This is a genomic window from Variovorax beijingensis, from assembly GCF_003951285.1.
GTDB lineage: Bacteria > Pseudomonadota > Gammaproteobacteria > Burkholderiales > Burkholderiaceae_C > Variovorax > Variovorax beijingensis.
In genome coordinates this window covers 55,463-166,976 of the sequence record NZ_RXFQ01000010.1, presented here as the reverse complement: position 1 = coordinate 166,976, position 111,514 = coordinate 55,463, and the positions used below count along the sequence as shown (strand labels likewise).

General features: G+C 68.2%; 109 protein-coding genes and 1 riboswitch (2 of these 110 cut by a window edge). Of the genes, 58 read left to right on the top strand and 51 right to left on the bottom strand.

Annotated features, from left to right (window positions below; translation table 11 throughout):
* The 6 genes in view from EJO66_RS18955 to EJO66_RS18930 are tightly spaced (at most 56 nt apart) and all read right to left on the bottom strand, a layout consistent with a single transcriptional unit that may run on beyond the window.
* Window positions 1-1,332, bottom strand: partial view of a sugar ABC transporter ATP-binding protein gene (locus EJO66_RS18955; RefSeq protein ID WP_124960918.1) — the 5' portion only. 189 nt of this gene lie to the left of the window's left edge; only the first 1,332 of its 1,521 coding nucleotides appear in the window; it begins with the start codon at window positions 1,330-1,332; its stop codon lies beyond the left edge, outside the window.
* Between the two features lie 4 nt (window positions 1,333-1,336).
* Entirely contained in the window at window positions 1,337-2,560 is a 1,224-nt protein-coding gene (mmsB, locus tag EJO66_RS18950; RefSeq protein WP_124960917.1) for a multiple monosaccharide ABC transporter permease, read from the bottom strand.
* Window positions 2,547-4,073, bottom strand: coding sequence for a multiple monosaccharide ABC transporter ATP-binding protein (mmsA, locus tag EJO66_RS18945; RefSeq protein ID WP_124960957.1), 1,527 nt, complete (start codon window positions 4,071-4,073; stop codon window positions 2,547-2,549). The genes mmsB and mmsA overlap by 14 nt, the downstream gene beginning before the upstream one ends.
* Window positions 4,074-4,129: 56 nt before the next feature.
* Window positions 4,130-5,200 (bottom strand): multiple monosaccharide ABC transporter substrate-binding protein, encoded by a 1,071-nt coding sequence (chvE, locus tag EJO66_RS18940; RefSeq protein WP_124960916.1) that lies wholly within the window; start codon window positions 5,198-5,200, stop codon window positions 4,130-4,132.
* 12 nt (window positions 5,201-5,212) lie between these two features.
* Window positions 5,213-6,178, bottom strand: coding sequence for an ABC transporter substrate-binding protein (locus EJO66_RS18935; protein WP_124960915.1), 966 nt, complete (start codon window positions 6,176-6,178; stop codon window positions 5,213-5,215).
* Between the two features lie 55 nt (window positions 6,179-6,233).
* Window positions 6,234-7,685: an aldehyde dehydrogenase family protein gene (locus EJO66_RS18930; protein ID WP_124960914.1), complete on the bottom strand. Its 1,452-nt coding sequence runs from the start codon at window positions 7,683-7,685 to the stop codon at window positions 6,234-6,236.
* A 155-nt stretch (window positions 7,686-7,840) separates the two neighbouring features.
* Here EJO66_RS18930 and EJO66_RS18925 point away from each other — a divergent pair, with 155 nt between their 5' ends.
* Window positions 7,841-8,800, top strand: a complete 960-nt coding sequence (locus EJO66_RS18925; RefSeq protein WP_125965783.1) for a LysR family transcriptional regulator — start codon at window positions 7,841-7,843, stop codon at window positions 8,798-8,800.
* Here the strand turns inward: EJO66_RS18925 and EJO66_RS18920 are convergent, their stop codons facing one another.
* A complete protein-coding gene (locus EJO66_RS18920; RefSeq protein ID WP_125965782.1) occupies window positions 8,801-9,577 on the bottom strand; it encodes an SDR family NAD(P)-dependent oxidoreductase in 777 nt (258 codons plus the stop codon).
* Between the two features lie 137 nt (window positions 9,578-9,714).
* Here EJO66_RS18920 and EJO66_RS18915 point away from each other — a divergent pair, with 137 nt between their 5' ends.
* Entirely contained in the window at window positions 9,715-10,671 is a 957-nt protein-coding gene (locus EJO66_RS18915; RefSeq protein ID WP_125965781.1) for an SMP-30/gluconolactonase/LRE family protein, read from the top strand.
* On the opposite strand, the gene EJO66_RS18910 is transcribed toward EJO66_RS18915, so the two are convergent.
* From EJO66_RS18910 to EJO66_RS18880, 7 genes are all read right to left on the bottom strand, one after another.
* On the bottom strand, window positions 10,668-11,738 hold the full coding sequence (locus EJO66_RS18910; protein ID WP_125965780.1) for an aldose epimerase family protein: 1,071 nt from the start codon (window positions 11,736-11,738) through the stop codon (window positions 10,668-10,670). The two genes, EJO66_RS18915 and EJO66_RS18910, sit on opposite strands and share 4 nt — an antisense overlap.
* Complete coding sequence (locus EJO66_RS18905; protein ID WP_240648608.1) at window positions 11,735-13,381, bottom strand: Mur ligase; 1,647 nt, start codon at window positions 13,379-13,381, stop codon at window positions 11,735-11,737. The genes EJO66_RS18910 and EJO66_RS18905 overlap by 4 nt, the downstream gene beginning before the upstream one ends.
* A gap of 131 nt (window positions 13,382-13,512) precedes the next feature.
* Entirely contained in the window at window positions 13,513-14,079 is a 567-nt protein-coding gene (locus tag EJO66_RS18900; protein WP_125965779.1) for a GNAT family N-acetyltransferase, read from the bottom strand.
* A 1-nt stretch (window position 14,080) separates the two neighbouring features.
* Window positions 14,081-14,668 carry a helix-turn-helix domain-containing protein gene (locus EJO66_RS18895; RefSeq protein ID WP_125965778.1) on the bottom strand — a complete coding sequence of 196 codons (588 nt, stop codon included), beginning with the start codon at window positions 14,666-14,668 and terminating at the stop codon, window positions 14,081-14,083.
* A gap of 46 nt (window positions 14,669-14,714) precedes the next feature.
* Complete coding sequence (locus EJO66_RS18890) at window positions 14,715-16,388, bottom strand: alpha/beta fold hydrolase (RefSeq protein WP_125965777.1); 1,674 nt, start codon at window positions 16,386-16,388, stop codon at window positions 14,715-14,717.
* Window positions 16,389-16,431: 43 nt separating this feature from the next.
* The gene (locus EJO66_RS18885) at window positions 16,432-17,691 is read right to left on the bottom strand and encodes a putative Na+/H+ antiporter (RefSeq protein WP_124960903.1); all 1,260 of its coding nucleotides are present in this window, start codon (window positions 17,689-17,691) and stop codon (window positions 16,432-16,434) included.
* Window positions 17,692-17,824: 133 nt separating this feature from the next.
* Window positions 17,825-19,147, bottom strand: a complete 1,323-nt coding sequence (locus tag EJO66_RS18880) for a lytic murein transglycosylase (protein ID WP_125965776.1) — start codon at window positions 19,145-19,147, stop codon at window positions 17,825-17,827.
* 145 nt (window positions 19,148-19,292) lie between these two features.
* Between EJO66_RS18880 and EJO66_RS18875 the strand changes: the two genes are divergently transcribed.
* A complete protein-coding gene (locus tag EJO66_RS18875; RefSeq protein ID WP_124960901.1) occupies window positions 19,293-19,622 on the top strand; it encodes a four-helix bundle copper-binding protein in 330 nt (109 codons plus the stop codon).
* 26 nt (window positions 19,623-19,648) lie between these two features.
* Here EJO66_RS18875 and EJO66_RS18870 read toward each other — a convergent pair whose 3' ends face one another.
* Window positions 19,649-20,578, bottom strand: a complete 930-nt coding sequence (locus EJO66_RS18870; RefSeq protein ID WP_124960900.1) for a LysR substrate-binding domain-containing protein — start codon at window positions 20,576-20,578, stop codon at window positions 19,649-19,651.
* Between the two features lie 111 nt (window positions 20,579-20,689).
* Here EJO66_RS18870 and EJO66_RS18865 point away from each other — a divergent pair, with 111 nt between their 5' ends.
* From EJO66_RS18865 to EJO66_RS18795, 15 genes are all read left to right on the top strand, one after another.
* Window positions 20,690-21,754, top strand: coding sequence for a tartrate dehydrogenase (locus EJO66_RS18865; RefSeq protein ID WP_125965775.1), 1,065 nt, complete (start codon window positions 20,690-20,692; stop codon window positions 21,752-21,754).
* Window positions 21,755-21,795: 41 nt separating this feature from the next.
* Window positions 21,796-22,794, top strand: a complete 999-nt coding sequence (locus EJO66_RS18860) for a Bug family tripartite tricarboxylate transporter substrate binding protein (RefSeq protein WP_124960898.1) — start codon at window positions 21,796-21,798, stop codon at window positions 22,792-22,794.
* 96 nt (window positions 22,795-22,890) lie between these two features.
* On the top strand, window positions 22,891-23,127 hold the full coding sequence (locus EJO66_RS18855) for a hypothetical protein (RefSeq protein ID WP_124960897.1): 237 nt from the start codon (window positions 22,891-22,893) through the stop codon (window positions 23,125-23,127).
* A riboswitch (cobalamin riboswitch) is annotated at window positions 23,121-23,385 on the top strand. Its footprint overlaps the gene before it by 7 nt.
* A gap of 159 nt (window positions 23,386-23,544) precedes the next feature.
* Window positions 23,545-24,390, top strand: coding sequence for a precorrin-4 C(11)-methyltransferase (gene cobM, locus EJO66_RS18850; protein WP_125965774.1), 846 nt, complete (start codon window positions 23,545-23,547; stop codon window positions 24,388-24,390).
* Window positions 24,387-25,316, top strand: a complete 930-nt coding sequence (locus EJO66_RS18845; RefSeq protein ID WP_125965773.1) for a sirohydrochlorin chelatase — start codon at window positions 24,387-24,389, stop codon at window positions 25,314-25,316. The genes cobM and EJO66_RS18845 overlap by 4 nt, the downstream gene beginning before the upstream one ends.
* On the top strand, window positions 25,313-26,002 hold the full coding sequence (locus EJO66_RS18840) for a precorrin-8X methylmutase (RefSeq protein WP_124960894.1): 690 nt from the start codon (window positions 25,313-25,315) through the stop codon (window positions 26,000-26,002). Before EJO66_RS18845 ends, EJO66_RS18840 begins: the two co-directional genes overlap by 4 nt.
* A complete protein-coding gene (locus EJO66_RS18835) occupies window positions 25,999-27,096 on the top strand; it encodes a cobalt-precorrin-5B (C(1))-methyltransferase (protein ID WP_124960893.1) in 1,098 nt (365 codons plus the stop codon). Before EJO66_RS18840 ends, EJO66_RS18835 begins: the two co-directional genes overlap by 4 nt.
* Entirely contained in the window at window positions 27,093-28,403 is a 1,311-nt protein-coding gene (gene cbiE, locus EJO66_RS18830) for a precorrin-6y C5,15-methyltransferase (decarboxylating) subunit CbiE (RefSeq protein ID WP_124960892.1), read from the top strand. Before EJO66_RS18835 ends, cbiE begins: the two co-directional genes overlap by 4 nt.
* Window positions 28,400-29,197: a precorrin-2 C(20)-methyltransferase gene (gene cobI, locus EJO66_RS18825; protein ID WP_124960891.1), complete on the top strand. Its 798-nt coding sequence runs from the start codon at window positions 28,400-28,402 to the stop codon at window positions 29,195-29,197. Before cbiE ends, cobI begins: the two co-directional genes overlap by 4 nt.
* Entirely contained in the window at window positions 29,187-29,924 is a 738-nt protein-coding gene (locus tag EJO66_RS18820) for a cobalamin biosynthesis central domain-containing protein (RefSeq protein ID WP_125965772.1), read from the top strand. Before cobI ends, EJO66_RS18820 begins: the two co-directional genes overlap by 11 nt.
* Complete coding sequence (locus EJO66_RS18815) at window positions 29,921-30,325, top strand: cobalamin biosynthesis protein (protein ID WP_124960889.1); 405 nt, start codon at window positions 29,921-29,923, stop codon at window positions 30,323-30,325. The genes EJO66_RS18820 and EJO66_RS18815 overlap by 4 nt, the downstream gene beginning before the upstream one ends.
* 35 nt (window positions 30,326-30,360) lie before the next feature.
* Window positions 30,361-30,561 (top strand): CbtB domain-containing protein, encoded by a 201-nt coding sequence (locus EJO66_RS18810; RefSeq protein ID WP_124960888.1) that lies wholly within the window; start codon window positions 30,361-30,363, stop codon window positions 30,559-30,561.
* Window positions 30,562-30,575: 14 nt separating this feature from the next.
* The gene (locus tag EJO66_RS18805; protein WP_125965771.1) at window positions 30,576-31,370 is read left to right on the top strand and encodes a CbtA family protein; all 795 of its coding nucleotides are present in this window, start codon (window positions 30,576-30,578) and stop codon (window positions 31,368-31,370) included.
* The gene (gene cobJ / locus EJO66_RS18800; RefSeq protein ID WP_124960886.1) at window positions 31,367-32,347 is read left to right on the top strand and encodes a precorrin-3B C(17)-methyltransferase; all 981 of its coding nucleotides are present in this window, start codon (window positions 31,367-31,369) and stop codon (window positions 32,345-32,347) included. The genes EJO66_RS18805 and cobJ overlap by 4 nt, the downstream gene beginning before the upstream one ends.
* Complete coding sequence (locus tag EJO66_RS18795; RefSeq protein WP_124960885.1) at window positions 32,344-32,700, top strand: (2Fe-2S) ferredoxin domain-containing protein; 357 nt, start codon at window positions 32,344-32,346, stop codon at window positions 32,698-32,700. Before cobJ ends, EJO66_RS18795 begins: the two co-directional genes overlap by 4 nt.
* A 17-nt stretch (window positions 32,701-32,717) precedes the next feature.
* Here the strand turns inward: EJO66_RS18795 and EJO66_RS18790 are convergent, their stop codons facing one another.
* From EJO66_RS18790 to EJO66_RS18775, 4 genes are all read right to left on the bottom strand, one after another.
* Complete coding sequence (locus tag EJO66_RS18790; protein ID WP_125965770.1) at window positions 32,718-33,962, bottom strand: dihydrolipoamide acetyltransferase family protein; 1,245 nt, start codon at window positions 33,960-33,962, stop codon at window positions 32,718-32,720.
* On the bottom strand, window positions 33,963-34,976 hold the full coding sequence (locus tag EJO66_RS18785) for an alpha-ketoacid dehydrogenase subunit beta (RefSeq protein WP_124960883.1): 1,014 nt from the start codon (window positions 34,974-34,976) through the stop codon (window positions 33,963-33,965). It lies immediately after the preceding gene.
* A gap of 4 nt (window positions 34,977-34,980) precedes the next feature.
* Window positions 34,981-36,222 (bottom strand): 3-methyl-2-oxobutanoate dehydrogenase (2-methylpropanoyl-transferring) subunit alpha, encoded by a 1,242-nt coding sequence (locus tag EJO66_RS18780; RefSeq protein WP_125965769.1) that lies wholly within the window; start codon window positions 36,220-36,222, stop codon window positions 34,981-34,983.
* Window positions 36,223-36,321: 99 nt separating this feature from the next.
* Window positions 36,322-36,600 (bottom strand): GIY-YIG nuclease family protein, encoded by a 279-nt coding sequence (locus EJO66_RS18775; RefSeq protein ID WP_124960881.1) that lies wholly within the window; start codon window positions 36,598-36,600, stop codon window positions 36,322-36,324.
* Between the two features lie 165 nt (window positions 36,601-36,765).
* Between EJO66_RS18775 and EJO66_RS18770 the strand changes: the two genes are divergently transcribed.
* Both EJO66_RS18770 and EJO66_RS18765 read left to right on the top strand, forming a co-directional pair.
* Entirely contained in the window at window positions 36,766-37,077 is a 312-nt protein-coding gene (locus EJO66_RS18770) for a hypothetical protein (RefSeq protein WP_124960880.1), read from the top strand.
* 57 nt (window positions 37,078-37,134) lie between these two features.
* On the top strand, window positions 37,135-37,425 hold the full coding sequence (locus EJO66_RS18765; RefSeq protein ID WP_124960879.1) for a DUF1330 domain-containing protein: 291 nt from the start codon (window positions 37,135-37,137) through the stop codon (window positions 37,423-37,425).
* 78 nt (window positions 37,426-37,503) lie between these two features.
* On the opposite strand, the gene EJO66_RS18760 is transcribed toward EJO66_RS18765, so the two are convergent.
* From EJO66_RS18760 to EJO66_RS18745, 4 genes are read right to left on the bottom strand one after another with little or no spacing between them, the layout of a single operon-like run.
* Window positions 37,504-37,875 (bottom strand): DUF2845 domain-containing protein, encoded by a 372-nt coding sequence (locus EJO66_RS18760; RefSeq protein ID WP_223262411.1) that lies wholly within the window; start codon window positions 37,873-37,875, stop codon window positions 37,504-37,506.
* A gap of 48 nt (window positions 37,876-37,923) precedes the next feature.
* Window positions 37,924-38,226, bottom strand: a complete 303-nt coding sequence (locus tag EJO66_RS18755; protein WP_125965768.1) for a GFA family protein — start codon at window positions 38,224-38,226, stop codon at window positions 37,924-37,926.
* Window positions 38,227-38,285: 59 nt separating this feature from the next.
* Window positions 38,286-38,642 carry a DUF2200 domain-containing protein gene (locus tag EJO66_RS18750; protein ID WP_124960877.1) on the bottom strand — a complete coding sequence of 119 codons (357 nt, stop codon included), beginning with the start codon at window positions 38,640-38,642 and terminating at the stop codon, window positions 38,286-38,288.
* 8 nt (window positions 38,643-38,650) lie between these two features.
* Window positions 38,651-39,775, bottom strand: coding sequence for a 3-deoxy-7-phosphoheptulonate synthase (locus EJO66_RS18745; RefSeq protein ID WP_012746152.1), 1,125 nt, complete (start codon window positions 39,773-39,775; stop codon window positions 38,651-38,653).
* Window positions 39,776-40,020: 245 nt separating this feature from the next.
* Here EJO66_RS18745 and EJO66_RS18740 point away from each other — a divergent pair, with 245 nt between their 5' ends.
* Window positions 40,021-41,313 (top strand): M20 metallopeptidase family protein, encoded by a 1,293-nt coding sequence (locus EJO66_RS18740; protein ID WP_240648607.1) that lies wholly within the window; start codon window positions 40,021-40,023, stop codon window positions 41,311-41,313.
* A gap of 30 nt (window positions 41,314-41,343) precedes the next feature.
* Here the strand turns inward: EJO66_RS18740 and glmS are convergent, their stop codons facing one another.
* Window positions 41,344-43,224, bottom strand: coding sequence for a glutamine--fructose-6-phosphate transaminase (isomerizing) (glmS, locus tag EJO66_RS18735; protein ID WP_124960875.1), 1,881 nt, complete (start codon window positions 43,222-43,224; stop codon window positions 41,344-41,346).
* 141 nt (window positions 43,225-43,365) lie between these two features.
* Between glmS and EJO66_RS18730 the strand changes: the two genes are divergently transcribed.
* Window positions 43,366-43,851 (top strand): Lrp/AsnC family transcriptional regulator, encoded by a 486-nt coding sequence (locus EJO66_RS18730; protein ID WP_125965766.1) that lies wholly within the window; start codon window positions 43,366-43,368, stop codon window positions 43,849-43,851.
* A 23-nt stretch (window positions 43,852-43,874) separates the two neighbouring features.
* Here EJO66_RS18730 and glmU read toward each other — a convergent pair whose 3' ends face one another.
* Window positions 43,875-45,305 carry a bifunctional UDP-N-acetylglucosamine diphosphorylase/glucosamine-1-phosphate N-acetyltransferase GlmU gene (gene glmU, locus EJO66_RS18725; RefSeq protein ID WP_125965765.1) on the bottom strand — a complete coding sequence of 477 codons (1,431 nt, stop codon included), beginning with the start codon at window positions 45,303-45,305 and terminating at the stop codon, window positions 43,875-43,877.
* 31 nt (window positions 45,306-45,336) lie between these two features.
* On the opposite strand from glmU, the gene EJO66_RS18720 reads away from it, so the two are divergent.
* Window positions 45,337-46,191 (top strand): DUF6279 family lipoprotein, encoded by an 855-nt coding sequence (locus EJO66_RS18720; RefSeq protein ID WP_240648606.1) that lies wholly within the window; start codon window positions 45,337-45,339, stop codon window positions 46,189-46,191.
* Here the strand turns inward: EJO66_RS18720 and EJO66_RS18715 are convergent, their stop codons facing one another.
* Window positions 46,192-46,884 (bottom strand): Crp/Fnr family transcriptional regulator, encoded by a 693-nt coding sequence (locus EJO66_RS18715; protein ID WP_125965763.1) that lies wholly within the window; start codon window positions 46,882-46,884, stop codon window positions 46,192-46,194.
* A gap of 168 nt (window positions 46,885-47,052) precedes the next feature.
* Here EJO66_RS18715 and EJO66_RS18710 point away from each other — a divergent pair, with 168 nt between their 5' ends.
* Window positions 47,053-47,457, top strand: a complete 405-nt coding sequence (locus tag EJO66_RS18710) for a BLUF domain-containing protein (protein WP_125965762.1) — start codon at window positions 47,053-47,055, stop codon at window positions 47,455-47,457.
* Window positions 47,458-47,508: 51 nt separating this feature from the next.
* Here EJO66_RS18710 and EJO66_RS18705 read toward each other — a convergent pair whose 3' ends face one another.
* A complete protein-coding gene (locus tag EJO66_RS18705) occupies window positions 47,509-47,829 on the bottom strand; it encodes a DUF2917 domain-containing protein (RefSeq protein ID WP_124960468.1) in 321 nt (106 codons plus the stop codon).
* A gap of 165 nt (window positions 47,830-47,994) precedes the next feature.
* Between EJO66_RS18705 and EJO66_RS18700 the strand changes: the two genes are divergently transcribed.
* Window positions 47,995-48,978 (top strand): LysR substrate-binding domain-containing protein, encoded by a 984-nt coding sequence (locus EJO66_RS18700; protein ID WP_125965761.1) that lies wholly within the window; start codon window positions 47,995-47,997, stop codon window positions 48,976-48,978.
* Between the two features lie 6 nt (window positions 48,979-48,984).
* Here the strand turns inward: EJO66_RS18700 and EJO66_RS18695 are convergent, their stop codons facing one another.
* Window positions 48,985-49,602, bottom strand: coding sequence for a 5-formyltetrahydrofolate cyclo-ligase (locus EJO66_RS18695; protein WP_124960466.1), 618 nt, complete (start codon window positions 49,600-49,602; stop codon window positions 48,985-48,987).
* Between the two features lie 36 nt (window positions 49,603-49,638).
* Between EJO66_RS18695 and EJO66_RS18690 the strand changes: the two genes are divergently transcribed.
* The 3 genes from EJO66_RS18690 to EJO66_RS18680 all read left to right on the top strand — a co-directional run bounded on the left by EJO66_RS18690 (window position 49,639) and on the right by EJO66_RS18680 (window position 53,026).
* Entirely contained in the window at window positions 49,639-51,645 is a 2,007-nt protein-coding gene (locus EJO66_RS18690; RefSeq protein WP_164547855.1) for a lytic transglycosylase domain-containing protein, read from the top strand.
* Window position 51,646: 1 nt separating this feature from the next.
* Entirely contained in the window at window positions 51,647-52,219 is a 573-nt protein-coding gene (locus EJO66_RS18685; protein WP_124960464.1) for an MgtC/SapB family protein, read from the top strand.
* A 123-nt stretch (window positions 52,220-52,342) separates the two neighbouring features.
* Entirely contained in the window at window positions 52,343-53,026 is a 684-nt protein-coding gene (locus EJO66_RS18680; RefSeq protein ID WP_124960463.1) for a glutathione S-transferase family protein, read from the top strand.
* A gap of 21 nt (window positions 53,027-53,047) precedes the next feature.
* Here EJO66_RS18680 and EJO66_RS18675 read toward each other — a convergent pair whose 3' ends face one another.
* Window positions 53,048-53,773 carry an OmpW/AlkL family protein gene (locus EJO66_RS18675; protein ID WP_125965759.1) on the bottom strand — a complete coding sequence of 242 codons (726 nt, stop codon included), beginning with the start codon at window positions 53,771-53,773 and terminating at the stop codon, window positions 53,048-53,050.
* Window positions 53,774-53,933: 160 nt separating this feature from the next.
* Here EJO66_RS18675 and EJO66_RS18670 point away from each other — a divergent pair, with 160 nt between their 5' ends.
* From EJO66_RS18670 to otsA, 4 genes are all read left to right on the top strand, one after another.
* Entirely contained in the window at window positions 53,934-55,193 is a 1,260-nt protein-coding gene (locus EJO66_RS18670; protein WP_124960461.1) for a multifunctional CCA addition/repair protein, read from the top strand.
* Between the two features lie 74 nt (window positions 55,194-55,267).
* Window positions 55,268-56,044, top strand: a complete 777-nt coding sequence (gene otsB, locus EJO66_RS18665; RefSeq protein WP_124960476.1) for a trehalose-phosphatase — start codon at window positions 55,268-55,270, stop codon at window positions 56,042-56,044.
* The gene (locus tag EJO66_RS18660; RefSeq protein WP_124960460.1) at window positions 56,041-57,963 is read left to right on the top strand and encodes a glycoside hydrolase family 15 protein; all 1,923 of its coding nucleotides are present in this window, start codon (window positions 56,041-56,043) and stop codon (window positions 57,961-57,963) included. Before otsB ends, EJO66_RS18660 begins: the two co-directional genes overlap by 4 nt.
* A 22-nt stretch (window positions 57,964-57,985) precedes the next feature.
* Window positions 57,986-59,371 (top strand): alpha,alpha-trehalose-phosphate synthase (UDP-forming), encoded by a 1,386-nt coding sequence (otsA, locus tag EJO66_RS18655; RefSeq protein WP_124960459.1) that lies wholly within the window; start codon window positions 57,986-57,988, stop codon window positions 59,369-59,371.
* Between the two features lie 14 nt (window positions 59,372-59,385).
* On the opposite strand, the gene EJO66_RS18650 is transcribed toward otsA, so the two are convergent.
* Window positions 59,386-59,724, bottom strand: coding sequence for a hypothetical protein (locus EJO66_RS18650; RefSeq protein WP_124960458.1), 339 nt, complete (start codon window positions 59,722-59,724; stop codon window positions 59,386-59,388).
* Between the two features lie 173 nt (window positions 59,725-59,897).
* On the opposite strand from EJO66_RS18650, the gene EJO66_RS18645 reads away from it, so the two are divergent.
* Complete coding sequence (locus EJO66_RS18645; protein ID WP_124960457.1) at window positions 59,898-61,448, top strand: aminotransferase-like domain-containing protein; 1,551 nt, start codon at window positions 59,898-59,900, stop codon at window positions 61,446-61,448.
* Here EJO66_RS18645 and EJO66_RS18640 read toward each other — a convergent pair.
* Genes EJO66_RS18640 through hisN form a run of 3 tightly spaced genes read right to left on the bottom strand, consistent with a single transcriptional unit; the run spans window position 61,421 to window position 63,387 of the window.
* Window positions 61,421-62,347 carry an ROK family protein gene (locus EJO66_RS18640; RefSeq protein ID WP_124960456.1) on the bottom strand — a complete coding sequence of 309 codons (927 nt, stop codon included), beginning with the start codon at window positions 62,345-62,347 and terminating at the stop codon, window positions 61,421-61,423. The two genes, EJO66_RS18645 and EJO66_RS18640, sit on opposite strands and share 28 nt — an antisense overlap.
* A gap of 43 nt (window positions 62,348-62,390) precedes the next feature.
* Entirely contained in the window at window positions 62,391-62,585 is a 195-nt protein-coding gene (locus EJO66_RS18635) for a DUF2905 domain-containing protein (RefSeq protein ID WP_012746130.1), read from the bottom strand.
* A 19-nt stretch (window positions 62,586-62,604) separates the two neighbouring features.
* Entirely contained in the window at window positions 62,605-63,387 is a 783-nt protein-coding gene (gene hisN / locus EJO66_RS18630; RefSeq protein WP_124960455.1) for a histidinol-phosphatase, read from the bottom strand.
* 106 nt (window positions 63,388-63,493) lie between these two features.
* Here hisN and EJO66_RS18625 point away from each other — a divergent pair, with 106 nt between their 5' ends.
* Window positions 63,494-63,892, top strand: coding sequence for a DUF5329 family protein (locus EJO66_RS18625; RefSeq protein WP_125965758.1), 399 nt, complete (start codon window positions 63,494-63,496; stop codon window positions 63,890-63,892).
* A 26-nt stretch (window positions 63,893-63,918) separates the two neighbouring features.
* Here EJO66_RS18625 and EJO66_RS18620 read toward each other — a convergent pair whose 3' ends face one another.
* On the bottom strand, window positions 63,919-64,782 hold the full coding sequence (locus EJO66_RS18620) for a TauD/TfdA dioxygenase family protein (RefSeq protein ID WP_124960453.1): 864 nt from the start codon (window positions 64,780-64,782) through the stop codon (window positions 63,919-63,921).
* Window positions 64,783-64,903: 121 nt separating this feature from the next.
* Window positions 64,904-66,019, bottom strand: a complete 1,116-nt coding sequence (locus EJO66_RS18615; protein WP_124960452.1) for a class I SAM-dependent methyltransferase — start codon at window positions 66,017-66,019, stop codon at window positions 64,904-64,906.
* Between the two features lie 26 nt (window positions 66,020-66,045).
* On the opposite strand from EJO66_RS18615, the gene EJO66_RS18610 reads away from it, so the two are divergent.
* The 5 genes from EJO66_RS18610 to EJO66_RS18590 are packed head-to-tail and all read left to right on the top strand — an operon-like array spanning window position 66,046 to window position 69,547.
* Entirely contained in the window at window positions 66,046-66,831 is a 786-nt protein-coding gene (locus tag EJO66_RS18610) for an SDR family oxidoreductase (RefSeq protein WP_125965757.1), read from the top strand.
* Between the two features lie 8 nt (window positions 66,832-66,839).
* Complete coding sequence (locus tag EJO66_RS18605) at window positions 66,840-67,214, top strand: dihydroneopterin aldolase (protein ID WP_124960450.1); 375 nt, start codon at window positions 66,840-66,842, stop codon at window positions 67,212-67,214.
* Between the two features lie 57 nt (window positions 67,215-67,271).
* The gene (ttcA, locus tag EJO66_RS18600; protein ID WP_124960449.1) at window positions 67,272-68,207 is read left to right on the top strand and encodes a tRNA 2-thiocytidine(32) synthetase TtcA; all 936 of its coding nucleotides are present in this window, start codon (window positions 67,272-67,274) and stop codon (window positions 68,205-68,207) included.
* Between the two features lie 46 nt (window positions 68,208-68,253).
* Window positions 68,254-68,874: a DUF4136 domain-containing protein gene (locus EJO66_RS18595; RefSeq protein WP_124960448.1), complete on the top strand. Its 621-nt coding sequence runs from the start codon at window positions 68,254-68,256 to the stop codon at window positions 68,872-68,874.
* Window positions 68,875-68,899: 25 nt separating this feature from the next.
* Window positions 68,900-69,547 (top strand): histidine phosphatase family protein, encoded by a 648-nt coding sequence (locus EJO66_RS18590; RefSeq protein ID WP_124960447.1) that lies wholly within the window; start codon window positions 68,900-68,902, stop codon window positions 69,545-69,547.
* On the opposite strand, the gene EJO66_RS18585 is transcribed toward EJO66_RS18590, so the two are convergent.
* Window positions 69,544-72,714: an efflux RND transporter permease subunit gene (locus EJO66_RS18585; protein WP_124960446.1), complete on the bottom strand. Its 3,171-nt coding sequence runs from the start codon at window positions 72,712-72,714 to the stop codon at window positions 69,544-69,546. The genes EJO66_RS18590 and EJO66_RS18585 overlap by 4 nt on opposite strands.
* The gene (locus tag EJO66_RS18580; RefSeq protein ID WP_124960475.1) at window positions 72,711-73,841 is read right to left on the bottom strand and encodes an efflux RND transporter periplasmic adaptor subunit; all 1,131 of its coding nucleotides are present in this window, start codon (window positions 73,839-73,841) and stop codon (window positions 72,711-72,713) included. The genes EJO66_RS18585 and EJO66_RS18580 overlap by 4 nt, the downstream gene beginning before the upstream one ends.
* Before the next feature lie 324 nt (window positions 73,842-74,165).
* On the opposite strand from EJO66_RS18580, the gene EJO66_RS18575 reads away from it, so the two are divergent.
* The 9 genes from EJO66_RS18575 to EJO66_RS18535 all read left to right on the top strand — a co-directional run bounded on the left by EJO66_RS18575 (window position 74,166) and on the right by EJO66_RS18535 (window position 84,346).
* Window positions 74,166-74,561 carry a hypothetical protein gene (locus tag EJO66_RS18575; protein WP_223262366.1) on the top strand — a complete coding sequence of 132 codons (396 nt, stop codon included), beginning with the start codon at window positions 74,166-74,168 and terminating at the stop codon, window positions 74,559-74,561.
* An 87-nt stretch (window positions 74,562-74,648) separates the two neighbouring features.
* Window positions 74,649-76,013 (top strand): tRNA (N6-isopentenyl adenosine(37)-C2)-methylthiotransferase MiaB, encoded by a 1,365-nt coding sequence (gene miaB / locus EJO66_RS18570; protein WP_125965756.1) that lies wholly within the window; start codon window positions 74,649-74,651, stop codon window positions 76,011-76,013.
* A complete protein-coding gene (locus EJO66_RS18565; RefSeq protein ID WP_124960443.1) occupies window positions 76,013-77,440 on the top strand; it encodes a sensor histidine kinase in 1,428 nt (475 codons plus the stop codon). Before miaB ends, EJO66_RS18565 begins: the two co-directional genes overlap by 1 nt.
* Window positions 77,441-77,554: 114 nt before the next feature.
* Window positions 77,555-78,166: a hypothetical protein gene (locus EJO66_RS18560; protein WP_223262365.1), complete on the top strand. Its 612-nt coding sequence runs from the start codon at window positions 77,555-77,557 to the stop codon at window positions 78,164-78,166.
* A gap of 31 nt (window positions 78,167-78,197) precedes the next feature.
* Window positions 78,198-79,586 carry a sigma 54-interacting transcriptional regulator gene (locus EJO66_RS18555; protein WP_124960441.1) on the top strand — a complete coding sequence of 463 codons (1,389 nt, stop codon included), beginning with the start codon at window positions 78,198-78,200 and terminating at the stop codon, window positions 79,584-79,586.
* 193 nt (window positions 79,587-79,779) lie between these two features.
* On the top strand, window positions 79,780-79,983 hold the full coding sequence (locus tag EJO66_RS18550) for a hypothetical protein (RefSeq protein WP_124960440.1): 204 nt from the start codon (window positions 79,780-79,782) through the stop codon (window positions 79,981-79,983).
* 7 nt (window positions 79,984-79,990) lie between these two features.
* The gene (mdoH, locus tag EJO66_RS18545; protein WP_124960439.1) at window positions 79,991-82,006 is read left to right on the top strand and encodes a glucans biosynthesis glucosyltransferase MdoH; all 2,016 of its coding nucleotides are present in this window, start codon (window positions 79,991-79,993) and stop codon (window positions 82,004-82,006) included.
* Between the two features lie 307 nt (window positions 82,007-82,313).
* A complete protein-coding gene (locus EJO66_RS18540) occupies window positions 82,314-83,210 on the top strand; it encodes an RNA ligase family protein (protein WP_223262364.1) in 897 nt (298 codons plus the stop codon).
* A complete protein-coding gene (locus tag EJO66_RS18535; RefSeq protein WP_125965754.1) occupies window positions 83,207-84,346 on the top strand; it encodes an AAA family ATPase in 1,140 nt (379 codons plus the stop codon). The genes EJO66_RS18540 and EJO66_RS18535 overlap by 4 nt, the downstream gene beginning before the upstream one ends.
* Window positions 84,347-84,406: 60 nt before the next feature.
* On the opposite strand, the gene ffh is transcribed toward EJO66_RS18535, so the two are convergent.
* A complete protein-coding gene (gene ffh, locus EJO66_RS18530; RefSeq protein WP_124960436.1) occupies window positions 84,407-85,795 on the bottom strand; it encodes a signal recognition particle protein in 1,389 nt (462 codons plus the stop codon).
* 191 nt (window positions 85,796-85,986) lie between these two features.
* On the opposite strand from ffh, the gene EJO66_RS18525 reads away from it, so the two are divergent.
* The 8 genes from EJO66_RS18525 (at window position 85,987) to EJO66_RS18490 (ending at window position 96,307) form a co-directional block, all read left to right on the top strand.
* The gene (locus EJO66_RS18525; protein WP_124960435.1) at window positions 85,987-86,796 is read left to right on the top strand and encodes a cytochrome C assembly family protein; all 810 of its coding nucleotides are present in this window, start codon (window positions 85,987-85,989) and stop codon (window positions 86,794-86,796) included.
* Window positions 86,793-87,053, top strand: a complete 261-nt coding sequence (locus EJO66_RS18520) for a PP0621 family protein (RefSeq protein ID WP_124960434.1) — start codon at window positions 86,793-86,795, stop codon at window positions 87,051-87,053. Before EJO66_RS18525 ends, EJO66_RS18520 begins: the two co-directional genes overlap by 4 nt.
* A 41-nt stretch (window positions 87,054-87,094) precedes the next feature.
* Window positions 87,095-88,795 (top strand): two-component system sensor histidine kinase NtrB, encoded by a 1,701-nt coding sequence (locus EJO66_RS18515; protein WP_124960433.1) that lies wholly within the window; start codon window positions 87,095-87,097, stop codon window positions 88,793-88,795.
* A gap of 25 nt (window positions 88,796-88,820) precedes the next feature.
* Window positions 88,821-90,368 (top strand): sigma-54-dependent transcriptional regulator, encoded by a 1,548-nt coding sequence (locus tag EJO66_RS18510; RefSeq protein ID WP_125965800.1) that lies wholly within the window; start codon window positions 88,821-88,823, stop codon window positions 90,366-90,368.
* Window positions 90,355-90,963, top strand: a complete 609-nt coding sequence (ampD, locus tag EJO66_RS18505; protein ID WP_125965753.1) for a 1,6-anhydro-N-acetylmuramyl-L-alanine amidase AmpD — start codon at window positions 90,355-90,357, stop codon at window positions 90,961-90,963. The genes EJO66_RS18510 and ampD overlap by 14 nt, the downstream gene beginning before the upstream one ends.
* A gap of 349 nt (window positions 90,964-91,312) precedes the next feature.
* Window positions 91,313-94,228 carry a ribonucleoside-diphosphate reductase subunit alpha gene (locus EJO66_RS18500; protein WP_125965752.1) on the top strand — a complete coding sequence of 972 codons (2,916 nt, stop codon included), beginning with the start codon at window positions 91,313-91,315 and terminating at the stop codon, window positions 94,226-94,228.
* Between the two features lie 178 nt (window positions 94,229-94,406).
* On the top strand, window positions 94,407-95,582 hold the full coding sequence (locus tag EJO66_RS18495) for a ribonucleotide-diphosphate reductase subunit beta (protein WP_124960430.1): 1,176 nt from the start codon (window positions 94,407-94,409) through the stop codon (window positions 95,580-95,582).
* A 200-nt stretch (window positions 95,583-95,782) separates the two neighbouring features.
* A complete protein-coding gene (locus tag EJO66_RS18490; protein ID WP_012746103.1) occupies window positions 95,783-96,307 on the top strand; it encodes a histone H1-like DNA-binding protein in 525 nt (174 codons plus the stop codon).
* Between the two features lie 82 nt (window positions 96,308-96,389).
* On the opposite strand, the gene EJO66_RS18485 is transcribed toward EJO66_RS18490, so the two are convergent.
* From EJO66_RS18485 to EJO66_RS18455, 7 genes are all read right to left on the bottom strand, one after another.
* Window positions 96,390-97,292: a carbohydrate kinase family protein gene (locus EJO66_RS18485; protein WP_124960429.1), complete on the bottom strand. Its 903-nt coding sequence runs from the start codon at window positions 97,290-97,292 to the stop codon at window positions 96,390-96,392.
* 58 nt (window positions 97,293-97,350) lie between these two features.
* Complete coding sequence (locus EJO66_RS18480; RefSeq protein ID WP_125965751.1) at window positions 97,351-98,703, bottom strand: zinc-ribbon and DUF3426 domain-containing protein; 1,353 nt, start codon at window positions 98,701-98,703, stop codon at window positions 97,351-97,353.
* A gap of 73 nt (window positions 98,704-98,776) precedes the next feature.
* Window positions 98,777-99,661 carry a 50S ribosomal protein L11 methyltransferase gene (gene prmA, locus EJO66_RS18475; RefSeq protein ID WP_124960427.1) on the bottom strand — a complete coding sequence of 295 codons (885 nt, stop codon included), beginning with the start codon at window positions 99,659-99,661 and terminating at the stop codon, window positions 98,777-98,779.
* Window positions 99,662-99,678: 17 nt separating this feature from the next.
* Window positions 99,679-101,028 carry an acetyl-CoA carboxylase biotin carboxylase subunit gene (accC, locus tag EJO66_RS18470; protein ID WP_124960426.1) on the bottom strand — a complete coding sequence of 450 codons (1,350 nt, stop codon included), beginning with the start codon at window positions 101,026-101,028 and terminating at the stop codon, window positions 99,679-99,681.
* A 2-nt stretch (window positions 101,029-101,030) separates the two neighbouring features.
* Entirely contained in the window at window positions 101,031-101,492 is a 462-nt protein-coding gene (gene accB / locus EJO66_RS18465) for an acetyl-CoA carboxylase biotin carboxyl carrier protein (protein WP_124960425.1), read from the bottom strand.
* Window positions 101,493-101,591: 99 nt separating this feature from the next.
* Window positions 101,592-102,137 (bottom strand): TlpA family protein disulfide reductase, encoded by a 546-nt coding sequence (locus EJO66_RS18460; RefSeq protein ID WP_124960424.1) that lies wholly within the window; start codon window positions 102,135-102,137, stop codon window positions 101,592-101,594.
* The gene (locus EJO66_RS18455; protein WP_124960423.1) at window positions 102,138-102,737 is read right to left on the bottom strand and encodes a hypothetical protein; all 600 of its coding nucleotides are present in this window, start codon (window positions 102,735-102,737) and stop codon (window positions 102,138-102,140) included.
* A 102-nt stretch (window positions 102,738-102,839) separates the two neighbouring features.
* Between EJO66_RS18455 and mpl the strand changes: the two genes are divergently transcribed.
* Window positions 102,840-104,252, top strand: coding sequence for a UDP-N-acetylmuramate:L-alanyl-gamma-D-glutamyl-meso-diaminopimelate ligase (gene mpl, locus EJO66_RS18450; protein WP_124960422.1), 1,413 nt, complete (start codon window positions 102,840-102,842; stop codon window positions 104,250-104,252).
* Entirely contained in the window at window positions 104,249-104,758 is a 510-nt protein-coding gene (locus EJO66_RS18445; protein WP_124960421.1) for a cupin domain-containing protein, read from the top strand. The genes mpl and EJO66_RS18445 overlap by 4 nt, the downstream gene beginning before the upstream one ends.
* A gap of 9 nt (window positions 104,759-104,767) precedes the next feature.
* Here EJO66_RS18445 and EJO66_RS18440 read toward each other — a convergent pair whose 3' ends face one another.
* The 6 genes from EJO66_RS18440 to EJO66_RS18415 form a co-directional block, all read right to left on the bottom strand.
* A complete protein-coding gene (locus EJO66_RS18440; protein WP_124960420.1) occupies window positions 104,768-105,886 on the bottom strand; it encodes a 3-deoxy-7-phosphoheptulonate synthase in 1,119 nt (372 codons plus the stop codon).
* Window positions 105,887-106,111: 225 nt separating this feature from the next.
* Complete coding sequence (locus EJO66_RS18435) at window positions 106,112-106,654, bottom strand: hypothetical protein (RefSeq protein ID WP_124960419.1); 543 nt, start codon at window positions 106,652-106,654, stop codon at window positions 106,112-106,114.
* A 47-nt stretch (window positions 106,655-106,701) separates the two neighbouring features.
* Entirely contained in the window at window positions 106,702-108,162 is a 1,461-nt protein-coding gene (gene tldD / locus EJO66_RS18430; protein ID WP_124960418.1) for a metalloprotease TldD, read from the bottom strand.
* A gap of 56 nt (window positions 108,163-108,218) precedes the next feature.
* Complete coding sequence (gene rodA, locus EJO66_RS18425) at window positions 108,219-109,373, bottom strand: rod shape-determining protein RodA (RefSeq protein ID WP_124960417.1); 1,155 nt, start codon at window positions 109,371-109,373, stop codon at window positions 108,219-108,221.
* A gap of 32 nt (window positions 109,374-109,405) precedes the next feature.
* Window positions 109,406-111,250 (bottom strand): sensor histidine kinase, encoded by a 1,845-nt coding sequence (locus EJO66_RS18420; protein ID WP_124960416.1) that lies wholly within the window; start codon window positions 111,248-111,250, stop codon window positions 109,406-109,408.
* Window positions 111,251-111,267: 17 nt separating this feature from the next.
* Window positions 111,268-111,514: the final stretch of a response regulator transcription factor gene (locus EJO66_RS18415; RefSeq protein ID WP_124960415.1), read on the bottom strand. Its footprint extends 497 nt past the window's final position; the window shows 247 of its 744 coding nt (coding positions 498-744); the start codon falls outside the window, past its right edge; the stop codon is at window positions 111,268-111,270.

The following is a 111,514-nucleotide window of genomic DNA, read 5'->3' as shown; positions in this document are numbered from 1 at the left end:
CTTGGCCGCCACGTCGATGCCGCGCGTGGGCTCGTCCAGGATCAAGAGGCGCGGCTCGGTCGCGAGCCAGCGCGCGATCATGGCTTTTTGCTGGTTGCCGCCCGAGAGCAGGCCGATGGGGGTTTCCACGCTCGCGGTCTTGATGCCCAGCGACGCGACGAAACGCTCGGCGATCGCCGTCTGCTCGGCACGCGGCAGGAAGCGCCGCACGCCGAGGCGCGCCTGCAGCGCGAGCGCGATGTTCTCGCGCACCGACAGCTCCGCCACAATGCCGTCGGTCTTGCGCTCTTCGGGGCACAGCGCGAGCCCTTCGCGGATGGCGTCGGCCGGGTTCGAGAAGCTGACGCAGCGGCCATCGATGCTCAGCACCCCGCGGTCGGGCGCTTCGAGCCCGAACAGGAGGCGCGCAAGCTCGGTACGGCCGGCGCCCAGCAGGCCCGCGATGCCGACCACCTCGCCGGCGCGCACGCGCAGGTCGGTGGCCTGCAGCTGGCCTGCCTGGCCCAGGCCCTCGGCCTGCAGCAGGGCGGGCGCAGCTTCATCGAAGGCCGTCAGCGCCGCGGGCCGCGCGGACTGGGCGGCCAGCTCGCGCCCCAGCATCGCGGCAATCAATGCCTGCGGGCCGAGGTCCGCGGCGCGCCACTCGCCCACCCAGTTGCCGTTGCGCAGCACCGTGATGCGGTCCGACACCGCATACATCTGGTTGAAGAAGTGCGTCACGAAGACGATCGCGAGCCCCTCGCTGCGCAGCCGCCGCAGCACCTCGAACAGCTTCTCGACCTCGTCGTCGTCCAGGCTCGAGGTCGGCTCGTCGAGGATCAGCACCTTCGACGACACGCCCAGCGAGCGCGCGATGGCCACCATCTGCTGCACCGCGACCGAATAGCTCGACAGCAGCCGGCTCACGTCGATGTCCAGGCCGATGCGCGCCAGCAGTTCTTCGGCGCGCCGGTTCACTGCTGTCCAGTCGATGCGAAAACCCTGCGCCGCGCCGCAGCGCGGATAGCGGCCCGCAAACACGTTCTCGGCCACCGAGAGGTTCGGGCACAGGTTGACCTCCTGGTAGACCGTGCTGATGCCGAGCTTCTGCGCCTCCAGCGGCGAGGCGGGATGAATGGCCTTGCCGTCGAGGTGCATCTCGCCGCCGCTCGACGGAAGAACCCCCGTCAGCACCTTGATGAGCGTCGACTTGCCCGCGCCGTTTTGCCCCATCAGCGCATGGATCTCGCCGGGGTACAGCCTGAGCTGCACGTCGCGCAGCACCGGGATGCCGCCAAACTGCTTGTGGATGCCCCGCAGTTCGAGCACGGGGCTGATGCCGCTCTGGCTCATGCGCCTACTTGTTCTTGTTGTAGACGTCGATGAACACGGCCGCCAGCAGCACCAGGCCCTTGATGACCTGCTGGTAGTCGATGCCGATGCCCAGGATCGACATGCCGTTGTTCATCACGCCCATGATGAAGGCGCCGATCACCGCGCCCATCACCCGGCCCACGCCACCCGACGCCGAAGCGCCGCCGATGAAGCAGGCCGCGATCACGTCGAGCTCGAAGCCCAAGCCCGCCTTGGGCGTGGCCGTGTTGAGCCGGGCCGCGAACACCAGGCCCGCGAGCGCGGCCAGCGCACCCATGTTGACGAAAGTCAGGAAGGCGAGCCGCTGCGTCTTCACGCCCGACAGCCGCGCCGCCTTCTCGTTGCCGCCCAGCGCATAGATGCGCCGGCCGATGGTGGTGCGGTTGGTGACGAAGTCGTACACCACGATCAGCACCGCCATCACGATCAGCACATTGGGCAGGCCCTTGTAGGTCGAGAGCAGGTAGCTGAAGAACAGGATGATGGCCGCGAAGAACAGGTTCTTCACCAGGAAGAACACATAGGGCTCCGTCTCCATGCCGTGCGCCGCGAGCTTGGCGCGCCCGCGCAGCTTGAAGAACACCAGCGCCGCGGCGGCCAGTGCGCCGACCACCAGCGAGGTGATGCGCAACCCGCCGCCATCGAGGCCGCCCAGCGGATCGGGAATGAAGCCCGAGCTCAGTCGCTGGAACTCGACCGGGAACGGCCCCACCGACTGCCCCGCCAGCAGCGCCAGCGTGAGCCCCTTGAACACCAGCATGCCCGCGAGCGTGACGATGAACGACGGGATCTTTCGGAACGCGACGAACCAGCCCTGCGCGGCACCGATGACCGCACCCGCCGCAATGCTGATGATGGCCGTCGGCACGAAGTGCCACTCGTACTCCACCATCAGCACCGCCGCCAGCGCGCCGATGAAGCCGCAGACCGAGCCCACCGAAAGATCGATGTGTCCCGCCACGATCACCAGCAGCATGCCCAGCGCCATGATGACGACGTAGCTGTTCTGCAGCAGCAGGTTGGTGAGGTTCAGCGGCCGCAGCAGCGTGCCGTCGGTCAGCACCTGGAACAGCACCATGATCGCGACCAGCGAGATCAGCATGCCGTATTCGCGCAGGTTGTTCTTCAGGAAGCCGGCGTGCAGCTTCGGGACGGCCTCGGCCATGGGGACGGCGGCGTTCACCGCGTTGGCGTCAGGCTGCGACATGGACAGAGCTCCCTGCGCTCACGATCGCATGCATGATGCGCTCCTGCGAAGCCTCGGCGGCCGGAAATTCGGCCACGAAGCGGCCCTCGTTCATCACGTAGATGCGGTCGCACATGCCGAGCAGTTCCGGCAGTTCGGAAGAAATCATGAGAATGCCTTTGCCCTCGCTCGCGAGCTGGTCGATGATGGTGTAGATCTCGTACTTGGCGCCCACGTCGATGCCGCGCGTGGGTTCGTCGAGAATCAAGAGTTCGGGTTTGGTGAAGAGCCATTTGCTGAGCACCACCTTCTGCTGGTTGCCGCCCGACAGGTTCACCACCAGCTGCTCCACACCCGAAGAGCGGATGTTGAGTGCGCGGCGGTAGTCGCTCGCCACCTTGAATTCGCGCGCGTCGTCGATCACCATCGAACTGGAGACCGCCTCCAGGTTGGCCAGGCTCACGTTCTTCTGGATGTTTTCCTCCAGCACCAGCCCCAGGCCCTTGCGGTCTTCGGTGACGTAGGCAATGCCATGGTCGATGGCCTTGCGCACCGTGCCCACGTCCACCGGTTGCCCGTGCATCAGCACCGTGCCGCTGATGCGCTGGCCGTAGGACTTGCCGAACACGCTCATCGCAAGCTCGGTGCGGCCCGCGCCCATGAGGCCCGCGATGCCGACGATCTCGCCCTTGCGCACATGCAGGTCCACGCCCTTGATCTGCTCGCGGTCGGCATGCAGCGCGTGGTGTACGCGCCAGCCGCGCACCTCGAACACCGTCTCGCCGATCTTCGGATCGCGCTGCGGATAGCGGTGCGCCATGTCGCGCCCGACCATGCCGCGGATGATGCGGTCCTCGCTGATCGGCTGGCCGCGGCAGTCCATGGTCTCCACCGTGGCGCCGTCGCGCAGCACGGTGATGGAGTCGGCCACCTTGGCAATCTCGTTGAGCTTGTGCGAGATCAAAATCGACGCGATGCCCTGGCGCTTGAGCTCCAGCAGCAGCATCAGCAAGGCGTCGCTGTCGTTCTCGTTGAGGCTGGCCGTGGGCTCGTCGAGGATCAGCAGCTTGACCTCCTTGGCCAAGGCTTTCGCAATCTCCACCAGCTGCTGCTTGCCCACGCCCAGGTCGGTCACCAGCGTGGTGGGCGGCTCCTTCAGTCCCACCTTGGCAAGCAGTTCGCGCGTCTTCGCATAGGCGGCGAACCAGTCGATCACGCCGCCGTGCGAAATTTCGTTGCCAAGAAAGATGTTCTCGGCAATGGACAGCAGCGGCACCAGCGCGAGCTCCTGGTGGATGATGATGATGCCGAGCTTCTCGCTGTCGGCAATGCCCTTGAAGCGGCGCAGCTCGCCCTCGAAGTGGATTTCCCCGGTGTACGAGTCGCACGGGTAGACGCCGCTCAGCACCTTCATGAGCGTCGACTTGCCCGCGCCGTTCTCGCCGACCACCGCATGGATCTCGCCCGCGCGCACCGCCAGGTTGACATCGCTGAGCGCCTTCACGCCCGGGAATGTCTTGGTGATGCCGCGCATCTCGAGGATGCTGCGGCCGCCCGCCGCTGCTGCTGCAATTCCGACGCTCACGACGCTCACTTGACCTGGCTTTCCTTGTAGTAGCCGCTGTCGACCAGCACCTGCTTCCAGTTGCCGCCGTCCACGCTCACGGGCTTGAGCAGGTACGAGGGCACCACCTTGATGCCGTTGTTGTAGGTCTTGGTGTCGTTCACCTCGGGCGTCTTGCCCGACAGCATGGCGTCGACCATGGCCACCGTGACCTTGGCCAGCTCGCGCGTGTCCTTGAACACGGTCGAGGTCTGCTCCTTGCGCAGGATCGACTTGACCGACGGAATCTCCGCGTCCTGGCCCGAGACGATGGGCATCGGCTGCGACGCCGAGCCGTAGCCCACGCCCTTGAGCGACGAGAGAATGCCGATCGACAGGCCGTCGTACGGCGACAGCACCGCATCGACGCGGTCCTTGCTGTAGTAGGCCGACAGCAGGTTGTCCATGCGCGCCTGCGCCACCGCGCCGTCCCAGCGCAGCGTGCCGACCTTGTCCATGCCCATCTGCTTGCTGCGCACCACCAGCTTGCCGCTCTTGATGTACGGGTCCAGCACCGACATCGCGCCGTTGTAGAAGAAGAAGGCGTTGTTGTCGTCCGGCGAGCCGCCGAACAGCTCGATGTTGAACGGGCCCTTGCCGCTCTTCAGGCCGAGCGCCGCCTCGATCGACTGCGCCTGCAGCACGCCGACCTGGAAGTTGTCGAAGGTGGCGTAGTAGTCGACGTTCTTCGAGCCCTTGATGAGCCGGTCGTAGGCGATGACCTTCACGCCCTTGTCGGCCGCCTTCTGCAGCACGTCGGACAGCGTGGTGCCGTCGATGGCCGCGATGACCAGCACCTTGGAGCCCTTGGTCACCATGTTCTCGATCTGCGCAAGCTGGTTCGGAATGTCGTCGTCGGCGTACTGCAGGTCGGTCTTGTAGCCCTTTTCCTTGAAGTACTTGACCATGTTGGCGCCGTCGGCGATCCAGCGCGCCGACGACTTGGTCGGCATCGAGATGGCGATCGGCCCCTTGTCCTGCGCATGCGCGAGCGGCGCGATACCGGCGATGGCCAGCGCGATGCCTGCGAGCGAGGCCTTGAGGAAGTTGCGTTTCATGGGTGTTCGCTCTCAATACTTGCGGTTGGGGAATTCCTTGGCGGCGACTTCCATCGGGAAGATCGTCTCTTCGGTCACGATGCGCTTGGGCAGCGGCTTGCCGGCCTTGATGTCCTTCACGGCGCTCATCAGCTGAGGGCCGAGCAGCGGGCTGCATTCGACCGACACGTTGAGCTTGCCGGCGATCATGGCTTCGAAGGCACCCTTGACGGCATCGATCGAGATGATCGTGATGTCCTTGGCCGGCTTCAGGCCCGCTTCCTCGATGGCCTGGATGGCGCCGATGGCCATGTCGTCGTTGTGCGCGTAGAGCACGTTGATCTTCTTGCCCTCGGCCTTCAGGAAGGCTTCCATCACTTCCTTGCCCTTGGCGCGCGTGAAGTCGCCGGTCTGGGAGCGCACGATCTTGAACTTGGGGTCGGCCTTGATGATTTCCTCGAAGCCCTTCTTGCGGTCGATGGCCGGTGCCGAGCCCACGGTGCCCTGCAGCTCGACGATGTTCACGTCGCCCTTCTGGTCCTTCATCTTCTCGACCAGCCAGCGGCCCGCCTTGCGGCCTTCCTCGACGAAGTCGGAACCCATGAAGGTCACGTAGAGCGAGTCGTCCTTGGTGTTCACCGAGCGGTCGGTCAGCACCACCGGAATCTTGGCGGCCTTGGCTTCGCGCAGCACGGTTTCCCAGCCCGATTCGACCACCGGCGAGAAGGCGATCACGTCCACCTTCTGCGCGATGAACGAGCGGATCGCCTTGATCTGGTTTTCCTGCTTCTGCTGCGCGTCGGAGAACTTGAGCTCGATGCCGGCTTCCTTGGCCGACGACTTGATCGACTCGGTGTTGGCGGTGCGCCATTCGCTCTCGGCGCCCACCTGGCTGAAGCCGAGCACGATCTTCTTCTGCGCCAGCGCGGTGGCGGGCAGGAGCCCGCCGAGCGAGGCGGCGGCGAGTGCGATATTGAGGGTGCGGCGATTGAGTTTCATGGAATGTCTCCTTCTTTCTGAGTGCTTGCTTGCTGATGAAAACCGTCCGTGGTGGTCAGGCCAGCATGTAGCCGGTCTTGACCGTCGTGTAGAACTCCGCGGCGTGGCGCCCTTGTTCGCGCGGCCCGTAGCCCGACCCCTTGCGCCCGCCGAAGGGCGCGTGAAAGTCCACGCCCGCCGTCGGCAGGTTGACCATCGTCATGCCGACTTCGGCATGGCGCCTGAAATGCATCGCGTGCTTGAGCGAGTTGGTGCAGATGCCCGCGCTCAGGCCCGAGGGCGTGTCGTTGCACAGCGCCAGCGCCTCGTCGTAGTCGGCGGCGCGCAGCACGCAGGCCAGCGGGCCGAAGATTTGCTCGCGCGCGATGCGGTGCCCGGGTTGAGCCAGGAACAGTGCGGGGCTCATGTAGTGGCCGGCCGTGGCGCGCTTGAGCGGCTCGCCGCCCCACACGTGCTCGGCGCCCTCTTCGCGCGCAATGCCGACCCAGGCCAGGCTGCGCGCCAGGCGTTCTTCATCGACCAGCGGCCCGACGTCGACGCCGCGTTCGAGCGCATGGCCGATCTTCAGCGCCTTGAGGCGTTCGCGAAGCCGCGAGACGAACGCGTCGTGCACCGCGGCCTCGACGATCAGCCGGCTCGACGCCGTGCAGCGCTGGCCGTTGGAAAAGTAGGCGCCCTGCACCGCGCAGTCGACCGCATGGTCGATGTCGGCATCGGCCAGCACCACGAGCGCGTTCTTGCCGCCCATCTCGAGCTGCACCTTGGCGCGCCGCGCCGCGGCCGCCTGCAGGATGCGTTCGCCGTTGCGCGCCGAGCCGGTGAAGCTCAGGGCATCGACCAGCGGGCTGTCGACCAGCGCCTGGCCGGCCTCGCGGCCGCTGCCCATCACCAGGTTGAACACGCCCGCGGGCAGTGCGGCGCGGCTGATGATCTCGGCCAGCGCCCAGCCGCAGGCCGGCACCAGTTCGGCCGGCTTGAACACCACGCAGTTGCCGTGCGCGAGCGCCGGCGCGATCTTGGTCGCCGGTACCGTGAGCGGCGAATTCCACGGCGTGATGAGCCCGGCCACACCCACCGGTTCGCGCGTGACGTCGACCTGTACCCCCGCGCGCAGCGAGGCCATGTTCTCGCCGCCGCCGCGCAGCGCCTCGCCCGCGAAGAACTTGAACACCTGCCCCGCGCGCGCCGCCTCGGCCACCGCCTCGGGCAGGGTCTTGCCGACCTCGCGCGCCAGCAGCAGGCCCAGCTCGTCCTTGCGCGCCAGCAGTTCGGTGCCGATGCGGTCGAGCACGTCGGCCCGGCGCTGCGGCGTACTGTGGCTCCAGTGGGAAAAGGCATCGGCGGCCGCGCGGATCGCGGACTCCACCTGGCGGCGATCGGCGCGTGCGTATTCGGCCACCACTTCGCTGGTGTCCGAAGGATTGGCGCTCACACCGGTGGTCGCGCTGGTTTCCCAGCGGCCGTTGATGTATTGCCGCACGTTCTGATGGATCTCGCCGTGAATCACCTGCGCGCCGACCTTGTCTCTGGTTTTGGAAGTGCGGCGAGTCTATGAACAGAATTGATATCAATCCAATCAATTTTTCGACAAAATGCATATCAATCGCTGGATTCTGGAAAACCCTCTGAGCACAAAGCTTTAACAACAAACACCCACGAGACATGACCAACTACAACCACTGGTTCATCCGCGCCCGCCTCAAGACGCGGCAGCTGCTCCTGCTGGTGGCGCTGGCGGAGGAAGGCAACATCCACCGCGCGGCCCAGGTGCTCAACATGACGCAGCCCGCGGCTTCCAAGCTGCTGAAGGACCTGGAAGACGTGCTGGAGGTGCCGCTGTTCGACCGGCTGCCGCGCGGCATGCGGCCCACCTGGTACGGCGAAACCATGATCCGCCATGCCCGCGTGGCGCTGGCCAGCCTGAACCAGGCGCACGACGAACTCACCGCGCTCAAGGCCGGCCGCTTCGGCCAGGTGGGCGTGGGCGCCATCACCGCGCCGGGCCTCACGCTGATGCCGCCCGCGGTGGCGATGGTGAAGCGCGAGCAGCCCGACCTGCGCGTGTCGCTCGAGATCGAGACCAGCGCGGTGCTGATCGAGCGTCTCGAGCAGGGCAAGCTCGACATCCTGGTGGCGCGGCTCTTCGCCGAGCACGACAAGTCGCAGCTGCGCTACGAGGCGCTGGCCGAGGAGCCGGTGTGCGCGCTGGTGCGCCCCGGCCATCCGCTGCTGGGCGTGAGCGGCCTCACGCTGCGCGACGTGGTGGGCGCCGGCTGGATCGTGCCGCCCGCGGGCAGCGTGCTGCGCCACCGCTTCGAGCTGATGTTCCAGGAGGAAGGCCTGGTGCCGCCGAACAACATCATCGAGAGCTCGGCCCTGCTCTTCATCACGCGCATGCTGCAGCAGAGCGACATGGTGGCCGTGCTCGCGACCGACGTGGCGCGCTACTACGCCGCGCACGGCATCGTGTCGCTGCTGCCGCTGGACATGCCCTGCCACATGGACGCCTTCGGCATCATCACGCGCACCGACCGGCTGCCGTCGCCGGCCGCCAAGGTGATGATGAAGGCGCTGAAGACCGCGAGCCTCAGCGTCTACGGCCGCAAGCTGGAGATGGATTGATCAGGTCCAGCCCGCGTCCACGGTGAACTCCTGCGCGGTGCACATCTTCGCGTCGTCCGACGCCAGGAACAGCACCATGCGCGCGATGTCCTCGGGCATCAGCTTGTCGGGCAGGCACTGGTTGCGCTTGAGCGATTGCTCGCCCTCGTCGTCGAGCCAGAGCTGCACCTGCCGCTCCGTCATCACCCAGCCGGGCGAGACGGTGTTGATGCGGATGCGGTCGCGGCCCAGCTCCACCGCAAGGCCGCGCGTGAGGCCGTTGACCGACGACTTGGCAATCGCATAGCAGGGGTAGCCCGAGCCCTTGGTCTGCCAGCCCGTGGAGCCCAGGTTGACCACCGAGCCGAAGCCCAGCCGCCGCATGCCCGGCACCACCGACTGGATCGCGAACAGCGCGGGCCGCTCGTTGATGGCCATGCGGTTGTCGTAGTAGTCGGGCGTGACCGATTCGAGCGTGTGGCGGTCGTCGCTCGCCACGTTGTTGACCAGCACGGCAAAGTCGCCGAGCTCGGCGGCCGCATCGGCAATGGCTTTCTGCAGCGCGCCGATGTCGCGCACGTCGCAGGCGCGCCACCACGGCGCGACATGGCCTTCCTCTGCGATGCGCTGCGCGAGCGCGGCGCTGGCGCCTTCGGCAATGTCGACGAAGGCCACGCGTGCGCCCTGCGCGGCGAACGCGGCCACAATCGCCGCGCCAATGCCGCTGCCGCCGCCGGTGACGAACACCGTGCGTCCCTTCAGGGTGGGATGGATCGAAAGCTGCGGGGAATCCTTCAAGATGGGTGTCTCCAGAGAGCTGGCGGTGACATTGCAAAATCAATATCACTTGATGCCAAATAGTTTGGTTTCTATTATCAATATGCCTTGATACGATCCGCCGCGTCAAGGACAGAGACAACAAAGGCGCAAAACAGATGACCCAGACCGGCCGCACCGCATCCGCTCCCACGCCCCTTGGCGTGCCATCGATCCTCGGCCAGCCCGAGTGCCTGTGGCCCGCGGGCGCCACGCTCGGCGAGGGCACGCTGTGGTCGCCGCGCGAACGGGGGCTCTACTGGATCGACATCCTCGAAAGCCGGCTGTACCGCCTCGACCCGGCCAGCGGCGCGCGCCGCAGCTGGCAGTTCGACGAGGAAATCACCGCGCTGGCCGAGCGCGCCGATGCGCCGGGGCTGATCGTCACGATGCGCCGCGGTTTCGCCTTCTTCGATCCCGCGGTGGATGCGGCGCCGCGCTACCTGCACCAGCCCGAACCCGACCGGCCCGGCAACCGCTTCAACGACGGCAAGTGCGACCGCCAGGGCCGCTTCTGGGGCGGCACCATGGACTTCGATTGCGTGGCGCCGACCGGCGCGCTCTACCGCTTCGACGCCGATGGCCGCTGCACGCGCCACGACGACGGCTTTGCCGTGACCAACGGGCCGACCTGGTCGCTCGACGAGCGCACGATGTACTTCAACGCCACGGTCGAAGGCTGCGTGTATGCCTACGACTTCGACAGCGCAGCCGGCACCGTGGGCAACAAGCGCGTATGGCTTCGCTTCGCCGAGGGCGACGGCCTGCCCGACGGCATGACGACCGACGCGGCCGGCCGCCTCTGGATTGCGCGCTGGGGCGGCCATTGCGTGAGCTGCCACGACCCGGTGAGCGGCGCCGAGCTGTGCCGCATCGAACTGCCCGCGAGCAACGTCACGGACTGCGCCTTCGGCGGCGAGGAGCTGTGCACGCTCTACATCAGCACCGCGCGCAGCGGGCTCACGGCCGAGCAGCTCGAGGCCGAGCCGCTGGCCGGCGGGTTGTTCGCGGTGCGCATCGGCAGCCCCGGCCTGCTTGCGGCCGAATTCGGCACCGCAGCGGCCGTCAAAGCCTAGGCCAATGTGCCGAAGCGGTGCAGCGTGCTGCTGCTGAACACTTCTCCCGGCCGCAGCACCGTCGAAGGAAAGTCCGGCTGGTTCGGCGAATCGGGACAGTGCTGCGTTTCCAGGCACAGCCCGGCGCCGCGCCGCAAGCTCTCGCCATCGGCGCCGCGCAGGCTGCCGTCGAGGAAGTTGCCCGAATAGAACTGCACCGCCGGCTCGGTCGTGTGCACCTCCATCACGCGCCCTGACGGCGCGTGTTCGAGCCGCGCCGCCAGCGCGAGGCCGGCAGGCTCGCGGTCGAGCACCCAGTTGTGGTCGTAGCCGCCGGCAATGCGCAATTGCTCGTGCTGCGCATCGATGCGCTCGCCGATCGGCGTGGCCGCGCGAAAGTCGAACGGCGTTCCGGCCACAGTCGCGAGGCCGAGGGGAATCAGGCCTGCATCGACCGGGCAGTAGCGGCTCGCGGGAATCGTGAGCCGATGGTCCAGCACCGCGCCCTCGCCGGCCAGGTTGAAGTAGTCGTGGTGGCTCAGGTTCAGCACCGTGGGCCGGTCGGTCACGGCGCGGTAGTCGATGCGCCAGGTGTTCTCGGTGCGGCTGAGCGCGTAGCGCACCGTCACCTGCACTTCGCCCGGAAAACCTTCTTCGCCGTCGGCGCTGGTGTAGCGAAGCTCGATCGCAATGTCGCCCGCCGCGCTGTCCGCCGTCACCGGCTCGATCTGCCAGAAGCGCGTGCCGAAGCCCCGGTGCCCGCCGTGCAGCGAGTTGGCGCCGTTGTTCAGCGGGAGCTGGTGCGCAACGCCATCGAGCGTGAAGCGGCCACCCGCGATCCGGTTCGCATAGCGCCCGACGATGGTGCCCAGGTGCGGATGCGGGCCCAGGTAGTCCGCAAGGCTCGGCAGGCCGAGCACGATGTTGCCGCTGCGGCCATGGCGGTCCGGCACGCGCAATGCGGTGACGATGCCGCCGTGGTTGATGGCGCCGAGGCGCAGGCCAAGGCCGTTGTCCAGGGTGTATTCGGTCACGACGCGGCCGTCGGGCATGCGGCCGAATTCGCGGGTGGTGATGCTGCTGTTCATCGGCGGTGCTTCCAGTAGGCAATGAGCCCGGAGAGATAGTGCTCCACGTCGTCGATGCGCACGCGGAAGCTGTGGTGCTTGATGAAGAACGAACCGGCAATGCGGTCCGGGTTGCGGAAGAACATCGCGAGCTCGGGCCAGAAGTAGCCGTTGGCCAGGTAGCGCGCGCGGTGCTCGAGCGCGCGGTCGAACTTGGCGCGGTCGAAGCCTTCGAGCAGCGGGCGCAACGCGGGGTCGGCGGCCAGGCGCTCCACCATCTCGCGCGCGGCCATCATCAGCTCGAGCAGGGTCGGGAAGGTGGTGATGCGCTCCAGCACGAAGTCCAGGTAGTCGGCCACGTTGCGCAGGCCGAACTGGTAGTAGCGCGTTTCAGGCCGAAAGCGCGTGAGCTCGTTGACGCAGTAGCTCAGCCAGTGGTCGTGCGCGCGCCAGTGCTCGGCGGCAATGAAATGCTCGAAGGCCTTCTCGACGACGGCGAGCCATCGCTCGTCGCGCGTGAGCCCGTACAGGCGCATCAGGCCGAAGGCGGCCTCGCCGTCGTAGTAGATGACGCGGAACGCATCCTTCACCTCGAGCGAGGGGTAGTTGAGCACGTGCACGAAGCGCCCGCTGGCCGGGTCCTGCATGGCCTGGATGCCGAGCGCGAGCTGCTCCATCAGCGGCAGGTACTGCGGATCGCCCGTGAGCTCCGTGTACTTGACCAGCGCCAGCAGGCACACCGCGCTGCCGCCGAGCTTGATCTCGTCGCCGATGTCCAGCAGGTAGGCCGCGCGCGTGCCATCCGGCAGTTCGGCCTGGCGGATCAGCCGCTTCGTCAAGAGCGACAGCGAGCGGTCGATGGCCGCCTTCTGGCTGTCGCTGCGGGTCAGCTCCCAGGCCTCGAGCAGCGCATAGGTCGAGCTCGCGTGGCGCAGCGTGTTGTAGGTGGGAATCGCGCGGTCGAAGCACGGGAACCAGCCGTAGTGGAACTCGCCCGTGGGCTTGATCTGCGCCGCGAGATAGTCGCTCGCGCTGTCCACGAGGCTGCGCACCTGGCCGGCGTCCCACGCGGGCAGCGTGCGGTAGCCCGCCGCCTGCCCCTTGGGGGTGATCGGCCACGCGCCTTCGGCGTCGGCATAGGCCGCGCGCGTGGTGAAGCACCACACCGGCGCCGCGTCGTCCTGCGGAAAATCGAGCTCGGCACCGAAGCGCCGCTTCGCATGAAGGCGCAGGTTGCCCGGATTGGGCTCGGCATGGCCCACCGTGCCGTTGTAGAAGACGGCGCTGCCGTTGATCTCCGGTGCGAGCAGCGCCACGTCGAACTTCGCGTCGAAGGACACGCCCTGGTTGAAGTAGTTGCGCTTGGTGCGCGCCAGGCGGGCCTTCAGCGCCCCCCAGTTCATGGGCTCGACCTGGTCGACGAGTTCCACGCGCACGCGACGCGGCTGCATGCCGATGCGCTGCGCGAGCGCAAGGGCTGCATCGCTGGCCTGTTGCCAGGCCTGCTCGGCGCTTTCGGCGCGCCCGGCGACCACGCGCGCGCGGCTCGCGCCGTCGCCCATCGCAATCAGCACCACGCAGCCGGCCTCGGGCGTGGCGGCGGCGCCGGGCAGCGTGCCGTCCGGGGCTGCCAGGATCTGCCTGGCGCGGTTCAACAGATCCATGGGGAGCGTCGGTTCTTGGGTCATGCAGGCGCGAATGATGACAGGGCGCGCGGCCTGCGCAAACCAGCGGCCGTGAACCGCAGGGCCGGCGCGGCATGGCGGCACTTGCTCGCGGCAGCGGCGCCCTGGAGCTACCCCAGCTGCGGCGCCACGCGCTGACCCGTTGCCAGCGCACGATAGAAGTAAGTGGTATCGCACGGCGCGCCGCCGGGCAGCAGCGCATAGCCCGGAATCACGCCGACGCGGGTCCAGCCGAGCCGGGCATAGAGCCGCTCGGCCTCGGCGCTGGAGGTGTCGAGCACGAGCAGGGTCTTTCCGTGCTCATGCGCGAGCTGCTCGGCGGCCTGCATCAGCAGTGCGCCGATGCCCTGGCGCCTGGCGCGCCGGTGCACGAGCATCTTCGAGACCTCGGCACGGTGCGGCTGGTTCTCGGGCTGCCCGAGCACCAGCTGCACGGTGCCGAAGATGCCTTGCGCATCTTCGGCCACCAGCAGCGCGCGCTCGCCGCTTGCCACGCCTTCGGCCACGCGGTGCCAGAAGGCCTGGGCGCGCTCGGGCGTGAGCGGCAGCATGAAGCTGACCGAGGCGCCGCCTTCGACGCAGTCGACGAGCACGTCGGCCAGCTGCCGGACATGCGCGCCGTCGACGCTGGAGAGCGCGCGGATGCGTGGCGTGGGGGCTGCTGCGGGTTGTGTCATGTCATCTCCAGGAAGAGGGCGAGGTGGCGATCACGACGGCATAGCGCGCGATCTGCCGCGTGGGGTTGTAGTAGCTGGTGGGACGGTCGAGCACCAGCGCCAGGCAGTCGCCCGCGGAGAGCCGGTGGCGGTCGTCGCCGAGCGTGACCTCGATGGTTCCTTCGAGCACCCACACCTGCTGGTGAACCTGCGGTTCCCGCGCGCCGGTTTCGTAGGCCACGCGCGCCTTGGGCGGAAAAAGAATCTCGACGATGTGGATCGGCGATGCGGAGCCGCCGGGCGACACGTTCCGGCGCACATAGCCCGAATGCGGATCGCGCCATTGCGGCTGGTCGGCCAGCCGGGACACCGGCCCCGATGCGGGCACCGGCGCCTCGAACAGCGACGCCAGCGGAACGCCGAGGCCGGTTGCAAGTTTTTCGAGCAGCACCGCCGTGGGGCTGCTTTCGCCACGTTCGATGAGCGAGATCATCGAGCGGCTGACGCCGCAATGCGCCGCCAGCGCATCGAGCGAAAGGCCGCGGTCGGCGCGCAGGTCCCGCACGCGCTGCGCGATGCGGTCGTTGAGGCTGGGTGGCTGGTTTTCCATGATGCCGGAGGAATATCCAACATCATGGAGGGCAAGTCAAGGCGAGCTATCGACCGGCTTGAGCGTCCTGGCCGTCTTTCGGCCTCGATGACGCCTCCCACGAATCGGGCGTGGTCGCGACCAGTTCCTTGAGGTTGGACCAGGGCTTTGCGCCCGGCACGGTGGTGCCGCCCGTGATCGCCACCTTCGCGAAGGCGACCATCCGCTCGCGCAGGTACTGCCTGTCGCTCTCGGGCCAGGTCTCGATCGAATGGGGTGCGCGGGCCACCACGATTTCGCGTGCGCCGGGAATGCGGTCATAGGCGGCCACGGTGCCTTCCAGTGTTTCGGCGCGGTCCCACAGGCCCTTGCCGAAGAAGGCGGCCGGCCACTTGTGCATGCCCGCGAGCGGCGCCGAGTTCGGATAAAAAAGGATGTGATGGTCCGCCGCCATGCCGCCAAGAAACAGGTTGCGGTCGGCCAGGTCGGGCGATGCGGGCAGGTAGCCCGCGCCGCTCGCGAAGGACGCCAACAAAATGGCGCCCTTGATGTTCGCAAGCCCCTTGGGCGGCCGGCATTCGGGCACCGGCATGTCGTAGCTGCACGCGCCCGAAAAGTTCCTGGCCATGGCCCAGGCCGTCGACATCGAGCCGCGCGAATAGCCGCCGAGCAGGATCGGAATGCGGGTCGACTTCATGCCGCCCAGCAGCTTGCCGGCCGCCTCGCGGCCTTCGAGCACGCGGCCGTCCGGCGTGAGCAGCCGCAGGCCGTCGCCGCTGTCGAACTGCGCGAGCACGCGGAAGACGTCCTCGCCCTGCTCCAGCGTGTGGGTGTCGCTGAATCCGCCGGAGATACCCTCGCCGCGCCGGTCGTAGGCCAGCACGTCGAAGCCCGCCTGGCGGAGTGCATCGAGGTTCTCTCGCCACCAGCGCTGGCCCATGGTCTCTGTGGTGGCGTTCGGAAATTTGATGTCGACCGCCCGGCCCGTGGCCGGGTCGATGCGGTAGGGCTTTTCGTCGGGATGCTGGATCGCGGTGAGCTGCCCGCCGCCGCCCGGCGCCATGACCGCCAGCGCGCGCATCCTGCCGCCCTTGCCATCGTCGACGCCGCGGCCTTCGATGTACCAGCCGCGCAGCTTGACCGGATCGGCCATCTTGAGGTCGATGCGCTCGAAGCTGTCGCGCGGCACGGTGAACTCGACCACGAAGGTGCTGGCATCGGCGCGCGCAATCGCCTCGGCATAGGGCGCCTTGGCGAAGAAGGCCGGGCGCCGGATCTGCCGCAGGTCGACGGCGCCCTCGGGGTCGATCTTGCCGGAGGGATCGACCACGCCGGTCGAACGCGTCGCGCGCGCCTTGTTCGGCGGCAGCCAGCGCTGCATCTGCGCATCGATGCGCGCAAAGCAGGCGGCATCGGCCTTGCAGGTGCGCCAGCGCTCCTTCAGGCGCGCATCGGTGAATTCGTCGACGTAATAGTCGCTTCCGGCATAGCCCGCGGGCGGACGGTAGGCGTTGACGCCGAGCGGCACGCAGACGGTGCGGCCGTCGGGTTGCGGCAGGCGGTAGCCGGGCAGCTCTTGGTTGCGGTCGACGCCCACCCATGCGCGGCAATCGGTGGGAGGCGGCTCCGCCCTCGTGCTTCTGGATGAAAGGGCATTGCCGTGCGAAGAGCAGCCGCCGATGGCCAGGGCCGCCGCGAGCACCGCGCCGGCGGCTGCGCCCATGCGAGAGAAGGTGCGCATGTTCCTGCCTCCTTTCGATCCCGCGCCCCGCGCGGTTCCATCGCTACAACAGCATGAAGGCCGCCGCGGCCACCAGCGTAGGCCCGAGCGCGCCCAGCAGCAGTCCGCCGGCGCCGATCGTCTCGTCGGAGAAGCCGCGCTTGAGCAGCGCGACGCCCGCGGGATTGGGCGCATTGGCAATCACCGTCAGGCCGCCGCCGGCCACTGCGCCGGCCACGAGCATGTACTTCGATTCGTCCGAGATGTTCGTGATCAGCGAGCCCAGGTAGGTGAGCGCCGCGTTGTCGGTGATGGCGGTGAGGCCCAGCGCGCTGAAGAACAGGGCCAGCGGCTCCAGGCTGGAAACCACCGGCTCCAGCCACCAGCGCTGCATGCCGCCAAGCACGACCAGGCCGGCAAGGAAGAAACCGACCAGAAGTGCTTCCTTGATGATCAGCGGACTCTGGTGGCGTTCGTAGGCCTGCGTGAACCCGAGGAACATCAGGAAGAGTCCGAGGAATGCCACCGGATGATGGGCGAACAGCACGATGCCGGCCAGCAGGACCAGGTGGGTCAGGGCCACGGCAGGTGGCACGGGCGCTTCGGCGAGCGCCGCGTCCGCGGCCGATGCCGCGGGCAGGTGCTTGCGCAGCACGAAGGTGGCCACGGTGGCGTTGACGAGCACGGCCACGGCCGCCTTCCAGCCGAAGGTGGCGAGCATGAAGGCGCTGTCCCACTGCCAGGTCGAGGCCACCATGAGCACGGGCGGCGCGGCGTAGGAAGTGAGCGTGCCGCCGATCGACACATTGACGAACAGCACGCCCAGGGCGAGGTACTTCACCGCTTCGGGCACCTTCGTCCTGAAGATCTGGGGCGCGAGCATGAGCGCTGCAATGGTCATGGCCGCGGGCTCGGTGATGAGCGAGCCCAGCAGCGGAACGGCTGCCAGCCCGAGCCATGCCGCTGCAACGGGCGTGGGCAGCGGCAGCACGCGCGCAATGATGCTCACGCCCGACATGACCGTGCGCAGCACGGGCCGGGAGGCGGCAACCACCATCACGACGAAGACGAACAGGGGTTCGGTGTAGTTGCGCGACTCCGCATAGCCGAGCGCGTCGTCGCCTCCGACCAGCAGGGCCATGGCAAGAACGAGCACGATGGCCCAGAACCCGAAGACGACTTCCACCTCGCCCAGCAGGTGGAACAGGCCGGCGTGCCGGGGAAAGCGGTGCGACAGCCGCTCGAACTGCTTGACGGCAAAGGTGTGAAGGAGCGCCACGGCGAAGATGGCTGCGGCAACGTACTGGATGGTGGACTCTTGCATGGGGAGGGATGACGTGACTGATCCGCGTGGCGGCCCGACCATCGCATGAACCTGCGGCGCCGCAAACAAGAAGCAAGCGGCCCCGCACCCAGCCCCAGTTTAACGGGGCGCGCAACAACGCAAGCTGCGCCCGCTAAGGCTGCTGCAGGCGCTGCAGCATCTCGGCGCTCGGATAGCCGTCCGCGGGCAGGCCGACGCTGCGCTGGTAGCGGCGCAGTCCCTCGCGCGTGGCGGGGCCCATGACGCCATCGGCCGCACCGGTGGCAAAGCCGCGCTGGGTGAGCGCGGTCTGCAGCTCGGCGATCTGGCTGCGCGAGAGCGCCGCCAGGTTCCTCGGCCATGGCGCCTGCACGTCGGGGCCGCCGCCGAGGCGCTGCGCGAGCAGGCCCACGGCGAGCGCGTAGTTGGTCGAGTTGTTGTAGCGCAGCACGGCGCGGAAGTTCGGCCCGACCAGGAAGGCCGGCCCCTGCGCGCCCGCGGGCAGCAGCACCGAGCCGTCGGCAAACTCCGGCAGCGGCTGGCCGTCCATGGTCGTGATTCCCTCGGCCGCCCACTGCGCACTCGGCTGGCGCACGGCCATGTCGGCGCGGCCGTAGTCGAAGCCCGCCGGCAGCCTCACCTCCACGCCCCACGGCATGCCGGCCTGCCAGCCCGAGCGCGAGAGAAAGTTGGCCGTCGAAGCCACCACGTCAGGCATGCTGCCCCAGATGTCGCGCCGCCCGTCGCCGTCGGCATCCACCGCGTAGGCCAGGAAGTTCGACGGCAGGAACTGCGTCTGGCCCATGGCGCCCGCCCAGGAGCCGATCATGCGGTCGCGCGCGATGTCGCCGCTGTCGAGGATCTTCAGCGCCGCGAGCAGTTCGCGGCGCGCCCAGTCTTCGCGCCTTCCCTCGAAGCCGAGCGTGGCCAGCGCGTCGACGACCGGGGTGCTGCCGTAGTTGCCGCCGTAGTTGCTTTCCATGCCCCAGATGGCGACGACGATGGTGCCCGGCACGCCGTAGCGCGCGGCGGCCGCGGCGGTTTCGGCGCGCACCTGCTGCAGCTTGTCCTGGCCCGTGGCAATGCGCTGGGGCGAGACGGTGTTGTCGAGATAGTCCCAGACCGTGCGCGTGAACTCGGGCTGGGCACGGTCCAGCTCGATCACCCGCGGAAGAAACTGCACCTGGTCGAATGCGCTTTGCAAGGTGGCCTCGCGGATGCCGGATGCACGCGCGGTGGCACGGAAGTCTGCGACCCATTTGGCGAAGCGCTGCTGCTCGAGCGCGGCAGCGTCAGGGGCTGCGGGCGTGGGCGCAGGCGCAGTTGCAGGCCCCGCTCCCGCTGTAGAGCCGGGCGGCTGCGACGCTGGCCCGGGCGGTGTGGAAGCGCAGCCCGCGACAAGCGCCGCGATGGCTGCGGCCACAAGGGCGGGCCTGATGGTGGACTGCAGGAATGAGGTGCTGCTGGCTGGATGCATCAGCGGATTCTCACCCGTGCGGCACGGCGGCAAGCCGTTCTCACGCGCCGACGCGCCCCTTTCCTACAGCCGCGGTGGGCGGGCAGGCGAGCATGGGCCGTCAGCAGCAGCGAACTCCCGCGGCTCGCATCTCAAGGGGACAGTGATGCCACATCAAACCTACGCCGCATGCATCGAGGCGTGCAACGGCTGCGCCACCGCATGCCATCACTGCGCCGCATCCTGCCTGAAGGAACCCGACGTCCAGATGATGGCCCGGTGCATCGCGCTCGACATGGATTGCGCGGCCGCCTGCCAGTTTGCCGCTGCCGCCATGGCGCGCGGCAGCGAACACGCGAAGGCCATCTGCGCGCTGTGCGCCGGCATCTGCGAAACCTGCGGCGAAGAATGCGCCAGGCACAGGCACGAACACTGCCAGGCCTGCGCCAAGGCATGCCGCGATTGCGCGGCCGCGTGCCGCGCCATGGCGCACTGAACGGCTGCGACGGATCATGCGTGCGGCTATGCCTTGCCGGACGCCATCTGCTGCGTGAATGAAAGCGCCAGGAAATCGACGAAGGCCCGCACGCGCGCGGCCAGCTGGTGCCGCTGCGGATATACCGCGTAGATGTCCGCATCGGGCGTGAAGTACTGCGGCAGCACCTGCACCAGGCGGCCGTTGCGCAGGTAGCGGTTGATGTCCCACTCCGCCCGCATCAGGATGCCGTGGCCTTCGAGCGCCCAGTTCACGGCGATCTCGCCGTCGTTGGTCGCGAGGCTGCCGCGCGTCTTGACCGATTCGGTGCGCGCATGGCGGCCTCGGCCGCTCGTCAGGCGCCAGACGCCATAGGCTTCCTCGCCCTGGCGGATACCGATGCAGTTGTGCCTGGCCAGGTCGTTCGGAACCTTCGGCATGCCGCGCGCCGCCAGGTAGGCGGGCGATGCGCACAGCAGCCGGCGATTCGATGCGATGTGCCTTGCCACCACGCGGCTGTCCGGCGGCGCGCCGAAGCGCACGCAAACGTCGAACAGGTCTTCGCTCGGTGCCGGCGGGTTGACCGACAGCTGCAGCTGCACCTCCACGGCCGGATGCTTGCGCACGAAGCGCGAGATCAGCGGCGCCACATGGCTGCGTCCGAAGCCCAGCGTGGCGTTCACGCGCAGCAGGCCGCGGGGCGTGGCGCGCGACACGCCCAGCAGCTCCTCCATGCCGTCGATCTCGCCGAGGATGCGGCGCGCGTGCTCCAGGTACAGCTCGCCTTCGGGCGTGAGGCTCATGCGGCGCGTCGAACGGTTGACCAGCAGCACGCCCGCGCGCGATTCCATCAGCGCCAGGTGCTTGCTGACCGCGGGTGTGGTGATGCCCAGTTCCCGCGCCGCGGCGCTCAGGCTGCCGGCGCTGGCCAGGGTGGAAAAGAAGCCGAGATCGGCCGGAAGGATGGCGCTGCTCATCGTGGCCCTACTGTTGAATCCAGGTTAACGATGGCTTCACTTTAGCGCCGATTCCGCGGGCTCCTGCTTCTTACAGTGGAAGCTCCTTTTCAACCTTCCGCGAACATCGCCATGAAGACATACAAGATCGCAACCATTCCCGGAGACGGCATCGGCAAGGAAGTCGTGCCCGCGGGCCAGAAAGTGCTCGAAGCATTGGCCTCGGCCGGCAGCAGCTTCAAGTTCGAGTTCGAGAACTTCGGCTGGGGCGGCGACCACTACCGCGGACACGGCGTGATGATGCCGGCCGATGGCCTCGACGCGCTGCGCGGCAAGGACGCGATCCTGTTCGGCTCGGCCGGCGATCCGCACATTCCCGACCACATCACGCTCTGGGGCCTGCGCCTGAAGATCTGCCAGGGCTTCGACCAGTACGCCAACGTGCGCCCGACGCGCATCCTGCCCGGCATCGACGGCCCGCTCAAGCGCTGCGGCCCGGACGACCTGAACTGGGTCATCGTGCGCGAGAACTCCGAGGGCGAATACGCCGGCGTCGGCGGCCGCGTGCACCAGGGCCATCCGATCGAAGCCGCCACCGACGTGTCGATGATGACCCGCGCCGGCGTCGAACGCATCATGCGCTTCGCCTTCAGGCTGGCACAGTCGCGCCCCCGCAAGCTGCTCACGGTCATCACCAAGAGCAACGCCCAGCGCCACGCGATGGTGATGTGGGACGAGATCGCGCTGCAGGTCTCGAAGGAGTTTCCCGATGTGACCTGGGACAAGGAACTGGTCGACGCATCGACCGCGCGCATGATCAACCGGCCGGCCTCGCTCGACACCATCGTCGCGACCAACCTGCATGCCGACATCCTGAGCGACCTGGCCGCCGCGCTCGCGGGCAGCCTGGGCATCGCCCCCACCGGCAACATCGACCCCGAGCGGCGCTACCCGTCGATGTTCGAGCCGATCCACGGCTCCGCCTTCGACATCATGGGCAAGGGGCTGGCCAATCCGGTCGGCACCTTCTGGTCGGTCGTGATGATGCTGGAGCACCTGGGCGAGGCCGAGGCCGCCCGGCGCGTCATGCTGGCCGTCGAAGCCGTGACGGCCGACCCCGCGCTGCACACGCGCGATCTCGGCGGCCGTGCCACCACGGCGCAGGTCACGCAGGCCGTGTGCGCGCGGCTCGCATGAACAAAACACACGGCACAGACCGTCAGCCAGGAGACAAAGACATGTTGAAGCAACCATTCGCCATCGGGCGCCGCACCCTCGCGGGAACCGCCCTGGCGGCCCTCGGCCTTTGCATCGCGCCCTGGGCCGCCGCCCAGGAGCCATGGCCGGCCAAGCCGATCAGCCTGATCGTGCCCTTCCCTTCCGGCGGCACCACCGACGTGCTGGCCCGCGCGCTCGCCGATGCGCTCTCCAAGGCCCTGGGCCAGCCCGTGATCGTGGAAAGCAAGCCGGGCGCCGGCGCCACGCTAGGCGCCGACTACGTCGCCAAGGCCAGGCCCGATGGCTACACGCTGCTGATGGGCGCGGTGCACCACACCATCGCGACCAGCGTCTACAAGAAGCTGCCCTATGACTTCCAGAAAGACTTCGCGCCCATCACCACGGTGGCGATGGTGCCGAACGTGCTGGTGGTCAATGCGTCGCTCACGCCGGCCAAGTCGGTCGCCGAACTGGTCGCGCTTGCCAGGTCGTCGGCCAAGGAACTGGCCTACGGCTCCAACGGCAACGGCACGGCGCAGCACCTGATCGGCACCCAGTTCCAGGCCAGCACCGGCGCCAGGCTGCTGCACGTGCCGTACAAGGGCAGCGGCCCGCTCACCACCGACCTGCTGGGCGGGCAGGTGGACATGTCCTTCGACACCATCACGCCCGTGCTGCAGCACATCAAGGGCGGCAAGCTGCGCGCGCTGGCCGTCACCACCGCAAAGCGCTCCGCCGTGCTGCCCGAGGTGCCGACGCTCGAAGAGGCCGGGCTCAAGGGCTTCGACATCGGCACCTGGTTCGGCGTGCTCGCGCCGGCGGGAACGCCGAAGGACATCGCCGCGAAGCTCCACACCGAGATGGCCAGGATCATCAGATCGCCGGAGTTCGCCGAACGGATGCGCGCGATCGGCGCCGACCCGATCGGCGACAGCTCCGCCGAGATGGCGGCCCGCATCCGCGAGGAGACGGCGAAGTTCGCGAGGCTGGTCAAGGAAGGCAAGGTCGCGGTCGAGTAGGCCGGATTCACGACGATCTTGTTACTCCCCGCTGCGCTCGCGAGTCCCTAGAGTTGCCTTGCGGCGCCATCCACGGCGCGCCACAAGGAGCCGGCGATGGGCAGCAACAGCAGGAACAGCAGCAAGAACGACCGCGTCGCGCAGGCGCTCGGCATCTATGAAAGCATCGCGGCCTGCAACCAGCGCCTTGCACGCGGCAACGACGTCCACGCGCTCACGGCGGCGCTGATGCTGCCCTGCTACCAGGCCGAGTTCAGGCGCCTGGCGAGCGAGCTGAGCCCTGCGGAGCAGGACGAGTTGAGGCGTGCGCATATCGCGGCTGATACACTTTGAGCGCGTTGTCAGGTGTCCTGGCGCCCCGTGTAAACGGCGGGGTGGCCAGGGTGAAACGGGAAGTCGGTGCGCGGCGGTGGAGAGAACACCGCGCAATGCCGACGCTGCCCCCGCAACGGTAAACGAGTCAAGAAGCAAGACCCCGGGATTCGGTCCCGCGCCACTGTGCCGCGAACGGCATGGGAAGGTGGTCTTTGCTGGAGAGCCGATGGCCCTTCGCTCGTGAGCCCGGAGACCGGCCTGACGACCAGAGCGCATGACCTTGCGGTGGGCGAGGATCGGCGGGCGGCGCATGGCGTCCGGCTCGATGCAGGTGTGCATCCGCCGGAACCGCATCCACTGGCGCCCCTCCGATTTCTCCCCCTGCCCGGTCCTACCGACCATCTATCGCGCGGCGGGCGCGGAGGAATCATCATCATGAACGAGCGAGCCATCGCTCCAGGCAGTGCGCCGGCACCGGGAACCGTGTGGTTCGTCGGCGCGGGCCCGGGCGACCCGGAACTCATCACCGTCAAGGGCCGCGGCCTCGTCGAGCGCGCCGGGGCGATCCTGTTCGCCGGCTCGCTCGTGAGCGAAACCGCCGTGCGCTGGGCGCGGCCGGACTGCGCCATCGCCGACAGCAAGGGCATGACGCTCGAGCAGATGTCGGCCTGGCTGATCGCGCAGGCCGCGCGCTGCGAGACCGTGGTGCGCCTGCAGACCGGCGACCCGGGCCTGTACGGCGCGCTGATCGAGCTGGTGCAGCCGCTGGATGCGGCGGGCGTGCCGATCGGCGTGGTGCCGGGCGTGTCCTCCGCCATGGCTTCGGCGGCGGCGGCGGTGGAAAGCCTCACACTGCCCGAGGTCACGCAGACCGTGATCTTCACGCGCGTCGAAGGCCGCACGCCAATGCCCGAGGGCGAGTCGCTCGAGGCGCTGGCCGCGCACCACAGCACGCTGTGCATCTTCCTGAGCATCACGTTGATGGGCAAGGTCACGGCCGCGCTCACGGCCGCCGGCTGGTCGCCCGATGCGCCCGTGGTGGTGGTTCACAAGGCGAGCTGGCCGGGCGAGGAGAAGATCGTGCGCGGCACGGTCGCGACCATCCAGGCGCTGTGCCGCGACGCGCGCATCGCGAGCCAGTCGATGATCATCGCCAGCCCCACGCTGGGCGCGCGGCAGTGGACCACGCTCGCCAAATCCAAGCTCTACGACGCGAGCTTCACGCACCGCTTCCGGCGCGCGAGCGTTCCCGCCCAAACCCTGCGCCAGGATCTCCCATGAACTCCGAAACCATTCTGCTGGTGGGCCACGGCTCGCGCGAAAAATCCGGCAACGACGAGATCGAGGCCTTTGCCGCGCAATGGCGCGAGCGGCAGCCGGGCTGGCGCATCGAGGTCTGCTTCATCGAGTTCTCCGAGGTCACGATGAGCGAGGGCCTGCGCCGCGCGGCCGAGAGCGCGCGGCGGGTGATCGTGGTGCCGCTCATCCTCAATGCCGCGGGCCACGTGAAGATGGACGTTCCGCAGGCCATCGACGGCGCCCGGCTCAAGTACCCGATGGTGCAGTTCCTCTACGCGCCGCACCTCACGGCCTGCGACCCGATCCTGGCGATCCTGCAGCGCCGCCTCAAGGACGCGATGCAGGCGCTCGACATGCCCGACCCGACCACCACCGGCGTGGTGATCCTGGGCCGGGGTTCGTCGGACCGACAGGCCAACGGCGACATGGCCAAGATGGCGCGCTGGCTGATGGAGGAGACCGACCACGAGCTGGTCGACCTTGCCTTCACGGGCATCACCTACCCGCGCCTGGAGAAGGCCGTGCAGCGCCAGGGCCTGCTGGGCATGAAGCAGGTGGTGGTGCTGCCCTACTACCTGTTCAACGGCACGCTGGTCGAGCGCATCGCGCGCCAGGTCGAGCATCTGAGGGCGCAGTACCCGACGATCCGTTTCGTTTCCACGCGCTACTTCGGCTTCGAGCCCGAGATCTTCGCGCTGCTCGAACAGCGCGTGGACGACCTGCGGCGCGGCGCGCCGGCCGCGCTCATGCCTTGCGACGGCTGCAAGTTCCGCGACTTCGCGGTGGAGCATGGGCTGGGCGGCCATCACCATGGCGATGCGGCGGCGCACGGCCACGATCACCATCACGACCACGACCACGCGCATGGCCACGCCCATGCGCACGATCCGGCGCCGGCGCTGCGATGAAGCCGACGCAATCCCCGGCGGCCAACGTCGTCACCGAGCAGCTCACCGCGGCGGGCCGCGCGATCGAGCACGACTCCTTCGCGGTGATCGACCGCGAGGTGGCCTCGCATGCCTACACCGCCGACCAGTGGCCCGTGGTGCGCCGCATGATCCATGCGAACGCCGACTTCGACTTCAACGGCCTGACCGACTTCCACCCGGGCGCGGTCGACGCCGCCATCGCCGCCATCCGCTCGCGCGCCAGCCGCGTGCTGGCCGATGTCGAGATGATCTGCGTGGGCCTCTCGGCGCCGCGCCTGGCGCACTTCGGCATGGGCACGCACCAGTTCATCAGCGACCCGGACGTGATCTCGCAGGCGATGGCCGAAGGCACCACGCGCGCGGTGCAGGCGATGCGCAAGGCGCACCGGCTCGGGCTGGTCGACGGCGCGATCGTCGGCATCGGCAATGCACCGACCGCGCTGATCGAGATCGTGCGGCTGATCCACGAAGAGGGTGCGCGCCCCGCACTGGTGGTCGGCATGCCGGTGGGCTTCGTGTCGGCGGCCGAGTCGAAGGACCTGGTCGCGCTCGAAAACGAGGTGCCCTGGATCGTCATCCGCGGGCGCAAGGGCGGCTCCACGCTGGTGGTGGCCGCGATCCACGCGCTGCTGGGCCTGGCCGAGGCGCGCGAACACGCCGCATGATGGACAAGGGCGCACCCCGCGGCACCCGCACCGGCTTCACGACCGGTGCGTGTTCGGCCGCGGCGGCGCGCGCGGCGGTGATCGGCCTGGTCACGGGCCAGGTGCCCGGCGAGGTCGAGTGCCTGCTGCCCAACGGCGATCTCGTGCGCTTCGCGGTGCACGACGGCCGGGCCGACGGCGCGAGCGCGCATGCGATGGTCATCAAGGACGCCGGCGACGACCCCGACTGCACCGACAAGGCCCACCTCACGGCCGACGTGCGCCTGCTGCCCGATCTGGCGGGCCAGGTGGTGCTGGCCGGCGGCACCGGCGTGGGCACCGTCACCATGCCGGGCCTCGGGCTCGCCGTGGGCGGGCCGGCCATCAACCCGGTGCCGCGCCGCAACATCGAGGCCAACGTGCGTGCGGTGGGCGCGGCACTGCTCGACGAGGTCGGCCTCGAAGTTGCCATCTCCGTGCCGCAGGGCGAAGAGATGGCCAGGAAGACGCTCAATGCGCGGCTGGGCATCCTCGGCGGCATTTCGATCCTTGGCACGACCGGCATCGTCAAGCCGTATTCCACCGCCGCCTACCGCGCGAGCGTGGTGCAGGGCGTGCAGGTGGCGGGCACGCTGGGCCACGGCGTGGTCGTGCTCACGACCGGTGGGCGCACCGAGAAATTCGTGATGGCCGAGATGCCGGAACTGCCCGAGCCTGCCTTCGTGCAGATGGGCGACTTCCTGCGCTATGCGATGGGCGCGGCGGTCAAGGCCGGCATCCGGAAGGTGGTGATCGGCGGCATGGTCGGCAAGCTCACCAAGATTGCGCAGGGCGAGACCATCACCCACGCCGGCCGGGCCGAGGTCGACACCGGCCTGCTGGCCGAACTGGCCGCCGGACTCGGCGCACCGCCCGATGTGTGCGATGCGATCCGCGGCAACGAGACCGCGCGCTATGCCGGCGAGCGCATGGACGCGCTCGGGCTCGGCACCGCCTTTCACACGGCGCTCGCGCAGCGCGTCATCCAGACGCTGCGCACGCGCTACCCCGACCAGTTCGAACTGAAAGTGCTGGTCTGCGACTTCGAAGGCCGAAAGATCGCGGAGGCCCCGTGAACGACAACGACAAGAACAACATGACCCACAAATGCCGCATCCTCGGCGTGCTGGACGACGGCGACGCGAGCCTCGGGCGCAGCGCGATGGCCCACCTGCAGCAGGCGCAGCTGGTGATCGGCGCGGCGCGCACGCTGGCGCTGTTCGCGCCGCACATCGCACCCGGCGCGGTGCAGCGCGACCTCGGCGGTGCACTGTCGCAGGTGCCCGAATGGATCCGCGCCGCGCAGGCCGAACAGTGCCGCGTGGTCGTGCTGGCCACCGGCGATCCGCTGTGCCATGGCATCGCGGCCTTCCTGGCCGCGCGCCTGTGCATCGAGGCGATCGAGGTCATTCCGAACGTGTCGACGCTGCAGCTGGCCTGCGCGCGGCTCGGCCTGCCGTGGCAGGAGATGAAGTTTGCCTCCGTGCATGCGAAGGACGCGGGTGACTGGCTGCCGGGATCGCCGCCCGCGCACGGCCTCTACGCGCTGCTGCGCGACATCCGCCAGCACGACCGGCTGGCCGTGCTCACCAGCCCCGACAACACGCCCGACCGCATCGCGCGCATGCTGGTGGCCGAAGGCCTGGCCGACGACTTCGAGATGGCCGTGGCCGAGCGCCTTTGCCAGCCCGAGGAGCGCGTGGTCAGCGGCATGCGCATCGCGGCCGCGGCGCAGATGCGTTTTGCCGACCCGAACGTGGTGCTGCTCTGGCGCACCCGGCTGCGCGCGCCGCAGGTGCTGTTCGGCCTGCCGGACGCGAGCTTCGAGCAGCGCCATCCCGAGAAGGGCCTGATCACCAAGAACGAGGTGCGCGCCGTCTCGCTCGCGCGCATGCAGCTGCGCGCCGACAGCGTGGTGTGGGACATCGGCGCGGGCTCCGGCTCGGTCGGGCTGGAGGCTGCGCGGCTGTGCTGGCGCGGCCATGTCTACGCGATCGAGAAGAACGCGGACGACAGCGCCATCGTCGCGCGCAACCGCCAGGCCATGGGCATCAGCAACCACAGCCTGGTGCACGGCAAGGCGCCCGAGGGCCTGGCGGCCTGGGCCGACCCGGACGCCGTCTTCATCGGCGGCTCCGGCGGCGAACTGGCCGAGCTCATCACGCTGGTGCTGCGGCGCCTGCGGCCGGGCGGCTGGCTGGTGATGAACTTCGTGACCATCGAGAACCTCGCGGCTGCGGTCGAGGCGCTCAAGGCACAGGGCGCAGTTTGGGACGTGCTGCAGCTGCAGGCCTCGCGCAGCAAGCCGATCCTGCACATGCACCGGCTCGCGGCCGAGAACCCGGTGTGGCTGGTCTGTGCACAGGCAGGTGGCGCGCCATGACGGCACCCGGCATGCTCCACGGCGTATCGCTCGGCCCGGGCGATCCGGACCTGATCACGCGCCGCGCCTGGTCCCTGCTGACGCGCACCGACGCGGTCTGGACCTACCCCGTGCGCAGCCTGCGCAAGGAAAGCTACGCGCTCGACATCGCGCTGCGCGCCGGGCTGTCGGCGCCCGCGCAGCACCAGGCGCTGCTGTTCCCGATGACCCATGACGCCGAGAAGCTCGCGCGCCACTGGCTCAAGGCCGCCGAGACCGTGCAGGCGCTGCTCGCGACCGGGCAGGACGTGCTGTTCCTGGTCGAAGGCGATGCCTCCACCTACGCGAGCTTCTGCTACCTGGCGCGCGTGCTGCGCGAGCTCGACCCGGCCGCGCGCATCGACGTGGTGCCCGGCGTCACCTCGTTCAACGCGGCCTGCGCGCGCCTGCAGCTGCCACTGTCCGAGCAGGACGACACCGTGGCCATCGTGCCGGCGGCCTACGGCATTGCCGCGGTCGAGAGGATGCTGGACGACTTCGACACGCTGGTGCTCATGAAGGTCAAGCCGCTGCTCGACGACCTGATCGACCTGCTGGCGCGGCGCGGCCTGCTCGCGCACAGCCGCTTCATCGAGAAGGCCGGCTCGCCGGTCGAACGCATCGTGCACGACGTGGCCAGCCTGAAGGGCAGCAAGGTCAACTATCTGTCGCTGCTGCTGGTGAAGAACCCCGGCCGCGAACGCGGCGAACTGGTGCGCGGCTGCCGCAAGAAGACCAGCACCGAAATCGAAGAGGACAACCCGAATGACGAATGACGCCGCACCCCGCGTGGTGCTCGTGGCCATCACCAGGCATGGCGCGCAGCAGACGGCCGGGCTGGCCCGCCAGTTGCCCGAGGCCAGCGTGTGCGTGGCCGACAAGTTCGCGCCGCTCATGGCCGGCCTGCCCAACCCGGTGCGCGCCTATGCGGGCGCCTTTCGCGACGAGATCGCGGCGCTGTTCGCGGACTTCGACCAGGTCGTATTCTTCGTCTCGCTCGGTGCCGTGGTGCGGCTGATCGCGCCGCACCTCAAGAGCAAGGACGAGGACCCCGGCGTGCTGGTGGTGGACGACGCCGCGCAGTTCGTGATCCCCGTGCTCTCGGGCCACGTGGGCGGCGCCAACGCGATGGCCGAGCAGGTCGCTTCGATGCTGGGCGCCACGCCGGTGCTGACCACCGCGTCGGACGTGGGCAAGACGATTCCGGTCGACATCCTCGGCCGCGAGCTCGGCTGGAAGGTGGAGGCGCCCAAGATCAACATCACGCGCGTCTCGGCCCACGTCGTGAACGGCGAGCCGGTGGCCGTGGTGCAGGAAGCGGGCAGTGCCGACTGGTGGACCCGCCCCACCCCCCTGCCCGCCAACATCCACCGCTTCGCGCGCTTCGACGAGGTCGACCTCGCGCGCTTCAAGGCCGTGCTGTGGATCACGCAGGCCGAGGTGAGCGCCGAACGCTGGAGCGCGCTGGCCGAGCGGCTCGTCGTCTATCGGCCGCCGCAATGAGCACCGCGCGCTACGCCATCGGCCTGGGCTGCGACCGCGGCACGCCGCAGGCCGCACTGCAGCAGGCGATCGACGAGGCGCTGGCCGGCATCGGCGCGCAGCTGGTGCAGGTGGCGGCGGCAGCCAGCATCGACCTGAAAGCCGACGAGCCCGGCCTGCTGGCGCTGGCCGCGGCCCACGGCTGGGCGCTGCGCTTCTATCCCGCCGCGCAGTTGGCAGAGGTGCCCGTGCCGCATCCGTCGGAAACGGTGCGCCGCCACACCGGCACGCCTTCGGTCAGCGAGGCGGCCGCGCTGCTGGCCGGCGGCGGCCTGCCGATGGCGGCGCTGGTCGTCCCCAAGCACAAGCACCGCGGCGCCGACGGGCGCCACGCGACGGTCTCGATCGCGCGCATGTCCTGATGAATCCCAACCCTCACCCTCGAATGGAACCCGCAATGAACGCCTCCTCCACGCACACCACTTCCCACACCGGCGGCTTCGCCCATGCCGGCACGCCGCGCAGCCTGCTGCTGCAACTGGCCGGCGCCGCGGCGCTGGGCCTGTTCGTCCTGTACGGCGTCGCCTTTGCCGAAAGCCCGCTCGCGCACAACGCCGCGCACGACGTGCGCCACGTCACGGTCAAGCCCTGCCATTGAGCGCGGAGCCTCCCATGATCTTCCAACGACTGATCTGGTCCGCGCTGGCGGCGGCCGTGCTGGTGGGCAGCGTGCAGACCGGCGTGCAGCACTGGCAGGCCACGCCGATCATCCAGGCGGCCGAAAGCTACGAGTCGCAGAAGGCCGCGCCTGTGGCGGACCACGGCCATGACGCGGCCCATGCCCACGGCGCTGTCGCCGAGGCTTCGCAATGGCAGCCCGAAGACGGCGCCGAGCGCAGCTTCTGGAGCTGGGTCGCCAACATGCTCCATGCCTTCAGCATGGCGCTGCTGGTGCTCGCGGCGATGGGCGTCTGCCTCTGGCGCGGCACGCGCATGCGCTCGCTGCCGCTGGCGCTGCTGGTGTCTGCCGCCGGCTGGCTGAGCTTTCACTTCTGGCCGTCGCTCGGGCTGCCGGCCGAGATCCCCGGCATGGATGCGGCCCGGCTGGGCTCGCGCCAGGGCTGGTGGGTGCTGGCCGCAGCCGGCGCGGCGCTGGCCTGCATCTCGCTCGCGGGCCTGCGCAGCGCCTTGCGCTGGCCCGCGGCCGCGGCCTGGCTGGCGCTGCCCTTCGTCGTGGGCGCGCCGCAGGCCGCGGGCGATCCTTTCGCGGGCTTCGGGCCCGAGGCACAGGCCGCGCTGCGGGCGCTCGATGCCCGCTTCATCTGGGTGACCACCTCGATCTCGCTGAGCTTCTGGGCCTCGACGGGCGTGGCCTGCGGCCTGGCGTTCGAGCGCTGGCTGCGGCCGGCGCTGGCCGCCGCGTTCGGCCATGCGCGCACTGCGCAGGCATTGGAGGTGAATCCATGAGCGGCAAGATTTCATTGGTCGGCATCGGGCCCGGCCACCACGACCACATGACGGGCCGCGCGCTGGCCGCGATCGCCGAAGCCGACGTGGTGGTCGGCTACAGCACCTACATCAAGCTGGTGGCCGACCTGCTCGAGGGCAAGGAAGTGATCCGCAAGGGCATGACCGAGGAGCTCGACCGCGCGGTCAATGCACTCGAATGTGCCCGCGAGGGCAAGAAGGTGGCGCTGATCTCCAGCGGCGATGCCGGCGTCTACGGCATGGCCGGCCCGACCTACGAGGTGCTGTTCCAGGCCGGCTGGACGCCGGAGTCCGAGATCGCCGTCGAGGTGGTGCCCGGCGCGTCGGCCATCAACGCCTGCGCGGCGCTGGTGGGCGCGCCGCTCACGCACGACTTCTGCTCGATCTCGCTGAGCGACCTGCTCACGCCCTGGCCCGTGATCGCGCGGCGGCTCGATGCGGTGGCGGCGGCCGACTTCGTGGTGGCCCTGTACAACCCGAAGAGCGGACGGCGCACCCAGCAGATCGTGCAGGCGCAGCAGCTCTTCTTGCGGCACCGGCGCCCGGACACGCCGGTGGCGGTGGTCAAGTCGGCCTACCGCCGGCGCGAGCGCATCGAGTTCACCACGCTCGCCCACATGAGCGAGTGCGACATCGGCATGCTGACGACCGTGCTCATCGGCAACAGCCACACCTTCGTGCAGCACGGCCTCATGGTCACGCCGCGCGGCTATGCCAACAAGTACGACCTGGACGACGGCGGCAACACGCGCAGCGGCGAGAAGCCCGGCCGCTCGCTGTCGACCGGCCTGCTGGGCTGGATGGCCGACCTGCGCGCCGACCACGCCGAGGGCGCGAGCGCCGCCGCGCTGGCGGCGCAGCACCGCCTGCCCGTCGACTACATCGAGGCCGTGCTTGCCGCACCGGCCGAGGAAGAAAGCGCCGCGGCCGCGCCGCTCGAGGAGGCGCAGGAATGAGCGAGGTGGTCAAGCCCAAGATCGGCGGCTACAAGCGCCACCTGCTGGTCTGCACCGGACCGCGCTGCAGCCCCGACGGCGCTTCGCAGGACCTGTTCGACAGCCTGGGCGACAAGTTCAAGGCCGCGGGCCTCAACGAAGGTGCGCTGCGCGTCAAGCGCAGCCGCGTCGGCTGCTTCGCGGCCTGCAAGGGCGGGCCGGTGATGTGCGTGCAGCCCGACGGCACCTGGTACTACAACGTCACGCCGGAGAACATGGACCGCATCCTGTCGCAGCACCTGGTGGGCGGCGTGGTGGTGGAAGACCTCGTGTTCCACCAGGGACCGGGCCTCGCGCCGGACGAAGACACCTGAGACGCCGCGAGCACCGGCTATTCGACGAAGAGCAGCGCCGGGCATTCGAGCGAGGCGCGCACGGCCTGCACGAACTCGGCCGCCAGCTGGCCGTCGACCACGCGGTGGTCGAAGGAGGAGGACAGGTTCATCATGCGGCGCGCGGCCACCGCACCACCCTGCATCACCGGTCGCTGCACGATGCGGTTGACGCCGACGATCGCCACCTCGGGCGCGTTGATGATCGGCGTGGACGCGATGCCGCCCAGTGCGCCAAGGCTGGTGATGGTCAGGGTCGAGCCGCTCAGCTCGTCGCGCGTGGCGCGGCCCGCGCGCGCGGCCTCGGCCAGGCGCGCGATCTCGGTTGCACTCGACCAGGGGTCGCGCGCTTCGGCGTGGCGCAGCACCGGCACCATGAGGCCGACCGCGGTCTGGGTCGCGATGCCAACGTGCACCGCACCATGGCGCGTGAGCACGCCGGTCTCGTCGTCGAAGCGGGCATTGATCTGCGGAAAGCGCGGCACCGCCAGCACGATGGCGCGCACCAGCAGCGGCAGCAGCGTCAGGTGCGGCCGCTCGCTGCCCCAGCGTTCGTTGAGCCGCGCGCGCAGGAGCTCCAGCTCTGTCACGTCGACTTCCTCGACATAGGTGAAGTGCGGAATGCGGCGCGTCGCATCCTGCATGCGCTGCGCGATGCGGCGGCGCACGCCGGTCACGGGCACGACCTCCTCGCCGTCGCGCTCCGCGTAGCGCGGCGGGCTCGGCGCCTGCGCGCCCTGCCTGCGGAGCAGCCAGGCGTCGAGGTCCTCGTGCAGGATGCGGCCGTCCGCGCCGCTGCCCGGCACCTGCTGGAGATCGATGCCGAGCACGGCGGCGCGATGGCGCACGGCGGGCGCGGCGAGCGGCTTGCCGGCCGATGGGGATGTGCGCACAGCCGGGGCGGGTGTCACCGCGGCTGCTGCTGCCGCTGCCGCTGCCGCTGCAGGTGCAGGTGCAGGCGCGCGGGCGGGCGCCGCCGGCGCCTGCACCGCCTCACCCTGCGCCTCCACGTCGATCCGGACCAGCTCCGCGCCCACCGCGAGCTGCTGCCCCACCTCGCCGCCGAGCGCGAGCACCCGGCCCGCGACCGGCGAGGGAATCTCGACGGTGGCCTTGTCGGTCATCACGTCGGCCAGCACCTGATCCTCGGCCACCGTGTCGCCGGGCTGCACGCGCCACGCCACCAGCTCCACCTCGGCGATGCCTTCGCCAAGGTCCGGCACCTTGATTGCATGCGTGGCCATTCAGTTCTCCATGACGCGGCGCATCGCCGCACCTACGCGCGCCGGCCCCGGAAAGTAGGCCCACTCCTGCGCATGCGGATAGGGCGTGTCCCAGCCGGCCACGCGCTCGATCGGCGCCTCCAGGTGATGGAAGCAATGCTCCTGCACCAGCGCAGTCAGCTCGGCGCCGAAGCCGCTGGTGCGCGTGGCCTCGTGCACGATCACGCAGCGGCCGGTCTTCTTCACCGAGGCGACCAGCGTTTCCAGGTCCAGCGGCCACAGGCTGCGCAGGTCGATGATCTCGGCATCGATGCCGGTCTCTTGCGCGGCCGCTTCCGAGACGAACACCATGGTGCCGTAGGTGATCGCCGTCAGGTCGGCGCCGGGGCGGAACACGGTGGCCGACTCCAGCGGCACCGTGTAGTAGCCCTCGGGCACCTCGCCCAGCGGATGGGCCGACCAGGACACCAGCGGCCGCTCGTGATGGCCGTCGAAGGGGCCGTTGTACAGCCGCTTGGGCTCCAGAAAGATGACGGGGTCGTCGTTCTCGATCGAGGCGATCAGGAGGCCCTTGGCATCGCGCGGATTGGAGGGCATCACCGTGCGCAGCCCGCAGACGTGCGTGAACAGCACCTCCGGGCTCTGGCTGTGCGTCTGGCCGCCGTAGATGCCGCCGCCACAGGGCATGCGGATGGTGATCGGCGCGGTGAAGTCGCCCGCCGAGCGATAGCGCAGGCGCGCCGCCTCGGACACGATCTGGTCGTAGGCCGGATAGACGTAGTCGGCAAACTGCACTTCCACCACCGGGCGCAGGCCGTAGGCGCCCATGCCGATGGCCGAGCCGACGATGCCGCCCTCGTTGATCGGCGCATCGAACACGCGCGAGCGGCCGTACTTGGCCTGCAGGCCTTCGGTGCAGCGGAACACGCCGCCGAAGTAGCCCACGTCCTGGCCGTAGATGATCACGTTGTCGTCGCGCTCGAGCATCACGTCCATGGCGGAGCGCAGGGCCTGGATCATGGTCATCGAGGCCATGGCGTCATCCCTCGGACGACAGCTGCGCGCGCTGCCGCTTCAGGTGCTCGGGCATCTCCTTGTAGACGTCCTCGAACATGGTCGCGGCGCCGGCGACGTGGCCGTCGGCCATGGAGCCGAAGCGCTCGGCCTCCTTCAGCGCGGCGTTCACCTGCGCCTCCAGGTCGGCCTGCGTCTGGTCGTGCTCCTGCTGCGACCAGGCGCCGATGGCCGTCAGGTGCTGCGCCAGGCGCGGGATCGGATCGCCCAGCGGAAAATGCGCCCAGTCGTCGGCCGGACGGTAGCGCGAGGGATCGTCCGAGGTCGAGTGCGCGCCGGCGCGGTAGGTCACCCATTCGATCAGCGTCGGCCCGAGGTTGCTGCGGGCGCGCTCCGCGGCCCAGCGCGAGGCCGCCAGCACCGCGAGAAAGTCGTTGCCGTCGACGCGCAGCGATGCGATGCCGCAGCCCACGCCGCGCGCCGCGAAGGTGGTGGCCTCGCCGCCGGCGATCGCCTGGAAGGTCGAGATCGCCCACTGGTTGTTGACCACGTTGAGGATCACCGGCGCGCGGTACACGTGCGCGAAGGTCAGCGCCGTGTGGAAGTCCGACTCGGCGGTGGCGCCGTCGCCGATCCATCCCGAGGCAATGCGCGTATCGCCCTTGATCGCCGAGGCCATGCCCCAGCCCACCGCCTGGATGAACTGCGTGGCCAGGTTGCCCGAGATCGAGAAGAAGCCGGCCCGCTTCATCGAATAGCACACCGGCAGCTGCCGCCCCTTGAGCGGGTCGCGCTCGTTGGACATCAGCTCGCAGATCAGTTCGAGCAGCGTCACGTCGTCGCGCGCCAGCAGCAGGCCCTGCTGGCGGTAGGTGGGAAAGCACATGTCGCCCTGCTGCAGCACCAGCGCGTGGCCGGTGGCAATGGCCTCCTCGCCGAGGCACTGGATGTAGAACGAGATCTTCTTTTGCCGCTGCGCGATCAGCATGCGGGCGTCGAAGGCGCGCGTCTTCATCATCGCGCGCAAGCCGCGGCGCAGCAGCTCGGGGTCGGCCTCGGGCGCCCACGGGCCGACCGCGCGGCCCTCGTCGTCGAGCACGCGCACCAGCGTGTAGGCCAGGTCGCTGGTGTCGGCCGGCGATGCGTCGACCGGGGGTTTTCGCACCTCGCCGGCTCGCGACAGGTGGAGATAGGAAAAGTCGGTCTCATGCCCGGGCCGCCCGGTGGGCTCCGGCACATGCAGACGAAGAGATGCGCCCTGGCTCATCGCGTTGTCTCCGCGCTCGATGGGATCGCTCGCCAGCAAAGCCTAGCGAATTTCAGTCTGGAGCGCAGCCGGTCAACCGCGTATTTTTTCTTGCGGGCGTCAGTCCTCGGCTTCGAAGAAGGCCAGCTTGCGCGCGCGGGGCAATGCCTTGACCCTGATCTCCGCCCGCAGCGCGGAGCCCTTGTCAGGATAGGCGCGCGCTGCAAGCACACGCAGCGGAGGACGCGCGCGCGTGAATTTGGCGCCCAGCCCGAACACGTGCTGGAAGAAGCGCTGCTCCACGTCGAGCGCGATCCCTGTGTAGTACACGCCGCCTTCGCATTCCAGGAGGTAGAGCCAGTAGGGCACGGGACTGGGGTCGGGCAGGGATCGGGGCATGGCGCGGATTGTGCAGCCGCAGCCGCCGGAAGCCGCCCTTCGCCAGAGTCGGCTTTGGCGCAACGGCGAGGGGAACGCGCCGTTGCGGGCGTACAGTGGGCAACCGAGCCCGCCGGCGGTAGTTGCCGCAGCCCTGTGGGGGCTCTCCACGAATGGAGGTTGAACATGGCCCAGCATGCAATTACCGCTGTTCACTTCAGCGACGGGAAGATCGACCTCGTCGCCATTCACCCGGTGGTGGAGCAGGAGTTCGGTTCGACCGAATTTGCCCTTGGCGCGGCACGGCGGATCGGCATCGGCGAATGCGCGGAACTCCTTGCCGCCGGCGAGGAAGTGTGCCTTGCGCGGCGCACCGAAAGCCATGCCTGGGAGGTCATTTGCGATGTCCAGCTCTTGCCGGGCGGCGCGGGCATCACCGGCGTCGACATCGTCGGCCGCCCCAACGATGTGTTGCACGAAATTCCTGCGTGGGACTGAGGGCGCGACGGGCAAGCTATATTGCTCGCTCAGCAACAGAGAGAAGAAGAAATCACCATGGCAAAAGCCTACTGGGTCAGCGCGTACCGTGCCGTCAACGACGCCGACAAACTCGCGGCCTACGCAAAACTGGCCGGCCCGGCCATCACTGCCGGCGGCGGCCGCTTCCTGGCGCGCGGCCTGCCCGCCGAGGTCTACGAGTTCGGTCTGTCCCAACGCACCGTGCTGATCGAGTTCGATAGCGTCGAGCAAGCCAGGGCCGTGCATGACAGCCCCGACTACCAGGCCGCGCTTGCCGCGCTGGGCGACGGCGCCGAACGGGACCTGCGGATCATCGAAGGGGCCTGAGACATCCGGGATCGGGCTCTCAGGTTCATTCGCTTGCAGGAAGCCGGAAGCCGGCGGGCATGTCCGGTGTTCTGGCTTTCACCGGCTGCGGTCGCCGTCGCGCACGGATTCAATTACGCCGTTGTAGATGCGAACGACGCCGAGAAATGCACCTGGACCCCGGTCGTATGTCCATTCCTCCATGGGAACGCACTGATTCGCAAGAATCGCCTGGGGACTGCCCGCACGGTACGGCGTCACGACCCAGCCGAGCTGCAGCATCGGAACGCAGACGCTCTGGCGATAGATCGGCTCGCCGCATTTTTGAAGCAACGACACGGGCGAATCGCCCTTGCTCACGAGCGAACCGTTGCAGCCCATCGATTGGGAAGCTTCGGCGGACGGAACAAGGATGGCCATGAACGCCGCCGCGAGCCAAAGGCTCCAGCGGTGGGGGTGAGGTCTTTTCATTGAAGGAACCTTCCATCGCGCGCGCCGGACCTTGATCCTGAGAGAAGCTCAGGCATCGCCCGTGCGCGCCATCCGCGGTGTATCGAAGCGCGCAGGTGCCTGGGGCGAGCCGGCCAGGTCCGCGCGGGCGAACTGGAAGCAGTCTGTTCCGGCAGGAAGCACGACCCCCGTTTGCGCCGAGCTGGTCCAGATGTGCGAGCTGATCGATACGGAGTTCGGGTCGTCGAACGCCCCGCGAGAGATCCCGCGGTACTCGGGCCTGCAATGGCATTGCAAGGTGCGCATGGGCTCGCCCAGGGCGATAAAGCGCATGGCCCCGCACAGGCATCCTCCATCACGTCGAGTGGTCACGCCGATCTCCTCCTGTGTCAATGCCGCGAGTATGGTGCACGGGACGCAACGCCCGAAGGTCAGTCCTGCTGCCGGAGGATCTTCTCCATCTTCCTGCCCTTCGCGAGCTCGTCGACCAGCTTGTCCAGATAGCGGATCTTCTGCATCAGCGGATCGTCGACTTCCTCGACGCGGACACCGCAGACCACGCCCTTGATCAGCGAGCTGTTCGGGTTCATGGCTGGGGCCTCCGCAAAGAAGGTCTCGAGATCCTTCTCCTGTGCGATCTGCCGCTGCAGGCCCGCCTGGTCGTAGCCGGTCAACCAGCGAATGACTTGATCCACCTCTTCCTTCGTACGATTCTTGCGCTCGGCCTTCTGGACGTACATCGGATAGACCTTCGCAAACGCCGTCGCAAAAATTCGATGCCTTGGCATGGCCGCTCTCAAGCCTTCGGCAGGCGCCGCCTAGCCTTGACCGCCGACGCCAGGCCCTCGAGCACCGGCACCGTCTGGGCAAAGCCGATGCAGGCGTCTGTGATCGAGACGCCGTGCTTCAGCGCCGCGCCGGGCTTCAGGTCCTGCCGGCCTTCCTCGAGATGGCTCTCGATCATGAGGCCCGTGATGCGCCGCTCGCCGGCCGCGATCTGCGCCGCCACGTCCTCTGCGACCACGATCTGCCGCTGGTGCTGCTTGCTGCTGTTGCCGTGCGAGACGTCGATCATCACCTGGGGCCGCAGGCCGTTCGCCAGCAGCGCCTCGCAGCTGGATGCGACGTCCGCGGCCGAATAGTTGGGTGCCTTGCCGCCGCGCAGGATCACGTGGCAATCGTCGTTGCCGCGCGTCTCGAAGATCGCCGCCATGCCCATCTTGGTCATGCCCATGAAGGCATGCGGCGCGCGCGCCGCGAGGATCGCGTCGGCCGCGACCTTCACGCTGCCGTCGGTGCCGTTCTTGAAGCCCACCGGGCAGCTCAGGCCCGACGCCAGCTGCCGATGGCTCTGGCTCTCGGTGGTGCGGGCGCCGATGGCACCCCAGGCGATCAGGTCGGCAATGAACTGCGGGCTCAGCAGGTCGAGAAACTCGGTGCCGGTCGGCAGGCCCAGCGTGGTCAGCTCGAGCAGCAGGCGCCGCGCGCGCTCCAGCCCCTCGTTGATCGCGAAGCTGCCGTCCAGGTGCGGGTCGTTGATGTAGCCCTTCCAGCCCACGGTGGTGCGCGGCTTCTCGAAATAGGCACGCATCACGATCAGGAGGTCGTCCTGCAGCGAGTCGGCAACGGTCTTCAGGCGCTGCGCGTATTCGATCGCCTGGTCGTGGTCATGGATGGAGCATGGCCCGACCACGACGACCAGCCGGTCGTCGCGGCCATGCAGCACGTCGGCAATTGCCGCGCGGCTGCCTTCGACCAGCGCCAGCGTGTTGTCGCGCACGGGCACGCGCTCCTGCAGCAAGGCAGGGGTGATGAGCGGACGGACGGCACCGATGCGCACGTCGTCGATCCGGGTGGTGTCGAGCGTGCTGTCGCGGGAGCCGATCTCGGCATCGTGGAGGGGGTCGTCGAGGCGGGGCATGGTGGTGGCTGTGGTTTCGAACGGGGCTTGCCGGATTGTCCTCTTTCACAGTGCACCGGCGTTCCGCAAGCACGTGCCGCCCGGCGTGCATCAAGACATGAAAAGGTGCTTTGTAGTTTCAGGAAGAATGTCCGGGAGGCGTCCACCTACATTGGATCGCCCCGGGCGGCGGAAACCCATCAATAGGGAAAAGCAGAGTGAAGGTCCTCAGATCATTCCTGTGTGCAGCGGCCATCGGCATTCCAATGGCCAGTGCCTGCGCCGCGACGCCGCAGCCCTTGCTCGAGCGAGCGCTCGCCTTGTCCGACGCGGCCGAGCCCGACGTCATCGCGTGGCGCCGCCACCTCCACCAGCACCCCGAGCTTGCATACGCAGAAGTCGAAACGGCCAGGTACATTGCCGCCGCGTTGGCCAGGATCCCGGGCGTCGAGGTCCAGACCGGCATCGCCAGGACCGGGATCAAGGCGGTGCTGCGTGGCGGCAAGCCCGGGCCGGTGGTGGCGCTGCGCGCAGACATGGACGCGCTGCCCGTCGAGGAGCGCAACGATCTGCCGTTTCGCTCGACGGCCAAGGCTGCGTGGCGCGGCCAGGAAGTTTCGGTGTCGCATGTCTGCGGCCACGACACCCACGTGGCCATGCTGCTGGGCGCCGCCCAAGCGCTTGCGGCCATGCGAGAGGATCTGCCCGGCACGGTGGTCTTCCTGTTCCAGCCTGCCGAAGAGATCGGCCCTGGCGCGGAGAACCCCAGCGGTGCGCTGGCCATGGTCAAGGCAGGGGTTCTGGAGAATCCCAAGGTCGACGTCGTGCTGGGCCAGCACATCGGCGCACAGGCGCCCAAGGGTTCCATCTCCTATCGGCCCGGCGCCATGCTGGCCAGCATCGACGTATTCAACATCAAGCTCAATGGCGCCGGCGGGCACGGCGCCGCGCCATGGGCCGCCAACTCTCCGATGCTGGCGGCCGCGGAAATTGCCCTGGGCTTGCAGAACATCGTCAGCCATCGCACCAACCCGACGATCGATGGCGGTGCCACCGTGGTCACGGTGGGCATGCTGCAAAGCGGCAACCGCTTCAACATCCTGCCCGAGACCGCCGAACTCTCGGGCACGGTGCGTGCGCTGTCGGCGCAGAACCAGAAGGTCGCCCACGAGCAGATCCGCATGAAGGCCGAGCACATCGCGGCCAGCTACGGCGTCAAGGCCGATGTGCGCATCGACACCGGCGGGGGCTACGGCGTGCTTGTCAACGATGCGCCGACCACGCTGGCGCTTGTCGATGCCCTGAAGGCTGCAGCAGGAAAGGACAAGGTCGCGGAGATCCTGCCCTCGATGGGGTCGGAAGACTTTGGCGCCTTCGGCGGCACGGGCGTGCCGGTGGTTTTCTGGATCCTGAACGCCTCGCCCTACCCCGATCGCGCCGGCCCGACAAATCATTCGCCGCTGTTCACCATCGATGAATCCGCGATGCGCATCGGGGTGAGGGCCTTAACCAGCGCGACGCTGGCGCAGATGACGCGTGCACGGACCGGGGCGCGCTGATGGATCGGGGGCGGTGCAAGCGCTTGACCCTCACTCCACCGTCACGCTCTTCGCCAGGTTGCGCGGCTTGTCGACATCGGTGCCTCGCGCGCAGGCCGTGTGGTAGGCCAGCAATTGCAGCGGCACCACGTGCAGCAGCGGCGAGAGCGCGCCGTAGTGCTCGGGCATGCGGATCACGTGCAGGCCTTCGCTGCCCTTGATCTTGGTGTCGCCGTCGGCCAGCACGTAGAGCACGCCGCCGCGCGCGCGCACTTCCTGCAGGTTGCTCTTGAGCTTTTCGAGCAGGGTGTCGTTGGGCGCCACGGCCACCACGGGCATCTCGCTCGTCACCAGCGCGAGCGGGCCGTGCTTGAGTTCGCCGGCCGCGTACGCCTCGGCGTGGATGTAGGTCACTTCCTTGAGCTTGAGCGCGCCTTCGAGCGCGATCGGATAGTGCAGCCCGCGGCCCAGGAACAGCGCGTTGTCCTTGCGCGCGAAGTCTTCGGCCCAGCCGATGATCTGCGGCTCCAGCGCGAGCACCGATTGCAGCGCGACGGGCAGGTGCCGCATCTCCTTCAGGTAGCGCGCCTCGTCGGCCTCGCTCAGGCGGCCCTTGGTCTGCGCGATGGCGAGCGTCAGCAGGAACAGCCCGGCCAGCTGCGTGGTGAAGGCCTTGGTCGAGGCCACGCCGATTTCCACGCCGGCGCGCGTGATGTAGGCGAGCTTGCATTCGCGCACCATCGCGCTGGTGGCCACGTTGCAGATGGTCAGCGTCTGTTCCATGCCGAGCGAGCGCGCATGCTTGAGCGCGGCCAGCGTGTCGGCCGTTTCGCCCGACTGGCTGATGGTGACCACCAGCGTCTTCGGATCGGGCACCGAATCGCGGTAGCGGTACTCGCTCGCGATCTCGACCTGCGTCGAGATCTTCGCGATGCTCTCGAGCCAGTACTTGGCGGTGCAGCCGCTGTAGTAGCTGGTGCCGCAGGCCAGGATGAGGATCTTGTCGATGTCCTTGAACACGCGGTGCGCGCTCGCACCGGTGGCACCGTCCTGCCCGATGCCGTCGAACAGCTCGGGCACGATGCCGGCCACGCCCTCGAGCGTGTCGCCGATGGCGCGCGGCTGCTCGAAGATCTCCTTCTGCATGTAGTGGCGGTACGGACCGAGCTCGGCCGCGCCGCTGTGCGCCTGCACGGTGCGCACCTGGCGCTGCACGGGCTTGTGGTTGCGGTCGACGATCCAGTACTTGCCGGGCTGCAGGTCGACCACGTCGCCTTCCTCGAGGTAGACGATCTGGTCGGTCACGCCAGCCAGCGCCATGGCGTCGCTCGCGAGGAAGTTTTCGCCGCCCTCCTTGCCCGCGCCCAGGATCAGCGGCGAGCCCGCGCGCGCGCCCACCACGCGCTGCGGCTCGTCGCGGCACATCACGGCAATGGCATAGGCGCCGTGCAGTTGCAGCACCGCAGCCTTCACGGCCTCGAACAGGTCGCCGTCGTAGAGGCTGTCGACGAGGTGGGCGATGACCTCGGTGTCGGTCTGGCTCTCGAACACGTAGCCCTTGGCTTCGAGCGCCGCGCGCAGGGTTTCGTGGTTTTCGATGATGCCGTTGTGCACCAGCGCAATGCGGCCCGGCCGCGCGCCTTGCGCATCGGCGCCGGGGCCGTGGCTGAAGTGCGGATGGGCGTTGTGCACCGCGGGCGCGCCGTGCGTGGCCCAGCGCGTGTGGGCGATGCCGGTCAGGCCTTCGACATGGTCTTCGCGCACCTGCGTGACGAGGTCCGCCACGCGCGAGGTGGTGCGCGCCCGCGTGAGGCCGCCCGCATGGACCGCCACGCCGCAGGAGTCGTAGCCGCGGTATTCGAGCCTCTGCAGGCCCTGGACCAGGACCGGAACGATGTTGCGATGGGACGCTGCGCCGACGATGCCGCACATGGTGAGCTGCCTTTGAATTTTGAAGAGGAGGCTCGATGGTAGGAATCAGTCGAAAAAATATGCGATCAAAATTCGACTAGTTTCAAACTTTTCTTTCATCGATTCAGGTAGTTCGATTTTTATTCCATAATTCAATTGAATATGGAATCAATTTCCCTGGATGCAATAGATCTCCGCCTGCTCGACGCGCTCCAGCGCAACGCCTCGCAGACCAACCAGCGGCTGGCCGCCGAGGTGGGCATCTCGCCGCCCACCTGCCTGCGCCGCGTGCAGCGCCTGCGGCAGGAGCGGCTCATCGAGCGCCAGGTCGCGCTGCTCTCGCCCGACAGGCTCGCGGCGGTGCTGGGCCACGGCCTGCAGGCGGTGGTCGAGATTTCGCTGGACCGGCAGGACGCCGCGGCCCTCGATGCCTTCGAGGCCCGCGTGATCGCCGACGATGCCGTGCAGCAATGCTGGCGCGTCTCGCCGGGGCCGGACTTCGTGCTGGTGGTGGCGGCGCGCGACATGCCGGACTACGGCGCGCTGGCGCAGCGCCTGTTCACGGCCGACGCCAATGTGCGCAACGTCAAGGCCTTCTTCAGCCTGAAGCGCGCGAAGTTCGAGCCCAGGGTGCCGCTCACGCCCTGAGGCGCCGCGGCAGGCCGCGTCGATCAGGCCTTCGGCTGTTTCTGCGGCCGCTTCCAGTTCGCAAAGCTGACCTGCTTGCCGCGCGCCACGGTGAGCGCGCCGGGCTCGGTCGACTTGTTCACCGTCGAGCCGCCCCCGATGGTGCCGCCCGCGCCGATGGTGACCGGCGCCACGAGCACGCAGTTGCTGCCCACGTGCACGTCGTCCTCGATGACGGTGCGGTGCTTGTTGGCACCGTCGTAGTTGGCCGTGATGCTGCCCGCGCCGTAGTTGACGCGCCGGCCCACGCTGGCGTCGCCCAGGTAGGCCAGGTGGTTGGCCTTGGCGCCCTCGGCCAGGGTCGAGTTCTTGACCTCGACGAAGTTGCCGATGTGCACCTCGGCGCCCAGCTGCGCGCCCGGCCGCAGCCGCGCGAAGGGGCCGACCAGCGCCCTTTCGCCGACGGTCACGCCGGCCTTCTCGCCGTCGATGTGGGTGAAGGGATGGATCACCGCGCCCGCCTCGATGCGCGCATTGGCAATCACGCAGTGGGCGCCGATGCGCACGCCCTCGCCCAGGAACACCGAGCCCTCGAACACGCAGTTGACGTCGATCTCGACGTCGGCCTCGCAGGCCAGCGCGCCGCGCAGGTCGAAGCGCGCGGGGTCGGCCAGCCGCACGCCTTGCGCCATCAGCGCATCGGCCTGCCGCAGCTGCCAGGCGCGCTCCAGCGCCGCCAGCTGCGCGGGGCTGTTGATGCCGGCGACCTGGAGCGCATCGGCAATGACATGCGCGACCACGGGCACGCCGTCGGCGGCGGCCAGCTTGACGATGTCGGTGAGGTAGTACTCGCCCTGGGCGTTGCGGTTGTCCAGCCGCGAGAGCCAGCCCTTGAGCAGCGCGGCGGGCACGGCCATCACGCCGCTGTAGATCTCGCGGATTTCGCGCTGCGCCTCGGTGGCGTCCTTCTGCTCGACGATGGCCCTGACCTCGCCGCCCGCCTGCCCTTCGGCGCGAACGATGCGCCCGTAGCCCGCGGGGTCGTCGAACTCGATGGTCAGCAATGCGAGCCGCCGGCCGCCGCTGGCGGCAATCAGCGCGCGCAGCGTGTCCTCGCCGATCAGCGGCACATCGCCCGACAGCACCAGCACCGTGCCGTCGTCGGGCAGGAGCGGCGCGGCCTGCTGCACCGCGTGGCCGGTGCCCAGCTGCGGCTCCTGCCGCGCGAACTGCAGCGCGGCACCGATGGCGTTGACGGACATGGCGGCCTCGACCTCGGCCGCGCCGTGGCCGGTCACCACCACCACATGGCGCGCGCCGATGCGCGCGGCGGTATCGGTCACATGCCCGAGCAATGCGCGCCCGGCCAAACGGTGCAACACTTTGGGCAGCCTGCTTTTCATGCGCGTGCCCTTGCCGGCCGCCATGATGACGACGTCGACCGGTCCCTGGTTGTCTTGCGGAATCTGATTCATGCTTCTTTCTACCCGAATGCGTTGCGCCAAGTTGGCGCGGATTATCGGCGCGCTGCTGGTGGCCGCCGCGCTCTCGGCCTGCAGCACGGTCAGGCTGGCCTACAACAACCTGCCCGAGGTGAGCTATTGGTGGCTCGACACCTACCTTGACTTCGACGGCTCGCAGACGCCCAAGGTGCGCGACGAGCTCGCGCAGCTGCTGAGCTGGCACCGCCGGAACGAGCTGCCGCGGATCGCCGGCCTGCTGCAGGAAGCCCAGGCCCTGGCGCCGCGCGACGCCACCGCGGCCCAGGCCTGCCGCATGGCGGACCAGATCCGCGAGCGCCTGCTGGCGGTCGCCGAACGCGCCGAGCCGGCGGGCACCGAGCTGGCATTGAGCCTGACCGAGGCACAGCTGCAGCAGCTCGAGCGCAAGTACGCGAAGAACAATGCCGACTACCGCAAGGACTGGCTCGAGCGCAGCGCCGCCGATGTGCAGGAAAAGCGCTACGACCGCTTCCTCGACCGGCTGGAGGATTTCTATGGCCGGCTGAACCCGGAGCAGCGCGACCTGCTGCGGCGGCAGGTGGCGCAATCGGTGTTCGACCCGCGGCTGGCCGACGCCGAGCGCCGCCAGCGCCAGCAGGAGGCGCTGCAGCTGCTGCGCGGCTTCAACGCCGCCAGGCCCTCCGCGGCCGAGGCGCGCGCGGCCATCCATGCCTACGTGATGCGCATCGCGGAGCCGCCGCCCGGCCCCTGGCGCGATCACCAGCAGGCCCTGTTGCAGGAAGGCTGCCGCAACCTGGCCGCGCTTCACAACACCACCAGCGCCAGCCAGCGGGAGCAGGCGGTGCGCCGGCTGCAGGCCTACCAGGACGACCTGCGGCAGCTGGTCGCCGCGCGCTAGCTAGATCAGCGGCATCGGCCGCATCGGCCGCTCGAAATAGTCCCCCAGCGCCTCGAGCGCACGAGGCTCCAGGATGCGCAGCCAGCCCGCCTCGAGCTTGTAGAGCCCCAGGCTCTGCAGCCGGCGCAGCGTCTTGTTGGTGTGCACCAGCGACAGTCCCAGCGCATCGGCCAGGTGCTGCTGGTTGAACGGAAACTCGACCCAGCCGTCGCGCACCATGCCCACGCGCTGGGCCCGGCGGTACAGGTGCATCAGCAGCATGGCCACGCGCTCGGCCGCGTTGCGGCGGCCCGTGGTCACCAGGTTGTCGTCCACCAGCTTTTCCTCGCGCGCGGCCAGCCAGGTGATGTCGTAGCCGAGCTTCGGCTGGGCATGGAACAGTTCCCAGAGCCTGCCGCGCGGAAACGCGCAGAGCGTGACCTCGCTGGCGGCCTCCACGCCATGCGTGTGGCCGTCGGCAAACTCGTCCTGCAGGCCGATGAAGTCGCCGGGCAGCAGAAAGCTCAGGATCTGGCGCCGGCCGTCGCTCAGCGTCTTGTAGCGAAAGGCCCATCCGGCATAGAGCGTGAACAGCTCGGCGCTCGGCCGGTGCTCGTCGACGATGGTGGCGCCGGCGGCGACGCGGCGGGAGCCGGCCCTGAAGGATGCGATGGCTTCGAGCTCTTGCGGCGCCACCGGCAGGAAGGCCTCCATCTTCCGCAGCGCACAGCGCTCGCAGGGATGGGGGCCCACAGGGGGCGACGCGGGGGGTGCATGGTCCTCGAATTTCACGCGCCACTATAGGCTTCGGGCCTGTGTCTTTTGACATTTCGCACGGCCCGGGAGATTCATACACTTCGCACGCCTTTCGCTTCCGAACGCATGACAGAAAAGCAAGCTCTCCACGAAGTCTTCTATTGCAGCATGCTCACGCCGGACCTGCCGCCGGCCACCGTGGGTTCGATCGTGACCCAGGCCCGCGCGCGCAATGCCCAGTACGGCATCACCGGCCTCCTGGTCTTCGACGGCATGCGCTTCTGCCAGCACCTCGAAGGCCCGCACGGGGCGGTGGAGACGCTGATGCGCCGCATCGAACAGGATCCCCGGCACACCGACATCAAGGTTTTCCGCCGCGGCCCGCTCGCGGCACGCCGCTACAGCGGCTTTGGCATGGGCCTGGCCGAAAGCGAAGGACCCGACCTCATGGCCGGCATCCGTGCGCTGGACGGCGAAGCCGCCCTGGCGCATTTCCTGGCCCTGCGCCCGAGTTTCGACATCAACGGCTGAAAAAGAAAAAGGCGGCCGAAGCCGCCCTTGCGTCCATGGAGGGATGACCGCTCAGGCCTGGTCCCACGAGTAGGTGGCACCGTAGCCATCCCACGCTTCCATGACGATGCGCTGGCCCGCGGCCACGTTCAGCGATTCGCCCGGAGCGAGCACCAGGTCTTCGCTGGCGCTGGCGGACGTGGCGTCCGGCGTGACCCAGACCCGGCCTTGCTTGACCCGCAGCACGCTGGCCGACCGCGCCTTCAGGCTCATCGCCTCGCCGGGCGCGATCTGCCAGGCACCGCGGCGCACGGCCGGCGGAACGGCGGAAGCGGTGCGGGTGGAGGACGGCAGGGAAGCAAGCGATTCGGTGGTGCAGACGGCGGTGGACATGATGAAACTCCTTGGGCGTTGCCGAAGTGCGATGACAAGACAGAGGCAATAGCGCAGTTCGGGAATGAATGATCGTTTGCACGGCGTTGGCAGTCCAATGAAAACGAGGTAGCCTGCTGATTCCGAAATCGCATCAATCGACCGATGCCGCCCACGCCCCCATCCATGCAGCATTCGCAAACCCACCTGCGCTCCCGCCCCATTTCGGCCGGGCACCTGCGCGCCTTCGAGGCGGTGGCGCGCCATCTCAACTTCCGCGCCGCCGCCGAAGAAATGGCGCTCACCCAGTCCGCCGTGAGCCGCCAGATCCAGTCGCTCGAGGAAGAAGTGGGCGTGGCGCTGTTCCTGCGCCACACGCGGGCGGTGGAGCTCACGAGCGCGGGAGCGCAGCTGCTGCTCGCGGTGCAGCAGTCGCTGCCGCGCATCGACACGGCCGTGCGCCAGATCCGCCAGAGCGCGGGACGCAAGAGCGTGTCACTCACCACCTTTGCGTCTTTCGCATCGATGTGGCTGATCCCGCGGCTCGAGGCCTTCCAGCGCGACAACCCCGAGATCGACATCCGCATCGACGCCAGCGACGTGGCGGTCGACCTGGAAGTGGCGGACGTCGACATCGCGCTGCGCTACGGCACGCGCGAAGCCATGCCGTCCACGGCCGTGCGGCTGTTCGGCGAAACCCTCACGCCGGTGGCGAGCCCCTGGCTGCTCAAGAGCAGCCCGCCCATCAAGACGCCTGCCGACATCACGGGCTTCACGCTGATCGAAGCCGGAGACGCGCACCGCACGCACCTCGAATGGCTGACCTGGCGGCGCTGGTTCGAGGTCAATGGCCTGGAACGCGCGCAGCCCAAGCGCTGGCTCTATTTCAACTACGCCTACCAGATGGTGCAGGCCGCGCTCACCGGCCAGGGCGTGACGCTGGCGCGCAGTTCGCTCATTGCCGAAAGCCTGGCCAACGGCGACCTGGTGGAGGTGCTGCCGCAGCACCGCATGGATTCGCCGATGGGCTACTGGCTCATCGCCGGGCCGCGCAATGCGCTGCGGCCCGAAATCAAGGCCTTCTGGGACTGGCTGCAGGTGCAGGCCATCACCACGCGCGAGACCATCGGCGAGGTGCCCGATCCGGACACCGTGGACAACATCGACTGAACCTGCTCAGGACGTTGGCCAGACCACGCCGTTGTCGTTGAGGATGGCGTCCAGCGGCAGGTCGTGCGCCTCGGGCTCGAAGTCTTCGAGGAAACCGTTGGTGAAGCCCAGCCCCACCGTGAACGGGCGCGGCTCCAGCGCGGCCAGCGTGCGGTCGTAGAAACCGCCGCCGTAGCCCAGCCGGTAGCCGCCGGCGCTGTAACCCACGCAGGGCACGAACAGCAGCGTGGGCACGATCAGCTCGGTGTCCTTGGGCTTGGGAATGCCGTAGGCGTCTTCCTCCATCTGGCAGCCCGGATACCAGGCATGGAAGGTCAGCGTCTTGTGGACCTTGTTCATCACCGGCAGCCCGATGCGGCGGCGCTGCGGCTCGTCGATCAGCTCGCCGTCCTCCTTCCAGCGGTGCAGCGCGGGCAGCGGATCGAACTCGCCCTTGATCGGCCAGTAGGCGCCGATCACGGTGTCGGGCCGGCCGACCAGCCAGATCCGCATCACGCGCTGCAGCAGGTCGGCCCTGGCGAGCCGGTCGGGCATGGCCAGGCGCTGCTCGATCAGTGCTTTTCTCACCTGATCCTTGAGAAAACTCGTGGTCGCCGAGGTGTCGGCATCCTTTGACTTGTCCATAATCCCCCGATGCAGTTCCCAAGCATTTTGGCACCCATGCGCCATCGCCCGCGCAATGCAGCGTCCGCGCTGGTTTTTTCCGCCGTCCTGGCAGCCGCCGCACTGCTTTCGCAGCAGCCCGCCGCCGCACAGGCCAACAACAGCAACGACGACGTGCTGATGCAGATGAAGCAGGCCTTCCAGCGCGGCGACAAGGGCCGGCTCGCGGCCCTGCTGCCGCAGGCGCGCGGCCATGCGCTCGAACCCTGGGCCGCCTACTGGGAACTCAAGGCCCGCCTGCAGGAAGCCGCGCCGAACGAGGTGCAGGACTTCTTCGCCCGCTATCCCGGCACCTACCAGGAAGACCGGCTGCGCAACGACTGGCTGCTGCTGCTGGGCCAGCGCCGCGACTGGGACGGCTTTTCCTCCGCGCTGGCGGGCTTTCGCATGGGCGACGATCCGCAGGTGCGCTGCTATGCGATCCTGGTCGAGGCCCTGCAGTCCGGCAGCACGACCCAGGCCCAGGCCCACGAGGTGCGCCGCAACTGGTTCGCCCAGAAGGATGCGGACGACGGCTGCCTCACCGCGGCCGACCGCCTGGTCGCGGCCCGCCTGCTGTCGCCCAACGACGCCTGGAAGAAGGCCCGCCTGGCCATGGAGGCCAACCGCCCGCAGGCCGCGCGCGGCGCCGTGACCATTGCCGCGCCCGATGCGCTGCCGCTGTTCGAGGAGCTCAACGCCAGCGCGGCCAAGTTCCTGGCCGGCCGCGCCTTCGTGGCCGCCAAGTCGCGCAAGGAACTGGTGGTGCTGGCGCTCATCAAGATCGCCATGGCCGACCCGGAGCAGGCCGCCACCCAGCTCGACAGCAAATGGGGGCCGATGCTCTCGGCCGAGGAGCGCAACTGGCTCTGGGGCACCATCGGCCGGCAGGCCGCCAACAAGCTCTCGCCGCTGGCCGGCAGCTACTTCGCCAACGTCACGAAGAACGGCGACCTGTCCGACGACATGCTTGGATGGCGCGTGCGCGCCGCGCTGCGCACCGGCCAGTGGAAGGAGGTGGCGCCCGCCATCAACGCCATGAGCGAAACCGCCCAGCTGGAGCCGACCTGGGTCTACTGGAAGGCGCGCGCACTCAGCGCGGCGGGCGGCGACGACCGCCGCGCGCAGGCGCGCGAGCTCTACCAGAGCATTGCGGGCACCCGCGGCTTCTACGAGATGCTGGCGCTGGAGGAACTCGGCCAGCGCACCGTGGCGCCCACGCGTCCGGCGCCGCTCACACCCGAAGAGAAGAACGCCGCGCGCAGCAACATCGCGCTCAACCGCGCGCTCTACGCCATTGCGATCGGCCTGCGCTCCGAGGGCACGCGCGAATGGAACTACGCCACCAACCTGCACGACAAGGGCGGCATGGACGACCGCGCGCTGCTGGCCGCGGCCGACTTCGCCTGCCAGCGCGAGGTGTGGGACCGCTGCATCAACACCAGCGAGCGCACCAAGGGCGTGATCGACGTCGAGCAGCGCTTTCCCATGCCGTTCCACGACACGGTGCTGCGCAGGAGCCAGGACATCGGGCTCGACCCGGCCTATGTCTACGGCCTGATCCGCCAGGAAAGCCGCTTCATCATGGATGCGCGCTCGGGCGTCGGCGCCTCGGGCCTGATGCAGGTCATGCCCGCCACCGCGCGCTGGACCGCACGCAAGATCGGCCTGGCCGGCTTCACGCCCGGGCAGATCAACGACCATGAGACCAACATCACCATCGGCACCAACTACCTGAAGCTCGCGCTCGACGACTTCGACGGTTCCATGGCGCTGGCCGCGGCCGCCTACAACGCCGGCCCCGGCCGGCCGCGCAGCTGGCGCAACGGCCCGGTGATGGAAGCCGCGATCTGGGCCGAGAACGTGCCCTTCAACGAAACGCGCGACTATGTGAAGAAGGTGCTGGCCAACACCACCAACTACGCCGCGCTGATCAGCGGGCGTCCGCAGTCGCTGAAGGAGCGCCTGGGCCGCGTGGGCCCGCGCGACGCGGCGGAACCCGAACCCAACAAGGATCTTCCCTGACATGAGCTGGGGCGGCCAGGTGCTCGACACCGTAGCGGCCGAATTCTCGGACGTGGGCGACATCACGCAGTTCACGCGCATCGTCGTTCGGCTGATGCTTGCGGCGGTCATCGGGTTCATGCTCGGCTTCGAGCGCGAGCAGCAGGGCAAGGCGGCCGGCGTGCGCACCCACATGCTGGTGGCCATCGGCTCGGCGCTGTTCGTGCTGATTCCGCAGCAGACCGGCATCGAGCCCGCCGACATGAGCCGGGTGATCCAGGGCCTGGTGGCGGGCGTGGGCTTTCTCTGCGCCGGCACCATCCTCAAGCAGGGCAAGGACGAGCACCAGGTGCAAGGCCTCACCACCGCCGCCGGGCTGTGGATGACCGCCGCGATCGGCATGGCCTGCGGGCTCGGACGCGAAGTGACTGCGGTACTGAGCGCACTGCTGGCGCTGGCCGTGCTCGCGCTGGTGCCGCGCCTGGTCGGCATGGTCGAACGCATGGTCGGGCCGCCGCACATCGAGGAAGACAAGGCCGGCGCAGCGCCGCGCGTGATCGCCTCGCCTGAAGACGACCAGCCGCCGCCGCGCTGAAGAAGAAGAAACAAGCCGCGCCGCAGCGCATCAATCCAGCCGCATTTCGGCATCAATTCGCCGGCACGGGCCCGCTAGCATCGAAGGCTTTTTTCTCTCTCATCCCAACCGCAGGATCGCACCATGCGCAAGCTCTACATCGGCAACAAGAACTACTCGTCCTGGTCCATGCGGCCCTGGATCCTCATGAAGCAGGCCGGCATCCCGTTCGAGGAGGTGAAGGTCCGCTTCGATTCCTTCGAGGCCGACTCGCAGTTCAAGAAGACCATCGGCGCGCTCAACCCGGTGGCCAAGGTGCCGGTGCTGGCCGACGGCGACCTCGTGGTGTGGGACACGCTCGCCATTGCCGAATACCTGGCCGAGACCTTTCCCGAGAAGCAGCTCTGGCCCCGCGCCGCGGCCGACCGGGCCCGCGCGCGCAGCATCTGCGCCGAAATGCATTCGGGCTTGGGCAGCCTGCGCAGCCTCTGCCCCATGAACATCGAGGCGTCGCTCGCCGATGTCGGCGCACGGCTGCTGAAGGACAACCCCGGCCTGCAGGCCGACCTCGACCGCGTCGTGCAGATGTGGAGCGGCCTGCTCGATGCCCACGGCGGCCCCCTGCTGTTCGGCGGCTTCAGCATTGCCGACAGCTACTTCGCACCGGTGGGCACGCGCATCAAGACCTATGGCCTGCCGGTACCGCCGGCCATCAGCGCCTACATCGAGCGCGTGCAGGCACTGCCGGGCGTCAAGGCATGGGTCGACGATGCCCTGGCCGAGAAGGACTTCGTGGCGTTCGACGAGCCCTACCGCACGGCGCGCTGAGGCTCCTCGAATCCAGCCGCCTCAGAAGCGGTAGGTCGCCGAGAGGTAGGTCACGATCGGGTTCAGCTTGAGCCTGGCCTCGCTGGTGGCGATCGGCAGCCCGGTGAGCGTCGTGGTCGTGAGCTTGGCCTTGGTCTTCAGCGGAATGTAGGAGACCGAGAGCGACACGCCCCAGTGCTTGTCGATCTGGTAGGCCACGCCGGCATTGAGCACGGGCGCGAACGAGCTGTCGAGCTTGGCGGTGGTCGAGGTGGAGAACGGCCGCTGGCGCAGCTGGCTGCCCAGCGCGCCCTGCAGCCCCGGCGTCAGCTCGATGTCGCTGTACCAGACGTAGGTCGCGCCCAGGCCCACGAACGGTCGAAAGTCGGCGCGGCCCTCGTTGAAGTAATACTTGCCGAGGATGGTGGGGCTCCATTGGCGCGCCTCGCCCAGTTCGCCCACGCGGCCCAGCGTGCCGGTGCCGTCGAGCTTGAACTTCGGCGGAATGCCGAGCACCCCTTCGACGGCCCAGTGGCTGTCGATGAAATAGACGACGCTCAGGCCCAGCGTGTCCGAATCATTGACCGACGCGCCAGACCCCGTCATCACACTGCGCACCGGCGCCGTCAGCGTGAGCGGCTTGCTCGAGTCCTGCGGCGCCAGATGAAGCCAGCCCGCGCCGACCACCCAGTCGCCAGCGCTCTGCGCCCATGCGCTCCCGGACGCCAGCGCGCCCGCTGCCGTCAGCGCAAGCATTGTTTTCTTCATGACGTTGTTACTCCTTTTGGTTTAAAAACCTGCAGCACGCGGCCTCCACTGCGACAGCGGCTACTTTTCTGGCAAATCGGCGAACGATCGTGCGATCTGCAGATAAATCATCGAACGACCGTTCTATTTTTTCCATCTGGAGTATCCCTACACTGGGCGCATGAAAACCTATCTCGTCGGCGGTGCGCTGCGCGACCGGCTGCTCGGGCGACCGGTGTCGGACCACGACTGGCTGGTGGTGGGCGCCACGCCGGAAGAAATGGCGGCGCGCGGCTACCTGCCCGTGGGGCGCGACTTTCCGGTGTTCCTGCATCCGCAGACCCGCGAGGAATACGCGCTGGCCCGCACCGAGCGCAAGAGCGCTCCCGGCTACCGCGGCTTCACCGTGCACGCCTCGCCCGACGTCACCCTCGAGCAGGACCTGGCACGGCGCGACCTCACGGTCAACGCCATCGCGCTGCCCGCGGAATTCGTGGACGCCGACGGCCGCTTCGAGCCCGACGCCGACAAGCTCGCCGACCCCTTCCATGGCCGGCGCGACCTCGAGCAAAAGCTGCTGCGCCACGTCACCGACGCCTTTCGCGAAGACCCGGTGCGCATCCTGCGGGTGGCGCGCTTTGCGGCGCGCTTCGACGATTTCTCGGTCGCGCCCGAAACCATGGCCCTGATGCGCGAGATGGTCGAAGCCGGCGAAGCCGATGCGCTGGTGCCCGAGCGCGTCTGGCAGGAGCTCTCGCGCGGGCTGATGGAAACCCGCCCGTCGCGCATGTTCGAGGTGCTGCGCGCCTGCGGGGCGCTGGCGGTGCTGCTGCCCGAGGTCGACCGGCTCTGGGGCGTGCCGCAGCCCGAGGCCCACCACCCCGAAGTGGACAGCGGCCTGCACCTGATGATGGTCATCGACACCAGTGCCAGGCTCGAGGCCTCGCTGCCGGTGCGCTTCGCCTGCCTGATGCACGACCTGGGCAAGGGCACGACCGAGCCCGGGCTGCTGCCGCGCCACATCGGCCACGAGAAGCGCAGCGCCGAGCTGCTGCACGCGGTGTGCGACCGCTGGCGCGTGCCGGTCGAGATCCGCGAGCTCGCCGAGGTGGTGGCGCGCGAACACGGCAACATCCATCGCAGCGGCGAACTCACGGCCGCGGCGCTGGTGCGCCTGCTGGAGCGCTGCGACGCGTTTCGCAAGCCGGCGCGCTTTGCCGACGTGCTGCTGGCCTGCGAATGCGATGCGCGCGGCCGGCTCGGCTTCGAGGAGCGGCCCTATCCGCAGCGCGAGCGGCTGCTTGCCGTGCTCGCCACGGCGGCCGGCGTCCCCACCGACGCCGTGGCACGCGCGGCGCAGCAATCCGGCGCCGCCGGGCCGCAGATCGGCGAGGCGATCCACCGCGCGCGCGTGGAGGCCGTGGCGGCATCGCTGGGCTGAAGCCCCGGCGCAGACGTCCGACTTTGGCCGACACGGGAAATGCCAGGCCCGTGTTATGGTTTTCACCGATGCCAATGTCCTCCCAGTTGCCTCCTCCGTTGGGCCGAGATACAGCCCTCTTTCTCGATTTCGACGGCACCCTGGTCGCGCTCGCACCCACCCCCGAGGCGATCGAGATTCCTTCCGCCCTGGTGGCCCTGCTCGAAGACCTGCGCGACCAGCTCGGCGGCGCGCTGGCCGTGGTGTCGGGCCGCCAGATCGATGCCATCGACCGCTTCCTCGCGCCGCTGCGCCTGCCTGCCGCCGGCGAGCACGGCGTGCAGCGGCGCGACTCGCAGGGCCGCATGCAGGAGCAGCACGCACCCGACCTCGTGCCCATCCTGGACATCGCCAACGAACTGGCCCGGGTGCATGAAGGCCTGCTGGTCGAGCGCAAGCACGCGGCCATTGCGCTGCACTACCGGCTCGCACCGCAACTCGAGGCCGTGTGCCGCGACGCCATGTCGCGCGCCATCACAGGCCGGCCGCAGCTCGAGCTGCTGCACGGCAAGTTCGTGTTCGAGGTCAAGCCCACCGGAGTCAACAAGGGCATTGCGATCGAGGCCTTCATGACGGAGGCGCCGTTCGCGGGGCGCCTGCCGGTCTTTGCCGGCGACGACACCACCGACGAGAGCGGCTTCGCGGTGGTGCAGCCGCGCGGCGGCATCGGCATCAAGGTCGGCTCGGGCCCGAGCCTGGCGCTGCACCGGCTCGAATCGCCGCGCGCGGTCTTCGAATGGCTGGTGCAGCTGCGTGACCAGCTGGCTGCGCCGGCCCGCAAGAATGACGAATCTCCGAGGAGCGATGGATGAGCGAGCTGCAACTGCCCCAGGCACCCGAGGACCGCGCGGGCATTTCCATTTCCGGCGCGGCCGGGCCTGCCGACCACGCGCCGGTCGACCCGCGCGTTGCAGCTTCCGGTGCGCCGCGTGGCTTCGGGCCGCCGGCCGAGCCTTCGCTCAACGTGGGCGTGATCGGCAACTGCGCCTACAGCGCGCTCATCGATGCACGCGGGCGCGCCGTGTGGTGCTGCCTGCCGCGCTTCGACGGCGATCCGGTCTTCAATGCGCTGCTGCACCCGGGCGAGGAGGCCGGCGCCTGGGCCATCGAGATCGAGGATTTCGCCTCCAGCAAGCAGTGGTACGAGCCCAATACCGCGGTGCTGCGCACGCAGCTGTTCGACAGCGCCGGCCAGGGCATCGAGATCACCGACTTCGCGCCGCGCTTCTACAGCCGCTCGCGCTACTTCCGCCCGCTGATGATGGTGCGCCGCGTGCGGCCGATTGCCGGCGCGCCGCGCGTGCGGGTGGCGCTCGACCCGCGCTTCCAGTGGGGCGCCTCGGGGCCGCTGGAGGTCACGCGCGGCAGCAACCACATCCGCTACGTGGGGCCCGACGTGACGCTGCGGCTCAACACCGACGCATCGATCTCGCACATTCTTTCGCGCCAGCCTTTCGTGCTCTCGCGCGAATACAACTTCATGTTCGGCGTCGACGAAACCCTGCTCGACGGCATTGCCGACACCGCGCGCAGCTTCGAGCAGGAAACCATCGCCTACTGGCGCACCTGGAGCAAGAGGCTCGCGATCCCGTTCGAATACCAGGACGCGGTGATCCGCGCGGCCATCACGCTCAAGCTCTCGCTCTACGAGGACACCGGCGCCATCGTCGCCGCCATGACCACCAGCATTCCCGAAGCGCCGGGCAGCCAGCGCAACTGGGACTACCGCTACTGCTGGCTGCGCGATGCCTTCTTCGTGGTGCGCGCGCTCAACTCGCTGAGCGAGGTGGGCACCATGGAAGACTACCTGCGCTGGCTCGGCAACGTGGTGATCGGCTCGCACGGCGAGCACATCCAGCCGCTGTACGGCATCGGGCTGGAGCGCGAGCTGCCCGAGTCGATGGTCGAGAACCTCGCGGGCTACCGCGGCATGGGACCGGTGCGCGTGGGCAACCAGGCGCAGGAGCACTTCCAGCACGACGTCTACGGCAACATCGTGCTCGGCGCGGCGCAGGCCTTCCATGACCACCGGCTGCTGAGCCGCGCGGGCGCGGCCGAGTTTCCGCACCTCGAGGCCGTGGGGGAGCAGGCGATCCGCGTCTACGGCACGCCCGATGCCGGCATGTGGGAGCTGCGCACCCGCGCCCGCGTGCACACCAGCTCCGCGCTCATGAGCTGGGCCGCCTGCGACCGGCTCGCCAAGATCGCGCGCGCGCTGGCGCTGCCCGAACGCGCCGCCTACTGGCACGGCCACGCCGCGCGCATGAAAGAAGAGATCCTCGCCAAGTCGTGGTGCGAGGAGCGCCAGGCCTTTGCCGAAAGCTTCGGCGGCCATGAGCTTGACGCCAGCATCCTGCTGATGGTGGAGGTCGGCCTGATCGACGCGCGCGACCCGCGCTTCATCTCCACCGTGGACGCCATGGAAAAGACGCTCTGCGACGGTCCCTACATGCGCCGCTACGAGGCGGCCGACGACTTCGGCAAGCCCGAGACCGCCTTCAACATCTGCACCTTCTGGCGCATCGACGCGCTCGCCAAGATCGGCCGCAAGGCCGAGGCGCGCCAGATCTTCGAGACCATGCTGGCGGCGCGCAACCCGCTCGGCCTGCTCTCGGAAGACACGCACCCGGTCACGGGCGAGATGTGGGGCAACTTTCCTCAGACGTACTCCATGGTGGGCATCATCAATGCCGCCGTACGGCTGTCGGCGCCGTGGGATTCGTGCATATGAGCGCAGCGCCAGGGGTGCACCAATGAGTCGGCTCGTCGTCATCTCCAACCGCGTGGCCGACCCGCGCAAGCCTGCCGCAGGCGGCCTGGCCGTGGCGCTCGGCGAAAGCCTGCAGCAAAGCGGCGGCATGTGGTTCGGCTGGAGCGGCCAGATCGTCGAGAATGGCCCCACGGGCGAAGGCGAGCTGCACATGCAGCAGGCCGGCAAGGTCACCCTGGCCACCATCGACCTGAGCCGCGAGGACCACGACAGCTACTACCTGGGCTACAGCAACGACGTGCTGTGGCCGGTGTTCCACAACCGCCTCGACCTCGCCCACTTCGACGCCGGCTTCATCGGCGGCTACCGGCGCGTGAACCAGCTGTTCGCGCGCAAGCTCAAGCCGATGCTGAAGGACGACGACATCATCTGGATCCACGACTACCACCTGATGCCGCTCGCGGCCGAACTGCGCGCCATGGGCTGCAGGCAGCGCATCGGCTTCTTCCTGCACATTCCGCTGCCGCCGCAGATCATCATTGCGGCCGTTCCGCAGCACGAGTGGCTCATGCGCTCGCTGTTCGCCTACGATTTGATCGGCTTCCAGGCGCAGCAGGACGTGCAGCATTTCGAGCACTACGTGCGCAACGAGGCGCACGGCGAATACCTGGGCGACGAGATGTACCGCGCCTACGGCCAGACGGTGCGCTGCAGCGCCTTCCCGATCGGCATCGACGTCGACGAATTCGCGGCGCTCACGCATGCGAAGGAGTCGCGCGACATGTTCGAGACCATGAAGCGCGAATATTCGCAGCGCCGGCTGCTGCTGGGCATCGACCGGCTCGACTACTCCAAGGGCATCCCCCAGCGCGTGCGCGCCTTTCGCGAGCTGCTCGCCAACTACCCCGAGAACCGCCGCAGCGCGACGCTGATCCAGATCGCCTCGCCCACGCGCGAGACGGTCGATGCCTATGGCGACATCCGGCGCGAGCTCGAATCGCTGTGCGGCGCCATCAACGGCGACTACGGCGAACTCGACTGGATGCCGGTGCGCTACATCCACCGCATGGTGGCGCGCAAGCGCGTGCCGGGGCTGTGCCGCGCGGCCGCGGTCGGGCTGGTGACGCCGCTGCGCGACGGCATGAACCTGGTCGCCAAGGAATACATCGCGGCGCAGGACCCGGCCGACCCTGGCGTGCTGGTGCTGTCGCGCTTCGCCGGCGCGGCCGAGCAGCTGAAGGAAGCGCTGCTGGTGAACCCTTACGACACGCACGGCACGGCCGAAACGGTGCAGCAGGCGCTGCAGATGCCGCTCGAGGAGCGGCGCGAGCGGCACCAGAAGCTGCTGTCGCGCATCCGCGAGCAGGACATCCACTGGTGGCGGCGCAGCTTTCTCGAGGCGTTGCGCCACGCCGCGAGCCAGCGCTAGAAAGCCGCCGCCGCTCAGCTTCCGGTCAACAGCCGCACCAGCCGCATCACCGGCCGGGGCTCGGCGGGCCGGGCCGCAGGTGCCTGCTGCGGCTGCGCATGCACGCGCAGCCGCACCGGCGCCAGCGCCGACAGCTCGATCCAGCCGCCGCGTTCCAGCCGGTGCACGTCGCCCTCGTTCAGCATGGTCTTCGCGGTGAACACGGTTTCGCCGAACCATGCGGGCGGCGACACGAGCAGCGCGCGGCCCTCCTGCATCTCGAGCCAGGTGGCGGGGTCGAGCGCCGCGCGCAGGGCCTCGCCCGGTTGCAGGACGACGGTATCGGGCAGTCGGTCGAGAGTGGTGGGGGACATGGCGCGCCTTATGGAGTGGGTGCGCTCATCGTAGGAATTCGGGCGCCCGGAAAACAGGCACACGCCCAGGCGATTCGCACCGCAACAGTGGCTGCCGCGGCGCATCTGTTATGGTCGTTTTCCTTTGCAACTGCATCTGTTTTCGGATGCGCGATAGGGGGAGCATCGACGCCATGGACTCGCTACCGCTCTACCGCCAGCTCGCAGCGCACTACGTGGACGCGATCCACACCGGCTCGCTCAAGCAGGGCGACAAGCTGCCTTCGCTGCGCAGCCTCATGCGCCTGCACGGCATCAGCCTGTCGACCGCGCTGCAGCTGTGCCGCACGATGGAAAGCGACGGCTGGGTCGAGGCGCGCGACCGCTCGGGCTACTTCGTGCGCCGGCCGCGGCGCCTCGCCATCGCGCCGATGGAGGAGCCCCCGGCCGGCGTGCCGCCCGACCCGGCGCAGTACGTGGGCATTCACGCCAAGGTGTCGGACTTCGTGGCGCGCCGCCGGCAGCTCCCCGAGAAGCTCAACTTTTCCATCGCGCGCGGCGCACCCGAGCTGTATCCCGCTGAGGCCCTGCGCAATGCGATGACGCGCATGCTGCGCCAGCAGCCCGACATGCTGACGGTCGCGGCGCCGCTCAAGGGCCACCGCCAGTTCCGGGAGGTGCTCGCGCAGCGCAGCCTGCGCGTGGGCATGGCGATCTCGCCGGAAGACATCCTGGTCACCAACGGCTGCATCGAGGCGCTCAACCTCGCGCTGCGTGCCGTGGCGCAGCCGGGCGACACGGTGGCGGTGGAGTCGCCCACCTTCTACGGCCTGCTGCAGGTGCTCGAGAGCCTGGGCATGCGCGCGCTGGAGATCCCGACCAGCCCGCAGACCGGCCTCTCGATCGAAGCGCTGGAGCTCGCGATCCGCACCTACGACAACATCAAGGCCGTGGTGGTGGTGCCGCACCTGCAGAACCCGCTGGGCAGCGTGATGCCCGATACCCACAAGGCGCGGCTCGCGCAGCTGTGCGAGCGGCACGAGATTCCGCTGATCGAGGACGACACCTACAGCGAGCTCGTCGACGCCCCGACACCGCCGCGCGCGCTCAAGTCCTGGGATGCCGGCGGCAACGTGATCCATTGCGCCTCGCTGCACAAGATCCTCGCGCCCGGCCTGCGCCTGGGCTGGATCGCGGCCGGACGCTGGCACGCGCGGGTGGAAATGCTCAAGTACGCGCAGACCCGCAACAACGAAGGCCTCTCGCAAAGCGGGGCCGGCCTGTTCATGGCCACCGGCGCCTACGACCGCCATCTGCGCCATCTGCGCGGCTGCCTGAAGACGCAGCGCGAGCAGACTGCCGATGCCATCGCCGGCTACTTTCCGGCCGGCACGCGCATCAACCTGCCGCCCGGCGGGCTGCAGCTGTGGGTCGAGCTGCCCGGGCGCCTGTCGTCGTCGCGGGTCTTCGATGCGGCGCTCGCGGAGCGGATCGTGGTGGCGCCCGGCACGCTGTTCTCCAACTCCTCGCGCTTCGATCACTACCTGCGCATCAACTGCGGCTGGCCGTATGGCGAGGCGGTCGACACGGGCCTGCGCCGCCTGGGCCAGATCATCGAGACGCTGATGAGCCGCGGCGCCGGCGCGGCTGCGGCGCAGCTGCCCGTTCGGCCGATGTCGCCCCCGGCTCCCATCCAGCCGCCCCAGGCGCGCCGGAGTCAGTCGAGCAGTGCCAGGGCGGCGTAGTCGCCGACCTTTTCTCCGAGCCCCGCGGGCACCAGCAGCACGCCGCGCGTGAGCGGCTTGAGCTTGCCGTCGACCTGCGCCTGCAGGCGCGGCAGCAGAAAGTCGCGGTGGTGCCAGAACACGCTGCCGCCCAGGCTGATGCGCTGGAGGTCGAGCGTGGCAACCAGGTTGTAGATCATCCGGCCCATGACGCGGCACAAGGCATCGACGATCTCGATGGCATGCGGTTCACCGCCCGAGGCGGCCGCGAACAGGTCGGGCGCGGGCTGCCCGAAGCGGCGCGCGATCGAGTTGCCCGCCACCAGCGCCTCCACGTCGCCGAGGTTGCCGCAGCCGCAGAGCGCGCCGCTGGCGTCGTCTGCCACGAAGCTGTGGCCCGCATGGCCGGCATTGCCGTTCTTGCCGCGCAGCGCGCGGCCGTCCACGCACAGGCCCACGCCCACGCCGGTGCTCCAGGTGACGTAGGCGCAGTGGTCCATGCCCTGCAGCGCGCCCCAGTGGCGCTCGGCCTCGAGCGCGGCCACGGCGTCGTTCTCGACCCGCACGCGGCTGAAGCGCCGGGCCAGCGGGGCTTCGATGATCGCCGTCATCCAGTTGTTGGGCAGGCCGCGCGCCGGTCCGGCAATGCCGCCGCAGATATTGGGCGTGGCCAGCTCCACCATGCCGTCGCGCAGCTCGAAGGGGCCGGTGGACGAGACGCCCACGCGGTCGATGTCGGCCGGCGCGATGCCCTGTTCGGCGCAGACCTCGTCGATCATCCGCATGATCTGCACCGCCACGGCGTCGTTGTCGCCGGTCTTGGCCGTCGGCTCGCTGCGGCGGCCGAGCAGCGGCGCATCGCTCGAAGGGGAAAGGCTCACGGCCACCTTGGTGCCGCCGATGTCAACGCAGGCTCTCATCGCGTGGTTCTTCTCTCTGGGGTCTCTGGGTTCATCAACGGCGCTAGACGAAGCGCGCCACCAGGGCCGCGATCATGCTGAGCACCAGCGTGCTCGAGATCGGCAGCTGCCATTCGCGGCCGAAGGCGCGGAATTCGAAATCGCCCGGCAGCCGCCCGAAGCCGAACCGGCGCAGCCAGGCCGTGAGGCCGCTCATGAGCACCAGGGCAAGGACGACGACGATCAGCCAGCGGATCATGGGAACAGTCTAGGCCGGTTCAAGCCTGGGTCGCGAGGATGGCCATTGCCTGCCTGTGGAGCTCGGGCGTGGCCGCGGCGATCACCCGGCCATCGGACTCGAGGCCCAGCGGCCGGCCCTGCCAGTCGGTGATGACGCCGCCCGCGGCCTCGATCACGCCGGCCGGGCCCAGGTAGTCGTAGGGCTGCAGGCCGGTTTCCACCACGAGGTCGATGGTGCCGCCCGCCAACTGGGCATAGCCGTAGCAGTCGCCGCCGAAGCGCCGCATCGCGCACTGTCTGCTCAGCCGGTCGAAGGCCTGCCAGTCGGCGGGCGCGAAGATGTCGGGCGAGGTGGTGACGATGCGCGCTTTGGCCACGTCGGTACAGCTGCTCGCATGCACCGGCTGGCCATCACGCGTGGCGCCCCGGCCGGCCTGGCCGATCCAGCGCTCCTTGAGCACCGGCATGTCGATCATGCCCAGCACCACGCGCGAGCCCTGCAGCACGCCGATCAGCGTGCCCCAGAGCGGCGATCCGGTGATGAAGCTGCGCGTGCCGTCGATCGGGTCGAGCACCCAGACGCGCTCGGCGTCGAGCCGCTCGAGGCCGTGCTCCTCGCCGAAGATGCCGTCCGCCGCGGCGCGCACGGCAAGGATCTCGCGCATGGCCGTCTCGGCGGCGCGGTCCGCCAGCGTCACGGGGCTCTCGTCGGCCTTGGTGATGATGTCCAGCGGCGTGCGGAAATGGCGCATCGACTGCGCGGCGGCGGCATCGGCCAGGGAGTGCGCAATCGACAGCAGATCGGGGGCGGAAGAGCTCATGGGAAACCAAGCGTGCCAAAACCTGCGATTAGACCCGAGCCGGGCCCGGTTTGACACGCGTGGGGCCACCGCTCTAGCATGGTCCGAAAATTGCCGCATCGACCGCATGGCTTCATTTCAACTTCCGCGTCGCGCCCTGGTGGCGCTTGTGCTCGGCCTTGCGGCCGCAGTGGCCCAGGCCACCCCTTCCGCGTCGGAGCAAAAGCTGATCGACACGCTGATCCTGCGCGTCTCGAAGATGACGACGATGACCTTCATGCGCAACGGCAATGAACACAACGCCGCCGACGCCGCCAAGCACATGCAGGCCAAGTTCGACCACTTCAAAGACGACATCGCCACGGCGGAAGACTTCATCGACCGCTGCGCCTCCCGCTCGGAGGTGACGGGCAAGGCCTACAAGGTCAAGATGCCCAACGGCTCGATGCGGGACGCCAACGAATTCCTCAACGCCGAATTGCGCGCGCTGCGCCAGGGCGGCGGCGGCAAGCCCGGCGCCGGTTGAGCCCGGCCGCATCGGCGCTAAAAGAGTCAGAAGGGCGTGTCGCCCACGATGGTGGTGCGGTTCAGGCGGCGCCGCAGGTGGTCGGGCGTGCCCGCCGCCAGGTGCATCAGCGAGCGGTTGTCCCAGAACACGAGGTCGTGCGGCGCCCATTGATGGCGATAAACGAACTGCGGCTTCACGCTGTGCGCGAACAGCTCGGCCAGCAGCGCATCGCTTTCCTGCTGCGGCAGGCCGACGATGCGCGTCGTGAAATGCTCGCTGACGAACAGCGCCTTGCGGCCGGTCTCGGGGTGCGTGCGCACCACCGGCTGAACGGCAGGCGCGACCTGGTCGATCTGTTCCTGCGAGAGCTTGGGCCGCCACGGATTCTTCGCGCGCAGCTCGTCGTACTTGGCGAGGTAGCTGTGCTCGGCCTTGAGCGGCAGGATGCGCTGCTGCAGCTCGGGGGAGAGCGTTTCCCACGCAAGGTGCTGGTCGGCAAAGAGCGTGTCGCCGCCTTCGCTCGGCAACTCCTGCGCATGCAGCAGCGAGCCCAGGCTGGGCTGGGGCTTGTACGAGATGTCCGAATGCCAGTAGACCCCCGCATCGCCCAGGCCGATGGGCTCGCCGTTCTCCTTGATGTTGGAGACGATCAGGATCTCGGGATGGTTCTTCAGGTGGAACTGGTGCAGCACATGGATCTCGAGCGGGCCGAAGCGGCGGCTGAATTCGATGTGCTCTGCCGGGGTGATCTGCTGGTTGCGGAACACCAGCACGTGGTGGTCCAGGTGGGCGCGGTGGATGCGAGCGAAATCTTCGTCGTTGATGGGCTTCGAGATGTCGAGGCCGACGATTTCTGCGCCCACGGGGGCGTTGAAGGGACGCACTTCGAAGTGCTGGGGGGCGGTCATTTCGCCAATGTAGGTTTTAGTGAGGGGGTTCTCAACGACATCTTTGTTGGTTGCTTATGGTTTTTTTGGGGGGCGGGGGCCGGGTCTCGCCCCGGCCCCGGAAAACAAACAAACCAAAGGGTCAAAGCGTATGACTCCGATCCCCTTCAGCAAACCCCATCGCCTCCCACCCCTCGCCCACCGCGAACCCCACCACCTTGAACAGCTCCCCCATCTCATGCTCATGAACGAGCCGAGCCGCCATGCCTCTCTCGGCCGTGCTGCCCTGCCCCATCCGTTCGAGCAGCCCGCAGTTCAGCAGAAAGCGCGCCTGGCTGGTGTAGCCCAGCACCTCGAGCCCGGCCTCCTGTCCCGCGAGCGCGATGCCTGTGAAATTGACGTGCGCCGTGATGTCCTTGTAGCCCACATCCGACAGCGGATCGCCGTCGGCCTGGTGCGCGCGGTGGCACATCACCGTGCCCATGTGGCGCTGCGGGTGGTAGTACTCGCGCTCCGGAAAACCATAGTCGATGAAGAAGGCCGCTCCGCTCTTCAGGCGGTCCGCCAGGGTCGCGACGAAGGCCTCGGCCTGCGGATGGATTTCGGTCAGGTAGTCGTGCTCGCCGGGCACCTCGAACGGCGGCCGCAGCGCGGTCTCGCGGTCGGCCCAGGCCCAGCCGTCGGCGCGCGCATTGCGCACCACGCCGCGCTCGAACCACTGGCCGCCCACGCGCGCCAGCAGCTGCACCGGCATCGCGTCGAGCACCTCGTTGCCGACCACCACGCCCTGCATCGCCTCGGGCAGTTCGCCAAGCCACTCGACGCGGTCTATGTAGCGCGCGAGCGCCTGCTGCTGGCGCTCGCGCAAGGTGCCGGACAGGTCGACGATGCGGTAGCGCACGTCGCCGCGGCCGATCTCGTCGAGCGCATGCAGCAACTGCACGGCCAGAGCGCCCGTGCCGGCGCCGAATTCCCAGACCGTGTCGGTGCCCGTCTTCGCAAGCGCCTCGGCCACCTGCGCTGCGAGCGCCTGCCCGAACATGGGCGTGAGCTCCGGCGCCGTCACGAAGTCGCTGCCCGAAGAGGGCATGTGGCCGAACTTGGCCGAGCTGTTGGCGTAGTAGCCCAGCCCCGGCGCATACAGGGCCAGCGCCATGAAGCGGTCGAAGCCGATCCATCCGCCCGCGCGTTCCACCGAACGGGCAATCAGGATATCGAGGGCGATGGGTAAACTGTTTGTCGTCGTTTTTGTCGTCACCCGCCGATTCTCCCTTCTCTGCCCGCATGAGCACAGCGCCCCTTCCTCCTGTTACGCCAGCCCGCCGCACCGTCCTCGTCACGGGCGCCGGCCGCCGGCTGGGCCGCGAGATTGCGCTGGCGCTGGCCGCGGGGGGCTGGCAGGTGGCAGTGCACTACCGCAGCTCGCGCGCCGAGGCCGAGCAAACGGCGGCCGATTGCGCGGCCCTGTCGGGCAATTCGGCACCGTTCGAGGCCGACCTGCTCGACGAAGGCGCCACCCGCGCCCTGCTGCCGCGCGTGGCGGCGCACTTCGGTGGGGTCGATGCCGTGGTCCACAGCGCGGCGCTCTTCGAGCACGACGACGCCGCGAGCTTCAGCTACGCGCTCATGGAGCGCCACGCGCGCAGCAACACCGGCGCCGCCATCCTGCTGGCGCAGGCGCTGCACGACCACCTGGCGCTGCGCGGCGCGCAGGGCGCGGCGGTGCACCTGCTCGACCAGAAGCTCTGGAACCCCAACCCCGACTTCCTGAGCTACACGCTCTCCAAGGCCGCGCTCGAGGCCGCCACGCCCATGCTGGCGCTGGCACTGGCGCCGCGCGTGCGGGTGGTGGGCGTGGCGCCCGGCCTCACGCTGCCCAGCCACATGCTGGACGAAGACAGGTTCTCGAAGCTGCACAAGCTCTCGCCGCTGGGCCGCTCTTCCACGCCGGCCGACGTGGCGGCCACGGTGAAGTTCGCACTGGAGAACAACTCGATCACCGGCACCACGCTCGTGGTGGACGGCGGCCAGCACCTCATGAAATTCGAACGCGACTTCTCGCTGATGTGAGCCCCACCATGCCTTCCAACCCGATCGGCCGCCAGACACTCACCCTGCAGGGGCTGCGCTTCGACGCCAACCTGGGCATCCTCGACCAGGAAAAGACGGCGCCGCAGCCGATCCAGGTCGACGCCGAACTGCATCTGGGCGCGCAGCCGCTGATGCCGAAGGACGACGACATCTTCCACGTGCTGGACTACCGCAAGGTGCGCCGCATCATCATCGACGAGTGCACGGCCGAGCACGTGAACCTGCTCGAAACCCTCATCGGCAAGCTCGCGCAGCGGCTGTTGCAGCTGCCCGGCGTGGTCGGCGTGCGGGTGAAGATCGCCAAGCTCGAGATCTTCGACGACTGCGAGGTGGCTATCCGCATGGAAGCCGGGGAATGGTGAACCGAGGCAAAATCGGGCCTTCCTCCCCCCGATTTGCCTGACCGAAGCAGCCCACCCATGAACGCCGTCTGGATCGACGAGGCGCCCGTCGCCGGCGCCGCAACCGCCACCAACTCCCTGAAGATCGAGCGCGAAACGCACAAGCTCGAAAAGCGCCTGTGCCGCGAGGTCGGCCGCGCCATCGTCGACTACAACATGATCGAAGAGGGCGACAAAGTCATGGTGTGCGTCTCGGGCGGGAAGGACAGCTACGCCATGCTGGACATCCTGCTCAAGCTCAAGGCCCGCGCGCCGATCCACTTCGACATCGTTGCGGTCAACCTCGACCAGAAGCAGCCCGGCTTCCCCGAAGAGGTGCTGCCCGAATACCTGAGCGAGCTCGGCGTGGACTTCCACATCGAGAACCAGGACACCTACAGCATCGTCAAGCGCGTGATCCCCGAGGGCAAGACCACCTGCGGCCTGTGCAGCCGGCTGCGCCGCGGCATCCTGTACCGGGTGGCGGACGAACTGGGCGCCACCAAGGTCGCGCTCGGCCACCACCGCGACGACATGCTGCAGACCTTCTTCCTCAACATGTTCTTCGCGGGCAAGCTCAAGAGCATGCCGCCCAAGCTGGTGAGCGACGACGGCAAGCACATCGTGATCCGCCCGCTCGCCTACGTGGCCGAGAAGGACCTGGTGCGCTGGGCGCAGCACCGCGAATTCCCGATCATTCCGTGCACGCTCTGTGGCAGCCAGGAAAACCTGCAGCGCAAGCAGGTCGGCGAAATGCTGCGCGAGTGGGACAGGAAGCACCCCGGCCGCGTGGAGAACATGTTCACCGCGCTGCAGAACGTGGTGCCCTCGCATCTGCTCGACGGAACGCGGCACGACTTCAAGGGTCTGAAGGCGACCGGCGTGGCCGACGAAGACGGCGACAAGGCCTTCGATACGCCCTCCTTCGACCTGCTCTCCCAGGCACCTGCAGCCCTGCGCATCCTTCAGGGCTGAGCGGGCAACCCAGGGGAATTTTGGGCCACTGAGCCCGGAGATCCTCATGAAACGTGCGTTTTCAGCTCTTCTTCTGATAGCAACCCTGAGCGGCTGCGCCACCTCCTGGGTGGTCGACAGCGACGTGAAAAGCTTCTCGTCGCTGGGCACCGTGGCGCCCGGCGCCACCTACCGCTTCGAGCGCCTGCCTTCGCAGCAGGCCGACGCCGCCCGGCAGGAATCGCTCGAGGCCATGGCCGCCGCCGCGCTCGACAAGGTCGGCCTGCGCCGCGACGATGCCCGGGCGCAGTACAGCGCGCAGATCGGCGCCCGCGTCACGGCCGGCCTCTCGCCCTGGGCCGATCCGTGGCTCTTCGACGGCCCCTGGGGCTATGGCTACGGCTATCCCGGCTACGCACGCCGCTGGCATGGCGGCGGCTGGTACGGCGGCCCGGCCTTCATGCCGCCCGCGGCCAACCCCTGGTACGAGCGCGAAGTGAGCATCGTGCTGCGCGACATCGGCTCGAACCGCGTGGTCTACGAAACGCGGGCCCGCAACGACGGCCCGTACAACGTCAGCGCGACCATCCTGCCGGTGATGTTCGAGGCGGCGCTGCAGGGCTTTCCGAATCCGCCGCAGGGCGAGCGCCGAGTGAACATCGAGCTGTCCGCGGCAAAGAAGAAATAGTGACGCGCTTCTAGAATCCAGCCAGATGGAAGAAATCACCCGCCTGATTGCCGTTCGCCATGGCGAAACCGCCTGGAACGTCGACACGCGCATCCAGGGCCAGCTCGACATCGGGCTCAACGACACCGGGCTCTGGCAAGCCCGGCGCGTCGGGCAGGCGCTGGCGCACGAGGACATCGGCGCGATCTACGCCAGCGACCTGTCGCGCGCCTGGCAGACCGCGCAGGAGATCGCCAGGCCGCACGGCCTCGCAGTGCAGCCCGAGCCCGGCCTGCGCGAACGCGCCTTCGGCCGCTTCGAAGGCATGAGCTTTGCCGAGATCGAGTCCACCCTGCCCGACGAGGCCCGGCGCTGGCGCGAGCGCGATCCCGAATTCCAGCCCGAGGGCGGCGAGAGCCTGCTGGTCTTTCGCGAACGGGTGACGCGCATCGCATCGAAACTGGCCGCACGCCATCCGGGCCAGCTGGTGGCGCTGGTGGCGCACGGCGGCGTGATGGACGTGCTCTACCGCGCCGCCACGCGCCAGGAGCTGCAGGCGCCGCGCACCTGGCAGCTCGGCAATGCGGCCATCAATCGCATGCTGTGGACGCCCGAGGGCTTCAGCCTGGTGGGCTGGAGCGACACCGCCCACCTGGCGGCGGACGACGACGTCCTCGACGAAACAACCACCTAGGCGTGCGAGGCCGCATGCCCTGCGGCACCACCACCGGCCTCGGCCTTGGCCTCGCCCGGCAGCTCGACCATCGGCCCGGTGCCGCTGTAGCGGTCGAGCGCCAGGTAGATCGCGGGCGTGATGTAGAGCGTGATCACCTGCGAGAAGATCAGCCCACCCACCACCGCCACGCCCAGCGGCTGGCGCAGTTCGGCGCCGGCGCCCAGGCCCAGGGCGAGCGGCAGTGCGCCCATCAGCGCGGCCAGCGTGGTCATGAGGATCGGGCGGAAGCGCAGCCGGCAGGCTTCGCGGATCGCATCGACCGGCTTCATGCCCTCGGTGCGCTGCGCGTCGAGCGCGAAGTCGATCATCATGATCGCGTTCTTCTTCACGATGCCGATCAAAAGCAGGATGCCGATGGTCGCGATCAGCGTCAGGTCGAAGCCGAAGATCTTGAGCGAGAGCAAGGCGCCCACGGCCGCCGACGGCAGCCCCGCCAGGATGGTCAGCGGGTGGATGTAGCTTTCGTACAGCACGCCCAGCAGCACGTAGATCACGAGCACGGCCAGCACCAGCAGCACGGCCTGGCTGGCCTGCGAACTCTGGAACACCGCCGCATCGCCGCCATAGGTGGTGATGATCGACTGCGGCATCTTCAGCTCCTGCTTGAACTGGTCGATCTTCGCGGTCGCGTTGCCCAGCGGAACGTCGGGTGCGAGGTTGAACGACACCGTCACCGCCTGCAGTTGCCCCTGGTGGTTGACCGAGGTGGGGCCCACGGTGCGCTTGACGGTCGAGAAGGCCGACAGCGGCACCAGCCGGCCGCTGGTGCTGCGCACCGACAGGCGCGACACGTCGTCCTCGAACTGCCGGTCGTTGTCGGCGGCCGAAAGGATCACCTGGTAGGTGTTGCTCGCGCCGTAGATGCTGCCGATCTGCCGGTCGCCATAGGCGTTGTAGAGCGCGGTGCGCAGGTCGCCCACGGCAACGCCGAGCACGCCGGCCTTGTCGCGGTCGATCTCCAGCGTGGCCTGCAGGCCGCGGTTCTGCGAGTCGCTGGTGACGTCGCGGAAGGCCGGGTCGGCGCGCATGCGCTCCATGAGCCGCGTGGCCCAGGGCACCATCTCGCCCGCATTGACGCTTTGCAGCGTGTACTGGAAGCGCGCCTTGCTCTGGCGGCCGCCCAGGCGCAGGTTCTGCACCGGCTGCATGTAGACCGCAATGCCCGGAATCTCACGGAAGCGCTGGCGCAGCGACTCGAGCACCGCGGCCATCTTGGGTCGCTCGCTGCGCGGCTTGAGCACCGCGAACAGGCGGCCGGAGTTCTGCGTGGCGGTCGGCCCGCCCACGCCGACGAACGAGCTCACGTAGGCCACGCTCGGATCGGCCTGCAGCGAAGCGGCCACGCGGTCCTGCAGCGCCTTCATGGCGGTGAAGGAAATGTCCTCGGCCGCTTCGGTGGTGATCTGGATCTGACCGATGTCTTCCTCGGGAAAGAAGCCTTTCGGAATGGAGACGAACAGCCAGGCCGTGACGACGAAGGTGGCGCCGGCCACCAGCAGCATCAGCGTGCGGTGCGCGAGCGTCCAGTCGAGCGTTCGCATGTAGCTCGCATGCACCCAGCGGTAGCCGCGCTCGAAGCCGCGGCCGATGGCGGTGCCGGGCTCGGGGTGCTCTTCCTCGTGATCGAGCGCGCCTTCCTTGCGCGGCACGTGCTTGAGCAGCCGGCTCGCGAGCATCGGCACCAGCGTGAGCGACACGATGGCCGACACCAGCACAGCCAGCGCCACCACCACCGCGAATTCATGGAACAGGAGGCCGATCACGCCCGGCATGAAGAAGATCGGAATGAACACCGCCACCAGCGAGATCGAGATCGAGATGATGGTGAAGCCCACCTCGCGCGCCCCGCGCAGCGCCGCGGCCATCGGCTCCATGCCTTTCTCGACGTAGCGCATGATGTTCTCGAGCACCACGATCGCATCGTCCACCACCAGGCCCACGGCCAGCGTGATGCCCAGCAGCGAGACGTTGTCCAGGCTGTAGCCGAAGGCATAGAGCAGCGCCACCGCGCCGATCAGCGAGATGGGAATGGTCGCGGCCGGAATCAGCGTGGCCACCAGCCGGTGCAGGAACAGGAAGATCACCAGCACCACCAGCGCAACGGTGCCCAGCAGCGTGAGCTGCACGTCGTGCACGGCCTCGCGGATGGACAGCGAGCGGTCGTTCACCATGTGGATCTCGACCGATTGCGGCAACTCGGCCTTGAAGCGCGGGATCAGTGCGCGCACCGCGTCCACCACTTCCACGGTGTTGGCGTTGGGCTGGCGCTGCACGGCCAGCGAGATGGAGCTCTGGCCGTTGAAGCTGCTCGCGGTCTTGACCGATTCGAAGCTGTCCTCGATGGTGGCCACTTCGTCGAGCCGCACCGGCGCGCCGTTGCGCTGCCCGACAATCAGCTTGGCGAAATCTTCCGCCTTGGTGAGCTGCCGGTTGGCCTGGATGGTGAGCGTCTGGCGCGGCCCGTCGAGCACGCCGACGGGCGTGTTGGCATTGGCCGAATTCACCGCCCGGGCCAGTTCGTCGAGCGTGATGTTGCGCGCGTTGAGCAGGTCGGCATTGGCCTTGATGCGCACCGCGAAGGCCTTGCGGCCGTACACGGCCACCTGCGCCACGCCGTCGATGGTGGAGAGCGTGGGCGAGATCAGGTTCTCGGCATAGTCGTTGAGCTCGGACGGGTTCATCGACGGCGAGATCAGCGAGATGAACAGCACCGGCGCATCGGCCGGGTTGACCTTGCGGTACGAAGGCAGCTGCGTCAGTTCCTGCGGCAGCTGGCGCTGGGCGCGCAGCAGCGCGGCCTGCACGTCGACGGCGGCGGCATCGATGTCGCGGCTGCTCACGAATTCCAGCGTGATCGAGCTCACGCCCTGGGTGTTGACCGAGCTGATGGTCTGCAGGCCCGGAATGGTCGAGAACTGCTTCTCGAGCGGCAGCGCCACCGACGAAGCCATGGTGTCGGGGCTCGCGCCCGGCAACTGGGCGTTCACGTTGATGACCGGCGTGTTGTAGCTCGGCAGCGCGGCGACCGGGATGCTGAAGTAGGCAAAGATGCCCGCCACCACCACCGCCGCGGACAACAGCACCGTCATCGCGGGACGACGGATGCACAGCTCCGAGATGTTCATGCGCGTTCCCGCGGAGCCTGGGTGTCCGAGGAGGCCGCACTGCCCGGCGTGACGCCGGTGGTACCGGCCGGCGCGGGCTTCTTGTCGACGCGGACCTTGCCGCCCGGTCGCACGTTCTGGCTGCCCTCGATGACCACCTGCTCGCCCGGCTCGACGCCGCGCACCGCCACCCTGGTGCCGAAGGTGTAGAGCACCTGCACCTGGCGGCGCCTGGCATTCATGGCCTGGTCGACCACGTAGAGCGAAGCGCCCTCGGACAGCATCATGAGCGCCGCGGCCGGCACCACCGTGGCGCCGGAGAGCGTGCGAACCGTGATCCGCGTGCCGACGAACTGGCCCGGCCAGAGGCTCTGGTCGGCGTTGTCGAACACCGCCTTGGCGCGCACGGTGCCGATCTGCGGATCGACCGTGTTGTCGACGAAATTGAGCACGCCGCTGAGCGGCTCCTTGCGGCCACTGACAAGCGCCTCGACCTTGGCCCGGCTGCGCGCCGCCGCCAGCAGGTCCTGCAGGTTGGCCTCCGGCACCGGGAAGCTCACCGCGATGGGATCGAGCTGGGTGATGGTGACCAGCGACAGCGTCGGCTGCACCAGCGTGCCGGGATAGATGTTGACGGCCCCGATGCGCCCCGCAATGGGAGCGCGCAGCGTGGCGTAGCCCAGCGCCACTTGCGCCGATTGCACCGCGGCGCGGTCGGCCGCCACCGCGGCCCGCTGCGCCTCGAGCTGCGACAGCGTGGCGTCCGAGGCGCTCTTGGAAATGAAGTTCTGCGCCAGCAGCTCCTGGCTGCGCCTGTACTGGCGCTCGAGGTCGGCCAGCGTCGCCTCGTCGCGCTTCTGCTGGGCGCGGGCGCGGGCCAGGTTGGCCTGGTCGTTGCGGTCGTCGAGCGTGAAGAGCAGCTGGCCCTCCTTGACGAACTGTCCTTCCTTCACGTGCACCGCCGCAACCGTGTTGGTCACCTGCGGCCGCAAATCGACACTGTTGAGCGACACCACGCTGCCGTTCACCTGCACCGTGACCGGCACGTCCTGCCGCTCGGCGGTGGCGAGCGTGACGAGCGCGGCCGGTGCGCCGTCCGCGGGTGCTCCGCCGGCGACGGCGGCCGGCTTGGCGTTCCTTGCCGCGATGCGATCGCCCGACCCGTTCCACCACCATCCCGCGACGGCTACGATCAACACACCTGCAAGAGCGAGGACGAGTTTTTTCTTCATGGGTTCTTGTGCACTTTGGGCTGACAGCGGTTATTGGAGCAGCCGTCGACTCGCAGTGTCCGTGAGTGCCGTAAAGATAAGTAAAGCCGCAATGCCAGGGCCCATGTACAACCCGCTGTGGCAGGCGCCAGGGATGATTTCACCCCGCCGCTAAAATCGCCGCTCCACAGCCTCTGGATATACCCCATGAACCGCTGCAAGAAACCCACGAATGCTCTCACTTTCATAGCGCTTTGCACAGTGGCTGCAAGCCTTTTTTCCATCGGTGCCGCAGCCCAGTCCGACGTGCCCCGGCCGCAGACCCAGAACGAGTCCCTGGTGGGCGGGCGCACTTTCCCGGTCGGCACGCTGCGCGGCAAGTTCATGGTGATCGACGGGGTCGACGTCGAGCTCGACGGCAAGCCTGACCGCATGGCGCCGGGTGGCCGCATCCGCAGCGCGCAGAACATGCTGGTCATGTCCGGCGCCATCACCGGCCAGAAATTCCTCGTCAACTACACGCGCGATGCCGCCGGCCTGCTGCGCGAGGTGTGGATCCTCACGCCCGACGAAGCCGTTGCCAAGCGCGAGTCGCTCGACAAGCCGCTGCTGAACATCTGGCCGTTCACCACGAACGACACCGTCAATACGCAATAAAGATGCCGGCGGGCCGCGCCCGCCGCGCCGCAGGACGCGACCGCCCTGCATCGGCCCTTCCGGCGAGGAGGGCCAGGAAAGCACCCCATGAGCAAAAAAGTATTTATCAAGACCTTCGGCTGCCAGATGAACGAGTACGACTCGGACAAGATGGCCGATGTGCTGAACGCCGCGCAGGGCTACGAACCGACGCAGAACGTGGACGAGGCCGACCTGATCCTGTTCAACACCTGCTCGGTGCGCGAGAAGGCCCAGGAGAAGGTGTTCTCCGACCTCGGCCGCGTGAAGCACCTGAAGGCCAAGGGCGTGAAGATCGGCGTGGGCGGCTGCGTGGCGAGCCAGGAAGGCGAGGCCATCATTGCGCGCGCGCCCTACGTCGACATCGTGTTCGGACCGCAGACGCTGCACCGCCTGCCCGAGATGCTGAACGACCGCGAGCGCCTGGACCGCCCGCAGGTCGACATCAGCTTTCCCGAGATCGAGAAGTTCGATCACCTGCCGCCCGCGCGCGTCGAGGGCGCCACGGCGTTCGTCTCGATCATGGAAGGCTGCTCCAAGTACTGCAGCTACTGCGTGGTGCCCTACACCCGCGGCGAGGAAGTGAACCGACCGCTGGACGACGTGCTGGTGGAAATTGCCGGCCTGGCCGACCAGGGCGTGCGCGAAGTCACGCTGCTGGGGCAGAACGTGAATGCCTACCGCGGCCGCATGGGAGACACGGCCGAGATCGCCGACTTCGCGCTGCTCATCGAATACGTCGCCGAGATCCCCGGCATCGAGCGCATCCGCTACACCACCAGCCACCCCAACGAATTCACGCCGCGGCTGATCGAGGCCTATGCCAAGGTGCCGCAGCTGGTGAGCCACCTGCACCTGCCGGTGCAGCACGGCAGCGACCGCATCCTGATGGCCATGAAGCGCGGCTACACCGCGATGGAATACAAGAGCACGGTGCGCAAGCTGCGCGCCATCCGGCCCGAACTCGCACTCTCCAGCGACTTCATCGTCGGCTTCCCGGGCGAGACCGACGAAGACTTCGCCAGGATGATGAAGCTGATCGACGACTGCCAGTTCGACAACAGCTTCAGCTTCATCTTCAGCCCGCGACCCGGCACGCCCGCCGCGGCGCTGCACGACGACACGCCCCATGCGGTGAAGCTGGCCCGCCTGCAGACGCTGCAGCGCATGATCGACGGCAACGTGCGCCGCTTCGGCGATGCGCTGGTCGGCACCACGCAGCGCGTGCTGGTCGAAGGGGCTTCCCGCAAGGACGCGAACGAGCTGATGGGCCGCACCGCCTGCAATCGCGTGGTCAACTTCGAAGGCGACGCGCGCCTGGTCGGGCAGATGGCCGACCTGCGCATCACGCGCTCGCTGGCCTACACGCTGCGCGGCGAAGTGGCCACGCGCGAATCGTCGACGGTGCCGGTTCCCGCCGCGCTCGCCGCCTGATGGCGAAGCGGCCGTCCAGACGGGGCTCGTTCCAGCAGCTCCTGCTTTTCGCGTTCCTGCTGATCACCGCCCTGCTGGTGGGCGTGGCGCTGCGCTCGGTGTTCCAGTACGACGCGCTCATGACCCAGAGCCGCGATGCGGCGGCCCGCGCGCTGCGGCTCTCGGGCGCGGCCCAGTCGCTGGCCGAGCGCAGTGCCGCCATGGAGCGCGCCGGCCGCCAGTCGCTGGTGCTGAACGACGCCGTGCTGCGCCGCCGCTTCGACGACGCCGCGCGCGAAGCGCACCAGGTGCTCGAACGGCTCGAGAGGAACGGCCTGGCGCCCGCGGGCATCGAACTGTGGCGCGCCCAGCTTGGCGTGATCGAGGGGCTCATGAGCGGCAGCGCCGACAGCGCGCTCTCGCGCGAAAGCGGCATGGCCATGCAGTTCCGCGAGCTCGATTCGCTGAACACGAACCTTGCGCAGCAGGCCCAGTTCCTGATCGAGCTGCAGAACGATGCCCTGGCCAAGCGCATCGAGAATGCGCGCCGCCGCCTGATGCGCGAAGTGGTGGCCGCCAGCATCCTGGCGGTGTCGCTGGCGCTGGCTTTCGGCATCTGGCTCGCGCGCCCCTTCAAGCGGCTCGAGCACGCCATCGTCGGGCTGGGCCAGAACCGGCTCGACGAACCCATCGACATCCGCGGCCCGGCCGACGTGCGGCGCCTGTCGCAGCAGCTCGAGTGGCTGCGCCTGCGCCTGACCGAGCTCGACGCCGACAAGGCACGCTTCCTGCGCCACGTCTCGCACGAACTCAAGACGCCGCTGGCGGCGCTGCGCGAAGGCGTCTCGCTGCTCGAAGACGGCGTGACAGGTCCGCTCAATCCGGCCCAGCTCGAAGTGGCGCAGATCCTGAACCAGAACACCGTTTCGCTGCAGGGCCAGATCGAGGCGCTCCTGCGCTTCAATGCCGCCGCCTTCGAGGCGCGCGAACTGCGCCGCGAACGCACCGACCTGCTGCCGCTGGTCGAAGAGCAGATCGAGGCGCAGCGCCTGCAATGGCAGGCCCACGGCCTGCGCGTTCATGCCGAGGGCGAGTCGATCACGCTCCCGGTGGACCGCGCCAAGCTCGGAACGGCGGTGGCCAACCTGCTGTCCAACGCCATCCGGTATTCGGCGCGCGGCGGCGTCATTTCGATCGTGGTGTCCGGCACGCCGACCACGGCGTGCATCGATATCAACGATGCCGGCCCGGGTATTGCCGAAGGCGACCGGGACCGGATTTTCGAGCCTTTCTACAGGGGCGAGCGCCAGCCCGAGCATGCCGTCAAGGGCACGGGCATCGGCCTTTCGATCGTGCAGGAGTACATTGCTGCCCATGGGGGCCGCATCACCCTGCTGCCAGAGGGGCCCGGCGCGCGCTTTCGCATCGAACTGCCGCGCACGGCCTGAACCCGCCGTGAAGCCCCCGGGCACCCACCTGAAAACAAATATCGCCTCTTGCCTTTTCTTCAATCCATGCTTTTTCCGTTCGTCCGCAGTTCGACCCTGTCCGGGGCGTTGGCCATGCCTTTCGTCCTGCTGCTGGCCGCCTGCGCGACGCAGCCCGCCCCTCCCGCCGAGGCCGAGGCCCTGCCGCCGCCGCCCGCCGTGCCGCGCGTGATGCCGGTCGAGGCCGAGCCCAAGGCGCCCGCCACGCAGCCCGCCTCGCTCTTCACGCTGATGACCCAGGGCCCGGTCGCGGCCATGCTGGCCTATGCCGACAAGGTCCGCCCGCTGGGCGGCGCCGAGCTGGCCGCCGAAATCACCCGCGCCGGCGATCCGGGCGATTCGCCCAATGCGCAGATGCAGCTCGCGCTGCTGCTCGCGCAGACCCGCGTCCCGGCCGACCTGGCGCGCGCGCTGGGCCTGCTGCAGCGCGTGATGTCCAACCCCTCGCCCGAGGCGCAGCCCCTGCAGCCGCTGGCGCGCGCACTGGCCGCGCGCTACGTGGAGCAGCGCCGCGTCGAGGAGGACCGCGACAAGCAGGCGCAGCAGGTGCGCGAAAGCCAGCGCCGCATCGACCAGCTGAACGACCGCATCGAGGCGCTGCGCGCCATCGAGCGCAGCTTCGCACGGCCCAACAACGTGCCGGCGCCGCCCCTGCCCGCGCCGGGCAGCACCAGGCCGAATCCATGAACTCCCGGCCATTGCGGAAAGAGCCCCTTCGATGAGCACGACCGGTGCGCGCCTGCTGGTGGTCGACGACGACCCGGACATGCTGCGGCTGCTCTCGATGCGGCTGAGCTCGGTGGGCTACCAGGTCACGGCCGTGACCTCGGCCGAAACAGCGCTCACGCAGCTCGAGATCGAGCACCCGCAGCTGGTGCTCAGCGACGTGCGGCTGCCCGGCCGCGACGGGCTCCAGCTGTTCGACGAGATCCGCAAGCGCCACCCCTCGCTGCCGGTGATCCTGCTCACCGCCCACGGCACCATTCCCGATGCGGTCGAGGCCACGGCGCGCGGCGTTTTCACCTATCTCACCAAGCCCTACGACGGTCGCGAACTGCTCGACAAGATCGCGCAGGCGCTGGCGCTCGGCGCACCCGCCAGCACGCCCGCCAAGGCCGGCGACGAAAGCTGGCGCGCCGAGATCGTGAGCCGCAGCAACCGCATGTCCGAGCTGCTGGCCGAGGCGCGCATGGTCGCCAAGTCGGACGCCTCGGTGCTGCTGCGCGGCGACAGCGGCGCCGGCAAGGAACTGCTGGCGCGCGCCATCCACCGCGCCAGCGCCCGCGCCGACAAGCCCTTCGTGGCCGTCAATTGCGGCGCCATCCCCGAGGCGCTGCTCGAATCGGAACTGTTCGGCCACATGAAGGGCGCCTTCACCGACGCCCATGCCAACCACAAGGGCCTGTTCCAGCAAGCCGACGGCGGCACGCTGCTGCTCGACGAGATCGGGGACATGCCGCCCGCCCTGCAGGTCAAGCTGCTGCGCGTGCTGCAGGAGCGCGCAGTGCGCCCGCTCGGCGCCAGCCAGTCGATCGAGGTCGACGTGCGCATCATCTCGGCCACCCACCGCGACCTGGACGTGGCCATGGAAGCGGGCCAGTTCCGCGAAGACCTCTATTACCGGCTCAATGTGGTCACGCTCACGCTGCCGCCGCTGTCGGCCCGGCGCGAGGACATTCCGCTTCTGGCCAACCATTTCCTGCAGAAGCTCTCGACCAAGTACGGCAAGCGCCTGTCCGGCTTCGCGCCCGAGGCGCTCAAGGCGCTGGCCACCGCCGCGTGGCCCGGCAACGTGCGCCAGCTCTACAACGTGGTGGAACAGGTCTGCGCGCTGTCGAGTTCGCCGCTGATCCCGCTGGCGCTGGTGCAGCGCGCGCTGCGCGTGCCCACGGTCGAGGTCCAGACCTATGCCGAGGCCAAGCAGCGCTTCGAGCGCGACTACCTCGTCGGGCTGCTCAAGCTGACCGACGGCAACGTGGCCGACGCCGCCCGGCTGGCCGACCGCAACCGCACCGAGTTCTACCGCCTGCTGCAGAAGCACGAACTCACGCCGGGCCACTTCAAGGCCGACGCTGTCGCTCCCGGCAGCGAACCTGTCGCCGACTAGCGACGCCCCTAAGTTGTTGATTTAAAAGGCTATTCCTCACCAGCCCCCCAGGCTTGTCGGGATTCGGCGACAAAAAGAGGGGTTTGGGGGCCTTCCAACCGGTCCGTCCCCGGAAAAATGCATCCAGATCGCTCCAAGTCATTGATTTGAAAGCGTTTTCCCAGCCTGGCACAGGGTTTGCCCCTGTACAGGCATGACAGCACTCACCAGCCCAACTTTCGCACTGCGCCAGCAGCGCGACGGCCTGCGTCAAAAGCAGTTTTCCCCCGTGCGGCCCCGTGCCGCCGGTCATTCGGTGGCCGCGCTCGCAAGCGCAGGCGGCGCCGAACCGGATTGCGTCATCAAGCGCTTTCCTGCCATTGGCGACACCCCTTCCCTCGACAAGCAACGTTGGTAAACCACACATGAAGCCAAACGACTTCTCCCAACTGAACGTGCTGACCGAAGCCGATTTTTCGCACCGCAGCCCGGTGCGCGAAGAACGCCACCCCAATTCCGTGACCGCTCCGCCGGTCAACCGCGGCTCCATGGCGCCCCGCCCCTGGCGCGGCTTCTGGAACAGCCTCGGCACGGCCCTCCTGGTCAGGCTCGGCGCCGGCGGCAAGCCGGAGGGCCAAACCGCCGAGGCCGGCGCCCAGGTCAAGCAGCCCTGGCAGCGCGCCGCGGCCCAACGCCGCTTCGCCTTCATGGCGCTCACGCTGCTGAGCACCGTGATCGCGTCCGCGCTGTTTGCCGGCGTGCAACCCGACTACGACAACGTCTGGCTCGAATACGGCCAGATCGGCCTGTACGGCCTGCTCTCGGGCTGGGTCGTCACCGGCTTCGTGACCGCGCTCATGGGCTTCTATGTCTCGGTGCGCGGTGACAAGCACGCGCTCTCGGTCAAGCAGGTGGCCCACCACCCGATGAACCCCGAGGCACGCACCGCGATCATCATGCCGATCTGCAACGAAGACGTTGCCACGGTGTTCGCCGGCCTGCGCGCCACCTGCGAATCGGTCGCCGCCACCGGCCACGCGAAGCAGTTCGACGTGTTCGTGCTGTCCGACAGCTACTCGCCCGAAACCGCCGCCGCCGAGCGCGCCGCCTGGGAAGACCTGCGCGCCGCGCTGGCCGACAGCCCCAACCAGCCGCAGGTCGAGGTGTACTACCGCCTGCGCACCCGCCGCACCCACCGCAAGGCCGGCAACGTGGCCGACTTCTGCCGCCGCTGGGGCAAGGACTACCGCTACATGGTCGTGCTCGACGCCGACTCCGTGATGAGCGGCGACTGCCTGGCCTCGATGGTCAAGCTGATGGAAGCCAACCCCACCGCCGGCATCATCCAGACCGCCACGCAGGCCATCGGCCACGTGACGCTGCATGCCCGCGCGCAGCAATTCGCCTCCCGCGTGACGGGCCGCCTGTTCACGCTGGGCATGCAGTTCTGGCAACTGGGCGAATCGCACTACTGGGGCCACAACGCGATCATCCGCGTCGAGCCCTTCATGAAGCATTGCGCGCTGGCCCCCATCAAGGGCACCGGCGGCATGTCGGGCGGCATCATGTCGCACGACTTCGTCGAAGCCGCGCTGATGCGCCGCGCCGGCTACAACGTGTGGCTCTGCGCCGACCTGGTCGGCAGCTACGAGCAGCAACCGCCGGACCTGCTGGCCGAACTGCAACGCGACCGCCGCTGGTGCCAGGGCAACCTGCAGAACGCCCGCCTGATGGCCGAGCCCGGCATCCACCCGGTGCACCGCGCGATGTTCGTGACCGGCACCATGGCCTACGTCTCGGCGCCGCTGTGGCTCGCATTCCTGACGCTCGGCACCGCGCTGTGGCTGAGCGGTTCGAGCCTGATCTCCAGCTGGAGCGTGCTGCCGGCGGAACTGGCCGGCCTCTGGGTCTGGACCCTGTGCCTGCTGTTCCTGCCCCGCCTGCTCGGCATCGCAGCCGTGCTGATGCGCGGCGAGCAGCGCCAGTACGGCGGCCTCTGGGGCCTGGTGAAGAGCTCGGTGCTCGAAAGCGGCCTGGCCATCGTGCAGGCGCCGGTTCGCATGCTGGCCCACTCGCTGTTCGTGCTGGTTGCCCTCACCGGCATCAAGCTCGACTGGAAGTCGCCCCCGCGCGAAGCCGCTGCCGTGCCGTGGAAGGTCGCCGTGACGCAGCTCGCTCCCATGAGCGTGGTGGTCGGCGCGCTGGCCCTGGGCGTTGCAATGATCGATCCGAGCGCGCTGATCTGGCTCATGCCGGTGGGCCTGCCGCTGCTGCTGGCCATTCCGCTCACCGTGCTGACCAGCCAGATCGCGCTGGGCACCTCGCTGCGCGACCGCGGCTTCCTGCTGATTCCCGAGGAATCGCGTTCGCCGGCCGTGCTGCGCCGCGCCTGGATGCACGCATTGCGCCTGGCGCGCCCCGCAGCGCTGGCGACGGCCTGATGCGCTGAAGACACAGCCTCGAAAAAAGCCGGCCTCAGGGTCGGCTTTTTTCATGGCGCGTGGCTAGAATCGCGCCTTCCTTTTTTCAACCCACGGATCCCTCGATCCCCTGGAGCGCCAAGTGCCCCGATTCGCCGTCACCACCCTCTGACGCCGACAACACCACTCGCTGGTCATGTCGGGCGCCCAGCTGCGTTCCCTCACTGACCAGGCACGGCCCGCTCTGCTGCGGCCACCGAGTCGGTCTCTCTTCCAGCTTCGCTCCCGCACGTTGTCGGTTCTTCCTGATTTGCATCTGGAGAACAACGTGTTCCCTCTCTCTTCTCTTTCATCCGTTCCACTGCTCAAGTACCCGCGTACTGCGCATCTGGAAGGCTCGCGCCTGCAGGCCGGCGACGCCGACGACGGCCAGACGCCGTTGTCCGCGCTGCAGGGACGGCATGTGGTCATCGAGGAAAAGCTCGATGGCGCCAATGCGGCCGTGTCGTTCACCTCTGCGGGTGAACTGCTGCTGCAGTCGCGCGGCCACTATCTCGCGGGCGGCGCCAGCGAGCGCCAGTTCAACCTGTTCAAGCACTGGGCCGCCGCGCACGAAGCGGGGCTGCTCGAGCGGCTCGAAGACCGCTACGTCATGTACGGCGAGTGGTGCTTTGCCAAACACAGCTGCTGGTACGACCGGCTGCCCGCGTTCTTTCTCGAGTTCGATCTCTACGATCGGCAGAGGCAGTGCTTCCTGTCGACGCCGGCGCGGCACGCGCTGCTCGACGGCAGCCCGGTCGTTTCGGTTCCGGTGCTCTACGACGGCGAGATGCCGCGCCACGCGAGAGCACTGCGCTCCCTCGTACGACCGTCGCTCGCGCGCACTGCCGACTGGAAGGCCGCCTTCGAACAGGCCGTGATGCAGGAAGGCCAGCCGCTCGACCTCGTGCGCCAGCAGACCGACCTGTCCGACCTGGCCGAAGGTCTGTACCTCAAGACCGAATCGCAGGGCGAGGTGACCGGCCGCTACAAGTGGGTGCGGCCTGATTTCGTGCAGACCATCCTCGACTCGGGCTCGCACCACAGCCACCGGCCGGTGCTGCCCAATCGACTGGCGGCAGGCGTGGATCCGTACGCACCGACGCCCACGACCACATGGCAAGACCTGGGATTGCACACCTTGCACTCCCCGGCCGAACTCGCAACCATCGGGAGGACGCGATGACCCACGACGACTTGTGCGCCCTGGTGCCCGCGCCTGGCAAGGACACCGATTGGCGGCAGTGCTGCGAACTGCTGCCGGGCCTGCTGCGCCTCGAAGAGACGCCGCAAGACCCGTACTACCACGCCGAAGGCAACGTCGGCGTCCACACGCGCATGGTGCTCGACGCGCTGATGCAGGACCCGCACTACCAGGGCGCCGGCGCCGACGGCCGTTTCGTGCTGTTCATGGCCTGCCTGCTGCACGATATCGCCAAGCCTGACACCACCGTGATCGACGAAGCCAGCGGCCGCATCGGCCAGCCCGGCCATTCGCGCCGCGGTTCGGTCGATGTGCGCGTGCTGATGTGGAAGGCCCGCGTGCCGTTCGCGCTGCGCGAAGCCGTATGCCGGATCATCGCGGTGCACCAGTTGCCGTTCCATGCCTTTGCCTCGCGCAAGGGGGTGCGGCCCGAGTGGCAGGTGCACAAGCTCTCGTGGGAGCTGAGCCTGCCCGACCTGTGCTGCGTGGCGCGCTGCGACATGCTCGGGCGCCACTACGAGAAGCGCGCGGACAGCATGACCGACATCGCACTCTTCGAGGAGCTGGCCCAGGAAGAAGGCTGCTGGGAGGGACCTCGCCAAATGGCCGATGCACACACTCGGCTGGCCTACTTCCGTGGCGCGGACACCAGTCCGGACTACCCCCTGTTCCAGGCTGCGGGTTCGCAGGTGACGGTGATGTGCGGCCTGCCCGCGAGCGGCAAGAACCACTGGGTGGCGCAGCACCGCAAGGGCTGGCCGGTGGTGTCCTTCGACGATGCGCGTGCCGAACTCGGGTTGAAGCACGGCGAGAACGACGGGCTCGCTGCGCACCATGCGGTCGATCAGGCCAAGGCGCTGCTGCGCAGGCAGGAGCGCTTCGTCTGGAACGCCACGCACCTGAGCCAGCAGATGCGCACCAAGACGCTGGACCTGCTCTGGGCGTACCACGCCCGGATCGAGCTGGTGTACCTGGAGGTGCCGCATCCCGAGCTGATGCGCCGCAACCGCGAACGCGACACGACGCTCTCGAATGCAGGCATCGAGCGGATGCTGCATCGCTGGGAGCTGCCCGCGCCCGTGGAGGCGCACGCGACGGTCTACGACGTGCAGACCTGAAAACGACAAAGCCCGCCAGGGCATCCCCGGCGGGCTTCTATCTATATATATGCGTGGAGCTCAGAACGGCAGCTTGGGACCGCCGGGCCCACCCATCCCGCCCATTCCCTTCATGCCGCCCATCTTCTTCATCATCTTCATGAGGCCGCCGCCCTTCATCTTCTTCATCATGCCCTGCATCTGCTCGAACTCGTTGAGCAGGCGGTTCACTTCCTGAACCTGCACGCCCGCGCCGGCCGCGATGCGGCGCTTGCGCGTGGCCTTGAGCAGCTCGGGCTTGCGGCGCTCCAGCGGCGTCATGCTCTGGATGATGCCTTCCTTGCGGCGGATGTCGCGCTCGGCGCGGGTCATGTCGGCTTCGGTGGCCTTGGCGGCCATCTGCTGCGGCAGCTTGTCCATCAGGCTGGAGAGGCCGCCCATCTGCTTCATCTGCTGCAGCTGGCCGAGGAAGTCGTTCAGGTCGAAGCCCGCGCCGCTCTTGACCTTGGCCGCGAGCTTCTGCGCCGCCGCCACGTCGACGCCGGCCGTGACCTGCTCGACCAGCGCGACGATGTCGCCCATGCCGAGGATGCGGCCCGCATGGCGCTCGGCGTCGAACACCTCGAGGCCGTCGATCTTTTCGCTGGTGCCCGCAAACTTGATCGGCACGCCCGTCACCTGCCGCACCGACAGCGCCGCACCGCCGCGCGAATCGCCGTCGGTCTTGGTCAGGATGATGCCGGTGAGCGGCAGCGCTTCCTTGAAGGCGCGGGCGGTGTTGATCGCATCCTGGCCCTGCATGGCGTCGACCACGAACAGCGTTTCGACCGGATCGAGCGCGCCGTGCAGCTGCTTGATCTCGCTCATCAGCACTTCGTCGATGGCCAGGCGGCCCGCGGTGTCGACCAGCAGCACGTCGAAGAAATGGCGCTTGGCGTGGTCGAGCGCGGCGCGTGCGATATCGAGCGGCTTCTGGTCCGGCGTGCTCGGGAACCATTCGGCGCCGGCCTGCTTGGTGACCATCTTGAGCTGCTCGATGGCGGCGGGCCGATAAACGTCGCCCGACACCGTGAGCACTTTTTTCTTGCGCTTCTCGATCAGGTGCTTGGCCAGCTTGGCGGTGGTGGTGGTCTTGCCCGCGCCCTGCAGGCCGGCCATGAGGATCACGGCCGGCGGCTGCGCCGCAAGGTTGATGTCGGACACGCCCTCGCCCATGGTGGCGGCGAGTTCGCGGTTGACGATGCCGACCAGCGCCTGGCCCGGCTTGAGCGAGCCCAGCACTTCCTGGCCGAGCGACTTTTCCTTCACCCGGGCGACGAAATCGCGCACCACGGGCAGCGCCACGTCGGCCTCGAGCAGGGCCATGCGCACTTCGCGCAGCATGTCCTGCACGTTGCTTTCGGTGATGCGCGCCTGGCCGCTCATCGTCTTGACGAGGCGGGAGAACTTTTCTGTGAGGGCGGTGGCCATGAGCGGGATGCCTTGTCGCCCGCTGCGGCGGGCTATTGGAAAGTCGGAAGTCGTGAACGGAATCGGCGGCCTACTGCCCCTTTCGCGAGACACCGAGGAACCGGCTTTGCCGGACCTCTGGTGTCGCCCCCGGTGAGGAGGTTGGCGCTGCGACACGAAGTGCGCAAGCCTGGGGGAGATAAACTCTACGCATGATTTTAGCGATCCCCTCCCCACTTGCCGTGGCGCTGGGCATCGCCACCGCGGCTGCCTACGGATTTGCCGCTGCCGCGGGTGCCCGGCTGAGCCGCAAAGCCACCCAGTGGGCCCTCGGGCTGGCGTGGCTTCTGCATGCCGCCGTGCTGGGCCATGGCCTCATCGGCAGCGAACCGAAATTCGGTTTCGCGCCGGCGCTTTCGGTCACGGCCTGGCTGGTGCTCACGGTCTATGCGGTCGAAAGCCGCATGTATCCGCAACTCAAGGTGCGCCGCGCGCTGGCCTGGCTGGGTGCGGCCGCCGTGCTGCTGGCCATCCTGTTTCCCGGCACGCCGCTGCATGTGTCGGCATCGCCCTGGCTGCCGCTGCACCTTGCGCTGGGCATCGCCTCGTACGGCCTGTTCGGCGCCGCGGTGGTCCATGCCTGGCTGATCACGCGGGCCGAAAAGCAGATCCGCCTTGCCACCGAACCGCAAGGCGGCGTGCCGCTGCTCACGCTCGAGCGGCTCACCTTCCGGTTCGTGATGGCCGGCTTCGTGCTGCTTTCGGCCACGCTGCTCGCAGGCCTGCTGTTCAGCGAAACGCTGTACGGCGCAAGCGTGCGCGGCTGGAAGTGGGACCACAAGACGGTGTTCTCGGTGCTCGCCTGGATGAGTTTCGCCGTGCTGCTGATCGGCCGGGTCCGCTTCGGATGGCGCGGCCGCACGGCACGGCGGGTGCTGTATGCCGGCTCCGCCCTGCTGCTGCTGGCCTACGTGGGCTCGCGCTTCGTGCTCGAAGTGGTGCTGGCGCGCGGCGCGACATGAAATACCTGCTCGTTCTCGCGGTGCTCTGGGTGGCGATCTGGCTCTGGCGCAAGAACCGCCGGGAGGAAATGCGCGAGACCCTGCGCGAAGAGGCGGCGCGTGCCGCCAAGCGCCCGCCCGCCGCGCCGGCTTCGCCGCAGGCCATGCTGCGCTGCGCCCATTGCGGCTTGCACCTGCCTGCAAGCGATGCGATCGCGGGACCGGGCGACGCGGTCTACTGCAGCGCGGCGCACCGCCAGGCCGCCGAGCGCGGCTGAGCGGGCGCTGCATCGATGAGCACAGCGCCAAGGGTGCACCCGTGAGTTCTTCCCCGTGGTCGCGCGGCGAACCCGCCACCGACTGGAGCGCGCTCGAGCCGGGGCGCGGCGAAAGCGCCGCGCTGCTGCGGCTGTGGCGCGGCTTCATGGCGGCGCGCTGCTTCGTCGCGCTGGTGCTCGTGCTGCTGCAGGGCGTGGCCATGGCGCTCGGCCAGACGGTGCAGCCGCTGGCCGTGGCGCTTTCGGCCGGCTACCTGGCTGCCACCTGGCTGGGCGCCCGCTACGCGCATTTCACGCCGCCGATCCGGGCCTTCGGCATGCTGTGGTTCCTCACCATCGGCATCGACCTGGGCACTTTCACCGCGCTGCAGGTGCTCCAGGGCGGCAGCATCAACTACACGCCGCTGTTCGCGCTGCCGGTGCTCATGAGCGCGGTGCTGGGCACGGTGACCGTGGGCCTGGGCACCACCGCCACGGTCACGCTGCTGCTGCTCGCCGATGCCGGCTGGCACTGGCTGCTGCAGCAGCCCGGCGATTCCTCCACCCGCTTCGTGCAGGCGGCGCTCACCGGCACCGGGCTCTTCGTGGTGGCCCTGCTGGCGCACGAGCTGGCGCGCCGGCTGGCCCGCGAGGAGGAAACCGCGCTGCGCAACCGCAGCAGCGCGCAGATGCAGGCGCAGGTCAACGACCTGGTGATCGAGACGCTGAGCGAAGGCGTGCTGGTGATCGACGCCGAAGGCATGGTGCATGCGGCCAACCCGGCGGCCGACGCGATCCTCGGCCAGGGGCTGGCCCGGCTCGGCCTGCCGTTCGCGCTGCACGCGCAGCCCGCCTGGCATGCGTTGGCGGCGCTGGCGCGCCAGACCTTTGCGCGCCGCGCGCCGCAAAGCGAGGAAATTCCCGTGGCGCAGGCGCGCGGTGCCGCGCGCGAGGTGCGCGTGCGCACGCGGCTCACGCCCACCAGCGACCGGCATGTCGACAGCCTTTGCGTGATGTTCCTGCAGGACCTGCGCGAGCTCGAGGCCCGCATCCGCACCGAGAAACTGGCCGCGATGGGCCGCATGTCGGCCGCCGTGGCGCACGAGATCCGCAATCCGCTCGCGGCCATCACGCAGGCCAGCGCGCTGCTCGCCGAAGACCTCACCGACCCCGCGCACCGCAAGCTGACCAGCATGGTGCAGCACAACGCGCAGCGCCTCGCGCGCATCGTGGACGACGTGCTCGACGTCTCGCGCGCGCGCCAGCAGCGCGTGCTCTCGCTCGGCGAGCAGGTCGTGCTCGATCCCGCCGTGCAGGCGCTGGCCGAAGAGTGGGTGCGCCAGACGCGGCGCCAGGGCGTGCTGATCGCGCTGGATGCCGCCGACGCCGAGGTGCGCTTCGACGTGGAGCACCTGCGCCGGCTGCTCGTGAACCTGCTGGACAACGCGGCGCGCTACGCGAGCAGCCGCGCGGGCGCGATCCAGGTCGTCACCACCACGCAGCGCGGCAGTTCCGGCCGCCCCAGCCTGCAGGTGTGGAGCGACGGCGCGCCGCTGGAGCCGGCGGTGCAGCGCCATCTGTTCGAGCCTTTTTTCTCATCCGAGAGCCGCTCCAGCGGACTCGGCCTCTTCCTGTGCCGCGAGCTGTGCCGGCGCCACGGTGCCACCATCGGCTACGAGCGGCGCGCGCTCGTGGCGGGCGGCCCCGAGGGCAATGAATTCTTCGTCAGTTTTGCGCCAAGCGAAAACCGGCTGACACAATAGCGCCGTGAGCACTTCCCATCCCTCCATGCAGCGACCGGCCAACATCCTGGTCATCGATGACGAGCCCGACCTGCGCACGCTGTACGAACTGACCCTGCTGCGCGAAGGCTATCGCGTCGAGGCCGCCGGCAGCGTTTCGGAAGCTTGGCAGCACCTGGAGGCCGGGCAGTTCGATGCGGTGATCACCGACATGCGGCTGCCCGATGGACAGGGCATGGAAATCATCCACCGCATCCAGAAGAACCAGCGCAGCGAGCGCTGCGTGGTGATGACGGCCTACGGCTCCGCCGAAAACGCGGTCGAGGCGCTGAAGGCCGGCGCCTTCGACTACCTGACCAAGCCGGTCGACCTGAAGCAGTTCCGCGCCGTGGTCGCGTCCGCCGTGCAGGCGCAGCAGGCACCGCCGGCCAAGGCCTGGCAGGCGGCGCCCGCGGACCAGCCGCGCGCCGGCGCGCCGTCCGTTCCGGACAGCGGCGTTGCTGCGCTCGACCGGCTGGTGGGCGACTCGGAGCCGATGCGCCTGGTCAAGTCGCGCATTGCCAAGGTGGCGCGCGGCATGGCGCCGGTGCTGGTGCGCGGCGAATCGGGCACCGGCAAGGAGCTGGTGGCGCGCGCCGTGCATGCCTGCAGCCAGCGCAGCGAGGGCCCGTTCGTCGCGGTCAACTGCGGCGCCATTCCCGAGAACCTGCTCGAGGCCGAGTTCTTCGGCGCCCGCAAGGGCTCCTACACCGGCTCGTCGCAGGACCGCGACGGCTACTTCCAGGCCGCGCGCGGCGGCACGCTCTTTCTCGACGAAATCGGCGACCTGCCGCTGGCGATGCAGTCCAAGCTGCTGCGCGCAATCCAGGAGCGCAGCGTGCGCTCCATCGGCTCGACGCAGGAAGACGCGGTCGACGTGCGCATCGTGAGCGCCACGCACAAGGATCTTCATGCCGAAGTCCAGGCCGGCCGCTTCCGGCAAGACCTGTTCTATCGGCTCAACGTGATCGAGATCGCGGTGCCCGCGCTGCGCGACCGGCGCGAGGACCTGCCCGCACTTTGCGCGGCGCTGCTCGCGCGCATTGCGCAGGACGGCGGGCTGCCGGTGCCGCATCTTTCCGCCGAACTGCTGCGCCGCCTTGCCCAGCACCGGCTCGACGGCAACGTGCGGGAGCTCGAGAACCTGCTGCACCGCGCAGTGGCGCTCAACGACGGCGACGAACTGCATCTGGACCTGATGGCGCAGCGGCCGGGCGCTGCCGCGGCGCCGGCAGATCTGGCCATCGCCGAACCCGCGCCTTCTTCTGCTTCGGCGCTCGGCAGCGAAGCGCCTCGGGCGCCCGCTACGCTCGCCGTGGCCGTTGCGGAACCCAAGTCCCCGCCGCCCGCCCTTCCCTCCGACCTGCAGGCCTACCTCGATCAGCAGGAGCGCGAGATCCTCGTGCGCGCGCTGCATGAAAGCGGCTTCAATCGGACGGCGGCCGCCGCGCGGCTCGGCATGAGCCTGCGCCAGATCCGCTACCGCATCGCGCGGCTGGGCATCACCACGCCCGGCGGCGACGAAGGTGCCAGCACCAGCCATGCCGACGACTGAAGCGCATACGGGCAACGACGACGGGCTCTGGCGCGCCGGCTGGTACCGCTTTGCCAAGGCGCTGCGCTCGCCGAATTTCGGACCCCGCCCCGCCGGCGCGCAGACCGACCTGATCGTGCTGCACTCCATCAGCCTGCCGCCCGGCGAATACGGCGGCGACGCCGTGCAGCAGCTCTTCACCAACCAGCTCGACTGGGACGCGCATCCCTACTTCCAGTCGATTCGCGGCCTTGCGGTTTCCTCGCATTTCTATGTGCGGCGCAACGGCGAACTCTGGCAGTTCGTGAGCTGCGACGAGCGCGCCTGGCATGCCGGCGTGTCGTCGTGGCGCGGCCGCGCGAACTGCAACGACGATTCCATCGGCATCGAGCTCGAAGGCCTCGAAGGCCAGCCGTTCGAAGAGGCGCAGTACGAGACGCTGGCCAGCCTCTGCCCCGCCATCGCGCAGCACTACGCCATCGCGCACATCGCCGGACACGAGCACATCGCACCGGGCCGAAAGCAGGACCCCGGCGCCGGCTTCGATTGGCAATTGCTGCGCGGGCACCTCGGCTGGAGTCCGCACATGTTTCCTCCGCAGGTGGTGCAGCGCTAATTTTTTCAATCGCGCAGCGCCTCGCGATGCGCCGATCCCGCGGCGCAGCAATGAGAAAATTGCAATCGCCGCATGTAGCAACCATGCGCCCTGCAAGCCCAAATCGGCCTGCAAGCCACGCCCCATGCGGGTTGCGACAACATAGGCCAGTATTCATGCGGCATCGACGGCCGTGTCCCGGGCCGAAAGAAAAATCGACAGGGTTGTATCCACAGGAAAACGCTACATCTAGTGGGTTGTACACCCCTCAGACCCTAGATATAGTGTCCTCCGTCCGGTCAACAACGCCGGCGCGACGCCCAGCCAAGGCGTCGCCATCCAACAAGAATTGCCAACCGAGAGGAAGCGAATGCAAACAGCCCTGAACACCCCATCGACCTCGCGTGCCATTCCCTCCACGCCAACGCAGCAGCAGCGCGACACCGCTGGCTCGCCCGCCGGACAGAACCTCGCGCACTACCAGATCATCCGCCGCAACGGCGCCGTGGTTCCCTTCGAACCCAACAAGATCGCCATCGCGATGATGAAAGCCTTCCTGGCCGTGCATGGCACCCAGGGCGCGGCTTCGGCCAGCGTGCGCGAAACCGTCGACGCCCTCACGCAAGGCGTGATCCGCGCCATGGTGCGTTCGCGTCCGGGCGGCGGCACCTTCCACATCGAAGACGTGCAGGACCAGGTCGAACTCGGCCTGATGCGCGGCGGCCACCACGAGATCGCGCGCGCCTACGTGCTCTACCGCGAGCGCCGCACGCAGGAGCGCTCCAAACAGGTCGAGCAGGAAGCGCCCGCCACGCCAACGCTGCACGTGCTGGACAACGGCGAACGCGTCGCGCTCGACCTGAACCAGCTCAAGGGCCTGATCGAGTCGGCCTGCGAAAACCTGGGCGACAGCATCACCGCCGCGCCGATCGTCGCCGAAACGATGCGCAACCTGTACGACGGCGTGCCGCTCGACGAGGTCTACAAGGCCTCGATCCTGGCGGCCCGCACGCTGATCGAGAAAGACCCCGACTACACCTTTGCCACCGCCCGCCTGCTGCTGCACACGATCTTCAAGGAGATCATCGGCCGCGAAGTGATGCCCGCCGAGCGCGCCACGGCCTACGCCGACTACTTCCCGCAGTTCATCAAGAAGGGCGTCGAGAACGACCTGCTCGACGAGAAGCTGCTGCAGTACGACCTGCCGCGCCTGGGCGCCGCGCTCAAGGCCGAACGCGACAACCAGTTCGACTACCTCGGCCTGCAAACGCTGTACGACCGCTACTTCCTGCACGTGCGCAAGTCGCGCATCGAACTGCCGCAGGCCTTCTTCATGCGCGTGGCCATGGGCCTGTCGCTCGGCGAGATCGACCGCGAAGCCCGCGCCATCGAGTTCTACGAGGTGCTGTCGTCCTTCGACTTCATGTCGAGCACGCCCACCCTGTTCAACGCCGGCACGCTGCGCTCGCAGCTGTCCAGCTGCTATCTGACCACCGTGCCCGACGACCTCGACGGCATCTACGAGTCGATCAAGGAAAACGCGCTGCTCTCCAAGTTCGCGGGCGGCCTGGGCAACGACTGGACCCGCGTGCGCGCGCTCGGCAGCCACATCAAGGGCACCAACGGCGAATCGCAGGGCGTGGTGCCCTTCCTGAAGGTGGTCAACGACACCGCCGTGGCCGTGAACCAGGGCGGCAAGCGCAAGGGCGCCGTCTGCACGTACCTGGAAACCTGGCACCTCGACATCGAGGAGTTCCTGGAACTGCGCAAGAACACCGGCGACGACCGCCGCCGCACGCACGACATGAACACCGCCAACTGGATCCCCGACCTCTTCATGCGCCGCGTGATGGAAAAGGGCACCTGGACGCTGTTCTCGCCCTCCAACGTACCCGACCTGCACGACAAGTTCGGCGCCGACTTCGAGCAGGCCTACACCGCCTACGAAGAAAAGGCCGCCCGCGGCGAGATCAAGCCCGCCCGCACCATCCAGGCCTCGGACCTGTGGCGCAAGATGCTCACGATGCTGTTCGAGACCGGCCATCCGTGGATCACGTTCAAGGACGCCTGCAATGTGCGCTCGCCGCAGCAGCACACCGGCGTGGTGCATTCGTCGAACCTGTGCACCGAGATCACGCTGAACACCAGCGACACCGAAACCGCCGTCTGCAACCTGGGTTCCGTGAACCTGCTGCAGCACCTGAAGGACGGCAAGGTCGACCAGGAAAAGCTCAAGCGCACGATCGCGACCGCGATGCGCATGCTCGACAACGTGATCGACATCAACTACTACGCCGTGAAGAAGGCGCGCGACTCGAACCTGCGCCACCGCCCGGTCGGCCTGGGCCTGATGGGCTTCCAGGACGCGCTGTACGAGTTGCGCATTCCCTACGCTTCGCAGGAAGCCGTGCAGTTCGCCGACGAGTCGATGGAAGCCATCTGCTACCACGCCTACTGGGCCTCGACCGAGCTGGCCCGCGAACGCGGCAAGTACTCGAGCTACAAGGGCTCGCTGTGGGACAAGGGCATCCTGCCGATCGACACGCTCGACCTGCTCGAAAAAGCCCGCGGCGGCTACGTGGAGGTCGACCGCTCGGCCACGCTCGACTGGGAAGCGCTGCGCGCCAAGATCAAGGCCGACGGCATGCGCAACTCCAACTGCGTGGCCATCGCCCCGACCGCGACCATCTCGAACATCATCGGCGTCGACGCTTCCATCGAGCCCTGCTTCGGCAACCTCTCGGTCAAGTCGAACCTGTCGGGCGAGTTCACCGTCATCAACCACTACCTGGTGCGCGACCTGAAGCGCCTGGGCCTGTGGGACGACGTCATGGTGATGGACCTGAAGCACTTCGACGGTTCGCTGCGCCCGATCGACCGCGTGCCGCAGGACGTGAAGGCGCTCTACGCCACCGCGTTCGAAGTCGAGACCACCTGGCTGGTCGAAGCCGCGGCGCGCCGCCAGAAGTGGATCGACCAGGCGCAGTCGCTCAACATCTACATGGCCGGCGCATCGGGCAAGAAGCTCGACGACACCTACAAGCTCGCATGGCTGCGCGGCTTGAAGACCACCTACTACCTGCGCACGCAGAGCGCGACGCACGCCGAGAAATCCACCGTGCAGTCGGGCCGCCTCAACGCGGTGTCGTCGGGCGGCGATGCATCTTCGGGCATGAGCGCACTCGAAGCCGCGGCTGCCGCAGCGAAGGCGCAGATGAGTGCGATGCCTGCCACCGACATCGCGTTCTGCGGCGTCGACGATCCGACTTGCGAAGCATGCCAATGACGCGCGAGTGATGTCAGAGAGGTGCATGCACGACGCGCGAACTCTCAGTCGATCACGGCATCGACTGACATCGCGCGATGCATGAGAGCAACATAACAACCACATAAATGGAGCGCGACGTGAACGAGCACTTTGCAACTCACATCGTTGCTCCGATAATTGAGCATTGGATTTTTCTATGTTGACCTGGGACGAAGAAGTCAAGCCCTCCTTATCAAAGGATATGCAACAAGGATTGCAGCAACACCACGCATCGACCAGCGGCCTGCCCGCAGGCCGACCGGTGGATGCTCCGACTTCGTCGATTGCACAACAACCCGCGGCAACCGCCGCGGCGCAGCGCGTCAAGGCTTCCGACAAGCGCATCATCAACGGCCAGACCGACGTCAACCAGCTGGTGCCGTTCAAGTACAAGTGGGCCTGGGAAAAATACCTCGCCACCTGCGCCAACCACTGGATGCCGCAGGAAGTGAACATGACGCGCGACATCGCGTTGTGGAAGGACCCCAACGGCCTGACCGAAGACGAGCGCCGCATCGTCAAGCGCAACCTCGGCTTCTTCGTGACCGCCGACTCGCTGGCCGCCAACAACATCGTGCTGGGCACCTACCGCCACATCACGGCGCCCGAATGCCGCCAGTTCCTGCTGCGCCAGGCGTTCGAGGAAGCGATCCACACGCACGCCTACCAGTACATCGTCGAGTCGCTCGGCCTGGACGAGAGCGAGATCTTCAACGCCTACAACGAAGTGCCGTCGATCCGCGAGAAGGACCAGTTCCTGATCCCGTTCATCGACGCCATCAGCGATCCGCTCTTCAAGACCGGCACGCACGAAACCGACCAGACGCTGCTCAAGTCGCTGATCGTGTTCGCCTGCCTGATGGAAGGCCTCTTCTTCTACGTCGGCTTCACGCAGATCCTCGCGTTGGGCCGCCAGAACAAGATGACCGGCGCCGCCGAGCAGTATCAGTACATCCTGCGCGACGAGTCGATGCACTGCAATTTCGGCATCGACCTGATCAACCAGCTCAAGCTCGAGAACCCCGGCCTCTGGACCCCCGAGTTCAAGGCCGAGATCAGGGCCCTCTTCATGAAGGCCGTCGAGCTCGAGTACAAATACGCCGAAGACACCATGCCGCGCGGCGTGCTCGGCATGAACGCCTCCATGTTCAAGGGCTACCTGCGCTACATCGCCAACCGGCGTGCACAGCAGATCGGCCTCGAAACGCTCTTCCCGAACGAGGAAAACCCGTTCCCCTGGATGAGCGAAATGATTGACCTGAAGAAAGAGCGCAATTTCTTCGAAACCCGCGTGATCGAATACCAGTCGGGTGGCGCGCTCTCCTGGGATTGAATCGAATCTTTCGACAAGAATTAATGAATTCAAGAATTGCCCTTGCCACCGATCGCGCCGAAGAGCGCGGCATGGACGAGGGCTCAGGTGTTCATGGTGCTGGAGCTCAGATTCCAACGCCATGGATCGCTTCACGCTACCAACGTGCGTGGAGTGCTTCAATAGGTTGATTTTTTCAACTTGATCAAGGAGAAATAGAAATGGCAACTGCAAAGAAAGCGCCGGCTAAGAAAGCCGCTGCAAAGAAGGCTCCGGCAAAGAAGGTCGCGGCCGCTAAGAAGGCTCCCGCCAAGAAGGTAGCTGCGAAGAAGGCTCCGGCCAAGAAGGTCGCAGCGAAGAAGGTAGCCGCCAAGAAGGCGCCTGCGAAGAAGGTAGCCGCCAAGAAGGCAGCTCCGGCAAAGAAGGCCGCTGCCAAGAAGGCTCCGGCGAAGAAGGCCGCAGCGAAGAAGGCTCCTGCCAAGAAGGCGGCGGCGAAGAAGGCTCCGGCAAAGAAGGCCGCTGCCAAGAAGGCCCCTGCGAAGAAGGCTGCCGCCAAGAAGGCTCCTGCCAAAAAGGCTGCGGCCAAGAAAGCCGCGAAAAAGCCCGCTGCCAAGCCTGCCGCTGCTGCCAAGAAGCCTGCTGCGAAGAAGGCTGCCAAGGCTCCTGCCGTAGCGCCTGCTCCTGCTGCGCAAACGACGCTGAACCCCCAGGCAGCCTGGCCGTTTCCGACGGCCAGCAAGCCCTGAGTTTCCTCAGCGGCCTTGACGGCAAAAAGCCCGGTACCTCACGGTACCGGGCTTTTTTTATGGACGCCTGCCAGCGGGCGGCTCAGAGGCCCAGCGCCTTCAGGTCGATCTGGTAGTTCTGCGGCCCGCGCTGCGCGATCTTGAGCGCACCGATGCGGTTGCCGAGCGCCGCGCACTGCGCGAGCGGCCATTCCTTTTCAAGGCCGAACAGCAGCGCGCCGCGCCAGGCATCGCCGCAACCGGTGGGCTCGACCACCGCCGTCGGCGTCACGCCCGGCACATGCTCGCGCTCGCCGTCGATCCAGACCTCGCAGCCTTCGGCCGCCAGCGTGACGACCAGGCCGCGCACGCGCTTCGAAATGTCGGCCAGGCTCCAGCCGGTGCGCTGCGACAGCATCTTTCCTTCGTAGTCGTTGACGACGACCCAGCTCGCCAGATCGACGAAATGCTTGAGCGCCTCGCCGTCGAACATCGGCAGGCCCTGGCCCGGATCGAACACGAACGGAATGCCGGCTGCGGCGAACTGCTCTGCGTGCTGCAGCATCGCCTCGCGGCCGTCGGGCGCGATGATGCCGACGCGGATGTCTTCGCGCGCGGCGATCTTCGTGAGGTGCGCCTGCTGCATCGCACCGGGGTGGAACGCGGTGATCTGGTTGTTGTCGACGTCGTTCATGATCATCGCCTGCGCGGTGAAGGTGTCGTCGAGCTGGCGCACGAACTCGGTGCTGATGCCCAGCATGCGCATGCGCTCCAGGTAGTCGGCGCCGTCGCTGCCCAGGGTGGCCATCGGCAGCGCGGTGCCGCCCAGCGCATTGAGGCTGTAGGCGATGTTGCCGGCGCAGCCGCCGAAGTCGCGCCGCAGGCCCGGCACCAGGAACGACACATTGAGGATGTGCAGCTGGTCCGGAAGGATCTGGTCGGCGAACCGGCCCTCGAAGGTCATGATGGTGTCAAACGCGAGGGAACCGCAAATCACTGCTGCCATGGGTGAGCCGTTGAGTAGGAATGGATGAATGAAATGAAAAGGCGGGCGCGAGCCAGGCCTAAGGATAGAACGCTTCGACGCGGTAGCCTGCGATGGGCGGCAGCGTGGCCGCCTCCGTTGCCGACAAGCTCAGCGGCAATGATGCGGCCTGGTCGGAGCGGGCCGCAAGCACCGCTGGTGCGCCATAGTCCGCAGCCATCAACACGCGGCGCACCACGGCGCGCTCCTGCGTGTCGAGCAGCGAAAGCTCGATGGCCGGCATGGCCAGGGGAACGGCGGCGCCATTGCGCAGCGTGAAGCTGAGCCGGTAGTCGTTGTTGCCGGTTTTCTCGCGCGCGAAGGCTGCACCCTCGATCACGATGTCGCCGATCTGCCGCAGCGCGGTGAGCTCGCAGGCGGCCGCGCGGCACAGGACTGCGAATGCGGGACGCAGGTTCGGCTGGCGAGCGACGATGCCGTCGCGTTCGTGGCGCAGGACCTGCACAAACAGAAGCAGGACGGCGAGCACGGCCAGCAGCCAGAGCCAGCGCCGCGCGCCAGGCCGCTGCCAGAAACCCGCGGCGCCACGGCCTGCATTCTCGTTGCCGTCGGAAAAAGGAAGGCGCTCCGAATCCTCCGCATCGCCCCGGACCGACGGCAGCGGCGAAGGACGCAGGCCCGGCTCGGGCTCGCTCGCCTCCCGCACCATCGAGGCCGACAGCTTTGCGGCGGCGCGCTCGTCGCGCGCCTTGGCGCTCGCGATCTTGGCCGACTTGATGCGGGCCCGGCGCAGCGCCTTTTGCATCTGCACCTGGTCGCGGTCTTGTTCGGGCGCGTGCTTTTCGTCTTCTTCGCTGGCCGTTGCCGCCATCTCGCGCGCCTTGAGGCGCAGGGCCGGCAACGGCGGTGCGGGCGGGGGCGGCGGCGAAGGCGGCGCCGCCAGATTCAGGTCGATGTTCGGAAACGGCGGCAGCGAACTCGCCGGCGGCCGCCATTCGGGCTCGTTGGCTTCGAAGTCGGTCCACAGCTCGTCGGCGGCGATGCCGTGCGCCGGCAAGGCGAAGGCGGGCGCGGGAGCAGGTGCAGGCGCGGGCTCTGGTGCGGGCACCAGCTCGGCCTCGGAAGGCACGGCAGCAGCCTCCGGCGGCCCGCGATCTTCGGGTTCGTCGTCGAAGAAATCCGCGTCTTCGATCGCATCGGAGGAGGACGGCTCGATCGGTGCAGCGGGTGCCGGTGCCGGTGCTGGTGCCGGTGGAGGCGGAGATGCAGCACTCGCAGCCGGCGGGCCATCGGGTGCCTCGTGCAGGTCGAGCGTGGCGTCGAACACGTGGCTGCAGCGTCCGCAGCGCACCCAGCCGTCCGAAATGCGAAGCTGGTCGCGCACCACCTTGAAGGTGGTGGCACAGGCGGGGCAGCGCGTGACGAGGCTCATGACGGGGCGATTGTAGGGTTGGGCCCTCGCCGCGCCGGTGGGATCAAACGCGAAACGGCAGGCGCGTGCGTCCTCAGCAGCGCGCCGTCATGAGGATCCAGCCATCCTCGCTGTCGCTGACTTCGAGCGCGGCATAAGGCGCGTAGGCCTCTTTCAGCTCGTCGGCCTGGCGCTCGAGGATGCCGGCCAGCACCAGCGATCCACCGGGCGCCACGTGGCTGCGCAGCAGTGGCGCAAGCACCTTGAGCGGCGTGGCCAGGATGTTGGCCAGCACGGTGCTGTAGCTGCCCTTGGCCGCTTCGGGCAGGCCGGCGTTCAGGCGCACGCCGTTGGCTTCGGCGTTGAGGCGGGTCGACGAAACGGCCGCCTCGTCGATGTCGACGGCATCGATGTCGGTCGCGCCGAACTTCGCCGCGCCAATGGCCAGGATGCCGGACCCGCAGCCGTAGTCGAGCACGCGCTGGCCGGCGAACGAACCCTGCCTTGCGATCCAGCGCAGGCACATGCGCGTGGTGGGATGGGTGCCGGTGCCAAAGGCAAGCCCCGGGTCGAGCCGCATCACCTGCCTTGCCTGCCCGGGCGGCTCATGCCAGGTGGGCACGATCCAGAATTCGGGCGTGATCTCGACCGGCGCGAACTGCGATTGCGTGAGCCGCACCCAGTCCTGCTCGGGCACCGGCGCCACGCCGAGCACCGCGCAGCCTTCGAAGAAGTCCTGCAGCGCGAGCACCGACGCCGCCTCTTTCGCAAGCGCTTCGTCGGCAAACAGCGCAATCACGCGCGAACGCTGCCAGCCTTCCTTGGGCGGCGGCATGCCGGGCTCGCCGAACAGCGCCTGCTCGGCATCGGTCTGCGCGTCGGCGTCCTCCACCGAAACGCTGAGCGCATCGAGTGCGTCGAGCGCGTCGCTGACCATTTCGACCCGGTCTTCCGGCGCCATCAGGCGAAGTTCGTACATGCGGCGTCGGGTGCTGCTCAGCGCTTGTGCGCCGCCAGCCACTCCTCCAGATAGTGGATGTTGGTGCCGCCGCTCATGAACTTGGCATCGACCATCAGTTCGCGGTGCAGCGGGATGTTGGTCTGGATGCCTTCGATCACGGTTTCGTTCAGCGCCGTGCGCATGCGCGCCATGGCCTGCTCGCGCGTGTCGCCGTAGACGATGATCTTGCCGATCATCGAGTCGTAGTTCGGCGGCACGAAGTAGTTGGTGTACGCATGCGAATCGACGCGCACCCCCGGGCCGCCCGGCGGGTGCCACATGGTGATGCGGCCCGGCGACGGCGTGAACTTCCAGGCGTCCTCGGCGTTGATGCGGCACTCGATGGCGTGGCCGCGCATCTCGATCTGGCGCTGCGTGAACGGCAGTTTCTCGCCGGCCGCCACCATGATCTGCGTCTTCACGATGTCGATGCCGGTGGTGAACTCGGTCACCGGATGCTCCACCTGCACGCGCGTGTTCATCTCGATGAAATAGAACTCGCCGTTCTCGTAGAGGAACTCGAAGGTGCCGGCGCCGCGGTAGCCGATCTTCTTGCAGGCCGCGGCGCAGCGCTCGCCGATCTTCTCGATCAGCTTGCGCGGAATGCCGGGTGCCGGGGATTCCTCGATGACCTTCTGATGGCGCCGCTGCATGGAGCAGTCGCGCTCGCCCAGGTAGACCGCGTTCTTGTGCTTGTCGGCCAGGATCTGGATCTCGACGTGGCGCGGGTTCTGGAGAAACTTCTCCATGTACACGGCCGGATTGCTGAACGCAGCGCCGGCTTCCGCCTTGGTCATCTGGATCGCGTTGATCAGCGCGGCCTCGGTGTGCACCACGCGCATGCCGCGGCCGCCGCCGCCGCCTGCCGCCTTGATGATGACCGGATAGCCGATGGCGCGGGCAATGCGCTTGTTGGTGGTGGCGTCATCCGAGAGCTCGCCCTCGGAGCCCGGCACGCACGGCACGCCGGCCTTGATCATCGCCTGCTTGGCCGAGACCTTGTCGCCCATGACACGGATGTTTTCGGGCGTCGGGCCGATGAACTGGAAACCGCTCTGCTCCACGCGTTCGGCGAAATTGGCGTTCTCGCTCAGGAAGCCGTAGCCGGGGTGGATGGCCTCGGCGTCGGTCACCTCGGCCGCCGAGATGATGGCCGGCATGTTGAGATAGCTCAGCGACGACGGCGCCGGACCGATGCACACAGCCTCCTGCGCGAGCTTGACGTACTTTGCCTCGCGGTCCGCTTCGGAATAGACCATCACGGCCTTGATGCCGAGCTCGCTGCAGGCGCGCTGGATCCGGAGGGCGATTTCCCCCCGGTTTGCAACCAGGATCTTCTTGAACATGGTCACTCGATGATGAACAGCGGCTGGCCGTACTCGACCGCCTGACCGTTTTCGCCGAGGATCTGGGTGATCGTGCCTGACTTGTCGGCTTCGATTTCGTTGAGGATCTTCATCGCCTCGATGATGCAGACCGTGTCGCCCTCGTTGACCTTGCTGCCGATTTCGACGAAGGCCGGGGCGCCCGGGCTGGAAGAGCGGTAGAAAGTACCCACCATCGGCGACTTGATCGCATGGCCGGCAGGCGCGGCTTCGGGCGCGGGGGCGCTGGCCAGCGCAGGTGCCGCCGGCGCGCCGGCAGCAGGAGCAGCAGCGGGTGCGGCCGCCACGGTCTGTACATATTGCACCGGGGCAGCGCCGCCGCCCTTGACGATGCGAACCTTGCCTTCGGTTTCGGTGATTTCCAGTTCGGAAATATTGGATTCCGACACCAAATCGATCAGTGTCTTGAGTTTGCGCAGATCCATGGAGCTCCAGTGCCGACTTTGCCGGTCAATAGGATGTAACTTGTCTGAAAATCGGTGATTTTCAGCGATTGGCGGCTAATGCCGAGTGTGTATCTGATTCTAACCGTGAACCAGTTCACGCCGCCAAGCGTCCAGGTCGGCCGCTTCGAGCTTGCCCATTTTACGAGCCGCCACTTCGCCCGCGCCATTCAGGACCAGCGTGAAGGGCAATCCGCCGCCCGTGTTGCCGAGGTTCTTGACCAGTTCGGTCCCCTGCAGGCCCGCCAGGCCCGTGGGGTAGCTGACCGGCGTCTTTTGCAGGAACTTGCGCACTGCGCTGGGCTGATCGATGGCCAAACCCACAACTTGCCAGCCGTTCGCGCCATTTTCGCGGAAGAAGCGGTCGATCATCGGCATCTCTTCCACGCATGGCGGACACCACGTGGCCCAGAAGTTGAGCAGCAGCGGTTTGCCGCGCAGATCGGAAAGAACCAGTTCGCCGCCCTCCGGCCGCTCGAAGCGCTGCTCCCAGAAACTCGCGGCCAGCACCTCGCCCTTGGGGCCGCGGGCGCGCTCACGCCACCATGCGCCGCCCAGGCCGGCCGCAGCGGCCGCGACCGCCACGCCGCCATAAAGGAGGCCTCGCCGTGTGGGCGAAGAAGTCATTCACTTGTCCTTTTCACTTTCGATCAGCCGGCGCAGCGCCGCCAGGTCGCCGCGCGGCACCCGCCCCTGGGCGTCGGGCCGGAGTGCCCCGCGCAGGTCGTCGAGGTCGTACACCAGCAGGTGCACCCCGATTTCCTCGCCCAAGGCACGGCTTGCGGCGTGAACGCTCAGGGCTTCCACCTGCTCGCCGTGAAACCCGGTGACCATCCGCGGCTCGTAGTCCACGTGATGGTCGATCAGGGCAATCTCGGCCGACTTGGAATCATCGCAGAACAATTGAATATAAATGTCTGACAGCCGCGTGGCGGTACCGTGCCAGACCGCGCCGCCCACATGCGGGCGGAACGCCGCCATGCGCTCCATCCATTCGAGCGCGAGGAGCCGCAGCGCACGCAGTTCCTGCGGTTGGGTGTCGGCGCAATAGAGCGCGATGTAGTCGCGGACTTCGGCCTCCACCTCGTCGTTGTTCGGCAGCGCCGTGCGCGAGGACAGGCCCAGGTCGCGCAGCGCCCGGCGCTTGGCCGGACCGTACTCCAGCCCCTCCTCGACGACGAGGCGGGCAGCGGCAGCAGCAATCTCGCGCTTGGTGGACGTGTCCATCGGGACATTTTGCCCGCAGTACGGCGCCCCTCGCACAAACATCGGTACAAAGGACGAGGACCGGGGCGCGGACACCGCTCGCTGCCTCCCTAGAATCGGCCAATGCACATTCATATTCTTGGCATCTGCGGCACGTTCATGGGCGGATTGGCCGCCCTGGCGCGCGAGGCAGGCCACCGGGTCACGGGCTGCGACGCTGGCGTGTACCCGCCCATGAGCGACCAGCTCCGGTCGCTCGGCATCGACCTGATCGAGGGTTTCGGCGCGGACCAGCTCGCTCTTTCACCCGACGTCTTCGTGGTCGGCAACGTGGTTTCGAGGGCCCGGCTGCCCGACGGCACCCCAAAATTTCCGCTGATGGAAGCCATCCTCGACGCCGGCAAGCCCTACACCAGCGGACCCCAGTGGCTGGCCGAGCATGTGCTGCTCGGCCGCCATGTTCTGGCAGTGGCCGGAACCCACGGCAAGACGACCACCACCTCGATGCTGGCGTGGGTACTCGAACAGGGCGGCAAGGCGCCGGGCTTCCTCGTGGGCGGGGTGCCGCTGGACTTCGGCGTCTCGGCGCGGCTTGGCAACGGTTCAGCCTTCGTCATCGAGGCCGACGAATACGACACGGCCTTCTTCGACAAGCGCAGCAAGTTCGTGCATTACCGCCCGCGCACCGCGGTCCTCAACAACCTGGAGTTCGACCACGCCGACATCTTCGACGACCTGGCCGCCATCGAACGCCAGTTCCATCACCTCGTGCGCACGGTGCCGGGAACCGGCCGGCTGGTGGTGAACGCCACCGAGGAAAGCCTGCAGCGCGTGCTGGCGCAGGGCTGCTGGAGCGAACTGGCGCACTTCGGCGCGGGCGGCCCGAACAGCGGATGGCAGGCCCGCGGCACGCACGACGCCTTCGACGTGCTGCGCCAGGGCGAGGCGGTCGGCCGGGTCGAGTGGGAACTCTCGGGGCTGCACAACCAGATGAACGCGCTGGCCGCCATTGCGGCGGCAGAGCATGTGGGCGTGGCGCCGGCCGATGCGGCCCGCGCGCTCGGCAGCTTCAGGAACGTGCGCCGCCGCATGGAGCTGCGCGGCGCGGTCGAGCGCAGTGGCGGCACGATCACCGTCTACGACGATTTCGCCCACCATCCCACCGCCATCCGCACCACGCTCGACGGGCTGCGCAAGAAGCTCGACGACGCCGGCCGGCAAGGCGAACGCATCCTCGCGGCCTTCGAGCCGCGCAGCAACACGATGAAGCTGGGCGTCATGGCGGCGCAACTGCCGTGGAGCCTGGAAGCGGCCGACCTGTCGTTCTGCCACACGGCCGGGCTCGACTGGGACGCGGCCGCGGCCCTGGCCCCGATGGGCGAACGCGCGCTGGTGGCCGGCGCCATCGAACCGCTGGTGGCGCAGATCGTCGCCGCGGCCCGGCCTGGCGACCACATCGTCTGCATGAGCAACGGCGGCTTCGGCGGCGTGCACGACAAGCTGCTGGCGGCACTGCGCGCCGCCGCGGCGCCATGACTGCCATGCGGGCCCGGGAACTGATCGAGAGCCTGAAGCTGCAGCCCCATCCCGAGGGTGGCTGGTACAGCGAGGTGTTCCGCTCGGCGGCGAGCGTCGTTCCCACCGATGGCCGCGCACCGCGCAGTGCGCTCACCAGTATCTACTTCCTGCTCGAGGCGGGCCGGCATTCGCGCTGGCACCGGGTGCTGTCGGATGAAGTGTGGGTGCACCTGGAAGGCGTTCCGCTCGCGCTCTGGACCTGCGACGCCGCGCTGCGCACGGCCCCGGCCCATGTGCGGCTGGGCCCGGTCGACGCGCATGGTACGCGGCCCCAGCATGTGGTGCCGGCGGGCCAGTGGCAGGCCGCCCGGCCGATCCAGGGCCACGCGAGCGGCGACTACACGCTGGCCGCCTGCATGGTCGGGCCGGGCTTCGACTTCGCCGACTTCTCCCTGGTGCCGCCGGACAGCGATGAAGCCGCAGCCATGCGGCACCACTGGCCGGACCTGGCCGGAATGCTTTGACCCTGTTGTTTAACCCCGGCGCTGCTTGATCGCCTGCGACAGGGTGTCCAGCACCTGCACCGAATCGTCCCAGCCCAGGCAGGCGTCGGTGATGCTCTTGCCGTATTCGAGGCCCGAGAGCTGGTCCTTGCCCGGCGTGAACTTCTGCGCGCCGGCCTGCAGATGGCTTTCGACCATCACGCCGAAGACGCGGTTCGAGCCCGCGGCGATCTGGTTGGCGATGTCCTTGGCCACGTCGATCTGCTTCTGGTGCTGCTTGGAACTGTTGGCGTGGCTGCAGTCGACCATCAGCGTGGGCGGCAGCTTGGCGGCCTCGAGGTCCTTGCAGGCCGCCTCGACGCTGGCGGCGTCGTAGTTGGGGGCCTTGCCGCCGCGCAGGATCACGTGGCAGTCGCGGTTGCCGTTGGTCTGCACGATCGCGACCTGGCCGTTCTTGTGCACCGAGAGAAAGTGGTGGCCGCGCGCCGCCGCCTGGATGGCGTCGGTGGCGATGCGGATGTTGCCGTCGGTGCCGTTCTTGAAGCCGATGGGCGCCGAGAGGCCCGAGGCCAGCTCGCGGTGCACCTGGCTTTCGGTGGTGCGCGCGCCGATCGCGCCCCAGGCGATCAGGTCGCCGATGTACTGCGGCGAGATCACGTCGAGGAACTCGCTGCCCGCCGGCAGGCCGAGCCGGTTGATGTCGATCAGCAGCTGGCGCGCCATGCGCAGGCCCTCGTCGATGCGGAAGCTCTCGTCCAGGTACGGGTCGTTGATCAGCCCCTTCCAGCCGACCGTGGTGCGCGGCTTCTCGAAGTAGACGCGCATCACGATCTCGAGCGTGCCGGCATACTTTTCGCGCTCCACCTTGAGGCGGCGGGCGTATTCGAGCGCCGCGGCCGGGTCGTGGATCGAGCAGGGGCCCATGACCACCAGCAGCCGGTCGTCCTTGCCCGCCATGATGTTGTGGATGCTGCGGCGGGTGCCCTCGATCAGCGTCTCGACCGGCGTGCCGCGAATCGGAAAGAAGCGGATCAGATGTTCGGGAGGGGGCAGCACGTTGATGTCCTTGATGCGTTCGTCGTCGGTCTTGCTGGTTTTTTCGACGCTCGCATACCAGCTGTCGCTGGCGGGGGCAGTGTTCGTGCTCATGGTGCTTTCCTTGTTGGAGTGGATATCGTCAGGGCATAAAAAAACCGCCGGGGCTCGAGGCGCCGGCGGTTTTGGGAGGGTGTTCGTTTGCTTTACGCGCTCGCCTCTCGTCCGCCGGAAACCGGGAACCAAAAGTAGGCAAAGAAATAAGCGCGGAGGGCGGACATGTGGGCGGAATGTAGCACGGAAAACGAAGAGCCGGGCAAAGGCCCGGCTTCGAAGGGCTCAGCGGTAGCCGGATTCGTTGGGGTTGTGGATGATCCAGATCAGGTTGCCGCTGGAGTAGTCGCCCATGCCGCCGCCCGCGAAGACCAGGCGGCCCTGCCCCTTGTAGGTCATCTCGTAGCGATGGCGGTCGCTGCCGAAATAGAACGGGATGAAGGCCTTGCCCGTGACGTAGGCGCCCTGGTCGGTCGGCGGTCCGGCCAGGTCGGTGACCTGCTTGGCGCTCATGCCGATCTGCAGCCGGGTGAACCTGCTGTTGCGCGCCGGGTTGCCGGTGATCTCGCCTTCATAGCCATTCAGGCCCTTGACGGTGCGGCCGCTGCCGGCCTCGACCTTGGAGGAATCAACGACGTTGCCCTTGGCGTCCATGCCGGCCTTGGCGCCGCCGCGTGCCGGGGCCGCAGGGGCGCTGGCCGCGGGTGCCGACGCCGCGGGCTGACTCTCGCCCGAACCGCCGCGCGAAGCGCAACCTGCGGTTGCGAGCGCCACTGCGGCAGCCGCGGCCCACAGGGCCGCAGACGAATTGATCCTGATCCTCATCATCGAATGCTCCTCTTTGTAAAAATCGAGGAGCGGAGCTTAGCAAGCCCTCAGGCCGTTCCGCCTACGGTCAAACCATCGATCCGCAGGGTGGGCTGGCCGACGCCGACCGGCACGCTCTGGCCTTCCTTGCCGCAGGTGCCCACGCCCGAATCGAGCGCCATGTCGTTGCCGATCATGGTCACGCGGGTGAGCGCATCGGGGCCGTTGCCCACGATGGTCGCGCCCTTGACCGGGTACTGGATCTTGCCGTTCTCGACCCAGAAGGCCTCGCTGGCCGAGAACACGAACTTGCCGCTCGTGATGTCGACCTGCCCGCCGCCGAAATTGGTGGCGTAGAGGCCCTTCTTGATGCTGGCCACGATTTCCTTCGGGTCCTTGTCGCCGCCGAGCATGTAGGTGTTGGTCATGCGCGGCATCGGCACGTGGGCGTAGCTCTCGCGCCGGCCGTTGCCGGTGGGCTTGACCTTCATGAGGCGCGCATTGAGCGAATCCTGGATGTAGCCCTTGAGGATGCCGTCCTCGATGAGCACGTTGCGCTGGCTGGCGTTGCCCTCGTCGTCGACGTTGAGCGAGCCGCGGCGGTCGGCAATGGTGCCGTCGTCCAGCACCGTCACGCCCTTGGCGGCCACGCGCTGGCCGATGCGGCCCGAGAACGCGCTCGATCCCTTGCGGTTGAAGTCGCCCTCCAGCCCGTGGCCGATGGCTTCGTGCAGCAGGATGCCGGGCCAGCCGGAGCCGAGCACCACGGTCATCTCGCCGGCGGGCGCCGGACGGGCATCGAGGTTGGTCAATGCGGCCTTCACGGCCTGATCGACGTATTCGGCGATCTGCGCGTCGTTGAAGTAGGCGAGGCCGAAGCGCCCGCCGCCGCCGCCGGAACCGACCTCGCGCCGCCCGTTCTGCTCGGCGATCACGGTGACCGACAGGCGCACCAGCGGGCGCACGTCGGCCGCCAGCGTGCCGTCGGCGCGCGCCACCAGCACCACGTCGTATTCGCTCGCCAGGCCCGCCATGACCTGCGCCACGCGCGGGTCGCGCGAACGCGCGAGCTTCTCGACCTTTTCGAGCAGCTTGACCTTGGCCGTGCTGTCGAGCGTGGAAATGGGGTCGACGCCGTTGTAGAGCGAGCGGCTCGAGGCGATCTTGCGGGTGGCGGTCTTCACGCGGCCGGTGCGCCCCGCGGAGGAAATGGAGCGCACCGTGCGGGCCGCGTCGAGCAGCGAAGCCTCGGAGATGTCGTCCGAATAGGCAAAGGCCGTCTTCTCGCCGCTGACCGCGCGCACGCCGACGCCCTGGTCGATGCTGAAGCTGCCGGTCTTGACGATGCCCTCTTCGAGGCTCCAGCCTTCGCTGCGCGTGTACTGGAAGTACAGGTCGGCGTCGTCCACCCGGTGCGCGGTGATCTCGGCCAGGGCCTTGCTCAGGTGCGATTCGTCCAGGCCGAAGGGCGTGAGCAGGAGCTTTTGCGCCGTGGCGAGGCGCTCGATGGTGGGTTCGCGGGAGATCATTCCACCATTCTAGGCAGCCGCCCTCTTCCGTGCCGGGCCCAAGGGCACTCGAAGCGCTAGTTCTGGGCGAGCTTCCTGGCCCGGGCGATCGACATCAGGATGCCCAGCCCCAGCCCCAGCGTGACCATGGCGGTGCCGCCATAGCTGATGAACGGCAGCGGCACGCCCACCACCGGCAGGATGCCGCTCACCATGCCCATGTTGACGAAGGCATAGGTGAAGAAAATCATCGTGACCGCGCCCGCGAGCAGGCGCGAGAACAGGGTCTGCGCCGTGGCGGCGATGGCCAGGCCGCGGAAGATCAGCAGGATGAAGGCCGCGATCAGCGCCAGGTTGCCGACCAGCCCGAACTCCTCGGAATAGGCGGCGAAGATGAAGTCGGTGGTGCGCTCGGGAATGAATTCGAGGTGCGTCTGCGTGCCCTGCATGAAGCCCTTGCCGCCGACCCCGCCCGAGCCGATGGCGATCATTCCCTGGATGATGTGGAAGCCCTTGCCCAGCGGGTCCTTGCTCGGGTCGAGCAGCGTGCACACGCGCTGCTTCTGGTAGTCGTGCAGCACGCGCCAGTCGACGCCGTCGGCGCACAGCTGCGACTCGAAGCCCACGATCAGCGTGATCGCCACGGCGCCGATCACCACCGGCGGCACGATCAGCTTCCAGGGCAGCCCGGCAAAGAAGATCACCGCCAGCCCGGCCGCCAGCACCAGCAAAGAAGTGCCCAGGTCGGGCTGCTTCATGATGAGCCCGACCGGCACCGCCAGCAGCACCGTGGCCACCACGAAGTCGAGCGGCCGCAACTGGCCCTCGCGGCGCTGGAACCACCAGGCCAGCATCAGCGGCATCGCGATCTTGAGGATTTCGCTGGGCTGGATCACCACGCCCACGTTGATCCAGCGCTGCGCGCCCTTCTTGGTGATGCCGAACAGCGCCACCGCAATCAGCAGCGCCACCCCGGTCGCGTAGAGCGGCACCGCGAACATCATCAGCCGCTGCGGCGGCACCTGGGCCACCACGAACATGATGAAGCCCGCCAGCAGCATGTTGCGGCCGTGGTCGGCAAAGCGCGAGCCATGGTCGTAGCCCGACGAATACATGGTCAGCAACCCGGCAAAGGCCAGCAGCAGCACGGCGAAGGCCAGAAAGCCGTCGAACCCCTGGAAGATGGGCGCGACCCGGCGTGCCAGGGAGGGCTGGTTGAACACTGCGGACATGGGGGCGGATTATCCGCGCCCCGCAAGGCATTTCAGGCGAAGCCGAGCTGAACGACCGTGCGCCCCGGTCGGCTTTCGAGCGCCAGCCGGGCGCCGATGGCGGCGGCGCGCTCCGCCAGCGCCCTGGGCACCTGCAGCGCGTCGAATCCACGGCCGTCGTCGATCACGCGCAGCTGCACGGCGCCGGCCAGCGCTTCGGCCTCGATCCTGAGCGTCCTGGCCTGGGCATGCTGGAGCACGTTGGAAATTGCCTCGAACAGCAGGAACTGCAATTGCCGCATGCCCTGTGCGTCGAGCTGCTTCACGTCGGGCACCTCGTCCACCGCCCACTCGAACTGAATGCCCGCGGCCGCCAGGCGCGGCTCCAGCCGGTAGCGCAGTGCCGCCAGCAGGGCGCCGACATCGCCCGGCGGCAGGTGAATGGAGTCGATGGACAGCTTGAGCTGGTCGAGCGAGTCGCGCAGCGTTCGCAGCAATTCCTCCGGGCTGGCCTGGCCCGACTGCAGCTGACGGATCGCCGAGCTGATGTGCGAGCCCACGCCGTCGTGCATGTCGCGCAGGATGCGCTCGCGCTCGTGGGTGCGCGCCTGGTCGCGCGCCACCTGTTCGAGCGCGGCAAACGTGGATGCGAGTTCGCGCTCGCGCTGCGCCACGCGCTCGGCCAGGGCCGCGACCGAGCCGCGCGCCTGCACGGTCGCGGCATGGAAGCGCCGCAACACGATCAGGAGCAGCGCGATGCCGAAGAACACGGAGGAATAGCGCACCCAGGTGGTCTCGCCGTAGGCGTCGCTCAGGCGGATCACGAGCCAGTCGCGGATGCCGAAGCCCAGCGTCACCAGCGCGGCTGCGGCCACCAGCAGGCGGGCCAGGTTCGGTCGCCGGATGGTGGCCACGGCAAAGGCACCGACGAACATCGCAACGAAGCCGATCTCCAGCGCGAGCCAGCCGGTGAGCCAGTAGGGCTCTTCGCGGTGAAGCGCGATGGCGCTCGCCGAGAAGGTTCCGGCCACCATGCCTGCCATCGGCCAGCGCAGCCAGCGCATGTGCGGGTTGCCGTCCCAGCCTGCGAGCTGGTAGCAGAACATCATGGCGGACGCGGCCCAGCCCGCATAGCAGGTGGCCATGAGCACGCCCCAGGCGCCCCAGGGCAGCGGCGGTTCGGCGATCACGCCGTCGGCCACCCGGATCGCCCAGCAGAACTCGGCCAGTGCGGCCCAGAAATAGAGGCTGTCGCGCCGGCGCCATCCGGTGGTGGCAGCATCCACCTGGGTGAGCCACAGCGCCAGCGCGATGCTGCCGACGATCAGGCTGAAGGCGGTCAGGAGCACCGAGCCGGTGAAGCGCCAGGCATAGGCGCTTTCGAAGAGATCGGTGCGCACCGGCGTCGCCGCTCCGATGGTCACGCGCGAAAGCCCGGCCCGGCGGGCGCTGTCGGCGCGTATGCGAACCTGCAGGCGGTTCTCGCCGGCCTTCAGCAAGTGCCCCGGCACCGGCACGTACAGGGGCGCCTTGGCGTAGTCCGCGCCGTTGCCGCGGGCCAGGTCGCCATAGACCTGCAGCAGCGCGTCGTTGAGCCATACCTCCAGAACGCTGCCGGCGCGCGGAATGAAGATGCCCCAGGGCACCTCGGGCGCGGCTTCGAGCGTGAACGGCAGCTCGAAGGTCGCGTAGCCGGGGCGTCCGCCGTGCTGGCGGTCCCAGTGGTAGGAGAGTTCGACGGGCGCCTTGCGCGTGGCGCCGTCGATGGTGGTCCATGCGGTGCCGCTTTGCAGTTCGATCGGGCTTTCGGCCGGCGCGGCCACCGCCGGCTGCGCCGCCAGCATCAGAGCTGCCGCGAGCCACAGCGCAGCAAGAGCCCTGCCCGGTTTCCCGAACACGCGTCCGGCCACGCGATTCACCCCGGGTGGGACAACAGGCCGAGGCGCGTGGCCTCGAACACGGCCTCGCTCTTGGAGTGCACGGCCAGCTTGCCGTAGAGATTCTTGATGTGCGTCTGCACCGTGTGCACGCTCAGGCCCTTGAGCCGCGCGATCTCTGCATAGGAAAAACCGCGCGCTATCAAGGTCAGCACCTCGTGCTCGCGCGCGGACAGCAGGCTGGGCGCCGTGGTGGTGTTGCCGAGGGCCGCCTCGGGCGGCGCG

Coding starts and splice junctions, on each gene's coding strand:
- mmsB (WP_124960917.1), bottom strand. CDS start 2,560: ATGTCGCAGCCTGACGCCAACGCGGTGAACGCCGCCGTCCCCATGGCC.
- mmsA (WP_124960957.1), bottom strand. CDS start 4,073: ATGCGCGGCATCACCAAGACATTCCCGGGCGTGAAGGCGCTCAGCGAT.
- chvE (WP_124960916.1), bottom strand. CDS start 5,200: ATGAAACGCAACTTCCTCAAGGCCTCGCTCGCAGGCATCGCGCTGGCC.
- EJO66_RS18935 (WP_124960915.1), bottom strand. CDS start 6,178: ATGAAACTCAATCGCCGCACCCTCAATATCGCACTCGCCGCCGCCTCG.
- EJO66_RS18925 (WP_125965783.1), top strand. CDS start 7,841: ATGACCAACTACAACCACTGGTTCATCCGCGCCCGCCTCAAGACGCGG.
- EJO66_RS18915 (WP_125965781.1), top strand. CDS start 9,715: ATGACCCAGACCGGCCGCACCGCATCCGCTCCCACGCCCCTTGGCGTG.
- EJO66_RS18910 (WP_125965780.1), bottom strand. CDS start 11,738: ATGAACAGCAGCATCACCACCCGCGAATTCGGCCGCATGCCCGACGGC.
- EJO66_RS18905 (WP_240648608.1), bottom strand. CDS start 13,381: ATGGATCTGTTGAACCGCGCCAGGCAGATCCTGGCAGCCCCGGACGGC.
- EJO66_RS18900 (WP_125965779.1), bottom strand. CDS start 14,079: ATGACACAACCCGCAGCAGCCCCCACGCCACGCATCCGCGCGCTCTCC.
- EJO66_RS18895 (WP_125965778.1), bottom strand. CDS start 14,668: ATGGAAAACCAGCCACCCAGCCTCAACGACCGCATCGCGCAGCGCGTG.
- EJO66_RS18890 (WP_125965777.1), bottom strand. CDS start 16,388: ATGCGCACCTTCTCTCGCATGGGCGCAGCCGCCGGCGCGGTGCTCGCG.
- EJO66_RS18885 (WP_124960903.1), bottom strand. CDS start 17,691: ATGCAAGAGTCCACCATCCAGTACGTTGCCGCAGCCATCTTCGCCGTG.
- EJO66_RS18880 (WP_125965776.1), bottom strand. CDS start 19,147: ATGCATCCAGCCAGCAGCACCTCATTCCTGCAGTCCACCATCAGGCCC.
- EJO66_RS18875 (WP_124960901.1), top strand. CDS start 19,293: ATGCCACATCAAACCTACGCCGCATGCATCGAGGCGTGCAACGGCTGC.
- EJO66_RS18870 (WP_124960900.1), bottom strand. CDS start 20,578: ATGAGCAGCGCCATCCTTCCGGCCGATCTCGGCTTCTTTTCCACCCTG.
- EJO66_RS18865 (WP_125965775.1), top strand. CDS start 20,690: ATGAAGACATACAAGATCGCAACCATTCCCGGAGACGGCATCGGCAAG.
- EJO66_RS18860 (WP_124960898.1), top strand. CDS start 21,796: ATGTTGAAGCAACCATTCGCCATCGGGCGCCGCACCCTCGCGGGAACC.
- EJO66_RS18855 (WP_124960897.1), top strand. CDS start 22,891: ATGGGCAGCAACAGCAGGAACAGCAGCAAGAACGACCGCGTCGCGCAG.
- cobM (WP_125965774.1), top strand. CDS start 23,545: ATGAACGAGCGAGCCATCGCTCCAGGCAGTGCGCCGGCACCGGGAACC.
- EJO66_RS18845 (WP_125965773.1), top strand. CDS start 24,387: ATGAACTCCGAAACCATTCTGCTGGTGGGCCACGGCTCGCGCGAAAAA.
- EJO66_RS18840 (WP_124960894.1), top strand. CDS start 25,313: ATGAAGCCGACGCAATCCCCGGCGGCCAACGTCGTCACCGAGCAGCTC.
- EJO66_RS18835 (WP_124960893.1), top strand. CDS start 25,999: ATGATGGACAAGGGCGCACCCCGCGGCACCCGCACCGGCTTCACGACC.
- cobI (WP_124960891.1), top strand. CDS start 28,400: ATGACGGCACCCGGCATGCTCCACGGCGTATCGCTCGGCCCGGGCGAT.
- EJO66_RS18820 (WP_125965772.1), top strand. CDS start 29,187: ATGACGAATGACGCCGCACCCCGCGTGGTGCTCGTGGCCATCACCAGG.
- EJO66_RS18815 (WP_124960889.1), top strand. CDS start 29,921: ATGAGCACCGCGCGCTACGCCATCGGCCTGGGCTGCGACCGCGGCACG.
- EJO66_RS18810 (WP_124960888.1), top strand. CDS start 30,361: ATGAACGCCTCCTCCACGCACACCACTTCCCACACCGGCGGCTTCGCC.
- EJO66_RS18805 (WP_125965771.1), top strand. CDS start 30,576: ATGATCTTCCAACGACTGATCTGGTCCGCGCTGGCGGCGGCCGTGCTG.
- cobJ (WP_124960886.1), top strand. CDS start 31,367: ATGAGCGGCAAGATTTCATTGGTCGGCATCGGGCCCGGCCACCACGAC.
- EJO66_RS18795 (WP_124960885.1), top strand. CDS start 32,344: ATGAGCGAGGTGGTCAAGCCCAAGATCGGCGGCTACAAGCGCCACCTG.
- EJO66_RS18790 (WP_125965770.1), bottom strand. CDS start 33,962: ATGGCCACGCATGCAATCAAGGTGCCGGACCTTGGCGAAGGCATCGCC.
- EJO66_RS18785 (WP_124960883.1), bottom strand. CDS start 34,976: ATGGCCTCGATGACCATGATCCAGGCCCTGCGCTCCGCCATGGACGTG.
- EJO66_RS18780 (WP_125965769.1), bottom strand. CDS start 36,222: ATGAGCCAGGGCGCATCTCTTCGTCTGCATGTGCCGGAGCCCACCGGG.
- EJO66_RS18775 (WP_124960881.1), bottom strand. CDS start 36,600: ATGCCCCGATCCCTGCCCGACCCCAGTCCCGTGCCCTACTGGCTCTAC.
- EJO66_RS18770 (WP_124960880.1), top strand. CDS start 36,766: ATGGCCCAGCATGCAATTACCGCTGTTCACTTCAGCGACGGGAAGATC.
- EJO66_RS18765 (WP_124960879.1), top strand. CDS start 37,135: ATGGCAAAAGCCTACTGGGTCAGCGCGTACCGTGCCGTCAACGACGCC.
- EJO66_RS18760 (WP_223262411.1), bottom strand. CDS start 37,875: ATGAAAAGACCTCACCCCCACCGCTGGAGCCTTTGGCTCGCGGCGGCG.
- EJO66_RS18750 (WP_124960877.1), bottom strand. CDS start 38,642: ATGCCAAGGCATCGAATTTTTGCGACGGCGTTTGCGAAGGTCTATCCG.
- EJO66_RS18745 (WP_012746152.1), bottom strand. CDS start 39,775: ATGCCCCGCCTCGACGACCCCCTCCACGATGCCGAGATCGGCTCCCGC.
- EJO66_RS18740 (WP_240648607.1), top strand. CDS start 40,021: ATGGCCAGTGCCTGCGCCGCGACGCCGCAGCCCTTGCTCGAGCGAGCG.
- glmS (WP_124960875.1), bottom strand. CDS start 43,224: ATGTGCGGCATCGTCGGCGCAGCGTCCCATCGCAACATCGTTCCGGTC.
- EJO66_RS18730 (WP_125965766.1), top strand. CDS start 43,366: ATGGAATCAATTTCCCTGGATGCAATAGATCTCCGCCTGCTCGACGCG.
- glmU (WP_125965765.1), bottom strand. CDS start 45,305: ATGAATCAGATTCCGCAAGACAACCAGGGACCGGTCGACGTCGTCATC.
- EJO66_RS18715 (WP_125965763.1), bottom strand. CDS start 46,884: ATGGAGGCCTTCCTGCCGGTGGCGCCGCAAGAGCTCGAAGCCATCGCA.
- EJO66_RS18710 (WP_125965762.1), top strand. CDS start 47,053: ATGACAGAAAAGCAAGCTCTCCACGAAGTCTTCTATTGCAGCATGCTC.
- EJO66_RS18705 (WP_124960468.1), bottom strand. CDS start 47,829: ATGTCCACCGCCGTCTGCACCACCGAATCGCTTGCTTCCCTGCCGTCC.
- EJO66_RS18700 (WP_125965761.1), top strand. CDS start 47,995: ATGCAGCATTCGCAAACCCACCTGCGCTCCCGCCCCATTTCGGCCGGG.
- EJO66_RS18695 (WP_124960466.1), bottom strand. CDS start 49,602: ATGGACAAGTCAAAGGATGCCGACACCTCGGCGACCACGAGTTTTCTC.
- EJO66_RS18690 (WP_164547855.1), top strand. CDS start 49,639: ATGCGCCATCGCCCGCGCAATGCAGCGTCCGCGCTGGTTTTTTCCGCC.
- EJO66_RS18685 (WP_124960464.1), top strand. CDS start 51,647: ATGAGCTGGGGCGGCCAGGTGCTCGACACCGTAGCGGCCGAATTCTCG.
- EJO66_RS18680 (WP_124960463.1), top strand. CDS start 52,343: ATGCGCAAGCTCTACATCGGCAACAAGAACTACTCGTCCTGGTCCATG.
- EJO66_RS18675 (WP_125965759.1), bottom strand. CDS start 53,773: ATGAAGAAAACAATGCTTGCGCTGACGGCAGCGGGCGCGCTGGCGTCC.
- EJO66_RS18670 (WP_124960461.1), top strand. CDS start 53,934: ATGAAAACCTATCTCGTCGGCGGTGCGCTGCGCGACCGGCTGCTCGGG.
- otsB (WP_124960476.1), top strand. CDS start 55,268: ATGTCCTCCCAGTTGCCTCCTCCGTTGGGCCGAGATACAGCCCTCTTT.
- EJO66_RS18660 (WP_124960460.1), top strand. CDS start 56,041: ATGAGCGAGCTGCAACTGCCCCAGGCACCCGAGGACCGCGCGGGCATT.
- otsA (WP_124960459.1), top strand. CDS start 57,986: ATGAGTCGGCTCGTCGTCATCTCCAACCGCGTGGCCGACCCGCGCAAG.
- EJO66_RS18650 (WP_124960458.1), bottom strand. CDS start 59,724: ATGTCCCCCACCACTCTCGACCGACTGCCCGATACCGTCGTCCTGCAA.
- EJO66_RS18645 (WP_124960457.1), top strand. CDS start 59,898: ATGGACTCGCTACCGCTCTACCGCCAGCTCGCAGCGCACTACGTGGAC.
- EJO66_RS18640 (WP_124960456.1), bottom strand. CDS start 62,347: ATGAGAGCCTGCGTTGACATCGGCGGCACCAAGGTGGCCGTGAGCCTT.
- EJO66_RS18635 (WP_012746130.1), bottom strand. CDS start 62,585: ATGATCCGCTGGCTGATCGTCGTCGTCCTTGCCCTGGTGCTCATGAGC.
- hisN (WP_124960455.1), bottom strand. CDS start 63,387: ATGAGCTCTTCCGCCCCCGATCTGCTGTCGATTGCGCACTCCCTGGCC.
- EJO66_RS18625 (WP_125965758.1), top strand. CDS start 63,494: ATGGCTTCATTTCAACTTCCGCGTCGCGCCCTGGTGGCGCTTGTGCTC.
- EJO66_RS18620 (WP_124960453.1), bottom strand. CDS start 64,782: ATGACCGCCCCCCAGCACTTCGAAGTGCGTCCCTTCAACGCCCCCGTG.
- EJO66_RS18610 (WP_125965757.1), top strand. CDS start 66,046: ATGAGCACAGCGCCCCTTCCTCCTGTTACGCCAGCCCGCCGCACCGTC.
- EJO66_RS18605 (WP_124960450.1), top strand. CDS start 66,840: ATGCCTTCCAACCCGATCGGCCGCCAGACACTCACCCTGCAGGGGCTG.
- ttcA (WP_124960449.1), top strand. CDS start 67,272: ATGAACGCCGTCTGGATCGACGAGGCGCCCGTCGCCGGCGCCGCAACC.
- EJO66_RS18595 (WP_124960448.1), top strand. CDS start 68,254: ATGAAACGTGCGTTTTCAGCTCTTCTTCTGATAGCAACCCTGAGCGGC.
- EJO66_RS18590 (WP_124960447.1), top strand. CDS start 68,900: ATGGAAGAAATCACCCGCCTGATTGCCGTTCGCCATGGCGAAACCGCC.
- EJO66_RS18585 (WP_124960446.1), bottom strand. CDS start 72,714: ATGAACATCTCGGAGCTGTGCATCCGTCGTCCCGCGATGACGGTGCTG.
- miaB (WP_125965756.1), top strand. CDS start 74,649: ATGAGCAAAAAAGTATTTATCAAGACCTTCGGCTGCCAGATGAACGAG.
- EJO66_RS18565 (WP_124960443.1), top strand. CDS start 76,013: ATGGCGAAGCGGCCGTCCAGACGGGGCTCGTTCCAGCAGCTCCTGCTT.
- EJO66_RS18560 (WP_223262365.1), top strand. CDS start 77,555: ATGCCTTTCGTCCTGCTGCTGGCCGCCTGCGCGACGCAGCCCGCCCCT.
- EJO66_RS18555 (WP_124960441.1), top strand. CDS start 78,198: ATGAGCACGACCGGTGCGCGCCTGCTGGTGGTCGACGACGACCCGGAC.
- EJO66_RS18550 (WP_124960440.1), top strand. CDS start 79,780: ATGACAGCACTCACCAGCCCAACTTTCGCACTGCGCCAGCAGCGCGAC.
- mdoH (WP_124960439.1), top strand. CDS start 79,991: ATGAAGCCAAACGACTTCTCCCAACTGAACGTGCTGACCGAAGCCGAT.
- EJO66_RS18535 (WP_125965754.1), top strand. CDS start 83,207: ATGACCCACGACGACTTGTGCGCCCTGGTGCCCGCGCCTGGCAAGGAC.
- ffh (WP_124960436.1), bottom strand. CDS start 85,795: ATGGCCACCGCCCTCACAGAAAAGTTCTCCCGCCTCGTCAAGACGATG.
- EJO66_RS18525 (WP_124960435.1), top strand. CDS start 85,987: ATGATTTTAGCGATCCCCTCCCCACTTGCCGTGGCGCTGGGCATCGCC.
- EJO66_RS18520 (WP_124960434.1), top strand. CDS start 86,793: ATGAAATACCTGCTCGTTCTCGCGGTGCTCTGGGTGGCGATCTGGCTC.
- EJO66_RS18510 (WP_125965800.1), top strand. CDS start 88,821: ATGCAGCGACCGGCCAACATCCTGGTCATCGATGACGAGCCCGACCTG.
- ampD (WP_125965753.1), top strand. CDS start 90,355: ATGCCGACGACTGAAGCGCATACGGGCAACGACGACGGGCTCTGGCGC.
- EJO66_RS18500 (WP_125965752.1), top strand. CDS start 91,313: ATGCAAACAGCCCTGAACACCCCATCGACCTCGCGTGCCATTCCCTCC.
- EJO66_RS18495 (WP_124960430.1), top strand. CDS start 94,407: ATGTTGACCTGGGACGAAGAAGTCAAGCCCTCCTTATCAAAGGATATG.
- EJO66_RS18490 (WP_012746103.1), top strand. CDS start 95,783: ATGGCAACTGCAAAGAAAGCGCCGGCTAAGAAAGCCGCTGCAAAGAAG.
- EJO66_RS18485 (WP_124960429.1), bottom strand. CDS start 97,292: ATGGCAGCAGTGATTTGCGGTTCCCTCGCGTTTGACACCATCATGACC.
- EJO66_RS18480 (WP_125965751.1), bottom strand. CDS start 98,703: ATGAGCCTCGTCACGCGCTGCCCCGCCTGTGCCACCACCTTCAAGGTG.
- prmA (WP_124960427.1), bottom strand. CDS start 99,661: ATGTACGAACTTCGCCTGATGGCGCCGGAAGACCGGGTCGAAATGGTC.
- accC (WP_124960426.1), bottom strand. CDS start 101,028: ATGTTCAAGAAGATCCTGGTTGCAAACCGGGGGGAAATCGCCCTCCGG.
- accB (WP_124960425.1), bottom strand. CDS start 101,492: ATGGATCTGCGCAAACTCAAGACACTGATCGATTTGGTGTCGGAATCC.
- EJO66_RS18460 (WP_124960424.1), bottom strand. CDS start 102,137: ATGACTTCTTCGCCCACACGGCGAGGCCTCCTTTATGGCGGCGTGGCG.
- EJO66_RS18455 (WP_124960423.1), bottom strand. CDS start 102,737: ATGGACACGTCCACCAAGCGCGAGATTGCTGCTGCCGCTGCCCGCCTC.
- mpl (WP_124960422.1), top strand. CDS start 102,840: ATGCACATTCATATTCTTGGCATCTGCGGCACGTTCATGGGCGGATTG.
- EJO66_RS18445 (WP_124960421.1), top strand. CDS start 104,249: ATGACTGCCATGCGGGCCCGGGAACTGATCGAGAGCCTGAAGCTGCAG.
- EJO66_RS18440 (WP_124960420.1), bottom strand. CDS start 105,886: ATGAGCACGAACACTGCCCCCGCCAGCGACAGCTGGTATGCGAGCGTC.
- EJO66_RS18435 (WP_124960419.1), bottom strand. CDS start 106,654: ATGATGAGGATCAGGATCAATTCGTCTGCGGCCCTGTGGGCCGCGGCT.
- tldD (WP_124960418.1), bottom strand. CDS start 108,162: ATGATCTCCCGCGAACCCACCATCGAGCGCCTCGCCACGGCGCAAAAG.
- rodA (WP_124960417.1), bottom strand. CDS start 109,373: ATGTCCGCAGTGTTCAACCAGCCCTCCCTGGCACGCCGGGTCGCGCCC.